Annotated in this window: 110 protein-coding genes, 1 rRNA gene and 2 riboswitches (1 of these 113 running past the window's edge); of the genes, 84 read left to right on the top strand and 27 right to left on the bottom strand. The window is 47.1% G+C overall.

Annotation, left to right across the window (positions count from 1 at the left end; genetic code table 11):
- Positions 1-1,911, top strand: the 3' portion of a protein-coding gene (locus DFP97_RS25820) for a peptidoglycan D,D-transpeptidase FtsI family protein (protein WP_114383555.1). It extends 180 nt beyond the left edge of the window; 1,911 of the gene's 2,091 nt are visible here — the last part of the coding sequence; the start codon falls outside the window, past its left edge; its stop codon occupies positions 1,909-1,911.
- Between the two features lie 303 nt (positions 1,912-2,214).
- Positions 2,215-2,514, top strand: coding sequence for a hypothetical protein (locus DFP97_RS25815; RefSeq protein ID WP_114383554.1), 300 nt, complete (start codon positions 2,215-2,217; stop codon positions 2,512-2,514).
- A 236-nt stretch (positions 2,515-2,750) separates the two neighbouring features.
- Here DFP97_RS25815 and DFP97_RS25810 read toward each other — a convergent pair whose 3' ends face one another.
- Positions 2,751-3,143, bottom strand: coding sequence for a YmaF family protein (locus DFP97_RS25810; RefSeq protein WP_114383553.1), 393 nt, complete (start codon positions 3,141-3,143; stop codon positions 2,751-2,753).
- A 330-nt stretch (positions 3,144-3,473) separates the two neighbouring features.
- Between DFP97_RS25810 and DFP97_RS25805 the strand changes: the two genes are divergently transcribed.
- The 15 genes from DFP97_RS25805 (at position 3,474) to DFP97_RS25735 (ending at position 19,254) form a co-directional block, all read left to right on the top strand.
- Positions 3,474-4,430: a metal ABC transporter solute-binding protein, Zn/Mn family gene (locus DFP97_RS25805; protein ID WP_114383552.1), complete on the top strand. Its 957-nt coding sequence runs from the start codon at positions 3,474-3,476 to the stop codon at positions 4,428-4,430.
- Between the two features lie 30 nt (positions 4,431-4,460).
- Positions 4,461-5,267, top strand: a complete 807-nt coding sequence (locus tag DFP97_RS25800) for a metal ABC transporter ATP-binding protein (RefSeq protein WP_114383563.1) — start codon at positions 4,461-4,463, stop codon at positions 5,265-5,267.
- 2 nt (positions 5,268-5,269) lie between these two features.
- Entirely contained in the window at positions 5,270-6,211 is a 942-nt protein-coding gene (locus DFP97_RS25795; protein WP_114383551.1) for a metal ABC transporter permease, read from the top strand.
- A complete protein-coding gene (locus DFP97_RS25790; protein WP_114383550.1) occupies positions 6,208-7,080 on the top strand; it encodes a metal ABC transporter permease in 873 nt (290 codons plus the stop codon). The genes DFP97_RS25795 and DFP97_RS25790 overlap by 4 nt, the downstream gene beginning before the upstream one ends.
- A 179-nt stretch (positions 7,081-7,259) precedes the next feature.
- On the top strand, positions 7,260-8,690 hold the full coding sequence (locus DFP97_RS25785; RefSeq protein ID WP_181873676.1) for an ABC transporter substrate-binding protein: 1,431 nt from the start codon (positions 7,260-7,262) through the stop codon (positions 8,688-8,690).
- Between the two features lie 194 nt (positions 8,691-8,884).
- Positions 8,885-9,637, top strand: coding sequence for a Cof-type HAD-IIB family hydrolase (locus DFP97_RS25780; protein WP_114383548.1), 753 nt, complete (start codon positions 8,885-8,887; stop codon positions 9,635-9,637).
- Between the two features lie 7 nt (positions 9,638-9,644).
- The gene (locus tag DFP97_RS25775) at positions 9,645-10,127 is read left to right on the top strand and encodes a DUF456 domain-containing protein (protein ID WP_114383547.1); all 483 of its coding nucleotides are present in this window, start codon (positions 9,645-9,647) and stop codon (positions 10,125-10,127) included.
- Between the two features lie 21 nt (positions 10,128-10,148).
- Entirely contained in the window at positions 10,149-10,874 is a 726-nt protein-coding gene (locus DFP97_RS25770; RefSeq protein ID WP_114383546.1) for a ThuA domain-containing protein, read from the top strand.
- A gap of 20 nt (positions 10,875-10,894) precedes the next feature.
- A complete protein-coding gene (locus DFP97_RS25765; RefSeq protein ID WP_114383545.1) occupies positions 10,895-12,529 on the top strand; it encodes a putative polysaccharide biosynthesis protein in 1,635 nt (544 codons plus the stop codon).
- Between the two features lie 245 nt (positions 12,530-12,774).
- Positions 12,775-14,391 carry a copper amine oxidase N-terminal domain-containing protein gene (locus tag DFP97_RS25760; RefSeq protein WP_114383544.1) on the top strand — a complete coding sequence of 539 codons (1,617 nt, stop codon included), beginning with the start codon at positions 12,775-12,777 and terminating at the stop codon, positions 14,389-14,391.
- 60 nt (positions 14,392-14,451) lie between these two features.
- Positions 14,452-14,799: a thioredoxin family protein gene (locus DFP97_RS25755; RefSeq protein ID WP_114383543.1), complete on the top strand. Its 348-nt coding sequence runs from the start codon at positions 14,452-14,454 to the stop codon at positions 14,797-14,799.
- A 159-nt stretch (positions 14,800-14,958) separates the two neighbouring features.
- Positions 14,959-15,888 (top strand): COX15/CtaA family protein, encoded by a 930-nt coding sequence (locus DFP97_RS25750; RefSeq protein WP_114383542.1) that lies wholly within the window; start codon positions 14,959-14,961, stop codon positions 15,886-15,888.
- The gene (locus tag DFP97_RS25745) at positions 15,888-17,651 is read left to right on the top strand and encodes a UbiD family decarboxylase (protein ID WP_114383541.1); all 1,764 of its coding nucleotides are present in this window, start codon (positions 15,888-15,890) and stop codon (positions 17,649-17,651) included. The genes DFP97_RS25750 and DFP97_RS25745 overlap by 1 nt, the downstream gene beginning before the upstream one ends.
- An 87-nt stretch (positions 17,652-17,738) precedes the next feature.
- Positions 17,739-18,446 carry a Cthe_2314 family HEPN domain-containing protein gene (locus tag DFP97_RS25740; protein ID WP_114383540.1) on the top strand — a complete coding sequence of 236 codons (708 nt, stop codon included), beginning with the start codon at positions 17,739-17,741 and terminating at the stop codon, positions 18,444-18,446.
- 25 nt (positions 18,447-18,471) lie between these two features.
- Positions 18,472-19,254, top strand: coding sequence for an SDR family oxidoreductase (locus tag DFP97_RS25735; protein WP_114383539.1), 783 nt, complete (start codon positions 18,472-18,474; stop codon positions 19,252-19,254).
- A 114-nt stretch (positions 19,255-19,368) separates the two neighbouring features.
- Here the strand turns inward: DFP97_RS25735 and DFP97_RS25730 are convergent, their stop codons facing one another.
- Entirely contained in the window at positions 19,369-19,614 is a 246-nt protein-coding gene (locus DFP97_RS25730) for a NifU family protein (protein WP_053372062.1), read from the bottom strand.
- Between the two features lie 89 nt (positions 19,615-19,703).
- Between DFP97_RS25730 and DFP97_RS25725 the strand changes: the two genes are divergently transcribed.
- Positions 19,704-19,973, top strand: a complete 270-nt coding sequence (locus tag DFP97_RS25725) for a YuzB family protein (RefSeq protein WP_114383562.1) — start codon at positions 19,704-19,706, stop codon at positions 19,971-19,973.
- Positions 19,974-19,978: 5 nt separating this feature from the next.
- On the opposite strand, the gene DFP97_RS25720 is transcribed toward DFP97_RS25725, so the two are convergent.
- Together DFP97_RS25720 and mqnE are read right to left on the bottom strand one after the other, a co-directional pair.
- Positions 19,979-21,046 (bottom strand): NAD(P)/FAD-dependent oxidoreductase, encoded by a 1,068-nt coding sequence (locus DFP97_RS25720; RefSeq protein ID WP_114383538.1) that lies wholly within the window; start codon positions 21,044-21,046, stop codon positions 19,979-19,981.
- A 61-nt stretch (positions 21,047-21,107) separates the two neighbouring features.
- On the bottom strand, positions 21,108-22,211 hold the full coding sequence (gene mqnE / locus DFP97_RS25715; protein ID WP_114383537.1) for an aminofutalosine synthase MqnE: 1,104 nt from the start codon (positions 22,209-22,211) through the stop codon (positions 21,108-21,110).
- A 242-nt stretch (positions 22,212-22,453) separates the two neighbouring features.
- Here mqnE and erpA point away from each other — a divergent pair, with 242 nt between their 5' ends.
- The 6 genes from erpA to DFP97_RS25690 all read left to right on the top strand — a co-directional run bounded on the left by erpA (position 22,454) and on the right by DFP97_RS25690 (position 25,821).
- The gene (gene erpA / locus DFP97_RS25710; RefSeq protein WP_114383536.1) at positions 22,454-22,816 is read left to right on the top strand and encodes an iron-sulfur cluster insertion protein ErpA; all 363 of its coding nucleotides are present in this window, start codon (positions 22,454-22,456) and stop codon (positions 22,814-22,816) included.
- A gap of 249 nt (positions 22,817-23,065) precedes the next feature.
- A complete protein-coding gene (locus DFP97_RS25705; protein ID WP_114383535.1) occupies positions 23,066-23,653 on the top strand; it encodes an NAD(P)H-dependent oxidoreductase in 588 nt (195 codons plus the stop codon).
- A 158-nt stretch (positions 23,654-23,811) separates the two neighbouring features.
- Positions 23,812-24,066, top strand: a complete 255-nt coding sequence (locus tag DFP97_RS25700; RefSeq protein ID WP_245976600.1) for a DUF7667 family protein — start codon at positions 23,812-23,814, stop codon at positions 24,064-24,066.
- 258 nt (positions 24,067-24,324) lie between these two features.
- The gene (locus tag DFP97_RS30960) at positions 24,325-24,474 is read left to right on the top strand and encodes a hypothetical protein (protein WP_181873675.1); all 150 of its coding nucleotides are present in this window, start codon (positions 24,325-24,327) and stop codon (positions 24,472-24,474) included.
- A 17-nt stretch (positions 24,475-24,491) separates the two neighbouring features.
- A complete protein-coding gene (locus DFP97_RS25695; RefSeq protein WP_114383533.1) occupies positions 24,492-24,875 on the top strand; it encodes a low molecular weight protein tyrosine phosphatase family protein in 384 nt (127 codons plus the stop codon).
- 112 nt (positions 24,876-24,987) lie between these two features.
- Positions 24,988-25,821: a YhfM domain-containing protein gene (locus DFP97_RS25690; RefSeq protein WP_114383532.1), complete on the top strand. Its 834-nt coding sequence runs from the start codon at positions 24,988-24,990 to the stop codon at positions 25,819-25,821.
- Positions 25,822-25,997: 176 nt separating this feature from the next.
- Here the strand turns inward: DFP97_RS25690 and DFP97_RS25685 are convergent, their stop codons facing one another.
- Positions 25,998-27,146: a metallophosphoesterase gene (locus tag DFP97_RS25685; RefSeq protein ID WP_114383531.1), complete on the bottom strand. Its 1,149-nt coding sequence runs from the start codon at positions 27,144-27,146 to the stop codon at positions 25,998-26,000.
- A gap of 206 nt (positions 27,147-27,352) precedes the next feature.
- Here DFP97_RS25685 and DFP97_RS25680 point away from each other — a divergent pair, with 206 nt between their 5' ends.
- From DFP97_RS25680 to DFP97_RS25670, 3 genes are all read left to right on the top strand, one after another.
- The gene (locus DFP97_RS25680; protein ID WP_114383530.1) at positions 27,353-28,264 is read left to right on the top strand and encodes a hypothetical protein; all 912 of its coding nucleotides are present in this window, start codon (positions 27,353-27,355) and stop codon (positions 28,262-28,264) included.
- A 56-nt stretch (positions 28,265-28,320) separates the two neighbouring features.
- Positions 28,321-30,486 (top strand): DNA topoisomerase III, encoded by a 2,166-nt coding sequence (locus DFP97_RS25675; RefSeq protein WP_114383529.1) that lies wholly within the window; start codon positions 28,321-28,323, stop codon positions 30,484-30,486.
- Positions 30,487-30,792: 306 nt separating this feature from the next.
- Positions 30,793-30,936 carry a sporulation histidine kinase inhibitor Sda gene (locus DFP97_RS25670; protein WP_114383528.1) on the top strand — a complete coding sequence of 48 codons (144 nt, stop codon included), beginning with the start codon at positions 30,793-30,795 and terminating at the stop codon, positions 30,934-30,936.
- 379 nt (positions 30,937-31,315) lie between these two features.
- Here DFP97_RS25670 and DFP97_RS25665 read toward each other — a convergent pair whose 3' ends face one another.
- Positions 31,316-32,317 (bottom strand): NAD(P)/FAD-dependent oxidoreductase, encoded by a 1,002-nt coding sequence (locus tag DFP97_RS25665; RefSeq protein WP_114383527.1) that lies wholly within the window; start codon positions 32,315-32,317, stop codon positions 31,316-31,318.
- Between the two features lie 326 nt (positions 32,318-32,643).
- On the opposite strand from DFP97_RS25665, the gene DFP97_RS25660 reads away from it, so the two are divergent.
- Positions 32,644-33,837 (top strand): NAD(P)/FAD-dependent oxidoreductase, encoded by a 1,194-nt coding sequence (locus DFP97_RS25660; protein WP_114383526.1) that lies wholly within the window; start codon positions 32,644-32,646, stop codon positions 33,835-33,837.
- Entirely contained in the window at positions 33,837-34,103 is a 267-nt protein-coding gene (locus DFP97_RS25655) for a hypothetical protein (protein ID WP_114383525.1), read from the top strand. The genes DFP97_RS25660 and DFP97_RS25655 overlap by 1 nt, the downstream gene beginning before the upstream one ends.
- An 87-nt stretch (positions 34,104-34,190) precedes the next feature.
- On the opposite strand, the gene hemQ is transcribed toward DFP97_RS25655, so the two are convergent.
- Positions 34,191-34,937: a hydrogen peroxide-dependent heme synthase gene (hemQ, locus tag DFP97_RS25650; protein ID WP_114383524.1), complete on the bottom strand. Its 747-nt coding sequence runs from the start codon at positions 34,935-34,937 to the stop codon at positions 34,191-34,193.
- A 164-nt stretch (positions 34,938-35,101) separates the two neighbouring features.
- Here hemQ and DFP97_RS25645 point away from each other — a divergent pair, with 164 nt between their 5' ends.
- From DFP97_RS25645 to DFP97_RS25615, 7 genes are all read left to right on the top strand, one after another.
- Positions 35,102-35,392, top strand: a complete 291-nt coding sequence (locus DFP97_RS25645; RefSeq protein WP_114383523.1) for a YuiB family protein — start codon at positions 35,102-35,104, stop codon at positions 35,390-35,392.
- Positions 35,393-35,497: 105 nt separating this feature from the next.
- Positions 35,498-37,039: a replication initiation and membrane attachment family protein gene (locus DFP97_RS25640; protein ID WP_114383522.1), complete on the top strand. Its 1,542-nt coding sequence runs from the start codon at positions 35,498-35,500 to the stop codon at positions 37,037-37,039.
- An 18-nt stretch (positions 37,040-37,057) separates the two neighbouring features.
- Positions 37,058-38,017 carry a primosomal protein DnaI gene (gene dnaI / locus DFP97_RS25635; protein ID WP_114383521.1) on the top strand — a complete coding sequence of 320 codons (960 nt, stop codon included), beginning with the start codon at positions 37,058-37,060 and terminating at the stop codon, positions 38,015-38,017.
- A gap of 287 nt (positions 38,018-38,304) precedes the next feature.
- Complete coding sequence (locus DFP97_RS25630; protein WP_114383520.1) at positions 38,305-39,420, top strand: sulfate ABC transporter substrate-binding protein; 1,116 nt, start codon at positions 38,305-38,307, stop codon at positions 39,418-39,420.
- A 34-nt stretch (positions 39,421-39,454) separates the two neighbouring features.
- The gene (cysT, locus tag DFP97_RS25625) at positions 39,455-40,288 is read left to right on the top strand and encodes a sulfate ABC transporter permease subunit CysT (protein ID WP_114383519.1); all 834 of its coding nucleotides are present in this window, start codon (positions 39,455-39,457) and stop codon (positions 40,286-40,288) included.
- Positions 40,289-40,342: 54 nt separating this feature from the next.
- Positions 40,343-41,227: a sulfate ABC transporter permease subunit CysW gene (gene cysW, locus DFP97_RS25620; RefSeq protein WP_114383518.1), complete on the top strand. Its 885-nt coding sequence runs from the start codon at positions 40,343-40,345 to the stop codon at positions 41,225-41,227.
- A gap of 26 nt (positions 41,228-41,253) precedes the next feature.
- Positions 41,254-41,496 carry a YezD family protein gene (locus DFP97_RS25615; protein WP_114383517.1) on the top strand — a complete coding sequence of 81 codons (243 nt, stop codon included), beginning with the start codon at positions 41,254-41,256 and terminating at the stop codon, positions 41,494-41,496.
- Positions 41,497-41,563: 67 nt separating this feature from the next.
- Here DFP97_RS25615 and DFP97_RS25610 read toward each other — a convergent pair whose 3' ends face one another.
- Positions 41,564-41,713: a YqzM family protein gene (locus tag DFP97_RS25610; protein WP_114383516.1), complete on the bottom strand. Its 150-nt coding sequence runs from the start codon at positions 41,711-41,713 to the stop codon at positions 41,564-41,566.
- Positions 41,714-41,918: 205 nt separating this feature from the next.
- On the opposite strand from DFP97_RS25610, the gene uvrC reads away from it, so the two are divergent.
- Positions 41,919-43,808 carry an excinuclease ABC subunit UvrC gene (gene uvrC / locus DFP97_RS25605; RefSeq protein ID WP_114383515.1) on the top strand — a complete coding sequence of 630 codons (1,890 nt, stop codon included), beginning with the start codon at positions 41,919-41,921 and terminating at the stop codon, positions 43,806-43,808.
- Here uvrC and DFP97_RS25600 read toward each other — a convergent pair.
- Entirely contained in the window at positions 43,777-45,402 is a 1,626-nt protein-coding gene (locus DFP97_RS25600) for a CPBP family intramembrane glutamic endopeptidase (RefSeq protein WP_181873674.1), read from the bottom strand. The genes uvrC and DFP97_RS25600 overlap by 32 nt on opposite strands.
- A gap of 245 nt (positions 45,403-45,647) precedes the next feature.
- A riboswitch (cyclic di-AMP (ydaO/yuaA leader) is annotated at positions 45,648-45,848 on the top strand.
- A gap of 91 nt (positions 45,849-45,939) precedes the next feature.
- On the opposite strand from DFP97_RS25600, the gene DFP97_RS25595 reads away from it, so the two are divergent.
- Positions 45,940-47,280, top strand: coding sequence for a TrkH family potassium uptake protein (locus DFP97_RS25595; RefSeq protein WP_114383513.1), 1,341 nt, complete (start codon positions 45,940-45,942; stop codon positions 47,278-47,280).
- Positions 47,281-47,298: 18 nt separating this feature from the next.
- Positions 47,299-47,961 carry a potassium channel family protein gene (locus DFP97_RS25590; RefSeq protein ID WP_114383561.1) on the top strand — a complete coding sequence of 221 codons (663 nt, stop codon included), beginning with the start codon at positions 47,299-47,301 and terminating at the stop codon, positions 47,959-47,961.
- 59 nt (positions 47,962-48,020) lie between these two features.
- On the opposite strand, the gene DFP97_RS25585 is transcribed toward DFP97_RS25590, so the two are convergent.
- Positions 48,021-48,929, bottom strand: a complete 909-nt coding sequence (locus tag DFP97_RS25585; protein WP_114383512.1) for a LysR family transcriptional regulator — start codon at positions 48,927-48,929, stop codon at positions 48,021-48,023.
- A 226-nt stretch (positions 48,930-49,155) separates the two neighbouring features.
- Here DFP97_RS25585 and DFP97_RS25580 point away from each other — a divergent pair, with 226 nt between their 5' ends.
- The 3 genes from DFP97_RS25580 to sdhB are packed head-to-tail and all read left to right on the top strand — an operon-like array spanning position 49,156 to position 52,376.
- Positions 49,156-49,827, top strand: coding sequence for a succinate dehydrogenase cytochrome b558 subunit (locus DFP97_RS25580; protein WP_114383511.1), 672 nt, complete (start codon positions 49,156-49,158; stop codon positions 49,825-49,827).
- Between the two features lie 24 nt (positions 49,828-49,851).
- Complete coding sequence (gene sdhA, locus DFP97_RS25575) at positions 49,852-51,609, top strand: succinate dehydrogenase flavoprotein subunit (RefSeq protein WP_114383510.1); 1,758 nt, start codon at positions 49,852-49,854, stop codon at positions 51,607-51,609.
- Between the two features lie 2 nt (positions 51,610-51,611).
- Positions 51,612-52,376, top strand: coding sequence for a succinate dehydrogenase iron-sulfur subunit (sdhB, locus tag DFP97_RS25570; RefSeq protein ID WP_114383509.1), 765 nt, complete (start codon positions 51,612-51,614; stop codon positions 52,374-52,376).
- Between the two features lie 203 nt (positions 52,377-52,579).
- On the opposite strand, the gene DFP97_RS25565 is transcribed toward sdhB, so the two are convergent.
- The 5 genes from DFP97_RS25565 to corA all read right to left on the bottom strand — a co-directional run bounded on the left by DFP97_RS25565 (position 52,580) and on the right by corA (position 56,871).
- Positions 52,580-52,888 (bottom strand): winged helix-turn-helix transcriptional regulator, encoded by a 309-nt coding sequence (locus DFP97_RS25565; protein WP_114383508.1) that lies wholly within the window; start codon positions 52,886-52,888, stop codon positions 52,580-52,582.
- A 144-nt stretch (positions 52,889-53,032) separates the two neighbouring features.
- Positions 53,033-53,878 (bottom strand): DMT family transporter, encoded by an 846-nt coding sequence (locus DFP97_RS25560; RefSeq protein ID WP_114383507.1) that lies wholly within the window; start codon positions 53,876-53,878, stop codon positions 53,033-53,035.
- Positions 53,879-54,034: 156 nt separating this feature from the next.
- Positions 54,035-54,844, bottom strand: a complete 810-nt coding sequence (locus tag DFP97_RS25555; RefSeq protein WP_114383506.1) for a histidinol-phosphatase — start codon at positions 54,842-54,844, stop codon at positions 54,035-54,037.
- A gap of 33 nt (positions 54,845-54,877) precedes the next feature.
- Positions 54,878-55,780 (bottom strand): LysR family transcriptional regulator, encoded by a 903-nt coding sequence (locus DFP97_RS25550; protein ID WP_114383505.1) that lies wholly within the window; start codon positions 55,778-55,780, stop codon positions 54,878-54,880.
- Between the two features lie 155 nt (positions 55,781-55,935).
- The gene (gene corA, locus DFP97_RS25545) at positions 55,936-56,871 is read right to left on the bottom strand and encodes a magnesium/cobalt transporter CorA (RefSeq protein ID WP_114383504.1); all 936 of its coding nucleotides are present in this window, start codon (positions 56,869-56,871) and stop codon (positions 55,936-55,938) included.
- 395 nt (positions 56,872-57,266) lie between these two features.
- A riboswitch (SAM riboswitch) is annotated at positions 57,267-57,371 on the top strand.
- Between the two features lie 101 nt (positions 57,372-57,472).
- Here corA and metA point away from each other — a divergent pair.
- From metA to DFP97_RS25505, 9 genes are all read left to right on the top strand, one after another.
- Positions 57,473-58,390, top strand: coding sequence for a homoserine O-acetyltransferase MetA (metA, locus tag DFP97_RS25540; protein WP_114383503.1), 918 nt, complete (start codon positions 57,473-57,475; stop codon positions 58,388-58,390).
- Between the two features lie 27 nt (positions 58,391-58,417).
- On the top strand, positions 58,418-59,578 hold the full coding sequence (locus DFP97_RS25535; RefSeq protein ID WP_114383502.1) for an aminotransferase class I/II-fold pyridoxal phosphate-dependent enzyme: 1,161 nt from the start codon (positions 58,418-58,420) through the stop codon (positions 59,576-59,578).
- A gap of 6 nt (positions 59,579-59,584) precedes the next feature.
- A complete protein-coding gene (locus DFP97_RS25530) occupies positions 59,585-60,757 on the top strand; it encodes a trans-sulfuration enzyme family protein (protein ID WP_114383501.1) in 1,173 nt (390 codons plus the stop codon).
- Positions 60,758-60,927: 170 nt separating this feature from the next.
- On the top strand, positions 60,928-62,064 hold the full coding sequence (gene mqnC, locus DFP97_RS25525; RefSeq protein WP_114383500.1) for a cyclic dehypoxanthinyl futalosine synthase: 1,137 nt from the start codon (positions 60,928-60,930) through the stop codon (positions 62,062-62,064).
- Between the two features lie 199 nt (positions 62,065-62,263).
- Positions 62,264-63,196 (top strand): putative sporulation protein YtxC, encoded by a 933-nt coding sequence (locus DFP97_RS25520; protein ID WP_114383499.1) that lies wholly within the window; start codon positions 62,264-62,266, stop codon positions 63,194-63,196.
- Between the two features lie 429 nt (positions 63,197-63,625).
- Entirely contained in the window at positions 63,626-65,563 is a 1,938-nt protein-coding gene (thrS, locus tag DFP97_RS25515; RefSeq protein ID WP_114383498.1) for a threonine--tRNA ligase, read from the top strand.
- 61 nt (positions 65,564-65,624) lie between these two features.
- Positions 65,625-66,245 carry a 3D domain-containing protein gene (locus tag DFP97_RS31995; protein ID WP_281271015.1) on the top strand — a complete coding sequence of 207 codons (621 nt, stop codon included), beginning with the start codon at positions 65,625-65,627 and terminating at the stop codon, positions 66,243-66,245.
- 60 nt (positions 66,246-66,305) lie between these two features.
- Positions 66,306-66,434, top strand: coding sequence for a hypothetical protein (locus DFP97_RS31990; protein ID WP_281271014.1), 129 nt, complete (start codon positions 66,306-66,308; stop codon positions 66,432-66,434).
- A 163-nt stretch (positions 66,435-66,597) separates the two neighbouring features.
- A complete protein-coding gene (locus DFP97_RS25505; RefSeq protein WP_114383497.1) occupies positions 66,598-67,008 on the top strand; it encodes a hypothetical protein in 411 nt (136 codons plus the stop codon).
- A 53-nt stretch (positions 67,009-67,061) separates the two neighbouring features.
- Here the strand turns inward: DFP97_RS25505 and DFP97_RS25500 are convergent, their stop codons facing one another.
- A complete protein-coding gene (locus DFP97_RS25500) occupies positions 67,062-68,357 on the bottom strand; it encodes an ammonium transporter (protein WP_114383496.1) in 1,296 nt (431 codons plus the stop codon).
- Positions 68,358-68,617: 260 nt separating this feature from the next.
- Between DFP97_RS25500 and liaF the strand changes: the two genes are divergently transcribed.
- From liaF to serC, 11 genes are all read left to right on the top strand, one after another.
- Positions 68,618-69,613 (top strand): cell wall-active antibiotics response protein LiaF, encoded by a 996-nt coding sequence (gene liaF, locus DFP97_RS25495; protein ID WP_114383495.1) that lies wholly within the window; start codon positions 68,618-68,620, stop codon positions 69,611-69,613.
- Between the two features lie 6 nt (positions 69,614-69,619).
- Entirely contained in the window at positions 69,620-70,651 is a 1,032-nt protein-coding gene (locus tag DFP97_RS25490) for a sensor histidine kinase (protein WP_114383494.1), read from the top strand.
- Positions 70,651-71,316 carry a response regulator gene (locus DFP97_RS25485; protein WP_114383493.1) on the top strand — a complete coding sequence of 222 codons (666 nt, stop codon included), beginning with the start codon at positions 70,651-70,653 and terminating at the stop codon, positions 71,314-71,316. The genes DFP97_RS25490 and DFP97_RS25485 overlap by 1 nt, the downstream gene beginning before the upstream one ends.
- A gap of 68 nt (positions 71,317-71,384) precedes the next feature.
- A complete protein-coding gene (locus tag DFP97_RS25480) occupies positions 71,385-71,798 on the top strand; it encodes a YugN family protein (protein ID WP_114383492.1) in 414 nt (137 codons plus the stop codon).
- A gap of 190 nt (positions 71,799-71,988) precedes the next feature.
- Positions 71,989-73,650, top strand: a complete 1,662-nt coding sequence (locus DFP97_RS25475) for a S1C family serine protease (RefSeq protein ID WP_114383491.1) — start codon at positions 71,989-71,991, stop codon at positions 73,648-73,650.
- Positions 73,651-73,734: 84 nt separating this feature from the next.
- A complete protein-coding gene (locus DFP97_RS25470) occupies positions 73,735-74,430 on the top strand; it encodes a response regulator transcription factor (protein ID WP_114383490.1) in 696 nt (231 codons plus the stop codon).
- Between the two features lie 5 nt (positions 74,431-74,435).
- Positions 74,436-75,956, top strand: a complete 1,521-nt coding sequence (locus DFP97_RS25465; RefSeq protein WP_114383489.1) for a sensor histidine kinase — start codon at positions 74,436-74,438, stop codon at positions 75,954-75,956.
- Positions 75,957-75,995: 39 nt separating this feature from the next.
- Positions 75,996-76,982, top strand: a complete 987-nt coding sequence (locus tag DFP97_RS25460) for a 4-hydroxy-3-methylbut-2-enyl diphosphate reductase (RefSeq protein WP_114383488.1) — start codon at positions 75,996-75,998, stop codon at positions 76,980-76,982.
- A 569-nt stretch (positions 76,983-77,551) separates the two neighbouring features.
- Positions 77,552-78,613 carry a 3-deoxy-7-phosphoheptulonate synthase gene (aroF, locus tag DFP97_RS25455; RefSeq protein WP_114383487.1) on the top strand — a complete coding sequence of 354 codons (1,062 nt, stop codon included), beginning with the start codon at positions 77,552-77,554 and terminating at the stop codon, positions 78,611-78,613.
- A 245-nt stretch (positions 78,614-78,858) separates the two neighbouring features.
- Positions 78,859-80,283 carry a type I glutamate--ammonia ligase gene (gene glnA / locus DFP97_RS25450; protein ID WP_114383486.1) on the top strand — a complete coding sequence of 475 codons (1,425 nt, stop codon included), beginning with the start codon at positions 78,859-78,861 and terminating at the stop codon, positions 80,281-80,283.
- A gap of 213 nt (positions 80,284-80,496) precedes the next feature.
- Positions 80,497-81,582: a 3-phosphoserine/phosphohydroxythreonine transaminase gene (serC, locus tag DFP97_RS25445; protein ID WP_114383485.1), complete on the top strand. Its 1,086-nt coding sequence runs from the start codon at positions 80,497-80,499 to the stop codon at positions 81,580-81,582.
- A 95-nt stretch (positions 81,583-81,677) separates the two neighbouring features.
- Here serC and DFP97_RS25440 read toward each other — a convergent pair whose 3' ends face one another.
- Positions 81,678-82,394 carry a response regulator transcription factor gene (locus tag DFP97_RS25440; protein WP_114383484.1) on the bottom strand — a complete coding sequence of 239 codons (717 nt, stop codon included), beginning with the start codon at positions 82,392-82,394 and terminating at the stop codon, positions 81,678-81,680.
- 149 nt (positions 82,395-82,543) lie between these two features.
- Between DFP97_RS25440 and trmL the strand changes: the two genes are divergently transcribed.
- The 3 genes from trmL (at position 82,544) to DFP97_RS25425 (ending at position 84,965) form a co-directional block, all read left to right on the top strand.
- Positions 82,544-83,008: a tRNA (uridine(34)/cytosine(34)/5-carboxymethylaminomethyluridine(34)-2'-O)-methyltransferase TrmL gene (trmL, locus tag DFP97_RS25435; RefSeq protein WP_114383483.1), complete on the top strand. Its 465-nt coding sequence runs from the start codon at positions 82,544-82,546 to the stop codon at positions 83,006-83,008.
- A 176-nt stretch (positions 83,009-83,184) separates the two neighbouring features.
- The gene (locus DFP97_RS25430) at positions 83,185-83,433 is read left to right on the top strand and encodes an AbrB/MazE/SpoVT family DNA-binding domain-containing protein (protein ID WP_114383482.1); all 249 of its coding nucleotides are present in this window, start codon (positions 83,185-83,187) and stop codon (positions 83,431-83,433) included.
- 335 nt (positions 83,434-83,768) lie between these two features.
- Positions 83,769-84,965, top strand: a complete 1,197-nt coding sequence (locus DFP97_RS25425; protein WP_114383481.1) for an aminotransferase-like domain-containing protein — start codon at positions 83,769-83,771, stop codon at positions 84,963-84,965.
- Here the strand turns inward: DFP97_RS25425 and DFP97_RS25420 are convergent.
- Entirely contained in the window at positions 84,949-85,674 is a 726-nt protein-coding gene (locus DFP97_RS25420) for a DUF2161 family putative PD-(D/E)XK-type phosphodiesterase (protein ID WP_114383480.1), read from the bottom strand. The genes DFP97_RS25425 and DFP97_RS25420 overlap by 17 nt on opposite strands.
- A gap of 242 nt (positions 85,675-85,916) precedes the next feature.
- On the opposite strand from DFP97_RS25420, the gene DFP97_RS25415 reads away from it, so the two are divergent.
- The 6 genes from DFP97_RS25415 (at position 85,917) to DFP97_RS25390 (ending at position 93,584) form a co-directional block, all read left to right on the top strand.
- The gene (locus DFP97_RS25415; protein ID WP_114383479.1) at positions 85,917-87,812 is read left to right on the top strand and encodes a PrkA family serine protein kinase; all 1,896 of its coding nucleotides are present in this window, start codon (positions 85,917-85,919) and stop codon (positions 87,810-87,812) included.
- Between the two features lie 544 nt (positions 87,813-88,356).
- Entirely contained in the window at positions 88,357-89,814 is a 1,458-nt protein-coding gene (locus DFP97_RS25410) for a circularly permuted type 2 ATP-grasp protein (RefSeq protein WP_114383478.1), read from the top strand.
- An 18-nt stretch (positions 89,815-89,832) separates the two neighbouring features.
- The gene (locus tag DFP97_RS25405) at positions 89,833-90,828 is read left to right on the top strand and encodes an alpha-E domain-containing protein (protein WP_114383477.1); all 996 of its coding nucleotides are present in this window, start codon (positions 89,833-89,835) and stop codon (positions 90,826-90,828) included.
- A complete protein-coding gene (locus DFP97_RS25400; RefSeq protein WP_114383476.1) occupies positions 90,825-91,709 on the top strand; it encodes a transglutaminase family protein in 885 nt (294 codons plus the stop codon). The genes DFP97_RS25405 and DFP97_RS25400 overlap by 4 nt, the downstream gene beginning before the upstream one ends.
- Before the next feature lie 177 nt (positions 91,710-91,886).
- On the top strand, positions 91,887-92,681 hold the full coding sequence (locus tag DFP97_RS25395) for a DUF2935 domain-containing protein (RefSeq protein WP_114383475.1): 795 nt from the start codon (positions 91,887-91,889) through the stop codon (positions 92,679-92,681).
- Between the two features lie 84 nt (positions 92,682-92,765).
- The gene (locus DFP97_RS25390) at positions 92,766-93,584 is read left to right on the top strand and encodes an MBL fold metallo-hydrolase (protein ID WP_425453560.1); all 819 of its coding nucleotides are present in this window, start codon (positions 92,766-92,768) and stop codon (positions 93,582-93,584) included.
- A 62-nt stretch (positions 93,585-93,646) separates the two neighbouring features.
- Here DFP97_RS25390 and DFP97_RS25385 read toward each other — a convergent pair whose 3' ends face one another.
- Both DFP97_RS25385 and DFP97_RS25380 read right to left on the bottom strand, forming a co-directional pair.
- Positions 93,647-93,961: a WGxxGxxG family protein gene (locus DFP97_RS25385; RefSeq protein ID WP_114383559.1), complete on the bottom strand. Its 315-nt coding sequence runs from the start codon at positions 93,959-93,961 to the stop codon at positions 93,647-93,649.
- A 76-nt stretch (positions 93,962-94,037) separates the two neighbouring features.
- Entirely contained in the window at positions 94,038-95,714 is a 1,677-nt protein-coding gene (locus DFP97_RS25380; RefSeq protein WP_114383473.1) for a ribonuclease J, read from the bottom strand.
- Positions 95,715-96,143: 429 nt separating this feature from the next.
- On the opposite strand from DFP97_RS25380, the gene DFP97_RS25375 reads away from it, so the two are divergent.
- Both DFP97_RS25375 and comA read left to right on the top strand, forming a co-directional pair.
- Positions 96,144-96,344 (top strand): cold-shock protein, encoded by a 201-nt coding sequence (locus DFP97_RS25375; RefSeq protein WP_114383472.1) that lies wholly within the window; start codon positions 96,144-96,146, stop codon positions 96,342-96,344.
- 171 nt (positions 96,345-96,515) lie between these two features.
- Positions 96,516-97,382, top strand: a complete 867-nt coding sequence (comA, locus tag DFP97_RS25370) for a phosphosulfolactate synthase (protein ID WP_114383471.1) — start codon at positions 96,516-96,518, stop codon at positions 97,380-97,382.
- A 12-nt stretch (positions 97,383-97,394) separates the two neighbouring features.
- Here the strand turns inward: comA and DFP97_RS25365 are convergent, their stop codons facing one another.
- The gene (locus DFP97_RS25365) at positions 97,395-98,177 is read right to left on the bottom strand and encodes an alpha/beta fold hydrolase (RefSeq protein WP_114383470.1); all 783 of its coding nucleotides are present in this window, start codon (positions 98,175-98,177) and stop codon (positions 97,395-97,397) included.
- A 257-nt stretch (positions 98,178-98,434) separates the two neighbouring features.
- On the opposite strand from DFP97_RS25365, the gene DFP97_RS25360 reads away from it, so the two are divergent.
- Entirely contained in the window at positions 98,435-98,785 is a 351-nt protein-coding gene (locus tag DFP97_RS25360) for a helix-turn-helix domain-containing protein (protein ID WP_245976599.1), read from the top strand.
- Between the two features lie 105 nt (positions 98,786-98,890).
- On the opposite strand, the gene DFP97_RS25355 is transcribed toward DFP97_RS25360, so the two are convergent.
- The 3 genes from DFP97_RS25355 to DFP97_RS25345 all read right to left on the bottom strand — a co-directional run bounded on the left by DFP97_RS25355 (position 98,891) and on the right by DFP97_RS25345 (position 100,959).
- On the bottom strand, positions 98,891-100,315 hold the full coding sequence (locus DFP97_RS25355) for an FMN-binding glutamate synthase family protein (protein ID WP_245976598.1): 1,425 nt from the start codon (positions 100,313-100,315) through the stop codon (positions 98,891-98,893).
- On the bottom strand, positions 100,302-100,577 hold the full coding sequence (locus DFP97_RS25350; RefSeq protein ID WP_114383468.1) for a hypothetical protein: 276 nt from the start codon (positions 100,575-100,577) through the stop codon (positions 100,302-100,304). Before DFP97_RS25350 ends, DFP97_RS25355 begins: the two co-directional genes overlap by 14 nt.
- Before the next feature lie 175 nt (positions 100,578-100,752).
- Positions 100,753-100,959, bottom strand: a complete 207-nt coding sequence (locus tag DFP97_RS25345) for a DUF1657 domain-containing protein (protein WP_114383467.1) — start codon at positions 100,957-100,959, stop codon at positions 100,753-100,755.
- 250 nt (positions 100,960-101,209) lie between these two features.
- Between DFP97_RS25345 and DFP97_RS25340 the strand changes: the two genes are divergently transcribed.
- From DFP97_RS25340 to spoVAE, 4 genes are read left to right on the top strand one after another with little or no spacing between them, the layout of a single operon-like run.
- Positions 101,210-102,070: a DUF421 domain-containing protein gene (locus tag DFP97_RS25340; RefSeq protein WP_114383466.1), complete on the top strand. Its 861-nt coding sequence runs from the start codon at positions 101,210-101,212 to the stop codon at positions 102,068-102,070.
- 26 nt (positions 102,071-102,096) lie between these two features.
- On the top strand, positions 102,097-102,579 hold the full coding sequence (gene spoVAC / locus DFP97_RS25335; RefSeq protein WP_114383465.1) for a stage V sporulation protein AC: 483 nt from the start codon (positions 102,097-102,099) through the stop codon (positions 102,577-102,579).
- Between the two features lies 1 nt (position 102,580).
- Entirely contained in the window at positions 102,581-103,600 is a 1,020-nt protein-coding gene (gene spoVAD / locus DFP97_RS25330) for a stage V sporulation protein AD (RefSeq protein ID WP_114383464.1), read from the top strand.
- On the top strand, positions 103,597-103,947 hold the full coding sequence (gene spoVAE / locus DFP97_RS25325) for a stage V sporulation protein AE (protein WP_114383463.1): 351 nt from the start codon (positions 103,597-103,599) through the stop codon (positions 103,945-103,947). The genes spoVAD and spoVAE overlap by 4 nt, the downstream gene beginning before the upstream one ends.
- 94 nt (positions 103,948-104,041) lie before the next feature.
- Here the strand turns inward: spoVAE and DFP97_RS25320 are convergent, their stop codons facing one another.
- Entirely contained in the window at positions 104,042-105,493 is a 1,452-nt protein-coding gene (locus DFP97_RS25320) for a SpoVR family protein (protein WP_114383462.1), read from the bottom strand.
- Between the two features lie 138 nt (positions 105,494-105,631).
- The gene (locus tag DFP97_RS25315) at positions 105,632-106,540 is read right to left on the bottom strand and encodes a GGDEF domain-containing protein (RefSeq protein ID WP_114383461.1); all 909 of its coding nucleotides are present in this window, start codon (positions 106,538-106,540) and stop codon (positions 105,632-105,634) included.
- 313 nt (positions 106,541-106,853) lie between these two features.
- Between DFP97_RS25315 and arfA the strand changes: the two genes are divergently transcribed.
- The 5 genes from arfA (at position 106,854) to DFP97_RS25290 (ending at position 113,783) form a co-directional block, all read left to right on the top strand.
- Positions 106,854-108,362: an arabinosylfuranosidase ArfA gene (arfA, locus tag DFP97_RS25310; protein ID WP_114383460.1), complete on the top strand. Its 1,509-nt coding sequence runs from the start codon at positions 106,854-106,856 to the stop codon at positions 108,360-108,362.
- Positions 108,363-108,465: 103 nt separating this feature from the next.
- Entirely contained in the window at positions 108,466-109,386 is a 921-nt protein-coding gene (locus DFP97_RS25305) for an ArsR/SmtB family transcription factor (RefSeq protein WP_114383459.1), read from the top strand.
- Positions 109,387-109,591: 205 nt separating this feature from the next.
- The gene (locus DFP97_RS25300) at positions 109,592-111,322 is read left to right on the top strand and encodes an ABC transporter ATP-binding protein (RefSeq protein WP_114383458.1); all 1,731 of its coding nucleotides are present in this window, start codon (positions 109,592-109,594) and stop codon (positions 111,320-111,322) included.
- Positions 111,315-113,153 carry an ABC transporter ATP-binding protein gene (locus DFP97_RS25295; RefSeq protein ID WP_114383457.1) on the top strand — a complete coding sequence of 613 codons (1,839 nt, stop codon included), beginning with the start codon at positions 111,315-111,317 and terminating at the stop codon, positions 113,151-113,153. Before DFP97_RS25300 ends, DFP97_RS25295 begins: the two co-directional genes overlap by 8 nt.
- A gap of 63 nt (positions 113,154-113,216) precedes the next feature.
- Positions 113,217-113,783: a YkvA family protein gene (locus tag DFP97_RS25290; protein WP_114383456.1), complete on the top strand. Its 567-nt coding sequence runs from the start codon at positions 113,217-113,219 to the stop codon at positions 113,781-113,783.
- 61 nt (positions 113,784-113,844) lie between these two features.
- Here the strand turns inward: DFP97_RS25290 and glsA are convergent, their stop codons facing one another.
- Positions 113,845-114,786, bottom strand: a complete 942-nt coding sequence (glsA, locus tag DFP97_RS25285) for a glutaminase A (protein ID WP_114383455.1) — start codon at positions 114,784-114,786, stop codon at positions 113,845-113,847.
- A gap of 372 nt (positions 114,787-115,158) precedes the next feature.
- Between glsA and DFP97_RS25280 the strand changes: the two genes are divergently transcribed.
- Positions 115,159-115,343: ribosomal RNA gene (locus tag DFP97_RS25280) — 16S ribosomal RNA — on the top strand; the annotation flags it as partial.

Below are 115,343 nucleotides of genomic sequence, written 5' to 3'. Positions count from 1 at the left end.
GTCAAAATTCCACCGATTAGGGGTAATATTTACGATTCCACCGGGTACCCGATCGCGTATTCTACATCGACGCAGTCGTTATATTTCAGCATTCAGCCGGAGCTGGGGCTGGAGGATGCGAAGGAAAGCGCGAAGCAAATGGCGGCACAGCTTGAACAGATATTCACCAAATATGGCAATCCAGCTGAGGCGATGACGGTGGACGATATTATCCGCCAGATGGATCTCGACTTCAGAAGGAATACGATTTCCACTCCGCGCCGCATCAAATCCGGACTGACAAACAAAGAGATTGCTTATTTTATGGAAAACCGAACCTCCTTTAAGGGGATCGACATCATGGAAGAGAGCGTGCGAAATTACGACTCGGAGTCCATTTCCGTTCAATTGGTCGGCTATTTGAAGAAGTATAAGGGCGTTCGTGAAACGCTTGATTTTTATAAGGAAAAGAGTACGGAGGAGGAACCGACGCTTCAATATTTGGAGGAAGAGGACGTTGGTATGGACGGCTTGGAGTATATGTACCAAGACGTGCTGCGCGGCAAAAACGGTTTGAAGACGTATCCTGTTAACAATGCGGAGCGTATCATTGGACCGATGGAAATTACGAATCCGGAAAAAGGCTCAGACATTTATTTGACGATTAATAAAAATGTGCAGTTGAAGACAGAATCAGCAATCATGAATCATTTGAAAAAAATAACGACGTCCAACAACCCATATGAACGTGCTGAATATGCGAAAACCGGCTTTGCCGTTGCTATGGAAGTTGAAACCGGCAAAATAGTCGCGATGGCAAGTATGCCTGATTACGATCCGAACATTTGGGCAGGCGGCCGAATAAGTCCGGAGGATTACGAAAACTTCCAAAACGTGTTGGAAAACGGAACGATCCGAAGTGTTTACGGTAAATATGAAACGAAGGCAGAGCGTGATAAGCACCCGTCGTCGATTGTACCGCCGGGCTCTACGCTGAAGCCGTTGACCGTTCTTATCGGACTTAATGAGGGTTTGTTCACGCCGACGACCCGTTATACAGATACCGGGGTTTTTACATTCGGTAAAACAGGCTATGAGCGTTTTATCCGAAATTCGCAAAGACACGTGTACGGAAATATCGACGGAGCGGGAGCGATCGAGCATTCATCCAACCCTTTCATGGCTGCAATGGTCGGGAATCAGCTCTATATGCGCGGTGGAAAGAACGGTAAGACCAGTGTCGAGATCTGGGATGAATATATGAAGCAATTCGGTCTGGGGGTGTTGACGGGAAGCGGGTTGCCAAACGAATCCAAGGGTATAATCGAGTACTTTAGCGAGGCTGAACGCGGCAGCTCCCAGTCGGCACTAATTTTTGCTTCCTTCGGTCAACAAGGACGATATACAACCTTGCAGCTTGCGCAATATACGGCGATGCTTGCGAACCGCGGCAAGCGGATGAAGCCGCAATTCGTGAACGAAATCAAAGACTCCGACGGCAATTTGATTCAAGGCTTCACGCCGGAAGTGCTAAATACGGTTGATATCCCGGCTAAATATTGGGAAGAGATTGAAACCGGCATGTCGAAGGTAAAATCGCAAGGCTTTGAAGGGTTCGAGTACAGCTACAGACGTAAAACGGGAACATCCGAGCAGGACGTAGCGTCCCGCCGCGCGGAAAATGCGGTATTTATCGCTTACGCCCCGGCTGATAACCCTAAGCTGGCAGTGGCGGTTGTCGTTCCTGACGGCGGCTTCGGTGCCTATGGTGCATCTCCGATCGCACGCCAGATTTTTGATGCGTACGATCAAGAAATCGGCTTGACGGGCGTACCGAAGAAAAAGGTGGCGGTAACCACTTCTGCTACGGGGACTGCTGGAACAGCGGGAGCCGCTGGAGCAACAGGAGCGGCTGTGGCTCAAGGTGAATAACCATATTTATTAATTAACAAACATAAGGAGCTTTCCCGTATGGTTATCGGCCTAAAACGGGAAGGTTCTTTTTGTTTTGTCATGAAACGTGAGCTGCATCTTTGCAAGAAGATGACATTGTCCAAAGAGCATTAAAAATCGAAATCGCAGCCTGAACAACGTGACCGATACGCGGCAATTCTCTCGCCCCCTATACCACATAAACATTGGGGGCCATCGCCTTCCGAGTCAATCGTACAGGCAGCATTGCCTCTCTGTGAATAAAATAAAATTATATTCCAAAACAGGAAGGAGATAATTACTGTGAATTTTAATAATTACTATAATATGGGCAATGTCGGAAATGTCGGAAATGTAGGCAGTATGAATGAAATTGAGTTTTGTCCCGATTGTCCAACGCAGACAATCTATGATCCCCCCATTACGCAATACGAGAACTACTACCATCCGCAGCTTGTGAATGTCGTTCAAAATATTGAAACGATTAAACAGCATCATTGTTGTCCTGTCTATAAGCACATTTATACTCATACGGAGAAAAATGTCATGGTATCGGGCTTGAAACGCGGGAAGCATAATAAAGCCAAGAAACGTTCGAAATAATAGTCCCTAAATTAAACAATGACCCGTAAGAACGGACACTTCGCGAATAAAGCGGCCATCTTACGGGTCTGTTTGCGTTGACTTACCCCCCAATAAAATTAAAGATTTTCTTGTGTTTATCATGATAAACATGTTCGAAACGAGCCTGACAAGGAAATAACGAAGTTGCCATAAGAGCAAAAAGAAGGACATTCTATTAAATATTGTAGAATGTCCTTTATATTTAGTGAATTTTTTTACATACTACTAACTTCATTGCCTGTTCTCCCGCGATAGGCATGTGAATGGGGATGAGTGCCGTTAATAGTGGTATATCCTTCAAATAAATGATAGTGTCCTCCACCGGGAAGAGCGATGGCTTGGCCGGTTGTTCCCTGAATAAGGTGGGTATGGCCGTGATTCAGTGAAGTAACAGTTTGATATCCATGTACATGAGGAACCCCGGTAGGAGCAGGAGCGGTCCAACTCGAATATTGATGAGAATGTCCGTCATCGATGGAAGTTTCACCGGAAAAGGCATGAACATGTACAGGGTTGCCATTCCAAGACGTTATATATAGCTTATGCGAATGATGGTTATCGTCATCTTCGGAAGATCCCATTACAAATCCGGTAACAGGAATTATCATTTTTTGCTCCCTTTCCTAATGAATTAGGTACGGAATTAGTCTATGAAGAACCATGTTTGTCAGGAAACGGCTAAAGCCCATAATGAAAAAAATGACGGGGGCTTTCGTAAAATATTTTCAATACATCTAGTCTAATACTTTATTTTCTCTGAACAGACGTCAGCCATGTAAAGACAGGTAAAAAGTTGTCCAATAGACCAATTTAAAAATAAATGTTGCATTAGAGAAACATTTTTGTGTATTATTAAAAAAAAGGCTTTTGGTAAACTAAGATTCATAGGGGCAAACTCTGCCGCATATAAAATAACTTAAGTGATGGAGGTTTCAACGATGCGTAAAGCACACAGAACGAATTCAGCGATCCGCAGATTTATTATGACGATTATTTTTTTGGTGCTGACGGTGACGTTTGTATCCGCATGCGGGCAGCAAACGACGGGTGGTAACGGCAAGCTGAAAATTACGGCAACGACTGGAATGATTACCGATGTTGTTCAGCAGGTTGGCGGCGAGTATGTGGAGGCTACCGGCTTGATGGGGGCGGGAATCGATCCCCATCTGTATAAAGCATCACAAGGCGATGTGAAGAAGCTGGACGATGCGGATGTCATTTTTTATAACGGCTTGCACCTTGAGGGGAAAATGGCTGAAATGTTCGAAGCGCTGGAGCAACGTAAGCCGACGGTTGCGGTCTCCTCCTATTTGAAGGAAGACCAGCTGCATGCCGCTCAAGATCAGTCACTAGGTGGTCATGATCCGCATATCTGGTTTAACGTGAAGCTGTGGATGTCTGCAACGGAAGTGATCCGGGATACGCTGGTAGAGAAGGATCCGGAGCATGCGGACTATTACAAAGAAAACGCGGCTGCATATATCAAAGAGCTTGAACAGCTTGATAACTATGCGCGTGAGCAGATTGCGCTTATACCTGAGAAAGCCCGCATACTGGTAACCGCGCACGATGCGTTCGGCTATTTCGGTGAAGCCTACGGGTTAACTGTCACGGGGTTGCAAGGCATGAATACGATGTCCGAATACGGCTCGAAGGATGTTAGCAAGTTGCGTGATTATTTGGTGGAAAACAAAATAAAAGCGGTGTTTATCGAATCCAGCGTTCCAAAAAAATCGATCGAGTCTGTCATTGAAGGTGCTCGCCAATTAGGCCATGAAGTGAAGATTGGCGGAGAGCTATACTCCGATGCGATGGGCGATGCGGGAACCGAGGAAGGTACCTATATCGGAATGGTGAAGCACAACGTGGATACGATTGTGGCTGCATTGAAATAGTGTAAATAGCAATGAGAGCGAGTGATGAACATGAGCCTTACACATACGGTTTCATCTCGTAATGCGAAGACAACTGCTCCGCTTGCCATTAACGGATTAAGCGTAGCTTATCAGAAGAAGCCGGTGCTGCGAAATGTATCGTTCGAAGTTAAAGAGGGAGAGCTGGTCGGCGTGATCGGTCCAAACGGAGCCGGTAAGTCGACGCTGATGAAAGCGGCTCTCGGACTCATTCCGAGCCTTGGCGGAGAAGTGCTTGTATATGGGAAGCCTTACAAGCAGCAGCGTCAAATGATCGGATATGTACCTCAGCGGGAATCGGTCGATTGGGATTTTCCGACGAATGCGCTTGATGTCGTGCTAATGGGCAGATATGGGCATCTCGGATGGTTCCGTCGCCCTGGCGCCAAAGACAAGGCAATCGCGCTTGAGTGCTTGAATAAGGTTGGCATGGCCGACTATGCGGGCAGACAAATCAGTCAGCTGTCAGGCGGGCAGCAGCAGCGCGTATTTCTCGCGCGGGCGCTTGCGCAGGATGCAAAGCTGTACTTCATGGATGAACCGTTTGCAGGCGTTGACGCAGCGACGGAGAAGGCCATTATTACACTGCTGCAGGAGCTGAAGAAGCAGGGGAAAACGGTTATTGTCGTCCATCATGATCTGGCAACCGTACAGGATTATTTCGATTCCGTATTGCTCTTGAATGTGGAACTGCAGGCATACGGCCCTACGGCTGAAACATTCACGCAGGAGCAATTGCAGCGTACTTATGGCGGCAGACTTGCTTTTCTCGACCGCAGCCTGCAGCACCCGTCATTTTCTGGCGGAAAGGGTGAGTGACTATGCAAACGATTTGGTCGATGCTGGCTGATCCGAATATGCAGTGGATTTTTATCGGCTGCACCTTGCTCGGGTTGAGCAGCGGAGTAATCGGATGCTTCTCGTATTTGCGGAAGCAAAGCTTAATGGGCGACACGCTCGCCCATGCCGCATTGCCTGGAATATGTATTGCTTTTATGCTTACGGGCGTGAAATCCATTGGGCTGTTTCTAATCGGTGCGGGGGTGGCTGGCGTTGTCGCAACGTTCGGCATCGGCTACATTACGAGGCACTCCAAGCTGAAGCAGGACGCGGCGATGGGGATCGTGTTATCCGGCTTTTTCGGGCTAGGGATCGTCCTGCTTACGTTGATTCAGCACGGAGACTATGGCAATCAGTCAGGTTTGGATAAGTTTTTGTTCGGTCAGGCTGCTTCCATGATTGCGTCTGACGTGATTACGATGACAATCGTGTGCGCACTGCTTATCACCGTTTGCACGCTGCTGTTTAAACAGTTCAAAATCATCTCCTTCGATCCCGGCTTTGCGCGAGGCATTGGATATCCGGTCGCCTTTCTTGAGCAGCTGCTTATGCTTCTGGTCGTAGTCGCTGTTGTAGCCGGCATTCAAGCGGTTGGCGTTGTGCTAGTGGCGGCGCTGCTTATCACGCCTGCCGTTTCTGCAAGATACTGGACGGATCGGCTTGGACTCATGGTTGTATTATCCGGATTGTTCGGCGCAGCAAGCGGTGCCGTAGGTACTTGGATCAGCGCATCTGTTTCTAATCTGCCGACGGGTCCGGTAACGGTGCTGGCAGCCACTCTTCTGTTTGGCATTTCGATCCTATTCGGGCCGCAGCGTGGATTAATTGCGAAAAGGTTGATGCGGCAGCGCGTGAAGGAACGCTTCATCCGGGAAAATGAGCCTCGCATTCATGAGCAAGTGAAAAAGGAGGCGGCTTTATGAGTGATTTCTGGATACTGCTTACAGGTGCACTCGTAGCTAGCTGCTGCGGTGTCCTTGGCGTATTTCTCGTATTAAGAAAAATGGCTATGATCGGCGATGCAATCAGCCATTCTGTCATGCCGGGAATCGTCGTAGCCTTCCTGCTTAGCGGCTCACGCGATTCGCTGCTTATGATGTTTGCAGCGTTGATATGCGGCCTTCTGACAACCTTTCTTATTCAAATGTTTCAGCAAAGCGGCATTCAGGCTGACGCATCGATCGGTGTCGTTTTCACCGCGCTCTTTGCGATCGGGGTCGTATTAGTGAGCTTGTACGCACGGCAGGTGCATTTGGATCAGGATGCCATTTTATATGGTGAAATTGCCTACGTCCATTGGAACATTTGGGAGGTTGGCGGCATTAATATGGGGCCGAAGGCGGTATGGCTTCTTGGTTTTACATTGCTTGTAATTTTGACGGTAATCGGCTTGTTCTACAAGCAATTTAAGCTATGCGCCTTCGATCCGGCGCTTGCAGCCGCAATCGGCATTCCCGTCGCTGTTTTTCATTACTTGTTAATGGGGCTAGTCTCGATGGCGACGGTCAGCTCGTTTGAGAGCGTTGGAGCTATACTGGTTGTCGGTCTGCTTATTATTCCGGCCTCGACGGCTTATCTGCTAACGGACCAGCTCGGCGTTATGATCGGGCTTAGCATTGCGGTTGGTATAGCCAGCACCTTCCTTGGTTACGGCGCAGCGGTGCTGCTGGACGCTTCCATTGCCGGCTGCATGGTATGCGCTGCGTCATTATTGTTCGTTGCCGCGTTTCTGTTCTCGCCGTCGCATGGCATCGTTATTAAAAAGCTCCGGTTAAGACAGCTCGCCCGGTAGCTTTTACAAATGACTTAGATTCCATTCAATATATAGGGAAAGCATCCATACAAAGGATGCTTTTTTTATTTGTAGGCTTTGCTAAATTTTTTTCATTAAAATTGTAACATTTATCCAATAACAAACGTTCTATATCTGGGACAAATTAGGAGGTAATGGAGAGGGAGAGGAAAGTACTTATGAAATCATGGTTTAAATTCGTTTTACCGGTTGTTTTAATCGTCATTATTATTTCGGGCTGCAGCTTTGGGGCGGGCAATAATGGGGAAGATGAAAATCAGCAGGATACGCTTCGGGTTATGCATTACGATGAAGGCTCTTTCTATCAGGATTATGGGATGCTGTTCACAGCCTTATTTCCAAACGTTAGTATTGAGGTTATTTCCACGCAAGGTATTCATACAGAAGAAACGACGGACTACAAGGCTGCGACCATTAAGTTTATTGAGGAAAAGAAGCCCGACATCGTTATGCTGGATTCGGAGCAATACAAGACGATGGCGGCGGACGGAAAGCTCTACGATCTCGATGCTCTCATAGAGAAGGAGAAATATGATACGGAGGGGCTGGTCCCCGGAATGCTTGATTATTTAAGAGAGCTTGGAGGAGGCAAGCTGTATGGCCTGGCGCCGAGCTTTTACAGCCAAGCGCTTTTTTATAATAAAGACCTGTTCGAAGAATATAAAATTGAGCCTCCCACCGATCGAATGAGCTGGAATGACGTCATTCAGTTGGCCCGGCGCTTTCCGACTGATGGAGAAGAGAAGGACCGCATCTATGGCTTGAAAATGGGGTACAGCGACGATCTATTCGAACTGGCGGGTATACTTACTTCCGCGGACGGCATTAACTATGTAAATGCGACGCAGAAGCTGATGACGATCAATTCTGATTCGTGGAAAAATGCATTCAATACGGCACTTGGCGCTCTGGAATCGGACACGCTTTATTTTGAAAGCATGCAGCATCAAGAATCCAACATGGGAAGCACCTATGAGGAGTATTTATTGAGTGATCCATTTATTTCCGGGCGGCTGGCGATGGCCATTGGAGACTTTAATTATATCAATCAAATTAAACAAGCGACAAATCATGAAAAAGTTAAGGAATTGGTCGTGAAAAACTGGGATATGGTTTCCGTTCCGGTCGGCCAGCAATTTCCGGATCAAAGCAACATGATGGCGTTTCACAATGTGCTTGCGATTACCGCGGATTCGCCGAATAAAGAAACGGCCTGGGAATTTCTTAAATATTTAAGCAGCGATGAGTACGCGAGAGTAAAGTCGAAGTCGAACCATTATAACGGCTTGCCGGTGCGCACCAAATACATAAAGGATGACGAAGGACGTAATTATGCGGCATTTTACAGCTTAAAGCCAAGCACATTTAATAGCTACAAGGATTTTGAAAAGCTTCCTGAAAACTTTTGGATGGAATTTAGGAACGTCGCTCAGCAGGAGCTTCAGAAGGTGAAGGAGGGTACGGCAGCGCTTGAAGAAACGCTTGAACTGCTGCAGGTTAAAGGGCAGGAGCTGCTCGAGAAGGAAGACCCCGCAATCAAAAACGGAAATACGCCTGCTGTAGAGGGAGCAGGGGGTACGGTACAGTAATCACTTGAACATATGAACGACTTTTGAGGAAGCATGCTTTCGCGACTGGGCGAAAGCTGTTTCTTTTTAATGCGGCTTTCATTTGGAATCTGCCATAAATGTGCTAAAATAATTTACTAGTTGGGATTTATTGTTGAAGCGCGCCGTCAGATGATGGCGCCAGCCGTTTATATTTGCGAGGAGGAACATACCACTTGGGAGATTACAAATTAGTTGCGCTGGATATGGATGGGACGCTGCTGAATGAGCAAAGTGAAATTAGTACGGAAAATGCCGAGTGGATACAGAAAGCGCTGGATGCCGGCGTGACTGTCAGCTTCTCGACCGGCCGCGGGTTTCGCAGCGCGCTGCCCTTTGCGGAGCAGTTGAAGCTTGAGACGCCGATGATTACGGTGAACGGCAGTGAAATATGGCACCGGCCGCACGTACTGCACAAGCGGACGCATTTAAGCCCTGTTTATGTGCAAAGGCTGCATGAGCTCGCTCTTGCGTACAGCGAAACCTGGTTTTGGGCTTATACAGCCGATGATATTTTTAACAAAGAGAAATGGATTAGTCCGGCAGGCGATTATGATTCGCATCATTGGCTGAAATTTGGCTACTACACGGAAGATGACAGCGTGAGAGAGAAGCTGCTGGCAGAGGTGCAGACCTGGGGAGCGCTGGAGATTACCAATTCATCGCCTTGGAATCTGGAGCTGAATCCGCTAGGCGTTTCCAAAGCAAGCGCTCTTCAAGAGCTGTGCGGTTTAATGAACATCGAGATGTCACAAGTCATTGCAGTCGGGGACAGCTTGAACGACATCGCCGCCATTCGTGAAGCGGGTTTAGGCGTTGCAATGGGCAATGCGCAGGAAGCGGTTAAGGAAGCTGCCGATTTCATAACCCTTACTAATGACGAGCATGGAGTGGCCGAGGTTATTAAACGATACGTTTTGAAAGGATGATGAACGTATGGATATATTAGGATGGGTACTCGTAATTTTGCTGTTCGCAGTCGGGATGGCTGGCGCAATTTACCTGATATTGCCTGGGGCGCTAGCGATTTACGGAGCATTTTTTGTTTACGGTTTGTTTTTTTCTTTTAGTGAATTTGGTATTTGGTTTTGGCTGATTCAGACTTTGATCGTTATCGTGCTATTCATAGCCGATTACGCCGTCAGCGCTTGGGGGGTCAAAAGGTTCGGGGGCTCCCGGGCTTCGATAATCGGCAGTATGATCGGTCTTATTATCGGTCCTTTCGTCATTCCTGCTTTTGGTCTTATTATCGGTCCTTTTGCGGGGGCTGTTATCGGTGAAATGATTGCCGGAACGAATTTGGAGCGGTCGCTGAAAGTCGGGCTTGGTTCGGTTGTCGGTCTGTTTACCAGCGTTGTTGTGAAGTTTATTCTTCAGGCGATTATGATTGTGCTGTTTATTTTGTGGCTCGTATTGTAAATGAAATAAGGAGGACGAACGATGATTAAAGTAACCGTGTGGAACGAGTTTTTGCATGAAAAGATTCATGATGAGGTAAAAAAGGTTTATCCGGACGGCATACATCAAGCGCTGGCTAAAGGAATTGCCGGCGATGGCATCGAGGTGGCTACCGCAACGTTGGAGGAGCCCGAGCACGGTCTGACCGAGGAGCGGCTTGCCAATACGGATGTCCTTATTTGGTGGGGCCATATGGGACACGACCAAGTGGATGATGCTATCGTTCAGCGTGTTCAACAGCGCGTATGGAACGGCATGGGCTTAATCGTATTGCACTCCGGCCACTTCTCAAAAATATTCAAGAAGCTGATGGGCACCGGCTGCGATCTGAAATGGCGCGAGGCTGGAGAGAAGGAACGGATTTGGGTTGTTAATCCTGCCCATCCGATTGCAGCCGGATTGCCGGAATACATCACAATCGATAGTGAAGAAATGTACGGTGAGCACTTCGATATTCCTGCGCCGGACGAGCTTATTTTCGTCAGCTGGTTTGAAGGCGGAGAAGTGTTCCGCAGCGGCTGCACCTTTAACCGCGGCCAAGGCAAAATCTTTTACTTCCGCCCCGGTCACGAGACGTATCCGACCTACTACAATCCGCAAGTGCTGCAAGTAATACAGAATGGCGTACGCTGGGCGGCTCCTTCAGGCGCGGCGGTACCGGTACGCGGCAATCATCAGCCGCTGGAGCCGATCGCAAATAAAGGATAGGGAGACTTGGAAGAACAGCTATGCTAAAAAAAGACTCATTAATTAAAGGTACGCTAATATTAACGGCAGCAGCGCTGACAGCCCGGCTTCTCGGGCTGTTTCAGCGCATTCCGCTCGATTATATGCTTGGGCCCGACGGTCAAGCGGCCTTTAACGCCGCTAACACGATCTATCTGCTCTTGCTCACCATCGCCACAGGAGGCATTCCGGTTACGATCAGCAAAATGATTTCGCAGCGTTATGCGCTTGGCAGACCGGACGAGGCCAAACGTATATACAAGGCGGCATTATTGTTCGGGGCTGTCACCGGCTTGCTGTTGGCGGTGGCGATGTTTGGTTTCGCACCGCTTTACGGGCGGATTTCGAAGGAACCATATACGGTTCTATCTTTGCAGGCTATTGCTCCCGCACTGCTGCTGTTTCCGGTCATCGCGATGACAAGAGGGTATTTCCAAGGCCGGCAGATCATGGCTGCGGGAGGCATTTCGCAAATCGTTGAACAAATTTTACGGATTATTGGCGGAATCGGATTGGCGCTTATTGTGCTGGGCTGGGGCTGGGGTGACGAATGGGGCGCTGCAGCTATCGCAATAGGCAGCGTATTCGGAAGCATCGGAGCTTTATCGGTCATGCTATGGTTCGGAAGAAAGCTGAAAAAGCAGGATCATTCGGAGCGAAGCGGCTCGCCGAACACTGCTATCAAAGCAGAAGGCTCACAGCTTCCGTTTCGTTCTATTTACCGGGAAATATTCCGTATGTCCATTCCAGCGGTTGTAACGGCGATGACCATACAGTTTGTCTATTTTTTCGATATGTCTTTATTTAATAGGTTGACGCAATCCTTCTATAGCAAGGAATTGGCAGATATAGTACTGGCGAATTACTCGACTAAAGCAATGGCGCTTGCCGGCATACCGCCAATATTGGCGATAGCGTTAGGCGCATCGATTATCCCCGTCATTTCATCGGCCTATTCTTTGAAAAATATGAGTGAGGTGCAGCGCCAATCGTCACTCGTGATGCGAATCGTATGCTTCACCGGAGTGCCTGTCGCCTTGCTTCTGACGGTTGCTGCTTATTCCGTAACCGGCTTATTATTCAAAACGCCAAGCGGAAGCGGTGCGGTAGCCTTGCTTACGGCGGGCACCATTTTTCAAATTACGATGATGACAACCAATTCGATTTTGTATGGGCTTGATAATCCGAAGCTGCCGATGAATCATACGTTTATCGGATTAGGACTAAAGGTAATAGCCAGTATCTTGCTCGCGCCATTGCTGGGCGTATACGGTCTCATTATTGGGTCATCGATTTGTTTTATCGTCGTAACGCTGTTAAATGTAAGAAAGATCAATAATGAAGTGAAGTTGAACGTACTTGGCCGCCGCTGGCTGCCATATATGGCTGCTGTTGTGGTTCCGGCTCTTGCCGGCTGGGGGGCGGAGTATGGCATGCTTGCGGTCACGGAGACGTGGGCGAATAAGCTGTCCTACTTTGCGGCAGCTGCGGTAACTGCATTAGTGGTTGGCGGACTGTACGTTATTTTGCTGGCAGCGCTTCGCGTTGTGACGCCGGAGGATGTTCGCTCATTCCCGGGACCGCTTCGCAAACCGTTAACGCTGATTCTGAAGCCTTTTTACAGAAAAGCTAATTAATAGGTTTATAGTTTAATAATAGTCATTAATGACAGGGAACGCCTCCAGCGAGCTGGGAGCGTTCTTTTTTATGAGAAGATTCGCCATCGTGAACTTGTTAGTCTCATTTATTGCCGGCCAAGCCTATTAAATTCGACAAAACTAGTGTTTTCCATACATTTACTATTAAGAGAGTCTCCTGTATAATAGGTGGAGTTTGTTAGTGACGATGGCCTAATAATTCTATTTATCAAGGGAGAGAAGTCATGATGGTAAAGAAATTTGGAAGATCGAGCAAGCTGCTAGCACTTTTACTTACGCTTACGCTCGTATTCGTAGCAGGCTGTCAAGCTATTGGTAATGTTGATTTTAATACTGTATTGAAAAATGCGTTGAAAGTGACGTCGAGCGAAGGAAAACAATCGATTGAACTCAAAATGCTGCTCGACGAACAGGCCTTTGTAGGTTTGCCCGAAGAGGAAGTTGCACTTATGAAAATGGTGTCCAGCTTGAAGCTGCAGCTGGATAATGTGAAGATGCAAGACAGCTCGCATCTTTCTCTGGACGGGAGCCTTATTTTCGGAGACGCTACGAGCATCAAATTTTCCTTGAAGATGTCTGACAAACTGGCGGTCATGGAGCTTGAAGGCGCGAAGCAGCCATTCGTGCTAGATCTGACAAGCGAAAGCTTGCTCGGATTGACCGGCATTCCGGTACTTCCTGATGCTAATGAAGAGAACCCAGCTGCACCTGCTCTGGACAAAGCCTCCATGACGGCGCTTGGTCATCAAATTGTGGATACGATTGGCGCTTATGCGATTAATAACTTGCCGAACCCTGAGCGTATTGAAGTGAAGCCGGCAATCGAACCGATTAACGGCATTTCCACTTCTCTCACGCATGTTCATGTCGACCTGAATGGTCCGGAAATTTGGACATGGGTTAAAAAATATGTCGATGCGCTGGTAGCCGACCGCGCAGGTCTTGATAAGATGATAGCAGGCGTGTTCGAGATCCTGGCAAGCAACCCGGAAGTATGGGCAGCTGTAGGCATGGTGAACCCTCTTCAGGAAGGCGGACTCGATGCTCCTACTCCAGAAGAAATGGTGAAGGAAACATCAAATGCTGTCGCAGTATTACTTACAGAATTACAAGCAGAGCTGAAGTTGATGGAAACAGAGGAGAAAGAAACACTCGATGAAGTGTTCAGTAAGAATCTAACGATTAAGGCTGACGTCTACATTGACAACAAGCTTGATATCCGTAAGCAAGTGTATGAGCTTTCTTATGTTCCGAGCGCAAACCCTGAGCTCGCCGTATTACCGCTGAAGGGCCTATCCATTAAAGTGGAGAGCGAGGCTTGGAATGTGAACGGCACCGTGAAGGCTGAGGTTCCGGTCGCTTCCGAATCCGCCATTCGTGCAGAGCAATTGTTTACGATGCAGGGGTACCAAATATTAAAACATTTTGATGAGAAATCAACGATTTATGATTTGTTGAAAAATAAGCTGCACATCGGCAAACAATCAATGTCTTGGTTCACGGATGATGAATACAATCCACCGATTGTGACAGCCGTTGGTGTGACTATCATTCCACTGCGCGATACGGCGGAGCAATTCGGTGCCGTTATTACGTACGATCCGAAAACGAAGGGTATTAAAGTGTTCGACGAAGCAACAAATACGACGATTGTGGTGAAGATCGGCAGCGATAAAGCAGTCGTCAATGGCAAAACTGTAAAATGGGCTTTCCCTGTAACGGTAGTCGACGGTGCTGCATACGTGCCTGCACGAAACCTTGCATCCGCCCTTGGCGCAAAAATTAGCTGGACAGATTTTTACGAAGATGTGAAAATATTTAAGATCGAACGGGAAGTATAAGCTGTAGTAAACGGCCGATCTTATTAGATCACATTTGTTTTAATGGTTAGGGGTGACTGTATGAGAAAGCTGACAACAGACGCTGAGTTTCGCGAAGCGGTGGCGGGCGATGGATTGACGATAGCGGTGTTCAAAACAACCTGGTGCAAGGATTGTCATTTTATTGACCCGTTTATGCCCGATCTGGAGTGTCACTACGAAGGTAAAGTAACCTTTGTCGAGCTTGACCGCGACGATTTGCCGGACCTGTGCTCGGAGCTTAATATATTGGGCATACCAAGCTTTATTGCGTTCCGGAATAGTCAGGAGCTCGTGCGGTTCGTAAGCAAGCTTCGCAAAACGCGCGAGGAAATTGAGCAGTTCGTTAATCGTGCCATTGAAGTAAGTAATGCGCTTAGCCATACGTAATAGGCAGTCCGCGCTGCGGGAGGACATCGTCCTTCCCTGCGCGGGCTTTCCTTTTTTGCGGCAGTCTGCGCTTAAGTGTCACATTTTCAACATGGCTTTTGCGGTTTGTTACCGATATAATTGAACTGTTATTAATTCCTGAAAAAAGGTGATTTTATTATGGTAACCGGCCGTTTTCGCGCGTTAGCTCTCGCTGCGTGCATCGGAATGCTTCTTGTACTGCTTGCCGGCGCTCTCGTCACGAATACCGAATCTGGCCGCGGCTGCGGCGATGATTGGCCATTATGCAACGGAAAATTTATACCGGCTTATACGTTAGAATCGATGATTGAATATTCCCATCGTCTTGTCAGCGGCCTAGAAGGCCTGCTTGTCCTTGCTGTCAGTATTTCTGTCTATCGTATGTATAGAAAGAACAGGGAAGTGTTTAAGGAACCGCTGTTTTACGCGTTAAGCGCATTGCTCTTCACTATTGTACAAGCACTAATGGGAGCCGCTGCAGTGATGTGGCCGCAATCTCCGCCGATCATGGCGATTCATTTCGGTATATCGTTGATTGCCTTTGCCGCAACTATGCTGCTTGTTGTGTGGATTTATCGTGTACGCAACGGCAAGGAGCCGATACTGACAGTACCGCGTTCCATATTTCCAAGAGCGTTATTCACTGCAATATATTGCTATGTCGTCGTTTATCTGGGTGCTTTCATTCGACATACGGAATCGGCAGGAGGCTGCGAGGGGTGGCCGCTTTGCAACGGTCAAATCGTACCGGAGCTAGAGGGTGCGACCGGAGCCGTATTTATTCACAGGGTTGCGGCGTTTATATTGGCGCTCTCCATTACTGGCTTGTACATTCATATCCGGAAAGTAAGCCATGGAGAAGCGGGCTTGACAATACCGGCGGCTTGGGCCCTCGGGCTTGTTCTTACACAAGTATTCAGCGGAGCCCTGCTCACGGTGACAATCGGTAGTAATGATTGGTTTATTTTCACAAGTCTACTGCATAATTTGATTATTACAGGTTTGTTCGGACTATTATTGGATATGTTAATTCGTTCATGGCGGCTTAGGGAAGGACGTGGAAGTTAGTGAGTTTTTCAAATTTACGTGAATTTTTGGACGTGCTGAAGCGCGAAAATGATTTGGCAATAATTGATGTTCCGGTTGATCCGAATTTGGAGGCAGCAGAAATCCACCGCCGCGTGATTGATGCCGGAGGGCCAGCGCTGCTGTTCACAAACGTGAAGGGCAGTCCGTTTCCCATCGTAACGAACTTGTTCGGGACAAGCCGTCGAGTTGATCTTGCTTTCGGTCCGCGTCCGGAGGCGCTAATGAAGCAAATTATCGGAGCGGTCGATCGCGTTCTGCCACCGACTCCGAAAGCCATTTGGGGCGAGAAAAACTTAATTTGGGACATGCTGAAGGTTGGATTGAAGGAAGTGCCAGCCGGCAATGCCCCTGTGCTTCAGGCCTGCAAACGGGAAAACCCGCTTGCAGGTTTACCTGCGATTACGAGCTGGCAGGAGGATGGCGGCCCGTTCATTACGCTCCCGCTTGTCTATACCGAGCATCCCGGACAACGGAAGCAGCATAATCTCGGTATGTACAGAATGCAAATCTTCGATGATTCTACTACAGGCATGCACTGGCAAATACATAAAGGCGGCGGCTTCCATTACCATGAAGCGGAGAAGCGAAATGAAGCGCTGCCGGTATCTGTTTTTCTAGGCGGGCCTCCAGCATTAATCGCATCGGCGATTGCTCCTGTTCCGGAGCATTTGCCGGAGCTGCTGCTTGCTTCGCTCATTATTGGCGGCAAGCTGCCCGTCGTTCAAGACCCGAACGGCACACATCGCATTCCTTCGGAAGCAGAGTTCGTTCTTAGCGGCCATGTACCTCCGCATATAAGAAGACCTGAGGGGCCGTTCGGCGATCATTATGGCTATTACTCGCTTACACATGATTTTCCTATATTTAATGTGAGCCATATGTGGCATCGCAAGGATGCTATATATCCGGCTACCGTAGTCGGCAAGCCTCGCCAAGAGGATTATTATATGGGCGAGTTTCTGCAAAAGCTGCTGTCACCTGCGTTCCCGATGGCGATGCCTGGCGTAAAAGATTTATGGACCTATGCCGAAACCGGCTTCCATGCGCTTGCTGCCGCTATTGTACGGGAAAGCTATTCACGTGAAGCGCTGACATCTGCATTCCGGATTTTGGGAGAAGGACAGCTTACATTAACGAAGTTTCTTATTGTCACGAACCAGCCGGTACAGCTTGAAAATTTTCCTTCCTTGCTTGAAACCGTCTTGGAGCGGTTCCGTCCGGAATCCGACTTGTTTATCTTTGATAACACGTCGCATGACACGCTCGACTATACCGGCGGCAAGCTGAATCACGGCAGCAAAGGTGTACTGCTTGGTGTGGGCGATCCTGTGCGCGAGCTGCCTAGTGTATATGAGGAAGGGGCCATTGATGAAATAACGGCCGCACAGCCTTATTGCCGCGGTTGCTTAGTCGTATCTGGCGCATCCTATGAAGCAGAGCCAAAGCTTGCGCAGCGGCTGCTTGATCGCCTGACAGAGAAAGAAACCTCTTGGCCGCTCGTCATCCTCGCAGACGATGCAGCGATCGCAGCAGCGCAAACGCCGTTCTTATGGACGGTATTCACGCGTTTTAATCCTGCTGACGATATTTACGCAAATTCCAATCTTCGCCGGCATCATTTTGGGTATAAGCTTCCGATCGTTATTGATGCGAGAATGAAGCCGGGCTATCCGGATGAACTGTTCCCGCGTGAGGATATCGTCAAGCTTGTTGATAGTCGCTGGAGCGAGTACAAGCTGTAATAACGGTCATGCTAAAGACAAACCAAGCATATGCTTTCGAAGTAAGTTTTAATTCGTAAACTTTATCGGGAAGGGGACTGTTCAATTATGCTGCGTTTTCTGTTTGACGAGCCGCAGAGAGAACCGAAAGGAATGCTTGCAGAAACGTACCGTTTAATGGAACAGTTCGTTTCCATGCTGCCCAAGAACATTGCAAAAGGCGGCGACAGCGGTCATAAGCTCCGGAAATATGAAATTTGGACGCTCGGCTTGCGGTCGTCTTTGGATGAGCTTGAGCAAAGCCACTACGCCGCGGTAAAATTTCAGCATCAGATTACCTCATCCTCTGTTATGCAAATGACAGCGGATGAGAGGATGAATTATAATCGGTATATCTATTTTGATAAAAATGCGTTTATCCGTGTCTTCTCCTTGCTCGATAAGCTAGGCACCTTGCTTAATGAGCTTCTCGATATGCGGACGGAGAAAATAAAAGCTCATTTCTCTTATTTCACCGTTTTGCGCAATATGCGGGAGAAGAAGGCTCATCCTGAGCTGATGTGGAAGCTGAACGATGTAAAGGAGAAGTATAAGGAGCCGATGACACGGCTGAGGAAGCGTAGAAACACGGAAATCCATTACATGAACTCGGAAATGCAGGATGATTTGATCCAGAGCCACCGTATGTACGGAGAAGAAGTTCAATTGGAAAATATTGCGCAGCAATCGGCTGATTTGACGCAAGGCTTGTACTTGGCTATGGAATCGCTGCTGCTTACTTTTCAATACGCATGCAGCTTAATGCGGAACAAGTAACCATAATCCCGAGGGAGGAATACTCGTGGAGCATAAGGGCAGAACAGCGCTAGTAACGGGCAGCGCCAAAGGACTCGGCAAAAGGACGGCACTGCAGCTTGCCGAGCAAGGCTGCAATATCGTCATTAATTATTACGAGAGCGAGATTGAAGCGCACCAGGTGAAGCATCAGATTGAGCAGCTGGGTGTAAAAGCGATTACCGTTCAAGCCGATATCGCGACCACTGATGGCGTGGAGAAGCTTGCGGTTGAAGCTGAACGATGGGCGGGCGGCATCGACATTCTCGTAAACAATGCGGGCCCGTTCGTACGTCAGCGCCGACTGTTCAGCGAGTACGACGAAGCAACGATCATGCGCATGGTGCATGGCAATCTGTTAGGCGTTATGCTGCTCGATCATCGGCTGCTTCCCCGCATGAGGGAACGTAAATGGGGACGCATTATTCACTTTGGCTACGGTCATGCAGGAGAAGCGAGAGCGTGGCCGCATCGGGCGGTATACGCAGCCGCGAAGACTGGTCTTGTTTCCTTCACGAAGTCCCTTGCCGTTGAAGAAGCGCCGTTTGGCATCACAGTTAACCTGATTGGACCGGGAGATATTCGCGGTGTCAACAAAGAACGCTCCATCGCGGAGGTCGAGGATGAATTCGATACGGAATCGCCGATTGGCCGTCCCGGAACGGGCGAAGATGTAGCGCGCGTCATACTGTTCTTGTGTGAAACGAAATCCACCTTCTTGACCGGAAACGTTATCGACGTTACAGGCGGGTTCGACCCGATCCGTGCGAACATTAAAGGGATGTGTTAAAAAAATTAGTCAAAAAAAGAGTCTTAACGAGAAGCAGCGGAGCTAAGCTCCGTGCCACCGGTAAGACTCTTCGTCATTTGAGCGTAAAAGGTCAGAAATATACGTTCTTTTATTCTAGAATACTTGAACGACTTCGACTACACCTTCTACTTCTTCGAGAAGTGCACGTTCGATACCCGCTTTAAGCGTGATCGTCGAGCTCGGGCAGCTTCCGCATGCGCCCATTAAACGAAGCTTGATGATGCCGCCTTCGACATCAACCAATTCAACGTCGCCGCCGTCGCGCTGCAAAAACGGACGAAGTTTATCTAATACGTCCAATACTTCATCGTACATCGTGTCTTGTACTTGTTCACTCATTGCAATCATCTCCTTTCTCCCCTATTATAGTACAAAGTGATAAAATTGAAAATGGATAGTAACTGAGTAAAGTTAGGTGAAGCATGGTGATTAAACCAATGATCGAGTTTTGCGCCAGCAACATGCATCATGGCACAGACCGGATAATGAAGCTTTTCGAGCAAAATGATGCATACGAAGTTATCGAATACGGCTGTCTCGGCAACTGCGGCGAGTGCTATTTGAATCCGTTCGCGCTTGTGGACGGCACTATTGTATCTGCTGAAACAGCTGATGAGCTGTACGATAATATTTTAAAAGCAATCGAACAGCAGCAAGCCGATCGCGAGGCGCTCGATAAACTGCTGGACGATTTATGATCCCATTAGCCGAGATGGCGCTTCGAGCGCCAGAGTACACCGCTCTTCACGAGGCGTGGAACGCGTCCCAGAATAGGCGTGCCGCCCATAAGTCCGAAGCCGCTTTTCTTGCCGAGTGAGCCAAGTACGCCCTTCAGCTTTATTTTGCCCAATCGAGGCGTTTTATCATGCCATATAGCGTAAAGCACCTCGGCGATTTGCTTGCCTTGAGCGCCAGCGGCTTGGCCGCTGGGCGACAGAGGCAGCGCTGCACAGTCTCCGACAATGAATACATCCTGATAATCCGGCAGCTGATGATTTTCGTTTATGATCAATCTTCCTTGGTTATCCTTCGGCAAATTCATGCGCTGTACAAGCGGAACAGGCTGAATGCCTGCCGTCCATACCGTCACATCGGTGTATATAGGTGAAGGTGAATTACCATCATGCAAAATACCGGCCTCGAGCTTTGTCAAACAGACATGACCCCGCATTTCCACGTTATGTTCCTGAAACCATTCCGCGACAAATGATTGCAGCTTTCCGGGAAAAGCAGATAACACACTTGGTCCACGATCCAAAATACGAATATTGAGGTCGGAACGGCTTTCCCGCAGCTCGGCAGCAACCTCTACGCCGCTTAAGCCGCCGCCGACAATAGTGACTTGGCCGTAAGGCTTCACGTCATTAAGCAAAGCGTAGGTTCGTCTAGCGGCCGAGAACGTTTGAATGCTGGTTGAGAAAAGTTCAGCGCCTTCGATTCCATGGTATTTGTCCGTACAGCCAAGCCCGATAACGAGCCAATCGTATTCAATCGGTTCCTGTCCTTCTATATGGACCAATCTTAGCTCCATGTCAACATCCGTTACTTCACCATATGCGAGTGTAATTCTTGGGTCCACCGGAAATTTTACGCGCAGCTCTAAATCGGAAACCGTCCCTGCTGCGAGTGCATAATATTCCGTTTTCAAGCCTTGAAACGGCATGCGGTCGATCAACACAATGGAAACGTCATGCGGCATTTGCTTCTCTAATAACTCATTTGCGATGGCGAGTCCGCCATACCCTCCACCCAAAATAATAAGTTTTCTCATATGATTCCAACTCCACAACTCTAAATGATAATTTATCTTTTGCTTCCGTCATGCCGTTTACTCATTCGTACACTTTAATTTCATTGTAAAAGGTATCGCGTTCGACCGGAATTCGACCCGCGCCTTTAATAAGCCAAATCAAGTCCTCGCGCGTAATCCCTTCCGGTGTAAGGGCTCCTGCGGCATGGCTGATTTTTTCCTTCACGATCGTACCGTGCGCATCCGATGCTCCCATGGTCAACGCGACCTGAGTCAATTGAACGCCAATATTAATAAAGTATGCTTTGATGTGCTGGAAGTTATCAAGCATTAACCGGCTGATCGCGATCGTCTTCAGGTCCTCGAAGGCGGAGTTGCGGCGGCGTATGCCGGCTCTTGGATTTATCGGCTGCATCGATAGCGGTATGAAAACAAGGAAGCCGTTTGTTTCATCCTGAAGCTCGCGAATTTGCATCAAGTGGCGGATCCGGTCTTCTTTCGTTTCAATCGAGCCGTAAAGCATCGTGGTATGCGTTCGCAGCCCGAGCTCATGCGCCGTCCGGTGCACCTGTAAATACTGGGTTACGTCGGCTTTGTCGACGCGCATCTTTTTGCGGTAATGATCGGATAAAATTTCGGCGCCTCCGCCGGTTAAGGACTGCAGCCCGGCTTTCATCAGCTCCTGCAGCACTTCCTTGTAGGATAGTCCGCTAATGCGCGAGAAAAAATCGATTTCCGCAGCCGTGTACGCTTTAAGCGTTACTTCCGGGAACCGCTCCTTCAATGCCTTAAGGGAATCGACATAATATTGGAACGGAACATGCGGATTATGTCCGCCGACAATATGGAATTCCCGGACGCCCGGATGGAAATGCTGCTCCACATATTCAATCATTTGCTGACCGCTTAATGTATAAGAGCCTTCTTCGCCTTCGTCCTTACGGAAGTTGCAGAATGCGCAATGCGCTTCGCACACATTCGTGAAATAAAGACTCATGTTCTCGATAAAATAAACCTTTTTGCCGTTTTTGCGCAGCGCAACTTCATTGGCTAATTGACCGATTGTAAGCAGATCATCCGATTGATATAAGTAAATGCCATCCTCCAGCGTAAGTCGCTGGCCATGACGCACTTTTTCAATAATGTGCTGCATTTGTTTATCCTCTGTCGGTAAAACGACGTTCATGGCGGAGCCTCCTGTTTTAAGTAGTTTGTGAAAAAAATAACTTGCTTATCCGATTAAGAAGCTGTAACTATTATAAACCTCATGCGTAGCGCGGGCAATAAGAAAAGTGTTCCGTCGCCCATATATTGGAATATTGGTCTTATAGGCACGCTTCTCTTGAGCGTGTGAACAAACTGGAGTATACTACAAATAAGTAAGTGAACTTTTGTTAATGATAAGATGGATAAATGGAGGGATGTAGCATGATCACAATTAGTGATACAGCATCTGACAAAATAAAAGAAATGCTGGAGCAGGAAGGGACTCCCGGTCTGTTTCTTCGTATTGGCGTAAAAGAAGGCGGCTGCAGCGGCTTCTCCTACGGTATGGGATTTGACGATGAGCAGCATGACGGGGATAAAGCGTTGGATATGGAAGGCTTGAAGGTTGTTGTCGACGAAGACAGCCTAAAGTATTTGAACGGCCTTGTTATTGATTTCAAAGAGTCTGCTATGGGCGGCGGGTTTACGATCGAAAATCCTAACGCCAGCGCAACTTGCGGGTGCGGCTCGTCGTTCCGTACGGCTACGGATGCAGGCAAACCTGCAGCAGCCGGCGAGTGTTAATCTGATCAATGAAAATGATGGCCTTCTGAGCTAATGTACGTTAGACGTACACACAAGCTCAGAAGGTTTTTTATTAGAATAATGGCATTTGATGCCGTTATCGTGCTCGGATGCAGGCGTCATCAATCGTTCAGTCTCCATGCAGAAGCTATATGAAAAGCATGCTTCGGGGAGCAGCGGTGTAATAAGGAGCAACAAAGTGGCAACACTAACGCAGTCTGATTATACCCGCGGAGGTGTTGGTGTTCTATGAAGCATTTGATCGTCTATTGCCATCCTAACCCTGAAAGCTTCAATAATGCGATAGTGGATGCTTTCACCGGTGCGTTGAAGCAGCAGGGGCATGAGGTTGTTGTCCGGGATTTGTATGCAATAAAATTTGATCCTGTGCTTAGCGCCAGTGATTTCAAGGCTTTGCGCGAAGGCAACATACCTGCTGATATCCAATCAGAGCAGGATCACGTGAAATGGGCGGATGCGATCACAATGGTCTATCCGGTTTGGTGGACAGGCTTGCCGGCCCTGATTAAAGGATATATCGATCGGGTCTTCTCCTATGGCTTCGCCTATGCATACGGAGAAGACGGGAACATCAGCAAGCTGCTTGCCGGCAGGAAGGGTTTCATCATCAATACGCACGGCACCCCATCCGAAATTTATAGTAATATTGGTATGCATGAAGGTTTGAAAATAACATCGGATACCGGTATTTATGACTTTAGCGGCATTGAGCCGGTTGGGCATTTATTTTTTGGCAGCGTAAATCAGATTGATGATGCCGCTCGCGGGAAGATGCTCGAGGAAGTAAAGGAAAAGGCGGCTAGCCTGTTCCTATAGGCTGCCATTTACATGAATTTGATTAGGGCCTCATCTCTCGACAAACGGTCGAGGGGAGGTCCTATTTTTTAGCTATGGAAGCACGGCTATTTTCAGGTAGAAACGGATAGAATGTTAATGATTATAAGAATTACAAACCGATTGGAATGATAGTCGTGATGAATATCCATTGGCGTTTAGCAGAGCTGTGGCAGCTGCAGCAGAGCAGGGGCTTATCTGAAGACGAAGTATCAGAAATGAACTGCTGCATGAAGCTGAATGCGAACTATGCATATAAACTTGCTGAACAATATAATTTGGGGCTAGTGGCAAGTATGACAAATGACTGGGATTGGCTGCATGAAGTATCTGCCGAGATTGATAAGCTAGAGTCCATATACAATAGTAAAAAGCCATATTTCTTTGAGCGGTGATGATTTTAAATTTAGCAGAAAAAGAGCAGGAATGGCGTTTTTGCTTACGATTACCCTCGAAGAAGATTCTATCAAAATCTCACACTGGCCAATTTCCGTTGCATACCAATCCTCTAAGATGTATCGCCAGCTTTGACTTTCGATGATTGCCTACACGATAAGTGACCTGTATATTCAATATGTGGAGGAGCTGACAGATATGCGAAGCGTGGTCAGCCATTGAACCGAGGCGAGTGGGACATGGGAGGAAGGCGAATCATGTTAATCTTGTTTTTTCTTTTTTTAATCTTAGCCGGTATTGGAATCATAGAAGTTTCGTTTCGGAAAAAACTAAAAAACGATGAAATAATAATTGATAAGCTCGATCAATTACTGCATGAAATCAAAGCGATGAATAAAGATGAATAAAGCTAACAATCAGGAGGATGATAAGAATAAAACTATTATTCATTTGCAGTCGAAATAAGTGGCGGAGCTTGACGGCCGAGACGATATTCCAGGGAGTGGGCGGCCACGAAGTGAGGTCCGCTGGAACGGAAGAGTATGCGCGCATTAAGGTGAACGAAGGGCATGTCGGCTGGGCGGATCTTATTTTTGCAATGGAGAAAAAGCATGTCCGGCGATTACAGGACAGATTTAGTCATGCCCTTATTAACAAAAAAGTGATCTGTCTTCATATACCGGATGATTACGGATATATGGATGAGGACTTGATTGGGCTGCTTCAATCGGGTGTGTCAGAGTATATTGAAGTTTCAGAGTACGACACGGGAAGGAAACGTGTTTCTAAGAATGGTGCCGCGTTGTGAGCAGCCGTACCTAATCATTAGTTATTATTGCAGTGCTTAAGTCCCTATTGTGGAACCTTTTGCCAAGGATGATCGTCTTTATGGTTATCGCATGGGATCGGGGGATGATTGGGTGAAAAAAGGGTTTATTGTTGGTATTGGCGTCATTGCAGTGTTAGCTGCATTATCATTGTTTCTATTCCGGGTGAGCGAGGACAAGGTTGTCGTACAGCGGATGGTTGATTTTGAGACGGCAGAGCTTAATTCCCAAATGGAATGGACGGACCGGGACGCTGTGCGATCATTTGAATACGCGGTCAGATTTGCTAAAAGGGAGCCGGGGACGGTCGATATCGCTGCTCCGCCGTATTCGTTTACGCTAGGGGATAACAGCTATTTACTCTGGATTTCGCCGGATTATGAGCTGGGACAATTCATGAAGGCAGGGCAAACCGGCACCTTATACACGGTGAGGCAATCTTTGGCTGAGAAGCTGAAAAAGCTGCTCTCTCAGGCCGACTCTCGATTCGGCAAAGCGGCCGGAACGTTGGATTCTGAGGTTGAAGGATCGCCCGCACCTTCCGATGAAGCCTTTTCATCGCCGGATGAACGATCCGCTGCCCCCGCTTATTTAGATGAATCGAAGTTTTCCGTTGAGGAGCGTCCGCTTATTCACCTGATTAATTTACGAATAAAATATTTATTTGAAGAGGATCAGGAGAGTTTCATTGCATTATACACAGAATCTGCGCCTATCGACAGAACACTTGCAGAAGATTTTCCGCGTTTCAAAATAACAAGCGTCGAGGTTGATGGCGGCATTGTAATAAACGAGCAGAGGTCGTTGTTCGAGGCTGTTGTTCAAGTCAAAGAATCGAAGGATTTTGGAGAACCGAGCAGTTCGGTGTACGTGTTCCAAAAAGGCAAGGATGAAGATGCCGAATGGCTTATCGCTGATGTAGATTAGCGGTAAAAAAGGGCCTTAAACCTCCAGAGCCTGCCCCTTTCGGGGTAGCGACAGAGGTATAAGACCCTTAAATAGCGCTATTTTTGTTTAAAGCGCGGATTTCATTCTATTAGCGCCATTATTTACCGTTATCTCATCACAACCTGCGATTTTTCTTGAGATTATTCTTTGCAATTCTAAGGCGTAACGAACTCCACCTCGATATGCACCACTTCCGACCGGCTGCCGATCCGGACAGGCGGTCCCCAAGTGCCGAAGCCTGAAGAAACAATTGCATGTAATCCGCCTTTCTTCAAATAACCCCAATCCAGCTCGAACAGCCGTCTCGTAATGAGATGATTCGGAGCCATTTGACCGCGGTGCGTATGGCCGGATAAGGAAAGGTCAATGCCGTTATCGGCAGCTATCGCGATGTCCGAAGGCTGATGGTCAAGCATAATGAGCGGCAGCGACCTATCGAGCGGCGATAGAAGCTCGCTTATTGGAAGCCTGCTCTCGGCGCCGAAGCTTCCTGCTGCTTTGTCCTTGCGTCCGATGACGTAGAAGCTGTCGTTAATAAGGGCGGATTCATCCATCAGTACGCGAATGCCTATCGCATCCAGAGCAGCAATGAATGCCGGTACCTTCCGGCCGATATATTCGTGATTGCCCGTTACCGCAAATACGCCAAGCGGCGCTTTCAGCTTGCCAAGCACGTTAGTCATTTTTTTGCGGAGAAAAGGCTCGATATCATCGTCCAAAATGTCTCCCGGCAGTAAAATAATATCCGGTTTAATATGCTCCACTTTAGCGACCAGCCGTTTCAGATGCCGGTTGCCTACGATTGTTCCCAAATGAAGGTCGGATGCCATTGCGATCCGCAGCTTGTCCATCTTTCCGGCTTGTTTCGGAATTTGCACAGAGTACGTTCTAATAACGGGACTCCAGGCGTTCCAGCTGCCGCGAATAAGAAGGACGGCCAATATAAGGAAGGAAATGCTCCCCACTCCAACTATATAAATAGACTGTTGAGCGCCTAGCGCTTTAAGGATAAGTCCAATCAAGTTTGCGGGAGGAAGGATGAGCACGGCGTATTCCAGCACCGCAAACCAGTAGGAGCCAACTATTTTCAACGCTTCTGCCAGAGGTCTTACCGGAGTCGAATAGCTTACTCGTCCCAGCAAATAAGCATAAGCGATCAGCCCGACGCATGCCGCATAAACTCCCCCATGGTTCCATTTAAATAGAGTCGATAGAAACAGCCAGCCATTCCACCCGATATACGAGGAAATACCGCTGTACACGAGTAAAATACATATGAAAATAGCAACAAAACGCAAGTTCATCGGTCAACGCTCCCTGACTATTAATCTGCTAAAATATAAGCTGAACCTACTATATCACACCGGGATTGCAGCAGCAAAAATACGCAAGAATAGCAGGATATGATTGCTAATAGGCATTTGTTTTAATACGATAATAGACAAGGGAATATAAGACAGCAGAGGTTCGTGAGGGAGCCTCAATATAAACTTTCAAGGAGGATTTAATAATGGGAAATCCGGTTATGTCGAAGGACCAATTCGAGCGGGCTGTTCAGTTTATGAAGGAGACTGCTAGACCGCTTGAGCAAGCATGGTTTGCGTATGAGTTTGATGGCGGCTCTGCCGGTGACGTAATGAGGGAACTGGCAGTTTATCAAAATGCCGACGGCGGTTTTGGAAATGCACTAGAACCGGATGTAAGGGTGGCGGCCTCCTCGGCACTGGCAACGACGGTAGCCCTGCAGCAATTATCCAGGTTGAAAGCAGACAGCAGCTCGCCGCTCGTTAGCGGTGCGATCCGATATTTATTAAATACCTATAATACGACGCAGCAAGCAGGCTGGGATATCGTACCGTCCGAGGTAGAAAGTGCTCCTCGCGCTCCTTGGTGGAATTACAATGCTGCACATGACGGCTGGGGAAATCCTGCTGTCGAAATCGTCGGCTTCTTTTATGAATATTCGGATATTGTTCCAGCAGAATTGCTGGATCAGTTGACGCAGCATGCGATTACATATATCAATGAAACGTCCTCGCGCAAAGATTTCCACGAGCTGCTCTGCTGTTTGCGCTTCGCTGAGCTGGTACGTGAGTCCGTGCTCCGCGAGGTTAAGCCGGCGCTGGACGAGATGGTTAACAATTGCGTGACAACAGATCCGAGTCAGTGGAATGGCTATTGCTTGACGCCAATTCAGGTGGCTGAATCTCCAAATTCCATATATTATAGTCAATTGAGCAGGAGTGCGTTGTTATATTTGGAACATTTGCTATCAAAGCAGCAGGAGGATGGATCATGGGCGCCAACGTGGAGCTGGGGGCAGTTCGAAGAGGTATGGCCGCAGGCTGAACGGGAGTGGAAGAGTGTACTGACGCTTGAAGCGTTGCGCAGGCTGAAAGCCTATGGTATCGTTTCGTCATAGTTAATGATGCATGATCAGGTATGATGCGGCATCTAATGAAATGGAGCGAATAACGAATGAAATCGCTTGTACTAGCAGAGAAACCGAGCGTAGCGAAGGAAATTGCCCGTGTGCTCGGATGCGGACAGAAGCAAAAAAGCTACATGGAAGGTCCTAAATATGTCGTAACGTGGGCGCTGGGTCATTTGGTGACGCTGGCTGAGCCGGAGGAGTACGACCCGAAATACAAGACGTGGAATTTGGAAGACTTGCCGCTGCTGCCTTCCAAAATGAATCTCAAGGTAATGAAAGAAACGTCGCATCAATTTAAGGCTGTAGCTCAACTATGCAAAAGGCAGGATATTAGCGAGCTCATCATAGCGACCGATGCCGGGCGTGAAGGCGAGCTGGTTGCCCGCTGGATCATGGAGCTTGTGCATTGGCGCAAGCCGTTCAAACGGCTGTGGATTTCATCGCAGACGGATAAGGCGATTAAAGACGGCTTCAGCAGCTTGAAGCCTGGCAAAGACTATAACAATTTGTATGCTTCGGCCGTTTGCCGCGCCGAGGCGGACTGGTTAATCGGATTGAACGTTACAAGGGCGTTAACGACCAAATATAACGCTCAGCTGGCAGCCGGACGCGTACAGACGCCTACGTTGTCGATGCTGATGGAGCGTGAGCATGAAATACAATCGTTTCAGTCGCAGCCATATTGGAATGTAACGGCTGACTTCGGAACCTTCTCAGCGTTGTGGCGCGAGGAGGAAACGCATGACGGCAGAGTGTGGAACCGTGCCGATGCCGATGCTGCAGCCGCTCGTATTCAAAACGGCAGTGCCAAAGTAGACAAGCTTCGTACTGTGGAGAAATCGGAGCCGCACCCTCAGGCGTATGATTTGACCGAGCTTCAGCGGGATGCGAACAAAAAGCTCGGCTTCTCTGCGAAACAAACGTCAAACGTGCTGCAAAAGCTTTATGAACAGCACAAGCTTGTTACCTATCCGCGAACCGATTCGCGTTATTTGTCCAGCGACATGGTGCCCACCTTAAAAGGACGTTTGGAAAGCATCGCCGTCGGCCCTTATACGCAGCTTGCGCGTAAGCTGCTCAGAGGGCAGCTGTCTGTTACGAAACGAATCGTGGATGACAGCAAAGTAACCGATCATCATGCCATTATTCCTACCGAGCAGTTCGTGCAATTAGCTGCATTAAGCAACGAGGAGCGCAAGCTGTATGATCTGATCGTAAGGCGTTTTATTGCTTTATTTTATGGGCCTTACCGATATGATGAGACAAGCGTCGTGCTCGCGGCCGGTAAGGACCGGTTTTATGCGAAAGGCAAGATAGAGAAGGAGAAGGGCTGGAAGGAAATATACCAGTCGGGCACATCTGCTTCTGCTCAAGACGAGGATGAGGACGACGATAATGATGCGGCGCAAGGCAAAACCGATCATCAGCCGGCACAGCTTCTTCCTCCTCTCGCGGTAGGACAAGCGCTGCCTGTTAAGCAAAGCAAAGTTCGGGAGCTCCGCACGATGCCGTCTGCCCGGTACACGGAAGCGACGCTGCTCACCCGAATGGAGAAGCATGGCTTAGGCACGCCTGCTACTCGGGCAGACATTATTGAAAAGCTGCTGGGAACGGATACGATTACGCGAACGCAGAATAAGCTAATGCCAACCGGCAAAGGCAAGCAGCTTATTGAATTGGTTGTTAATGAGCTGAGAAGTCCTGATTTGACGGCGAAGTGGGAGCAGGAGCTGGAGCGAATCGCCAAAGGAAAGGGCGATCCGGCAGCATTTATGCGCAGCGTTCGCGAGCAAGCGTCAAAATGGGTATACGAGGTAATCGCCGAGACAAAGGAATATAAGCCGCATAATCTGACCCATTCGCGTTGTCCGGAGTGCGAGAAGCCTTTGCTCGAAATAAATGGCAAGCGGGGCAAATCGCTCGTTTGCTCCGACCGTGAATGCGGCTATAGGCGTGCATCTGAGCCTATGTTGTCTAATAAGCGCTGCCCGCAATGCCATAAGAAGATGGAGATTCATGACGGGAAAGCAGGCAAGTATGCGCAGTGCCGTCCCTGCAACGTCATCGAAATGCTTGGCGATAAGCAAAGCGGCAGAGTAAACCGCAAGCAAAATCAGAAGCTAATCGAGCAGTACAGCGATAACGCGATATTATCAAATAGCCTGGCGGATAAGCTGAAGGCAGCAATGGAGAAGCAATCTGATAAATGAAGCCCCTCTCGGGGCTTTTTTTATATATTAATAGAATTGCTAATAGGATAATGAAGTCAATATATTCCATTAATAGATTCATAGATTTCGATTAAAGTTTTTTATAGAAATTGAAAAGATTTGGCCTGTGGATAACTGTATCCCCAATATCCACGTTGGCATCCCATATCATTCGACGTATATCCACACATTATACACACAGTATCCACACTGCTTTGTGTATAACTAGGGCTGTTGTCCTTTGGAATAGTGCCATGCTACTATGAAAAAGCAATAACCAATGGATGGAAGAAAGGGAGTGTAACGATGGAGCTACTGTCTGATGAACTGTTGATTGACACTTACTATGCAGCGATTCAATTTAAATTAGAGCCGGAATTCATCCGGTTGCTAGCTTTGGAGATGAAGCGTAGACAAGTCAATCCGGAAGCTCGCAAAATAACCGCTTAAAAAAATTATCGCGGGCATTTGCCGCCGAATACTAACGCCATTCCGCAACCGATACCTCGGCTGTTTGCTTGCAGGTCGAGCAATATATAATATGTTTGCAATCATTTTTGTTTTGCAAATGATCGCTACTCTGAAGATTTCCTTCCTCTATCGGTTCGTAGGGGGCGTAAGGCCCTGTCAAATCCGACATTCGACCACAATCGACCACTGTTCCTGCACAGAAGGAACAGCTTCCTTGTAAGGTTTGAATTCCGTTACACACTGGACAAAACATAAGGGTATCCTCCTCGGCGCACCGCGCATATGAATGCAGTAGGTGCAGGTTATGACTCCGCCAAGGTTAGGATACCCTTTATGTTTATTTTTTAAATAATAATGATTAAAGCTTCATATTGCTGCTGTGTCCGGGGGAAAGCTTTGCTTCCGGGTCAACATATACTTTCGCATTGTTGATAGCGGTTGGCGCTTCGCCGAAGCCGACGGCAATTAGCTTAAGTTTGCCCGGGTAGGTAGTAATATCGCCTGCAGCAAAGATTCCGGAAATGCTTGTCTCCATCCGTGTATCGACAACGATCGATCCGCTTTGAATATTAATGCCCCAATCCGCGATCGGCCCGAGCGACGATACGAAGCCAAAATTTACAATGACCGCATCGACGTCAAGTTCAAAGGTTTCTTTCGTTTTTACATCGCTTAAGGTTACTTTATGAATGCTGTCATTACCGTGAAGCGCAATTATCTCTTTTGGCGTCAGTACTTTGACCTTTGAATTCATAAGGTTTTCTACGCTATGCTCGTGCGCCCGGAATTTATCACGGCGATGAATGAGCGTTACGCTTTCTGCTATCGGTTCCAGCATGAGCGCCCAGTCAACCGCAGAGTCGCCCCCGCCGCTAATTAATACCTTCTGTCCCTTGAAGCGCTTCAAATCGCCTACAAAGTAGTGGAGATTCTTCTTCTCGAACTTCGATGCTTCCGGCAATTCCAGACGGCGGGGCTCAAATGCGCCTACTCCGGCAGTTATAATAACAGCTTTTGCATAATGGGTTGTTTTGTCAGTAACAATTTCAAAGAGGCGTTCGTCATGCTTGATGACGTTAGCAACCTTTTCCTCCAAACAAATTTCCGGTTTAAAATGCTCGAGCTGCTCTATCAAACGGTCTACCAGCTCTTGAGCTGTAACTTTTGGAAAACCAGCGACGTCATAAATATATTTTTCAGGATAAAGCGCTGCAAGCTGACCGCCCAGCTGCGGCATGCTCTCGATTAGTTTGACCGATGCTTGGCGCATTCCGCCATAGAAAGCAGCGAATAAACCTGCAGGGCCTCCTCCGATAATGACGATATCGACAGGGTTTACGGGTGTTTCAGCATTAGACAATGTTGCCACCTCCACTTAATAAACTTTACGATTTTTATTATAAACTTTCGTGTGCGAAGAAGGAAATAATTAATTTGTATGGAGTTCTAAACATTTTCGTATAATTTGCACTTGAACTTTTCTCGAAAACTATGTAATATTTCTGATGTATGTTAAGCATGAGACTGGCTGCAAAGATAGCGAATTGTCGAAACTATAGCCAGCGTCTCATTGATAAAAGGGCTTCAAATGGAACACACTGTAATTATCATTCTAATTTTACGGTTTAGCTTGTGTATTTTTTCACAATGTAAATAAAAAGACAAAAGAATGGATGGGATCACGAGATGAGTAACATACCTAAAATCGTTATTCTTGGAGCGGGCTACGGCGGCATTTTGACCGCGCTTCGTTTGCAAAAAGAACTAAATTACAATGAAGCTGACGTAACGTTGGTTAATAAGCATGATTATCACTACATTACGACACATCTTCATATGCCTGCAGCTGGTACGGATAATCCTGAAAATGCCCGCGTGAGCATCTCCAAATTGATCGATGAATTTAAAATTGATTTCGTTAAATCGACAGTTGTACAAATTCGTCCGCAGGACAAAAAAGTTATTCTTGAAGACGGCACACTGTCTTATGATTATTTGGTTATCGGACTTGGCGGCGAGCCGGAAACTTTCGGTATCCCGGGTCTTGGCGAGCATGCCATGAACATCCGCAGCATTAACTCTGTTCGCTTAATCCGTGAACATATCGAGTACCAATTCGCACGTTTCAAACGCGAACCGCACCGCACGGACTACTTGACGTTCATTGTTGGCGGCGCAGGCTTCACAGGCATCGAGTTTGTTGGCGAGCTTTCCGATCGTATCCCTGAGCTGTGCAAGCAGTTCGACGTAGATCCGGCACTCGTGAAAATTTACAATATTGAAGCTGCTCCAACAGCACTTCCTGGCTTCGATCCTGAGCTGGTTCAATACGGCATGGATGTATTGACGAAAAAAGGTGTAACATTCCGCATTGGCACTGCCATCAAAGAATGCTCGCCGGAAGGCGTTATCGTAGGCGAAGGCGAAGAAATCAAATCTTCAACTGTTATTTGGACCGGCGGTATTCGCGGTAACCGTCTAATTGAAGAAGCTGGCTTCGAAACGATGCGGGGACGGGTAAAAGTTGATGAGTTCCTTCGTGCTCCAGGCAATGATAATATTTACATCGTCGGCGACAACTCGCTGATGTTTAATCCGGAAGGCCGTCCATACCCGCCGACAGCACAAATCGCAATGCAACAAGGCGTAGTATGCGCGCACAACCTTGTAGCTTCGATCCGCAATCAACCGCTGAAAGGTTTTACGTTCAGCAACAAAGGTACAGTAGCATCGCTTGGTAAAGGCGAAGCGATCGGTATCGCTTTCGGTAAAAAATATAAAGGCCGCGTAGCAGCATGGCTGAAAAAATTGATCGATATTCGTTACCTGTTCATTATCGGCGGCATTCCGCTCGTTCTGCGTAAAGGGAAATTTCTATAATGAGACACTGCAGCGTACAAGTCCGCGGACTGCTAACGAGAGACGAGCTTGATCGTTACAACGCATTGATGGAAGTCGGTTCCTTTCTAGAATCGCAAAATCGGTATGACTTGGCTTATACGGTGCAAAAAGAAGTTGACCTGCTCATTCAGCCGGCAATCGAAAGGCTGAAGGACAAAGGGCGCGAGCGCGATAGAGCTACCCAGGAGTATTTGGAGGCAAAGCGGCTCGGTTTAGATGAGGAAGACGAGGAAGACGATCACTAACGATAAAAGGCTTTCGCTTGTTAACAGCATGTTGTGCTGTTCAACGGCGAAAGCCTTTTTTTAATAAACGGGTGTTATCTGATCGCTCTATAGCTGAAGTAATGCAGCGAACTTCTCGCTGTTCAGCAGATTGCCGACGTAGAAGTCGCCGAAGTCTGCGAAACGCGCGCTTACTTCGTCAAAGCGCATTTCGTAAATAAGCTTTTTGAACTGAAGCGCATCGTCTGCAAAGAGCGTAACGCCCCATTCCCAATTGTCAAAACCGACAGAGCCGGTAATGATTTGTTTTACTTTACCCGCGTATTGACGGCCAATCATGCCGTGGCTGCGCATCATAGTACGGCGCTCATCCATGCTGAGCATATACCAGTTGTCGTTTCCTTCGCGGCGTTTGTTCATCGGATAGAAGCAGATGTGGTTTGCTTTGGGCAAAGTAGGCTTCAATCTCGCGATAATGTCCGGATTTTGCATCGGATCAGTGCCTGGCTGTGCCATGTAGTTGCTTAGCTCCACGACACTCACATAAGAATGTACAGGGTAGGTGAAGCTCGCGAAAGTCGTTTTGTTGAACGCAGTCTCGATAGCGCTCAAGTCCTCTAACGTTTCACGCAAATGCATGAATACGAAGTCTGCCTTTTGGCCGACTACAGAGTAAACGGCGGTGCTGCCTTGTTTATTTTCCTCCAGCTCAGTCCATTGCTGCAAAAACGATTGCAGCTCGTCCAGCGCACGGCTGCGCTCACTTTCATCGGCTAAGCGCCATGCGGTCCAATCAATGCTGCGGAAATCATGCAGCGCGTACCAGCCTTCTAACGTTTGTGCTGCTTCACTCATTGGATAAATGCTCCTCTCAAGCTCCTTAATGATGCTCCAACTATTGTATCGTAACCGGGCTAAGCTGAGCAAATGGCGGTCTTGTGACATTTGTCCACATCTAATTGACTTCCGAAGTACCATTAATTAAACTAAGAAACGAGAGTCTGAAAGGGGAAGTTTGGATGCTTCAATTAATTATAGCGACGGTGCTGTTTCTGGTCATGATGTTTGGCATCGGCTTTATCTTGAATATGCTGTTAAAAACAACCTGGTTCCCGCTTTATCTATTTATTATCGTATTAATTCCGCTCGGGATATGGGCGCCTTGGGATAAAACAGCGTCAGCGACGATAGAAAACTTCGCTCATTATACGGTCGTTGATTACATACCTGTAATCGGAGCGCTCGTTGGCGCTTATGTAAGCGGCTGGGCAATTCAAGCGCTGCGTAAAGGCGGCTATAAAATGTTCTAAAATAAAAATCCCTCATCCGGGGGATTTTTCTATTTTTCGACTCGTCCCGGAGCGTTGTTTTTATGCTAAAATGATAGATAGAAAGTAAGGGATGGAGCTGGTGCGATGCGCATCAATAATATATTGCAGTACACGGAACATCACCGTTATTACATATTTCGTGATTTTTCGCTAAGCAGTCTGGACTATAAAATGCTATCGCTAATCTATCAGCCGATGATTGGCGCATTTGCGGTTGCCTTATATCAGCAGTTGTATCACGGCATTGCAGAAGGTTGCTCAGGCTATTCGCCGCTGGAACCGCAACGGAAGCTGTTCCTTGGTTTAGGGCTGGAAATGAACGAGCGCAGCCGCAAGCATTTGATTGATCAGGCATCCAAGCTTGAAGCTGTCGGCTTACTGCAGACATCGCGGCTCGGCTTGCCTGACAATGCGGATGTTATATATGAATACGAGCTGGCGCAGCCGCTCTCGCCTGCTGAGTTTTTTCGCAACATGCATTTGACGATGCTCCTTCGCGACAAGGTAGGCAAATATGCGGTTATTTCGCTGCGAGAATCGTTTGGCGCAAACGAGCCGGATGAGCTGGCGCAAGCGCAATTGACGAAAGAAAACATATCGGTACCTTTTTATGAGCTATTTAAGCTTAACCTGCAGTCAGTCGATAATGAGCTTGAGCAAGCGCTCACTGAGGTTGCGCCATCGCGGCAAGCATCAGCCCGGTCGACACTTGCGACAGCCGGTATTCCATACGGTGAAATTATTTTGCGATTCCCGCGTAATTCGGCGAACCGTCGTTTTGTTGAACGGCTGCGCGGTGATGAAGAGCAGCTGGCACAGGTTAATTATGTCGCTTATAAATACAATTTAACCGTAGCCGACTTGTGCCGGCTGCTCGATGAGGACGGCATATTCAGCGATAACGGTCAATTAAATGTCGATGAGATACAGCTGCGGGCCAACCAGTTTTACCGGCAGGACAAGAAGCGGGAGGGCGATCGGCAGCGTACGCTTGCACGAACTCCAGTTACCACGAGTGAACCGTTCGATTCGGAAGAATTGGACGAGGAATACGAGGTTCAGGAGCAAGATTATTTGCAGGTGCCTAATCAGCTGCTTGGCCGCTGCGATATACAGCAATACAACATGCTTATGCGCAATGAGCCGCATACCCGGTTTCTGCAGCGCTTTTTTCCTGGCGCGGTACCGGATTGGATAGAACGGGTTTTTGAACGAATTGATTTGAACTATAAGCTGGCAGCACCGGTCATAAACGTCCTTATTCATTATGTTATTGGAGCTAACGATGCGCAGCGGGTCACGAAGACATTTCTCGACGCAGTAGCGTCGAACATGCTTGTGAAGCAAATTGATACATTTGAGAAGGCCGTGCAGTATGTAAGAGAGCAAGCGCAGGTTGAGCAAGAGAAGGAACGCCGGAAGGAAGCGGCAGCCAGCTTCGGCGGAGCGGGCGGAGGCGCATATAACGGCGCCAAGGGGAACGGCCGCAGCGGTGGAAATAACCGCGGTACTTCGCGTAAGCCATCGATTCCGATCGTAGAGGAAGGACAGCCGGCTTCGGCTGTATCGGCCGATGAGCTTGAGGAGCTGCGCAAGCTAGCGCGCAAATTAGACGGGAAATTATAGGATGGGGGGGAGCGGACGATGGAATCATTGGGTGAAATGCTGAAATCTTGGCCGACGGGTCAAGCCATAACGGAAAAGGCGGATCATAAGCTGGCGGAGATGCTCTCAGAACCGCTTGTCGAGAAGCTGCGAACGAAATATCCGGAGCTGGATGAGCGGACGATCCGTCTCAACCTTAATCGCGTATATCAATATGTTACGGAGTATCGGAACTGTTCGAATTGCCCGGGACTTGAGAAGTGCCCCAATGACTTTGAAGGCCATTATACGCTGCTGAGCTCTGATACGGTGAACGGTCATACACAGCTTTATGACCGTAAGGTCGCGTGCAAGAAGTTTATCGCCCGCCAAGGCGAAGACCAGATCCGAAGCCGCATCCGCAGCTTCTATATTGATGAAAAGGCGCTGCAGCGCGGCTATTCATCCGATGAGATTTTGACCAATGACATGGAGCGCGCGAAGGCAGTTGGCCAAGTGCTGCGGTATATCGACCGGACGAAGGAGTATGGCCTGCAGGAAGAAGGACTTTACTTAGCAGGGCGGTTCGGGACAGGAAAGACATTTTTGATGTGCTATCTGCTTCATGAGCTGGCGAAGGCCGGCTATTCCGGTGTTATCGTCTACATGCCTGATTTTGTTGAGGATTTAAAGACGCTTATGCATGAGCCGGGCAAGCTGAAAGAAACAGTTGAGATGATGAAGGAAACCGATCTTCTTATCTTTGACGATATGGGTGCGGAAAATTTAAACCCTTGGGTGCGTGACCACGTTCTGGGCGCAATCCTGAACTACCGGATGCAGCGAAAGCCGACGTTCTATACCTCCAATTATGAGCTGGATGCGCTTGAGCGGCATTTCAGCTTCACGAGCAAGGATGGCGACGAGCTGCACAAAGGACAGCGCATAATGGACCGTATACGGCCTTATGTAGAGGTTGTAATGGTTACAGGAGAAAACAAGCGCGGACGAAGAAAATAGCAATTATATGAATTTATAAGGTTAGGAGAGGTGCATTTATGCACCTCTTTTTTTGTTCGAATTATAAAGCTTTTTTATAATACTTATTATTTTTTTTGAAATTTAGTATTGACAGCTAGCGGGGAGCGCTGGTAAGATTCATCCATAACCAACTAAACAGGTAGGAATAATTGTTTTACGACCGGACCACCGGAGTTGACACCTATTTGACAAGGAAACATTGTTGCTAATACACATAGCATAATTGTTTCTAGAAGCCTGTCATATTAAAAGGGGTGTATGGAAGTATGAAGAAAATTACTCATGTTCGATCCATTGTTATCATTTTGGTATTAACGCTTTTATTGGCTGCTTGCGGTCAAGGAGGCAGCAATGCGGCAAACAAACAATCCAATAAACCTGCAAACGGAACAAACGTGACGAACGCTCCGGCAACCGAAGAGGCGTCTAAAGAAAAGCCTAAGCCTCCAGTTGAGCTGCTGAACGTATCGTATGACCCGACCCGTGAGCTTTATGTAGAATTTAATGAAGCATTCGCTAAGCACTGGAAAGCTGAAACGGGTCAAGAAGTAACGATTAAACAATCGCATGGCGGTTCAGGTAAACAAGGCCGTGCCGTTATCGACGGTTTAAAAGCGGACGTAGTTACGTTGGCGCTCGGGTATGATATTGACGCCATCACGGAGCCTGGATTGATCAATTCGGATTGGCAGTCAAAATTCGAGCACAACAGCTCGCCTTATACATCAACAATCGTATTCCTTGTTCGCAAAGGCAATCCGAAAGGCATTAAAGACTGGAACGATTTGATCAAGGATAAGGTTGAAGTAATTACACCAAATCCGAAAACATCAGGCGGCGCCCGCTGGAACTATCTTGCTGCATGGGGCTATGCGCTGAAGCAAAACGGTAACGATGAGGCAAAAGCACAGGAGTTTGTAGCTGAATTGTTTAAGCACGTGCCAGTTTTAGACTCAGGCGCCCGCGGATCAACAACAACATTCGTAGAACGCGGAATCGGCGACGTATTGCTCGCTTGGGAAAACGAAGCATTTCTTTCGATCAATGAGCTTGGCCCGGACAAATTCGAAATCGTATATCCCTCACTTAGCATCTTGGCGGAGCCTCCTGTAGCTGTCGTTGACAAGGTGGTTGATGAGCGCGGCACCCGTGAAGTTGCAGAAGCATACCTGAAATATTTGTACACAGAAGAAGGTCAAGAAATCGCAGCGAAAAACTATTATCGTCCCATTTCCGAAGCAATAGCCGCGAAATATAAAGATCAATTTAAAGAGCTTGAATTGCTGTCGATCGACAAGGATTTTGGCGGCTGGAAAGAAGCGCAATCGAAACACTTTGCTGACGGCGGGGTCTTTGACAAAATTTACACACCGGGATCATAAGGTAAGATTTGAAGAAGACTGGAGCTGACTTCACATGAAAGGTTCCAAGCCCCGTAACGTACTGCCGGGTTTTGGTTTGTCGCTTGGATTCACATTGTTCTACTTGAGTATTATCGTATTAATCCCGCTGGCTGCCGTTTTTTTCAAAACGGCAGAGCTCAGCTGGTCAGAGTTTTGGAGCACGGTGACGAATGCGCGTGTATTAGCTTCTTACCGCGTTAGCTTCACAACAGCCTTTTTGGCAGGGCTTGTAAATGCTGTGTTCGGCTTATTGATCGCATGGGTGCTCGTTCGGTATCGTTTTCCCGGTAAAAAGCTGATTGATAGTTTGGTAGACCTGCCGTTTGCACTTCCGACCGCTGTTGCCGGTATTGCATTAACCGCCATTTATGCGCCTAACGGCTGGATCGGGTCGATCTTAGAGCCGCTCGGCGTAAAGGTTGCTTACTCGCCAATCGGAATTACAATCGCGCTCATCTTTATCGGACTTCCGTTTGTCGTTCGAACCGTGCAGCCCGTGCTGCAGGACATGGAGAAAGAGACGGAAGAAGCCGCGGTCATGCTGGGAGCTTATCGGCTGCGGACGTTTTGGAAGGTCGTACTGCCTGAGCTTATGCCGGCTTTATTAACCGGGTTCGCGCTGGCATTTGCAAGAGGAATAGGTGAATACGGCTCGGTCGTCTTCATATCCGGCAACATGCCGCTGAAGACGGAAATTACGCCGCTGCTTATTATGACTAAGCTGGAGCAATATGATTATGCCGGTGCTACTGCAATTGCATTAGTTTTGCTCGTTGTGTCTTTCCTTATGTTGCTTCTTATCAATATACTGCAGTGGCGAATGAATCGCCGCACAGTATCAGATTAAAGCAAATACCTACGAAGCGGGTTTTGTTGCACAAAACTTTAGGAGGAAGCTCAAATGGCTGGAGCAATAACCGTTCATACATCAGAAAAAGCATCGAAACGTCCGCGGCATATAACAGAACCGGCGCCCGTGCAATGGCTGCTCATTGGGATCGCAATATTGTTTCTCGGATTTATCGTCCTGCTGCCGCTTGCGTCGGTATTTGTCGAAGCGTTCAAAAAGGGCGTAGGCGTCTATATGGATTCAATTACAGATCCGGACGCCTTGTCGGCACTGAGGCTAACGCTGATCGTCGCGTTAATTGCCGTTCCCGTAAATACAATCTTTGGCATCGCGGCGGCGTGGGCAATTAGCAAGTTCCGTTTTCGCGGCAAAAATATACTTATTACGCTAATCGATTTGCCTTTTGCAGTATCACCCGTCATATCCGGTATGATTTATGTGCTGCTGTTTGGAGCGCAAGGATTTTTGGGGCCATGGCTTGACGAACGGGATATTCAAATTGTATTTGCTGTACCGGGCATTGTGCTCGCAACTGTCTTCGTGACTGTACCGTTCGTCGCCCGTGAGCTTATTCCGCTCATGCAGGCGCAGGGCGTGCAGGAGGAGGAGGCAGCTGTGAGCCTAGGGGCAAAGGGCTGGCAAATCTTTTGGAAGGTAACGCTTCCTAATATCAAATGGGGATTGTTATACGGAGTCATTTTATGCAACGCTCGTGCGATGGGCGAATTCGGCGCCGTGTCCGTCGTATCCGGTCATATTCGCGGAGAAACGAATACGCTGCCGCTTCATATTGAAATTTTGTATAATGAGTATCAATTTTCCGCATCATTTGCGGTTGCTTCTTTACTTGTCATGTTAGCGGTACTGACCTTAATCGTGAAAAGTATCGTGGAATGGAAGTCAAGCCAGCAAAAACCAGCATTTGAATCCGAGTAAAATATTTAAAGTTGGAGGGGTTTCGAATGGCAAAACCGTTTGAAGTGGATCAGCAATGGTTGGAGCGAATCGCAGATCAGGTAAGCGGCATACATTATGGGCATGTTACGATTACCGTTCATGATGGAAGAATCGTGCAAATTGACCGGACGGAGAGAACGAGATATGATGGGCCCTCCCAAAAACGAAATCCGTCCGAGTCGGAGCAGCAACAATCCAAACAGCGTGAAAGCCAAGCTGCAAGCGAAGCGCTGCGTATCGTCCAATAGCGGTTTCATCCGCGAACCTAAAAAAAGCTCCGAACTCCGGCATTGGCCGCGAGTACGGAGCTTTTTTTTAACCGCTAATGATGAATTTCACGATAACGGCAATTGCGAAAATGACGGTCATAAAACCGAGCATACCGCCAAAGCCGAATACGACATCCATCAAGTCGTGGCGAGGTTCTTCATTAAAATGCTCGCGCGGGTCTCTTACGTTTTCCATCGTTGACGTCCTCCTTGAAAGACCGATCGTTTCAGTCACAACCTAAAGCGGTCGTCTCTATGTAGTATCGGTTTATTCAGCTTTTATTAGTATACCCAAACAGCCGAACAGTTGTAAAGCTAATACCGGTGACAATTATAAGACAAAATGCAGTCCAATTATGCTAAAATGTGAACAGTATCTTATGGCAGTCGGAGGCGAGAGCATGGAAGAACAGCAAACGGATCGGCTGCAGGCGGAGCAGATGCTTGCAGAAGCAAAGGAGACGATACGGAACAAACTAGCTTTGCTCCCGGATCAACCAGGCTGTTATTTAATGAAAAACAGCGAAGGCGTTATCATTTATGTCGGTAAAGCAAAGGTGCTCAAAAATCGGGTGCGGTCCTATTTTAACGGCAGCCATAACGGTAAGACGCAGCGCCTCGTATCTGAAATTCGCGATTTCGAGTTTATTGTCACATCCAGCAATATGGAAGCACTCATTCTTGAATGTAATTTAATTAAGCAGCACCATCCGCGTTACAACGTCCTTCTGAAGGACGATAAATCTTTTCCTTATATAAAAATAACGAACGAAAAGCATCCAAAGCTTGAGGTGACCCGGCGTATCGTCAAGGATAAGGGGAAATATTTCGGTCCCTATCCGAATGCGTTTGCGGCGCAGCAGACGAAAAAGCTGCTTGATCGTCTATATCCGCTGCGCAAATGCAAGACACTGCCGGACAAGGTTTGCCTTTATTATCATTTGGGACAATGCATTGCGCCATGCGAATTTGAGGTGGAGCAGGCAGATTATGATAAGATGATACAGGAAATTACGCGGTTCCTTAACGGGGGACAGGACGTTGTAAAGATAGAACTGCAGCGAAAGATGGCAGAGGCGGCCGAGCAGCTTGAATTCGAACGGGCGAAGGAGTTCAGGGATCAGCTTATCGCCATTGATGCGGTCATGGAGAAGCAGAAGATTACGATGTCGGATGCGCTTGACCGTGACGTATTCGGTTATGCGGTCGATAAGGGCTGGATGTGCGTTCAAATCTTGTACATGCGCAAAGGTAAGCTGATCGAACGTCACGGGACGACCTTCCCCTATTATGGCGAAGCGTATGATGATTTCATGACGTTCGTGACGCAGTACTACAGCGATAATCCGGCCCTGCCGAAGCAAATCCTGCTGCCGCTTCCGCCGGAGCAAGATCAAGTGGAGCAAGATGCAGCAGAAGAGGGGGCCGGATCAAGAGCCGACGATGTTATCGCTTCGCTTCACAGCTGGCTGAAGGTTAAAGTGCTTATGCCTCAGCGCGGACGCAAGAGCGAGGTCGTTTCAATGGCCGCAGACAATGCAAAGGTTATGCTTGACGAGAAGTTCCGTCTAATCGAACGCGATGAGGAACGTAGCGTTAAGGCGTCTGAATCGTTAGCCGGATGGCTGGGCTTGGAAGAAGTACGCCGCATTGAGGCGTTTGATAACTCTAACATTCAAGGAACGAACCCCGTATCCGCGATGGTCGTATTCACAGATGGCAAGCCTGACCGCAAGGAATACCGCAAATATAAAGTGAAAACCGTGCAAGGCCCCGACGATTACGAAACGATGCGCGAGGTTATACGCCGCCGCTATGAGCGGGTTCTGAAGGAAGATCTTATTCAGCCTGACTTAATCGTTGTCGACGGCGGTAAGGGGCAAATATCGGCAGCGCTTGATGTGCTCGAGAATGAGCTTGGCCTGTTCATTCCCGTATGCGGGCTTGTGAAGGATGCGAAGCATAAGACGGCACAACTGATGACCGGCGATCCAGCCGAGATCGTGCCGCTGCCCCGGGACAGCCAAGAATTTTATTTGCTCCAGCGCATTCAAGATGAGGTTCACCGGTTTGCGATTACATTCCACCGCGAGCAGCGCGGCAAGTCTATGATTGAATCGAAGCTCGATTCAATACCGGGCATAGGGGAGAAGCGGCGCAAGCTTCTGTTAAAGCATTTTGGCTCCATTAAAAAAATAAAAGAGGCCTCAGTCGAAGACTTCCGGCCTCTATCTATAGGTGATAAGCTGGCTTCACAAATTATTGCAGCTCTAAGGGAGGAGCCGTCATAGCTGACGGTTTCGCCTTTTTTTTGTTGTCCATGAACCTGATTGCATAGGCGATCAGCAAAGGCAGTACAGTGAAGAAAATGGCTGAAACGATGTTTGGCGCTGTACCGATTGTTAACAAGGAAATGCCAACGGCAGCGCTGTTAAAAATAGCGTGCGTGAACATCGACGTTATGAATCCGTATCTTACAAATATGAAGCTGAACACAAGTCCGATAATCATCAGCTCGATCAGCCTCGTAGAGGAAGGATAGAACGGATACATGACGTGACCGAGCGCCCAGAAAAACGTCGGAAGGAGCGCTGCGGCAAAGGTGTTCTTGAACCATCTGCGGAACAGCCCGATTCCGAAAAGCCGAAACACGGCTTCTTCAGATATAGCAGCCGCCCATGCGAGTACAGGCATCAACCATAGAATCTTCATGTTATAAGGAGACTGAGTTACATCTGTCGTATCCCAAGTACCGATCGTAAACTTCAAACCGATAAAAATAACAGCCTGCAGAGCGAACAGAATGATGGCGAACATATAAGATAACCCCATGCTTCGCCAAACATAGTCGCCATACCCCGGCTGTCCGAAGCGCGGCCACAATGCGCGTCCCTGCGCTTTCCACAGCCCGTCTCCCGCCACTAGCGAAATATAAATGGATCCTGCCATCGGTATCGTGAGCAAGACGGTGAAGATCGCGGTTATGAGCACGGTTTGGTCAGCCATTCCCGTTTCGCCCAGCGATGCCCGTATGCCGTCCAGGATATTCAGGTTCATGATGATATAGGTAATGAAAAATACAACCGTAAGTACAATTCCGTATTTAAACGACATGAATTTCCGATACAGAACTGCATAAATAATGGCTAGTACGAATAAAACAAAACTCATGAAAATATAACCGAACCCGGTCAGGAACCCGGCTAGTTTATCTTGACGCTTCACATATTTGATGTAATCGGGTGGAGCTGTAAAAGCAGCTTTATATTTGGTTATAACAGCTTTATTCCCGATAGACAGCACGTTCACTTGCACGTTGAGCGAAGCATCATTCAAGCTGTAGCCGGCGGGCTGTCCGTTCCACTCCCCGTTTTCAACGATTTTACCCGTTTGCAGTTCTTCTGAGCGGAAGCCTTGACTGGTCAAGAAAGTAAGCACCTGAGCGGTCTTTTCGTCATCAGGTAATTGTTCACCGTCTAATAGAAAGTTCCACGAAATGATTCTTTCCTTCTGCATATGTACATAAACGAAACCGCTTCCGCCTTCTGCAAATTCCAGATCGACCTGATAGGTATCCGTCGGAAAGCGTTCATCATATTGATCCGTATACGTTTTGACAAGTTTTTCCTTCGATAAATAACCGTTCATCAATTTATCGGTCTGGTGCACAGCTTTAGCCGATGTAACCTCAAGTCCGGTTTGCTCTTCAGCGAATGAAGCAGCGTGCTCCTCGGCAGCAGACTTTTCAATTACATTGGTGTCGTACTCGCCTGATGCAATAGACGCAATCATCGGGACGATTTCAAGACCTACATAAATCATGAAGCAAGCAATCGCAACCCACAGAAAACGTTTCCATTCATTAGGCTTGATTGAATCAATCATTGGTTCACCTCGAGTATCTTTAAATTGCATATCTTATTTTATTACCTTATCACACTAATCCCTAAATTATCCAATGAAAAAGATCGTTTATTTTCAAAAACAAGCGAAATAACGATATCCGACAAGCCTGATGCTTGCTGCCGTAACGCGATGCCCGATTTCGGTCCAAAATCGTCCCATTTGTGCTTAATGCCTGCTTTGAATTAAGGCAGCTTTGGGATTATAATCGTTAACGTCATACTAATTGAATAGTACAGCCGAATTTCTTAAGGAAATCGGGGGAACCATAAAGTTGTCGAAATGGATGAATAGGCTGATAGGGCTGTTCTCTTTCGGCGGCATGGGGTGAATTTTTGCGGGAGAGACTCGTCTCTAACCGCCGAATAGGGCTGCCTGTCCAGGCCCGAATCCGTCAGCTAACCTCGTAGGCGTATTGGAACAGGACTCATCGCACAGAGCACTTGAGTTTCCAGTGCTTTTTTTTGTGCCTAATATTTGCTTGATAGCACTGAGAAAATTACAGAAGAAGGTTGAAAGATGAAATTGAGTTCGAATGTCTTAAAGTGGTCACCGCCGCGAATACTGGTCAGCGGATTTGCACTGATCATATTGCTGGGCGCAATTTTATTATCCATGCCTTTCGCATCCGCGAGCGGTCAGCAGCTGCCGTTTCTCGATGCGTTGTTCACGGCGACATCGGCTACTTGTGTAACCGGGCTCGTCGTCGTAGATACAGGGACATATTTTTCGGTACCGGGTCAAATTGTATTAATGTGTCTTTTTCAGCTTGGCGGGCTTGGATTCATGACGATGGCGACGCTCATAGCGCTCGTGCTCCGCAAACGGATTTCTCTTAGAGAACGGCTCTTGCTGCAGGAGGCGATGAATCAGACGAGCATGGAAGGCATCGTGCGCTTGATTCGGCGGGTCCTCATATACTCGATAACGATAGAACTTATCGGAGCAGCGCTCTTTTCATTCCGATTTGCTTTCGATATGCCGCTTGGCAAAGCGTTATTTTTCGGCGCATTCCATGCAGTCTCATTATTCAATAACGCTGGGTTTGATATTTTCGGTGAATATCGCAGCTTAACCCTATACGTATCCGATCCAATCGTGAATGTAACAGCCATGCTGCTTATCATTACCGGCGGACTTGGATTCATTGTCATGGCAGATCTTATGGAATATCGCAAAAATCGTAAACTTTCACTCCATAGCAAAGTTGTTCTTTCAATGACGGGCACTTTAATTGCTGTCGGTACGATCGTTATCTTTATATTCGAGTTTTCAAATACAAAGACGCTTGGTTCTCTTGACTGGGGCGGTAAAATAATGTCCTCGTTTTTCCAGTCAATTACGCCGCGTACAGCTGGCGTTAATACGCTCGATTATACCGCACTGCGTCAAGCGACCGTATTTTTCACTATAATATTAATGTTTATCGGCGCATCACCAGGATCGACGGGAGGCGGCATTAAGACGACCACCTTCACGACGCTGATCGGTGCCGTCATAGCGATGATTCGCGGCCGCGACGATATTGTGCTGTTCCGCTACAGACTCGGCAAAGACCGGATTTTCAAAGCATTGACGATTACGTTAATATCACTGGCACTTGTAATTGTAGTAACGATGGTGCTGTCGACGACAGAAGATCAAGCGTTTATTAAATTATTGTTTGAAGCGACATCCGCGTTCGGTACGGTCGGTCTTTCGGTCGGAGTCACTCCTGAATTGTCATATGTCGGGAAAATAATTATCGCATTCACGATGTTTGCCGGACGGCTTGGCCCGTTAACGCTCGCATACGCGCTCGGGCCCCGCACAGAAAAAGAACTGTACCGGCATCCTGAAGGTAAAATTACAATCGGATAGGGGAATTGGCAAGTGGGGATAAAGAAAAATCAGTTTGTTATTGTAGGTTTGGGAAGATTCGGGTCTAGCCTGGGCAGGGAGCTGATTCAGCTCGGGTATGAGGTGCTCGGCATTGATAAAGACGAAGAAGCAGTTCAGGAAATGAGCAACGTGCTCACCTATTCGGTATCCGCCGACTGTACGGATGAGGAGACTCTTCGCTCATTAGGCGTACGGAACTTTGATTGCGGTGTCGTTGCGATCGGTGACGACATTCAGGCTAGTATTTTAACGACGATTTTGCTTAAGGATCTAGGCGTCAAGAAAGTAGTTGCGAAGGCAATGAGCGAATTGCATGGGCGTGTGCTCGAGAAAATTGGGGTAGATCGTGTCGTGTATCCGGAACGTGACATGGGCATCCGAGTCGCACATCAGCTCGTATCGCCTAACTTGCTGGATTATATAGAGCTTTCCAAGGAATATACAATTGCGGAGCTCGCTGTACCGCAGTGCTTGAACGGAAAGTCGCTGCATGACCTCAATCCGCGTGCCAGATTCGGCTGCAGCATCGTGGCGATCAATAAGCCAGGCGGCATCATTATCGCCCCTACGGCTACAGATGTGCTTACTGAGCGCGATGTTATGGTAATTATCGGAACGAATGATCAGATCGAACAATTTGAAGCGACCGTCATCCGGTAGAATACGCGCAGTGGATTCAATAAGTGTAATATTGGAAATGATAAAGGACAGTAGCTATGTTAATAGCTGCTGTCCTTTTGAGTTGGAAAACGAGCCGCAATTTCATTGATCCATAGACGGATGGATGGACTTAGAGCTGCCGAATCAGCGTGGATAAGCGATGTCGTGCGCTTCGTATCCGCCAGCTCGCGAATCGTTACGACAAGGAGGTCGTTATCCTCAAGCAGCTGGTGACGCATATAGGATTGAGGGAGCAGCGTAGCCGCCCGGCACGTATGCAGCAAGCGCAGTATCGCTTCAAAAGAATCGATTTCCATTCGCACATCCGGCTGCAGATGATATTTATCGAACAGCTCATCCGTTAACAGGCGGTACCATGTTCCTTTGGAGAACAAAATCATCGGCATTCCGGTCAAGTCTTGAATACCGAGCGTTCCTTTATCGGTAATAACCTGATTGCGGGGCAGCACAAGCGATAAGTGATCATCGAATAAAGGAATGCACCGGAGTGTTGAATCCTCAATACTGGAGGCAACGATGCCGATATCGGCTTTATGATCACGGACAAGTGATACGATCTCATGCGTCTTGCCTGTAACTGCTTTGATATCGATTTCCGGATGGGCAGAGGTTAGCGTTTGAATGAGATCAGGCAGCGTCGTCTGCAGCGTTGTTAAGCTTGCGCCAATCGTCAGCGAAGTATGTCCAGTAGCTGTAAACTCGGAGACCGTTTGCAAGTATTTGCGATGCAGCTGACGCAGCTCAATGGCATATTCGTAGGTAAGCTGTCCGATCCGGGTTAGCTCAAGACGTTTGCCAATGCGGCGAAACAATGGGGCGCCTATTTCTTGCTCGAGCTTGGCGATTTTGCGTGAGAGCGCAGGCTGAGACAAGTTGAGCAGCGCAGACGCTTTGTTCATGCTCGACTGCTCGACAATAACCGTGAATACATGCATTTCTTCATTCATTGCAGGAACCCCTTATGTCATTATGTTATAAGAAATTATAAAAAATAAGCAATTCCATTATAAGCTGAAAAGGAGTAGGATGGGAAGTGTGACTAACGTGTGTCGGCTGTGTGTCGACTGTATGTCGGATTTTGTTGACGGAGGTACATGCTGGGGTTACAATGTAGAATGATTTGTTAAAAAAACGTAAGAAAGCACTCACAGTCTTGAAAGGAGAAGGAATGACATGAATGGAAACTCGTATTTCTCGCGCAAGCTTCACTCGCTTCTAGGGATCATCCCGCTAGGCGGGTTTATCGTTGTGCACGGGTTGACGAATTATCAGGCTTTTGAACGGGGACCTGAAGGCTTCAGCAAAGGCGTTCAATTTATTAACAGCTTGCCTGCGCTAGTTTTGCTTGAGATTTTCGGTATTTACCTCCCGCTATTGTTCCATGGAATTTACGGCTTATACGTCGCATACCAATCGAACTCTAATACGGGACGCTTCCAATACGGGAGGAACTGGGCATTTACAGCGCAAAGGGTAACAGGGGTAATTACCTTTGTTTTCGTGTTCTGGCATGTGTATCAGACCCGTATGCAGGTTTATCTCGGCAATATTACGCATGAGGAGCTAGGCTCGACGATGAATCTTATCGCAAGCAGCCCCGTTTATTTCGTGCTTTATGTCATTGGTGTTCTTGCAGCCGTATTCCATTTCAGTAACGGTCTATGGGCATTTCTGGTCAGCTGGGGCATTACAATAGGACCTAGAGCGCAGCGCATTTCTTCCTACATTTGTATGGGCGTTTTTGTTGTCGTTTCGGCGCTGTTTATTCTATCGCTCATCGCTTTTAGCGGCGATGAATTTAAGGAAGCTGCAAGCAGCGCACTGGCATGGACGAATATCGGTTAGTTTGAAGACAAGGAGCGAAACGTTATGGCTAAAAATAAAATTATCATCGTTGGCGGCGGACTTGCCGGCTTGATGGCTACCATAAAAGCGGCAGAAGCAGGCGTGCACGTTGATCTGTTTTCTCTTGTGCCGGTTAAGCGTTCCCATTCCGTATGCGCGCAGGGCGGCATCAACGGCGCGGTTAATACGAAAGGGGAAGGCGATTCCCCATGGGAGCATTTCGACGATACCGTATACGGCGGAGACTTCCTCGCGAATCAGCCGCCGGTTAAAGCAATGTGCGATGCTGCACCAGGCATTATTCACTTAATGGACCGGATGGGCGTTATGTTCAGCCGTACTTCCGAAGGTTTACTCGACTTCCGCCGTTTCGGCGGCACGAAGCATTCGCGCACGGCATTCGCCGGTGCAACGACAGGCCAGCAATTGCTGTATGCACTGGATGAGCAAGTGCGCCGCTGGGAAGCGGCCGGACTGGTCAACAAGTTTGAACACTGGGAATTCCTTGGCGCAGTCGTTGACGATGACGGCGTTTGCCGCGGTGTATCAGCACAGGATTTGCGCTCGATGGAAGTTCACACGGTTCGTGCGGATGCGGTTATTCTTGCATCAGGCGGTCCCGGCATTATTTTCGGCAAAACAACGAACTCTGTTATTAACACAGGTACAGCTGCGAGCGCTGTTTACCAGCAAGGCGTTAATTACGCGAACGGCGAGTTCATTCAAATTCACCCGACAGCTATTCCGGGCGACGACAAGCTGCGCTTGATGTCCGAATCAGCGCGCGGCGAGGGCGGCCGTATCTGGACTTACAAAGACGGTAAGCCATGGTACTTCCTTGAAGAAAAATATCCGGCGTACGGCAACCTTGTTCCTCGTGACATTGCAACACGCGAAATTTTCAGCGTCTGTGTCGATCAAAAGCTTGGCATCAATCAGGAAAACATGGTTTACCTTGACTTGTCTCATAAAGATCCGAAGGAGCTTGACGTTAAGCTTGGCGGCATCATCGAAATCTATGAGAAGTTCATGGGCGACGATCCACGCAAAATCCCGATGAAGATCTTCCCTGCGGTTCACTATTCGATGGGCGGCATGTGGGTCGATTACAATCAAATGACGAACATTCCCGGTTTGTTTGCAGCCGGCGAATGCGAATATCAATACCACGGCGCGAACCGCCTTGGAGCAAATTCCTTGCTGTCCGCAATCTATGGCGGTATGGTAGCCGGACCGAAAGCAGTCGAGTACATTAAAGGCCTGAAAAAATCGGCTGAAGATGTTGCATCGTCCGTATTCGATCGTGAGACCAAGCGTCAAACGGACAAATACAACAGCATTCTCAACATGAACGGCAACGAAAATGCTTATGTAATCCATAAAGAGCTTGGCGAATGGATGACGAACAACATGACCGTCGTTCGCTTTAACGATAAGCTGGAAGCTACGATAAATAAGATTAAAGAACTCAAACAGCGCTACAAAAATATTAACATCAACGATACGGCTGCTTGGAACAACGCCGGCGTTGCCTTCACCCGCCAACTGTGGAATATGCTTGAGCTTTCCGAAGCGATGACATTGGGTGCTCTGTTGCGTAACGAAAGCCGTGGCGCTCACTACAAGCCGGAATTCCCGGATCGTGACGACGATCAATTCATGAAATCTACGATTGCGAAATGGACGGCAGAAGGACCAAAAATTTCATACGAGGATATTGACGTTAGTCTTATTAAGCCTCGTAAACGTGACTACTCATCCGACAAGAAGAAAGGAGAATAACGATGGCTGAAACAACTGTCGCAACAAAAACGGTTAAGTTTATCATCACGCGTCAAGATACTCCTGATTCGAAGCCTTACACGGAAGAGTTCGAAATTCCTTACCGCGCGAACATGAATGTTATTAGCGGCCTGATGGAAATTCAGCGGAATCCGAAAAAGGCAGACGGTACTGGAACGGCACCTGTGTGCTGGGATTCGAACTGCTTGGAAGAAGTTTGCGGCGCATGTTCCATGGTCATTAACGGGAAGCCCCGCCAAGCGTGCAGCGCCCTGGTTGATAAGCTGGAGCAGCCGATTCGTCTTGAGCCGATGCGTACGTTCCCTGTTGTACGTGATCTTGTCATTAACCGTGAGCGTATGTTCAACGCACTAAAACGAGTGAAAGCATGGATCCCGATCGATGGTACGTATGATCTCGGGCCAGGACCGCGCATGGCGGAAACGAAGCGCCAATGGGCGTACGAGCTTTCCAAATGTATGACTTGCGGCGTTTGCCTTGAAGCATGTCCGAATGTGAACGATCGCACCAGCTTTATCGGTCCTGCAGCTATTTCCCAGGTTCGCTTGTTCAATGCTCACCCGACAGGTGAGATGAACCAAGAAGAACGTCTGGAAGCGCTTATGTCCGATGGCGGTATCGAAGGCTGCGGCAACTCGCAAAACTGCGTCCGCTCATGTCCGAAAGGCATTCCGCTTACGACGTCTATTGCAGCGATCAACAAAGATACAACAAAGCACTTGTTCAAGAAATGGTTGGGTATGTAGACCGATCGAACAGATGGAGCCCCCTCGTGAATCGGGGGTTTCTTTTTTGATTCTATATGATATTGATTATTATTCTCAATGATAGAGCATGGATATTCTTTTGTCAAATGTTGCTCAATTGTCATTCGCGCCTTTCCAGCGCGTGTTGTTGGAGGAATTAAAAATAGCCTAAAATAAAAAAACCGCCTCAGCGGTTTCTTATTCTACATCCATTGTTCGCCCCATTTTTGGATAGACTCAATGACTGGTTCAAGCTCATGTCCCTTGCAGGTTAGCTCGTACTCAATACGTACGGGCATTTCAGGGTACACTTGACGTTTAATTATGGTTAATGTTTCTAGTTCTTTCATACGGTCCGTAAGCATTTTGTCGCTCATTTCGGGGATTTGCTCTTTAATTTCTTTGAACCGCTTTGGTCCTCCAAGCAACACCCGAATGATTCTGCCAGTCCATTTCTTACCTAATATGTCGGCCGCGGCTTCATACTTTGGGCACATTGTCGAATAATCCAACCGTATCACCCCGCTTTTTGTATTTACATTGTAGCATATGAACAAACTAAAAGTAAGTTCATTTCAGTGGGAATACGTTCATTTTTTACAAATATATATTTACTATACAAAAGTTAGACTGGAGAATGCAGGGAGGTTTACACCTCATACCCGGATAATGATTAATCCGAGTAAGGTGCAGCCAAAGGCTGTCCACTGCATAAAGGTCAGCTTCTCTTTATAGACGGCAATGGCACCTATTGCGACGACAAGGCTGTTTGTTGCAAAAATAGGCGCAGCAAGATTGGCTTGGCCGGTAGACAGCGCGACAGCGTACAGCTGTAGCCCACCGTAGGAAAATAGTCCAGCGATTAGTCCAAACCACAATCCGGTAAGTTTGGAGGAACGCTTTTCAACATATTTAACCGGGAGAAGAAACCAGGATAGTGAAAGCGCATAAGCGATGAATAATATCGGTGCGCTTGGCAGGCCAAGCTCGTCCGTGACTTTCAAGCCGCCATTTCGCAATGCGAATAAAATAATGGCCAAACCGACGAGAACAAACCAGCGCTTCTCTGTAATGGTAAGCGGTTCTTTCCGTTTATGGGCAATAAAGATGACAGCAAGCAGCAATAATGTAATACCGACCGCTTCAGAAGCGCTTAGCGGCTCTTTGTACCACCACGTTGCTAATGCAATCACCAATATAACATTCATATTCGTTAGGGGGGACGTTAAGCTAGCGGGGCCGTAATGCAATGCTTTCATAAATAGTGCATTTCCCCAGGCAGAGCCTGCTCCGATAATGAAGCCGGCAATCCATACATTTGAATCCGCAAGCATCGTTAATGTCCCTTCCAGTGCTGAATGGACGCCGAAGCCGAGCGTTCCTGAAGCATATAAGCCAAACAGCAGCACTCTCGTCGAGCCGCCGCGCATTTGTGATACTTTCATCCACCAGCCTGCTAGTCCAAATGAAATTGCGCTGCTGATGGCTATGATGAGCCACATGGATGTCCATCTCCTCAAATTTGTTACACAAATGAAATAGTTCTGTTATCGTCTCATTACATTAGTGGGCTATTATAATAAACAAGACCCCCTTTTTAATATATCCTTTGGGACCTGCGACGTGCAGGTCCACTTTTTTTGTCTTCATACCCTTTTTTATAGAGGAACGACGACTTGTTCACGCTTGCGGTAAAATACCCACTGCGAGAATCCGATTTCCTTCAACCGCTTCTGCACCAGCTCCCACTCATCGCCGACTCTGCTCGGCACATGAGCATCTGATCCGAACGTTACATTCACTCCGAAATGTAGAGCCCGCTCCAACATATCATCCGATGGATACCATCCGCCGACATCCTTTGTGCTGCCAGAAGTGTTAATCTCGATGGAAATCCCGCAATCGGCAATCGTTTGCAGCGTTTCATCGATATGCTCATAGGCGGGAATGTCTGAAAATGCAGGATAATATCCTTTCATCGCATCGATATGACCCAAAATATCGAACATGCCGCTGCGTGCCGATTGCTGAATCAGGTCGTAATAGCTTTTTTTCACCTTGACTTGCTGCTCCTCTTTCAAGCCTTTCCAGCGATTTCGATTAAAAATGCTGACACCGCCTACCTGATGCACGGAGCCGATCAAATAATCGAAAGGCACACCTTCATAAGCTTTCCGATAACTGTCCGCATAGTCAGGGAAAAAATCGGATTCCATACCGAGCAAAACCTCGATTGTACCGTCGTATTTTTCTTTTAATCGCAGCACTTCATTGACATAGCCAGCAAACGCGCTTCTCGCCATAGCTATCCCGGGCGACGGATGATCTTCCTTATGATAGAAATAAGGGGAGTGATCAGAGATGCCGATGACTTGAAGACCGGCATCTATGCCTGCGATGATGTAATCCTCGATAGTGCCATCGGCATGACCGCATCTCACGTGGTGGGTGTGTAAGTCGAATTTCATTGGAATCTCTCCTTATCTGCTGTCTGTGTCTGTCTATTCACTGCTTATGAATTGGTGCTCCGGCATCCCCTTCAGGTCGCTAAGGAATTGCTGCATCGCTGTATTCAAATAACGGCCGGATTTATAAACGACTCCGACGGGATGGCTCGTTTCCAATTCATTGACTTTAATCATTTTTAACGTGCCAAGACGAAGCTCGTTTGCAATCGAAAGCTTCGATACGACAGCGGCTCCAAGATTGATCTCAACCATCCGTTTTATTTCCTCGCTGCTCGAGAGTTCCATTACAATATTGGGCTGGATGTTGTATTTACGGAATATTTGATCGACAAATTTGCGGCCGAGCGTATCCGGAGCGAGCATAATCATGGGGATATCCTTAAGCGTATCCACCGTAGTATGTGTCAGTTTGCTCATTGGGTGAGACGGTGATACAACAAGCTCGAATGTATCATAATAAAGGACGGAAGAGGTGGTATTTGGATTTTTTTCGGTTAAGTATGTAATACCGATATCGACAGAGCCGTTCTCGACGCAGGTCATAACCTGTGACGACGGCATGGAATGAATTGTTGTTTTTATTAACGGAAATTGATTTTGAAAATAGGACAATACGCGAGGCAATATTTGTATGGCGATCGATGACGTCGTTCCAAGTAAAATATGGCCTTGCGGCGTTAAATTTAAATCGGACAGCTTCTGCTTTAACTCTTCTACTATCGTCAGCATTTTTTCCGCATGCTCCAAAAAAACTTTTCCGTGATCGGTTAAGGTGACTGGTTGATTACGATCGATAAGGACCGTCTTGAACTCATCCTCCAGACTTTTGATTTGCGCCGATACAGCAGGCTGAGTCAGGTTTAGCAATTCGCCGGCTTTTCGGAAGCTCATCGTTTTGGAAATCGTAAGGAGTGTTTCAAGCTGGCTAATGTTCACGTCAATCCCCCTTTCATTATTACAAGATGACAAATAAGTATTTATCCATTATAGAGGATATATGTGGCTACAGCAAAATAAAAGGGCTGTACCCGCATGAGACATCAATTGCCCCAGCGTGTGCAGCCCAACCCTATTAAAGTATAAAAGTGGCTTTATAACCATTCCTTTTTGCGGAAAATGAAAAACATGCCTATGCCAAGCAGAAGCATAATACCGAGTAAAATGTAAGATCCCATCCGGAGATGCAGTCCCGGTATGAAGTCGAAGTTCATTCCATATATTCCTGTAATAAAGGTGAGCGGCATGAAAATCGTCGTAATGGCGGTAAACACGCGCATAATCTCATTGGCACGGTTGGAGACACTCGACTGGTAAGCTTCACGTAAGTTACCCATTAGGTCGCGGTATGTGTCAAAAGACTCGGCAATTTTCAATGCATTTTCGTATATGTCGCTAAAATATTTTTGCAGCTGGTCGTCAATAAGCTTTAAGTCTTTCTTATTAAGTGTAGCGATAACGTCGCGCTGTGGACCAAGCACCTTCTTGAGCCACAAAATTTCCCCGCGCAAGCCGATAATTTCGTTCAGATGCGATTTCTTGGTGTGCATCAAAATGTCTTCTTCCAGCGTTTCGATCCGGTTATCGATCCGGTCACCGACGAGGAAGTAGTTATCGACGACAATGTCGACGAGGTGATACAAGAAATAATCTGGACGGCTTACCTCTTGCTCCCATAACAGAGGCTTTAACGAACGGAGCTCGTTAATTTTCTGCTTCGTAACCGTTATAATAAAGTGACGGCCGAGAAAAATATTCAGCGCGCGCAGAAAAATTTCTTCATCATCAAAACGAATGCTGTTAATAACGATAAAATAATGGCTTTCATAAATTTCGATCTTTGGTCGCTGCTCCTCCTCGCTGAGGCAATCCTCCACAGCCAGATCATGCATGCCGAATAGAGGCTGAAGAACGGCAAGGTCCTCCACATCGGCATCAATCCAATAAAATCCCGCATGTGCAGGGGCTAACGTTTGCGCAATATCTTCGATCGGGGTAAAAACCCCATTGTTAACAAGACGGATTTTCATCAGCAGTTACTCCTTTCATTCTTTAGAGGAGACTGCCGGCTGATAGGGAATCCCGGGGCGTAGCTGACCGCTAGCCGCTTGATTCAGTCATCAAAACTGAGCACACGGCACAGCATGCGGACGAAGCCCCGGCTCACGATGAACCGGCAGTAACCATATTCGGTATGTTTCCGGCTTCGGTCGGTCGCCTTCCATGCACGTTTGCACTCCTTTATTAGTCGAATAATGTTCTAATTCTTGTCTAGTATACTCCCGCTTAAGCTTTACATTCAAGCATAAAAACAACCTTTATTCATCTTTAAAGTCAGCACATGCAAAGTCGGTTCTTGACGCCACTAACGGAATGCATTAAAGTTATTATTGAAATGGAACCGCGGAAAATTGAATAGACTACTTTCTTATCAAGAGCAGGCGGAGGGACTAGCCCGATGAAGCCCGGCAACCGGCGTAAGCACGGTGCTAATTCTTGCGGAAACGATTATGTTTCTGAGAGATGAGAGAGGCGCATGGCTTCTTTACTGAGCATACGACCTTTTCTCACAGCAGAAAGGTCTTTTTTGTTGTTCAAGCGGTCATACTGCCGAAAGAGGAGTGATTTAAAATGCCGATTAAAGTACCAGACAACCTGCCTGCCAAAGAAATTTTAAGCAACGAGAACATTTTCGTTATGGATGAAAGCATCGCTTATCACCAAGATATCAGGCCGCTCAGAATTGCCATTTTGAATTTAATGCCTACCAAGGAAACGACGGAGACGCAGCTTCTGAGGCTTATTGGGAACACCCCGCTTCAGGTCGAGGTTGTACTGCTGCACCCAAGGACGCATACGTCCAAAAATACGTCAGCAGAGCACTTGGAGTCTTTTTATAAAACGTTCGATGAAATATCGCATGAGTACTATGACGGGCTCATCATTACGGGCGCACCGGTAGAGCATTTGCCTTTTGAGGAAGTGAACTATTGGGAAGAGCTGAAGGAAATCATGGATTGGAGCACTAAACGTGTCACTTCCACGTTCCATATCTGTTGGGCTGCACAGGCTGGTCTATATCATCATTACAATGTGCCGAAATATAATTTGGACAGCAAAATGTTCGGTGTATTTCCACATACGGTCGAGAAGCGAAACGTAAATCTGCTTCGCGGGTTTGACGAGCTGTTCTTCGTGCCGCAATCACGTCATACTGAGGTTCGACGCGCGGATATCGAGCCGGTTGAGAAGCTGGAAATCCTGTCGGATTCACCGGACTCCGGTGTATATATCGTTGCCTCTAAGGATGGCAGGCAAATTTTCGTTACCGGTCATTCGGAATATGATCCGACATCGCTGAAGTTCGAATACGACCGCGATCAGGCAAAAGGACTTCGCATAGACGTACCGAAGAACTATTTCCCGGGAGATAATCCGGCAGCCTTACCGCTTTCTACATGGCGCGCGCATGCAAACCTGTTATTTTCGAACTGGCTGAATTACTATGTATACCAACAAACACCGTTTGATTTGGGTGCAGGCATATAACATTATAAGAAGGAGTGCAACTTCCTAATGAAAATCGAAAGTCATTTGGCTCAGATCGGATCGATAAAGGAGCCCGTAACTGGAGCGGTTAGCTTTCCTGTATACCAGGCAACAGCATTTCGTCATCCGAAACTCGGTGAAAGCACGGGATTTGACTATGCACGCACGAAAAGCCCGACAAGAGCCGTGCTTGAAGAAGCTGCAGCACAATTGGAATCCGGTGATGCGGCATTTGCCTGCAGCTCTGGCATGGCCGCATTGCAAACGATATTCGCATTGTTCAGCCAAGGAGATCATTTGATCGTATCGCTTGATTTGTACGGCGGCACATACCGTTTGCTTGAGCGCATTATGTCCAGATTCGGGGTTACCGCTTCCTATGTAGATACGAACGATATTGATGCGATGGCAACACTATGGACACCGAACACGAAAGCTGTTCTAATCGAAACGCCGACGAACCCTCTGATGATGATTACGGATATAGAACGGGTTGCCGCATGGGCGAAATCCAAAGGCTTGCTTACTATTGTCGACAATACGCTGCTCACACCGTTCTTCCAGCGTCCGATCGAGCTTGGCGCCGATATTATCATTCATAGCGCAACCAAGTATTTGGGAGGCCATAACGATGTCCTGGCTGGTCTGATCGTGACAAAGGGCAAGGAGCTGTCCGCCGAAATGGCCTTTCTTCACAATTCCATAGGCGCTGTTCTTGGACCGCAGGATTCGTGGCTGCTTATGAGAGGTATGAAGACGCTGGCGCTGCGAATGGAGCGTCATCAATACAATGCGACGACAATTGCTAACTACCTGATGGAACATCCGGCTGTAGAGGATGTTTATTATCCGGCGCTCCCGCATCACCCGGGGCATGACATACAGAACAAGCAGTCATCCGGCAATACGGGCATTTTCTCCTTCCGTCTGAAGGATGCCCGATATGTCGAACCTATTCTGCGCCATATTAAGCTCATCGCGTTCGCTGAAAGCTTAGGCGGCGTTGAGTCTCTAATGACTTATCCGGCTGTACAGACGCATGCGGATATTCCTTTGGAAATCCGTCAGGCAATCGGCGTTGACGACCGTCTTCTCCGTTTCTCGGTCGGCATCGAGCATGCCGACGATTTGATTGGCGACTTGGAGCAAGCGCTGGCTGCTGCAAAACGTGAAATTGAGGAGGGGTAAGAGCTCATGAACAACGACAACGATAAAGTAAATCCTTCCGAACGCCGTTTTGCAACGAAACTGCTTCATTTCGGGGCAGAAATTGACGAGGGTACAGGCGCTTCCAGCGTACCTATTTTTCAGGCATCAACGTTTCACCACCATGATATTTTCAATCCGCCGCAATATGATTACAGCCGCTCCGGCAATCCGACGCGGCAGGCGCTTGAGGATTATATCGCTCTACTTGAAGGCGGCGCCCGCGGCTTTGCTTTTGCGTCGGGTATGGCTGCTATTTCGACCTCCTTTCTGCTGCTGTCCGCAGGAGAGCATGTCATTGTAACCGAGGACGTGTATGGCGGCACATATCGCTTGCTAACTTCGATTTTGGAACGGCTCGGCATAGAATCAACATTTGTCGATATGACTGATTTTGATGCGGTCAAGGCGGCATTGAAGCCGAACACAAAAGCTGTTTTTATGGAAACGCCGTCCAATCCGACACTTAAGATTACGAACATTGCCGAGACAACGGCATGGGCGAAGGAGCATGGCTTGCTGACGATGCTCGACAATACGTTTATGACACCGTATCATCAACGTCCGATTGAGCATGGCGTCGATATCGTACTGCACAGCGCGACGAAGTTTCTTGGCGGCCACAGCGATGTGCTGGCAGGGCTTGCGGTAACGGCGGATGAAAGTCTCGGCAGACGCCTGAAGCAGCTGCAGAACGGCCTGGGAACGGTTCTAAGTGCGCAGGAATCATGGTTGTTGATGCGCGGAATGAAGACGCTGCAGGCTCGGATGGAGCATAGCGAAAGGAGCGCGCGCAGACTTGCCGAATGGCTTTCAAACCATAAAGAAGTATCCGCTGTTTTTTACCCAGGCTTGGAAGGGCACCCGGGTCGTGCCATACATGAGAAGCAGTCGGTCGGCTATGGCGCCGTCGTATCCTTTGATGTCGGCAGCGGCGAACGTGCCAAAAAAATGCTTAGCAAAGTGCAAATTCCTTTGGTTGCAGTGAGCTTGGGAGCGGTGGAAAGTATTCTTTCTTACCCGGCCATGATGTCGCATGCGGCTATGCCGAAGGAAGTGCGTCATGCGCGCGGCATAACGGATGGTTTAGTCCGTTACTCGGTCGGATTAGAGGACATTGAGGATTTGCTTGAAGACTTGGATCAGGCGCTTCGAGCATAAACCGCTAAAAAAAAGAAAAGCATGGCTGTCTTCATAGACACGCCGTGTTTTTTCTCATTTTGTCCATATAAGGCATCATACGATGGGTGACGCACAGCACTCAATTATGATAGGATTAATTGATTGTAGTCTGCTTTATACTAAGAACGGAATTAAGGAGGTCTTGCGGAATGGGAACGTTGGACCATATTTTGGATAAAGCTTTGCGAGGCGAACGAATCGGGCTGGAAGAAGGAATGGAGCTGCTGGCATCGGATCAAATCGAGAAGATGGGCCACGCAGCTAATCAGATTATGCTGAGGCATCATCCTGAACCGGTAACGACGTTTGTCGTGGGACGAAATGTGAACTATACGAATGTTTGCGACGTCTATTGCCGGTTTTGTGCCTTTTATCGCGCACCGGGCTCAAAGGAAGGATATGTGCTTCCTGATGAGACGATTTTGAACAAAATTCAAGAAACGGTAAACGTCGGAGGTACGGAAATATTAATGCAGGGCGGCACGAATCCGGATTTGCCGTTTACTTACTACTTGGATCTGCTCCGCAAAATTAAGCAGCAATTTCCGGGCATTACCATGCATTCCTTCTCGCCTGCAGAGATTCAGAAAATGAAGGTTGTTTCGGACGGTCTCTCTTTGGATGAGGTTATCAGACAGCTTCATGAGGCTGGCCTTGATTCGCTTCCTGGCGGCGGTGCTGAGATTTTGGACGACCGCACACGCCGTAAGATCAGTCGTATGAAGGGCTCGTGGACGGATTGGATGGATGTTATGAAATCCGCACACCGACATGGCATGAACACGACTGCAACGATGGTGTATGGACTCGGAGAAACGATGGAAGAACGGGCTCTTCACATGCTGCGGATTCGTGATGCACAGGATGAGTGCGTCTCAAATAAATATCCTTCCAAAGGTTTTCTTGCTTTTATTTCGTGGCCGTTCCAACCGGATAATACGAACCTGAAGCTGGAGAAGGCGAAGCCTGAGGAATATTTGCGCATTGTTGCAGCCAGCCGCATCATGCTCGATAATATTCCGAATTTCCAATCATCGTGGGTAACAATGGGACCTGAAATGGGTAAGCTTTCGCTATCCTATGGTTGTAACGACTTCGGCAGCACGATGATCGAAGAGAATGTCGTTTCGGCGGCGGGTACAACTCACAAGGTAAACATTGAACTTATTCTAAAGCTTATCCGCGAATGCGGCAAAATTCCTGCACAGCGGGATACGAAATATAATATTTTGAAGATGTACAATGAAAGCGATAAGGCTGATCTTGATTTTGTGATGCAGAACTAATCAATAATAACGAACTAAGCTTGCCGATGATTCATTTCCAGGAGGGGATGAATCATCGGCAAGCTTTTTTTATATCACATTAATGCACAAGTACTGCAACCACGGCTACAATAGGACACTTCCCTTACATTCCAATCTCTTCATCGTATATCCCCTGATACGGGACCATATACTGATAAGGAAGGAAAGGGGTGAGCTTATGGAGTTATTTACAGTATCGTTGCCTACAAGCCTCGGGCAATCTGTGAACAAATTATCGAAATTGTTGACGGAACAAGCTGTCGTCGATTTACATATCGGCTCAAATGCTGAATCAGCAGCTGCTGTTGAATTTCAAGTTGTATCTGAGCAGGACATACGGTGTCAGGCTGTACTGCCTCATTTCCAGCTGCAATTGCACGGACCCGCCGTTTATAAGGCTACTTCAAAAGCGATAGCTGAATTTGTGATAAGTGAATTGGAGCCGGATATGCTCTCGTCGATTATTCGGAGGAAATATCGGAATCATTCATCGGCAGAGTCGGCTGCAATCGAGAAATATTGCCATGATTTACTGCACGGAAAAGAATGGGATGGACTCGGCACAAGGTTTCTGGATGCTGACCGGCTTCGGCGGAAAGGTAAGGTTGCAGCCGAGATTGAACAATATTTGCAGGAGCATACACAGCTCAACGTAACCGGATTTACAACGTTCAGACTTGAACCGTATCGGAGAGAATTAACTGAGGTTGTTGAATACGCATTAGATGAATATGTGCTGGATAAGCAGTACCAGGAGTTTATTTCCCTGCTGAAATATTTCGTCTTCCTGCAGGATACCAAGGTACCGATGATCCATTTGCTCCATAAGGGCGGGCATGATTTCATACTCTATGACGAAAGCTTTCAACTGCTTGACTCAAAGCCGCCGTCCGATCGAATTGTAGCGGAAATGCTTGAAACGGAAATGAATATCGAGGATATGGTCATCAGCTCACTGATTTCGGTCTCGCCCAAGCATATAACGATTCACACGAGGCAGCCGGAGATGCAGGTGATTCGAACAATTGAAACGATTTTCGATCAAAGAGTAACGGTATGTGTACAATGTGTATCCTGCAGCAGCAGCCTGGATGAGCTTATTCAGCCGTAAGGAATATAGTCATCTATAGCCATAGCCTTGACCAAAGCGCAAAGTCGAGCTATAATGACACACATATACGATGTAATCGGCAATGACAAAGACATGTATCTGCTTTTGATGTCCGGCTCAGAGAGAGGAAACCTGGCTGAAATTTCCTTCCATGATGTCTGCAGATGTACCCCTTTGAAGCTGTACGGTTGAACCTGTGGCAATCATGTTACCAGATAGCTGCGGCAGTAAGCTGTACCGGATTTCTCCGTTACCAGATAATACGAGGACTGCGGGCGCGCAAGCATAATGCGCTTAAGCAGTCGAAGTAGGGTGGAACCACGAGCACACAAGCACTCGTCCCTTTTTGCGGGATGCGTGCTTTTTTTGTGCTCTTTTTGCCGCGCTTGTAACGATGGATAATAGCAATAAACAGGAGGATGAACGAAGATGGCCATTCATGTAACTTTGCCAGACGGCGCAGTAAGGGAATACGCTGAAGGCACAACAATTGAAGAAGTTGCCGGCTCCATAAGCTCAGGGCTTCGGAAAAACGCAATTGCGGGTAAAATAGACGGGAAAGTGGTCGATGTATATACACCGATCGACGCTGACGCAGCGATTGAAATTGTTACGGTGGAGTCGGCCGACGGACTTGAAGTATATCGTCACAGCACAGCTCACTTGCTTGCGCAAGCGATTAAGCGCCTGTACGGTAATTCGAATGTAAAGCTCGGAATCGGTCCTGTTATTGAGGACGGCTTCTATTATGATATCGATATGGACCAATCGTTGACTCCGGAGGATCTTCTGAAAATAGAGAAGGAAATGGAGAAAATCGTACAGCAAAATCTCGATATTCGCCGTCGTGTCGTAAGCAGAGATGAAGCGCTTGCGATTTTCACTGAGCTTGATGATAACCTCAAGCTTGAGCTGATTCGGGATCTTCCTGCCGATTCGGTAATTACATTGTACGATCAGGGCGAATTTTTTGACCTGTGCCGCGGACCGCACTTGCCCTCGACAGGCCGTATTAAAGCATTTAAGCTGCTTAGCGTTGCAGGCGCTTACTGGCGCGGCGATTCGAAAAATAAAATGCTGCAGCGCATTTACGGCACAGCCTTTCCTAAGAAAGCGCAGCTTGATGAGCATCTGCATTTCTTAGAAGAAGCCAAGAAACGGGATCATCGTAAGCTGGGACGCGAGCTCAAAATGTTCACTTTCTCCCGTGAGGTTGGTCAAGGTCTTCCATTATGGCTTCCAAACGGCTCGAAGCTTCGCAGAACAATGGAACGCTACATCGTCGATTTAGAGGAAAAACTGGGTTACGAGCATGTCTACACGCCGGTACTCGCTAACGTGGAGCTGTACAAAACCTCCGGTCACTGGGAGCACTACAGCGAAGACATGTTCCCGAAAATGATTATGGACAACGAGGAGCTGGTGCTCCGTCCAATGAACTGCCCGCACCACATGATGGTGTTCAAGAGCGATATGCGCAGCTACCGCGACCTTCCGGTTCGGATCGCTGAGCTCGGTACGATGCACCGTTATGAAATGTCAGGCGCGCTTACAGGCTTGCACCGCGTTCGCGCAATGACTCTAAACGATGCACACATCTTCTGCCGTCCGGACCAAATCAAGGAGGAGTTCGCCCGCGTCGTGAACTTGATCCGCATGGTGTATGAGGATTTTGGCATTAAAGACTATCGTTTCCGTTTGTCATACCGTGATCCCAAGGACACAGAAAAGTACTTCCAAAACGATGAAATGTGGGAAATGTCACAGCGCATGCTGCGCGAGGTTGTAGAAGAGCTGGAGCTTCCGTTCTTCGAGGCCGAAGGCGAGGCGGCATTTTATGGACCGAAGCTCGATGTACAAATTAAAACCGCGCTTGGCAAAGAAGAAACGTTGTCGACAGCACAGCTTGACTTCCTGCTGCCGGAGCGTTTCGAGCTTGAATATGTCGGCGAAGACGGCAAAAAGCATCGTCCGGTCGTTATTCACCGCGGTATTATAAGCACAATGGAAAGAATGACTGCGTTCTTGCTTGAGAACTTCGCTGGCGCGCTTCCGCTTTGGTTATCCCCTGTTCAGGCGAAGGTTATTCCGGTATCGACTGCCTACGAGGCCTATGCGCGTAAGGTTGCTGAACAGCTGCAATTAGGCGGCATTCGAGTGGAGAGCGATTTGCGTAACGAGAAGCTTGGTTATAAAATTCGTGAAGCACAGCTTGAGAAGGCTCCATACATGCTAGTCGTGGGTGAGAATGAAATGCAAGCCGAGGCGGTATCCGTCCGTAAACGCGGCGAAGGCGATATAGGAGCGATGCCTGTTGCGGAGTTAATTTCTCTGCTGCAGAAGCAAATTTCTGACAAAGAACAATAAATGAAACGCATAAAGCTTGGTCCATCGGGGCATTATTTCTTCTGAGGAGGAAGTAACCCAGATGGTCACAAGCTTTTTTTATATCAAAAAAGGTATTCCCTCATTGCTGCTTCTGTCTGTAATCGTCATCGGTTTAAATACAACAATATGCTCAGCGCCAGCCCAAGCGGCATCACCGCAGCTACAAGCCTCAGGCAGCGTGTCGGTGAGGAAGCACGCGTATGCGGGCAGTGATAACGCAATGGCCCACGTGGTTGTCGATAAGAAGGGTAAACCGAAAACGATAGAGGTTGTCGCTACAGGCTATACAGCGGGCGTGGAATCAACGGGCAAACGTCCCGGACATCCGCAATACGGCATAACGTATTCGGGTGTAAAGGTAAGAAGAGATCAAGTATCGACGATAGCCGCCGATACGAAGCTGTTTCCGATTGGAACCTTACTGTATATTCCCGGTTACGGCTACGGCGTAGTGGCTGATACAGGCTCTGCGATAAAGGGAAAACGCATCGATTTGTATTTTGAAACGATCAAGGAAGTATATGAGCAGTGGGGTAAACGCACGGTTTATGTAGAGGTTCTCCGGAAAGGGACAGGCAAGCTGTCACAAGCTTGGCTGAACAAAATTAACTTGGCCATTGAAGCTGGAAAGCCCATTCCGCAAACGTATTTAGAATCATAACTCCCGTATAATACATGGCCTAAATGCCATAATAACAATGAATACGGGGAGGTGAATACAATGGCTAAAAACAAAAATAACAAAGCCCAAAATAATCAATACAATGCCGAATTCGCTCAAGAATTCAACCAAAATAACGCTGCTGGTAAACAAGCGGCAAATAATGCTGGGCAAAAAGCTGAAAAGTAATAGCAGTATATCTGCAATAACGAATAACAAAGAGGAACCTAAGCGGTTCCTCTTTTCTATTGAAGATTTTACTATTTGTTAAAAAACAGTTTTCAAACCACCATTGTTTATTGTATGATTATTTGTGTAAGTAATAATAACATGATAAGACAGGTGAATTCTCATGACAGATCCAATCACTCATACAGGCTTTGTAGCTGCTGCCCATAATCGTAAAGCGGGTGAGGTATTCCCGTTTATTGACGCCTATGTAGCTAAGAAGGAGCAGGAAATTGCCGAAATTGAACAGATGGTTGAGCGTTATGAGAAACGCCGACTGATGGAAGACCGCGCATATCAATCGATGTCTACATTAAGAAGGATGCTGACTGGCAAGAAGCCAGATCATCACTTGGCCGTTGAATATATTCATTTTGTTAGAAAACCGATGGAGAAGGTTCGCGCGCTTCGACTTGAAATTGAGAAGGTACGAAAGATCCAGAATGGATCAGCAGCTTCGGATATCGTATCCGTTTCTCATGAGCTTGCAAGCGAAATGAACGAGATTGATCTCGTGACTAGGCCTTATAAATAAAGAAACCGTCAAAGCCATAATAGCTTTGACGGTTATTTTTTTAACATCCTTACTTATCTCGAGTTTCTCAGCCGGTCGTAATCAAGGAAATCATGCTCCTGGCTGTATGCCGGAACACCGTGAATTCCTACATCAAGGCCGATAAGCTCTTCATCCTTGGATACGCGGACAGGCATGATTTTACGAATAAGCCACAGTACACCCCACGTTAATACAAAGCCCCATACGGAAACGGTAACTAAACCAAGTGCTTGAGCACCTAGCAAGCTCCAGCCACCGCCATAAAATAACCCATAATAGCCTTTACCGATGCCTTCCGTTAACTCTGGCATTGCGAACAAACCGACGGCAAGCGTACCTAAGCTTCCACTAATACCATGGACGGCAAAGGCGCCGACCGGATCATCGATTTGTCTGCGCTCCAGCCATTCGGTTACAAGCACCATAGCGATGCCGGACACGGCGCCAATGCCGATTGCCGCACCGTCAGAAACGAACGCGCAGCCTGCCGTAATGCCGACAAGACCGGCGAGCGATCCGTTGATAACCATTGGAGGATCAGCCTTCTTGTAGCGGAACATGGTGAACAATATACAAGTAGCGCCGCCGGCAGCGGCGGATAACATCGTCGTAATTGCAATATGGCCGATCGTTCCATTCGTAGCGCTTAATGTACTGCCTGCATTGAAGCCGAACCAGCCAAACCACAGAATGAAAGCTCCAACGGATGCAAGAGGCAGGTTCGATGGCGGTACGATGTTTACCTTGCCGTCCGCGCTGAACTTGCCGATCCTCGGTCCGATAAACATAGCCGCAGCCAGCGCAGAAAAACCGCCTAAGGCGTGAATGACGGCAGATCCCGCAAAATCGATCATTCCCAGCTTGCCAAGAAAACCGTTAAGCGACCAAACCCAATGTCCAGCAAGCGGGTAGATGAAACCTGTCATTGCAATCGTGAGCAAAATATAGGCTTTAAAATTGATACGTTCCGCTACTGCTCCGGAAACGATTGAGATGACAGCGATGACGAATGCGCATTGGAATAACCAATAGGTCTCGTGAGTAATATTTAATGCAATATGAGACAGGTCGCCTTTTATAAGAAAGCCGGTTGTGCCTATAATTCCGCCTGCATCCTGGCCGTACATAAGTGCAAATCCGAAAAAATAAAACACCAGTGCGCCGAAAGCGATATCGACGAACACCTTCATTATGATGCTGACAGCGTTCTTTTGCCGGACGAAGCCTGCTTCCAGCAAAGCGAAGCCGCCCTCCATTAGCAAGATCATTGCTGCTGTCAAAACGACCCAGATCGTGTCTAGTCCTTTTGACAGTTCTATAACGTCCATTGTTTCCACTCCTGTTCTTCATGATAGTACGTAATATTTCTCTACACTCCTAATCCGTTCATCATTATAAATAGAAGAAGTCAACAATGTCAACGTTCGGCGTAATGTTTCATGACATGTCAGGTTTAAAGTCAAGGAAATCAATAATAGCTCAGTCTAGAGACGGATAGCGATTTCAATCGGCCGTCCCTTTTTCAAACGGATGCTGTCCGTTATACTAGAGATCAAACGACGATGGAATCGTAAGGAGCTGGGGCAGTTTGAACGGAAATTTCGCAAACCGGTTGTTCACCGGATTAGTCATCATTGCAATTGGCGTTTTATTTTTATTGCGGCAAACGGGTCAAGTGACTTTTGATATTGGTGATTTGTTTTCCATGTATTGGCCAGTTATTCTTATCATTGTTGGAATAAAAGGCATGCTGACAAGCCGATCGCACGGTTCGGGCTCTGGCTGGTGGGGAGCGGTCGTGCTGCTGGTCGGATGTATATTTTTGGGCAGGAATTTGGATTGGTTTACTTGGTCCATCGGCGATATCATTCCTTATATTTGGCCGGTCGTCATCATATTAGTCGGCTTTAAGTTAATTTGGAAGCCGCGCTCGAGGCGTCATCAGCCTCCTGCCGATGAATGGAAACCGTACCGGCCATATCAGGACCAGTCGCAGGTTCCGCCTGCACCGCCATTGCATCCTGATCCGACACAAGCTCCGCCCGAGCATTCTGAGGGACTATTTAAGAAGGATAGCCGCGAGCCTAATAGTGAAAATGAAAATAAAGCTCATGATGGCCAAATCCCTCCGTATAAGAAGTCCTTTCACGAGTGGAAGCATCATCATAAGGAGCATGTGGAATGGTGGAATCACAGTGATTCGAGTGTTCAGACACGCTCCGGATTTATAGGCGATATTCATATCGGTCATGATTACTGGGATCTGAAGCCGCTTAACGTATCCCATTTTATCGGAGACACCGTCCTCGATTTGACGAAGGCTCAAATCGCGCCCGGAGAAACGAAAATTTGCATCTCTTCGTTTATCGGGGATGTGAAGGTATATGTACCCAATGATTTTGAGGTAGGGGTGCAGGTTGTTTCGAGCGCTTTTCTGGGTGATGTGAAAATATTAGACCGCAAAGAAGGCGGCATGTTTAATAACATTAATATTCAATCGCCGTTTTATTCGGAGACCGAAAAAAAAATTAAGCTGGTTGTCAGCACATTTATCGGCGATGTCCGTGTCACGAAGGTAGGGTGATCCGTGATGATGGTTCGCTTTTTAAGGAGCGGCAAGTGGGAATTAATCGGAATGTTCGTCATTGCTTCCGTGGTGTCGCTGCTGCTCGCAGCCGTAGCGTGGATTAGTTTGATGGATGAAACAGGACAGACGGAAGTGCGCCTGGGGGCGGCCTCCGTCTTCCTGCTTGTGAGCGCCGGCTTTGGTTATTGGGCGGCACAGCGGATCGGACGGAGAATTGATACGCTGCACTTATCGCTGAAGCAAGCTGCTAATGGGAACTTTGGCGTGCGCATAACAGAAGAAGGACACAACTCGTTTATTGAAGTCTACCGGGAGTTTAATGAGCTCGCTGAGCAGATGGAAGAAAAAATGAAGTGGCTGCAAATGAGAGGCGAGGAGTATGTTATGACGGAATCGGCATCTAATGAAGCTGCCGTATTGGAGGAGCGCAAGCGGCTGGCGCGGGATTTGCACGATACGGTCAGCCAGCAGCTTTTTGCGATTCATATGTGTGCTTCCTCGCTGCCAAAGCTGCAGCAGGTTGACCGGGAACGCGCCGATTCGGTGCTTGAACAGCTTGTGAATATGTCTAATTTGGCGCAGAAGCAGATGCGGAACTTCATAGCTCAGCTGAGGCCGATGGAGCTTGAAGGGCGGACGCTTTACGAGGCGCTGGACAAATGGTTTCCTGATTATTGCCGCCAAAACAATTTGCAAGGCGAGCTGGAGTGGCGTTTGAAAGAACAATTATCTGAGGCGAAGGAGCTTCAGCTTTTTCTCATCGTTCAGGAGGCGCTTGCGAATGTCGTTAAGCACGCTGGAGCTAAAGCCTGCTCGCTAACCATTTCTGATAATGAAAGGCAGGTTGTTATGATTTTGCAGGATGACGGGGCAGGCTTCAAAGCGGATGAAGTCAAGCGCGGCTCCTATGGGCTTTCGACGATGCAGGAGCGGGCACAGAAGCTTGGCGGCGCGGCGGAAATATGGAGTAAGCCCGGAAGCGGTACAAAAGTGAAGGTTACGATACCAAAAATGTTGCGGGGAGAGCAGGAATGATGAGCGGACCTGATTCAATAAAAGTAATGATTGTCGATGACCACGATATGGTAAGGACGGGCTTACGCACTTACTTGATGCTGGAGCCTAAGTTTCAGGTCATTGCAGAGGCGGGCAACGGGCAAGCAGCGCTGGATTTTCTGGATGCGAGTTCTTCAGAGAAGCGGCCTGACATTATTTTAATGGATTTAATGATGCCTGGGATGAACGGAATTGAAGCGACGAAAGCTATTATGGAAAAATATCCGGACATGAAAATAGTGATGCTGACCAGCTTTCTTGAAGATGACAAGGTTTACGGAGCGATTGAAGCAGGGGCCGTAAGCTATGTGCTCAAAACCGTTTCTGCGGAGGAGCTGATCTATGCCATCAGCGGCGCTTTCAAAGGAATGCCGGTCATGACAGCAGATGTGTCGCAGGCGTTAACGAGAGGCTTGCGGCAACGCACCGCTCAAGCGGGTGACGAGGGGTTGACCGAGCGGGAGAAGGAAGTGCTCTTTCTTATTGCGGACGGCCAATCCAACAAAGAAATTGCGGAGGAGCTGCATATTAGCGTGAAAACAGTCAAAACCCATGTAAGCAACCTGCTTATGAAATGCGAGCTTGAGGACCGCACGCAGCTGGCGGTGCTTGCTCATCGCAAAGGCTGGGCTAATCGCACATAAGCGGAGATATTGGCGGGTATACTACCTTTTAACAAATAGCAGACAGCGAGCGTAAAGGAGTAACCGTCATGATCCCTATTTCATCCGTGCTGAAGTCACGGGAGCAGCATTTTACAGAAACGAAAGAGCTTCTTGAATCCAGGCAGTTTACACTTGGAGGCAATTGGGATTACGAGAGCGGTTCATTCGACCGAGCCCTGGATGAAGCGCACAAGGTGTGGCTGCGTATACCATTTGAGGTTGTTAACGGCAATATTGATAGTGAAACGACAGAAACCGAGGCAAAAATAAAGCTGGGTTCGCCTTATGTACTTAAGCATGAATATAATGAAGGAAACGATCCTGAAGCATCAATACGTTTAGCGGGAGCAGTCTTCGATCAATTTCAGTCACCGGTTAATCCGGACGGCAAAGTTGAGCGCGAGTGGATTGATAGCGCCAAGCATATCATGCATGAGGTGGAGCAGCTTTTTCCAAGCTGACTTATCAAGGTTCAGAACGAGAAAAAAACGCTTCCCAATTCATATTTGGGGCGTTTTTTTATTTTTGTTTAAATTCCCTTTAAGTTTGTTTTAAGGTAGAATGTGCATGATAGAACTAAATCAACTAAAACGTATTCGAAGGGAGCGCTTCGGATGCCTTATGGAATAAGATTCAAGGAGGAGAACGTACATGGACGATAAAAACAAAAATAAGGGGTACGACGATTTTTTCCGTACGAATGAGGGCCAAGATGAAGCAGAGAAGAATGAGAGCGGTACAAGTTCGCAGGATCATACAGCATCTGAGTCACAAGAGCAATCTGCTAAGCCATCTTATTACTACTCCTACGGACCATTTAAAGCAAATGCTCAGCAAGACAGTAAGGAGTATAATCAACCTTCAGATTCTGAAAAGCCGAAGCTGATCCAAGATCAGCCTTATGGAAACACTGCTTCAGTTCCTTCAGCCGTACCCTACCACGGGGAAGTGGTTGAGCAAGCTGAGCCGCAAACACAACAACAATCGCAAATAAGGTCATTTAACCCGTCACAGCAGTCTGCGAAAGGGTCGTGGAAAGTGCGGGAGCCGCGCAGAACTTCATTCAGGGCCGTGTTCATGTCCTTCCTTGCCGGCGTTGTCGTAGTCGGATCACTTATGTATACGGCGGATGTACGTAATTGGTTTACGTCGGAACAAGCTCTGACCTCGCAAACGGAAGCGGGCAGCACAAGCGGCAAGTCGGCATCTACTTCCGGCACGAGCGGCAGCACGTCGGCGTCCACGGTTGCGGCAAGACCGGATAACATCGCTCAATTGTTCGAAACAGCCAGCCCGGCGGTCGTCAAAATTGAAACGTTTGTAAATACGGCCAATCGCGGCAATAGCGGCGGCAGCTTACTGGATGATCCGTTTTTCCGTCAATTTTTCGGAGATGATTATCCGGGTACGACACAGCCTGACCAAGGCGGTCAGAACGAACAAGGCCAAATGCAGCAATCAGGTATCGGAACCGGATTCTTCTTTGAGTCTACAGGCTACATTTTAACGAATCAGCATGTGGTCGGCGAATCTGATCAAATCAAAGTCATCGTTCAAGGCTATGATGAGCCGTTCACGGCAGAGCTGCTTGGTTCCAGCTACGAACTAGACTTGGCTGTACTTAAAGTAAAAGGCGATAAGGCGTTCCCAACGCTTCCGCTTGGCAACTCTGATAATATCAACATCGGCGATTGGGTTGTAGCAATAGGTAACCCGTACGGCTTTGACCATACGGTCACTGTCGGGGTACTAAGCGCGAAGGAACGCCCAATCGGTATTCAAGATACCCAAGGCGAGCGCAAATACGAGCATTTGCTGCAAACGGACGCTTCTATTAATCCGGGTAACTCCGGCGGTCCGCTCCTAAATGTTAACGGTGAGGTTGTCGGTATAAATACAGCAGTAAGCTCGCAAGCGCAAGGTATCGGCTTTGCGATCCCAACGAGCACCATTCAGGAAGTATTAGATAACCTGAAAAACAATAAGGATATTCCTAAACCGGCTGTGCCGTTCATTGGAGCTGAGCTGAGAGATGTAACCGAAGATATAGCTAAACAACTCGGCATGGATAAGGTTGAAGGCTCCATAGTTCAAAATGTATACTATAATTCACCAGCTTATTTGGGTGGATTGCAGCAGTTTGATGTTATCACAGGTATTGATGGCAAGAAGTATAGCAATACTCAAGCTTTAATTGATGCCATTCAAGCAAGAAAAGTCGGCGATAAGGCAGAGCTGAACATTGTGCGCAAAGGAAACGCAATGAATCTGCAGGTTGAGATTGGCGATAAAAATACGTTCAGCGCTGAATAAATGAAAATGTGAACGATCGAAATGAAAGCGCAGAGTGACAGCATGCTCTGCGTTTTTTGTTGCAAATAAAGGGGGAAAAGCAAGTTGAGACAGCATATTGTTGTTGTAGACGATGATGACAAAATTATATCCTTACTTCGGAGAAGCTTAGCGTTTGAAGGGTATGAGGTGACAACAGCTTCAAATGGGATGGAAGGGTTAAAGGTGCTTCTCACGACCGAACCCGACTTGCTCATTTTGGACGTCATGATGCCGCAGGTAGACGGATGGGAAGTCTGCCGACGGGTACGGGAGGGCGGCAGCACAGTGCCTATTATGATGCTAACGGCCAAAGACGATGTCATTGACCGCGTGAAGGGACTCGATCTTGGGGCGGACGATTATTTGGTCAAGCCGTTCGCTCTGGAGGAGCTTTTGGCCCGGGCCCGCGCTTTGCTTCGCCGCAAAGCCGATAAAATCGAAGCATCGAGCAGCAGCCAGCTGCTGTACGAGGATTTAATTCTGGACATGGATGCCAGGGAGGCTATACGCTCCGGACGCCGCATCGAGCTCACTTCGAAGGAATATGATTTGCTTCTGTTGTTTATGCAAAATCCGCGCCGTGTCTTAACCCGTGATGCGATTATGGAAAAAATTTGGGGCTACGACTTCAGCGGGGAATCTAACGTGCTTGAAGTGTATATTGCCATGCTGCGCCAGAAGGTAGAAGAAGGCGGCAAGAATCGACTTATCCAAACAGTGCGCGGTACCGGCTATGTGCTTCGTGGAGAGGCAGGTTAACCCTTATGTCCATCCGGCTTCGGCTTACGCTTTGGTATTCGGGGTTGCTTGCGGCAACACTTCTTGCGTTTGGTGTGACCATTTATTTATTTATCAATTGGAATACTTTTGCTGATTTAAAAGAACAACTTAGAGACCAAGACCGAAATATTGTGGTTACGGGATTAACGAATTTTTTTGATCAGCTAGATTTAGATTTGGATCGACAATCGAGAATTGAAGAGAAGGATATGTATATTCAAATTGTCAATTATAAAGAAGGAGCCATCAAGCAATCTTATAATTTAGGACAATTGGAATTAGTCATCCCTTACCCTGAAGCATCTACCAATCCTGAGAAGGGCATTGTGAAGGTACAGGTTGAGATTAACAAAAAGAAATATAACATGCTCGTTCATCAACGCCCCGTATTTTTGCGTGACGGAACATTGGTTGGGCTTCTTCAGGTTGGATCGATCCCATATAATGAGGAAAAATTCCTTACCGGTGTACGCACGACCTTGATTTTTGCCTCCTTGGTCGTTGTCCTTATAGCCTTTACAGTTGGTTTATTCATCGCACGTCAGGCGCTGCGTCCGATTGAGCGCGTTATTCAAGCAACTGAACTAATAGAAAAAGGCTCTGATTTGAGTGTTCGTATTCCTGCCTTTGGACCGAAGGATGAAATCGGCAGACTCGTGAGCACGCTGAACGTAATGCTTTCGCGCTTGGAAACGGCCTACAATGAGCTTGATGAAGCCTATAAGGCGCAGCGCAGATTCGTGTCTGATGCTTCACATGAGCTCCGAACGCCTCTGACTACGATACGCGGCAATATCGATTTACTGGAGCGGATGTGGACGAAGGTAAAAGAAACGAATTTGAACAACGACAGCGGAGAGTGGCTTCCGCTCGACTCCGATCGATGGGATCTGTCGAAGGAAGCGATGAGCGATATTTCCGCAGAGGCAAAGCGGATGAGCACGCTCGTTAACGATTTATTGGCACTCGCAAGAGCCGATGCCGGCTACACGATGGAGAAAACGCCGCTTGATCTTCTTCCGCTGACGGAAGAGGTTGTCCGCAGAGCGCAGCTGCTTCCCCGCGATGCTGAGTGGAGGGTGGGCGACTTATCTCCTTTGGACGGTATCCGCGTTTATGGGAATCCTAATTATTTACAGCAATTGCTGTTCATTTTCATCGAAAATGCTTTTAAATATACACCGCAAGGTTATATCGAGCTTAGCGCTATACGGAAAGAGCAGCAAATCGGCTTTGTCATTCAGGATACTGGCATAGGAATGAATCCGGAGGAGATTCCGCATATTTTTGAGCGCTTTTACCGGGCGGATGAATCGAGAGGCGTGACAGTCGGAACGGGGCTCGGCTTATCGATTGCAAAATGGATAATTGATGAGCATCAAGGCTCTGTAGAAGTAACGACTCGTGAAGGAAACGGCACGAAGTTTACGATCTGGCTCCCGGTAACCTTTTCGGACACGGATCATTCGACTATAATAGAAGCAGCGGATGGAATGGCCGAGTAAAGGTTATATCGTAATCCGGTTAGAAAGCAGGTGCAATAGATGGAAATTGTTAGAATATCACCTCGTGGTTACTGCTATGGTGTCGTCGATGCGATGGTGCTGGCTTTGCAAACAGCCAAAAATTTGGAGCTGCCGCGGCCGATATATATTTTAGGCATGATTGTTCACAATGCTCATGTAACAGAAGCGTTCGAGCAGGAGGGCGTCATTACGCTGGACGGCGCGAACAGACTTGAAATATTAGACCAAATCGAGCAGGGCACCGTCATTTTCACGGCGCACGGCGTATCGCCTGAGGTTCGCCAAAGGGCGCGTGAAAAGGGATTGTCTGTCGTTGATGCCACATGCCCGGACGTTACGAAGACACATGACTTGATCCGTGCGAAAGCTGCGGAAGACTATCATATTATTTATATCGGCAAAAAAGGTCACCCCGAGCCGGAAGGCGCGATTGGCGTTGCTCCTGACCGCGTTCATTTGATCGAAAGGGAAGAGGAGATTGCATCGCTGCATGTTCCTGAAGGCCGGATTATTATAACGAATCAAACGACGATGTCCCAATGGGATATCCGTCATATTATAAATCGGCTGGTTGAGAAGTTTCCAACTGCGGAGGTTCATAACGAAATCTGTCTGGCGACTCAGGTTCGCCAAGAGGCGGTAGCCGGGCAAGCGGGCGAAGCACAACTTTGTATTGTCGTTGGCGACCCGAGAAGTAATAATTCCAATCGGTTGGCGCAGGTTTCCGAGGAGATCGCCGGTGTCAAAGCCTACCGCGTTTCCGACGTGTCTGAGATTGAGCAGGAATGGCTAAAAGGTATTGAACGTGTTGCGGTTACTTCCGGTGCATCGACCCCTACGCCTTTAACGAAAGAGGTTATCGCTTACTTGGAGCAATACGATCATAATAATCCGGACACGTGGGAAATTCGCCGTACTGTCAACATGAATAGGCTTCTTCCCAATATCCGGACGAAATCAACGGGTTCCGAGGCAGCGACGGCAACAGCAGAAAAGTCAGAGTAGATTAAATTGGGATTCAGCTAATGAATATCCATACATCGACTTGCTCGCAGCTTTCTGTTTCCGTATTGAGGGGGCTTTCCCAAAAGGTTATAGACCTTCACGGACAGCCCTTGTTAGCGATCTTCCAGATAAATCAATCGCTGAAGGGATAAGCGGACTACATTGGATTCGATACAGGATAGGAGTAGAAATAGGTTGGCGCGTTGCGCTAAGTTGGATTTCGTACAGTAAAATCAGCTAATTTCGGACCTTTTGAGGAAAATGGGCATTCCATATGCGTTTTACATTGGAGAATATCCATTATAAAGCAAACGCAAAAGCCGAAAAGCCGAAAAGCCGAAAGTTACTGTGTTTATCCATTATAGCTGTGTCCGAATCCATTCGGCAGATCCGGGTAAATTTTTTCGTAATGGGTTGACGAAAGGCGCATTCTCTTGTATATTTACTTTAGTGATTAAAAGCGTAGAAGCCACAAAGCATAAAAGCTATAAAGCGTATAAGCGTTGAAGCGCGAATGGAAGAAGCATAAAGAATCAAGTACTTATAATATTATATTGGGAGTGATCCATATGATCGTTATTACTAATGCAAACATTGCGGAAGAGCGTATTACAGAAATCGTGGCCCACATTGAAAGAGCGGGCGTGCAGGCGCATGTATCCAGAGGAACGGACCGTACCGTAATCGGCATCATCGGCAAGGCGGAGCCAACGCTGGCTGAGCACCTGCGTCAAATGAAGGGCGTCGAAAATGTTATAAAAATTTCAAAATCATACAAACTGGCAAGTCGTGATTTCCATCCGGACGACACGGTTATCGACATTAAGGGCGTTAAAATCGGAGGCAGCAATCTCGTCATTATGGGCGGACCTTGTGCCGTTGAGACTCCTGAGCAAATCGATGAGATCGCGCGTCTGGTCAAAGCCGCAGGCGGGCAAGTATTGCGCGGCGGGGCATTCAAGCCCCGTACGGGGCCATACAGCTTCCAAGGCGTAGGGGTCGAAGGTCTTGTTATGATGGCGGAAGCGGGCAAGAAGCACGGGCTGCTAACGATAACTGAAGTCATGACACCCGAGTATGTAGATGTTTGTGCTGAATACGCGGATATACTTCAGGTTGGAACACGCAACATGCAAAATTTTGATCTGCTTCGCAAGCTGGGTACTATTCAAACGCCTGTCCTGCTGAAACGCGGCTTCAGCTCAACATATGACGAGTTTTTGAATGCTGCGGAGTATATTTTAGCCGGAGGCAATCCTAACGTTATGCTGTGTGAGCGAGGAATCCGAACGTTCGAGACTTACACGCGCAATACACTTGATTTGTCTGCAATTCCGGTGCTTCAATCTCTTAGCCATCTACCAGTTATATCGGATCCGAGCCATGGTACAGGACGCCGCGAATTGGTAGAGCCGATGTCTAAAGCGTCGGTTGCAGCCGGAGCAAACGGACTTATCTTAGAAATGCACACCGATCCTGATAATTCAATGACAGGCGACGGCGTTCAATCGCTGTTCCCGGATCAATTCGCAAACTTATTGAAGCAGCTGGAGCAGCTGGCTCCAATCGTGGGCAAACAATTCGATACTCCGAAACAGCCTGCTGAAGCTTTTAAGGAATGGAAAATTTAATCAGGTTAATACGCCGTGCCGCCTTGATTTATCAAGTGCTGCACGGTTTTTTATTGACTGAATAGGAGGAATTGTGAACAACTGTTCAAACTTGTAAGTATACCTTACATACCCGCAAAAAATACCTGACATAGCTATTGACGGAGGTTAAACGGTAGTTTTATAATAACGTCATGGTTTGGAGCAATTATTGAACAATACATGTTCAACACTACGCTAATGTTCGGAAATGGAGGAAATTATTAATGTCAGTTCAAAATGTTTTGGACAATATTAAAGAAAACAGCATTCAGTTTGTAGATTTCCGCTTCGTGGACCTTATGGGTCATGCGCACCACATCACTCTGCCTGCAACTGAGGTTGACGCTGATACTTTTGTAAATGGGGTAGCGTTCGACGGTTCTTCCATTCACGGCTTCCGTGGTATTGAGAACTCCGATATGGTTATGATCCCAGACACAGAGTCCGTATTTATCGATCCTTTCACTGATCACCCTACACTGAACGTTATGTGTAATATCCATACACCTGAAGGCGAACGCTATGATCGCGATCCGCGCAGCATCGCACAGAAGGCTGAAGAATATCTTCAAACAACTGGCATCGGAACAGCAGCGTTTTTCGCGCCTGAGCCTGAGTTTTTCATTTTCGACGAAGTTCGCTATGAGAGCACAATGAATAGTTCTTCTTACGTAGTTGATTCCGAGGAAGCAGCTTGGAACACGAACCGTAAAGAAGAGGGCGGAAGCCTTGGATCCAAAGTCCCAGTTAAAGGCGGCTATGTTCCAGTAGCTCCAGTTGACTCCCAACAAGATATCCGCAGTGAAATGGTTCGCCTCTTGCAAGAATCGGGCCTTCGCGTAGAACGTCACCACCATGAAGTTGCAACAGCTGGTCAAGCGGAAATTAACTTCCGTTTCGACACGTTGACTAAAACAGCTGACAACCTGATGAAATTCAAATATATCATTCATAACACTGCTCGCCAATATGGCAAAACGGCTACTTTCATGCCGAAGCCATTGTTCGGTGACAACGGTAGCGGTATGCACGTTCACACTTCTATCTTCAACGGTGATTCCCCGTTGTTCTATGATAAAGGTGCTTATGCAAACCTAAGCGAGCTAGCTATGCACTACATCGGAGGCGTGCTTTACCACGCACCAGCTTTGATCGCTATCACTAACCCAAGCACGAACTCGTTCAAACGTCTAGTGCCTGGTTATGAAGCGCCAGTTAACCTTGTATTCTCGAAAGGTAACCGTTCTGCAGCGATTCGTATTCCGATTGCAGCTGTAACGCCAAAAGGCTGCCGTATCGAGTTCCGTACACCGGACAACACTGCTAACCCTTACCTTGCATTTGCAGCTATGCTGCTTGCTGGCTTGGACGGCATCAAGCGTAAGCTTGATCCAGTTGCTCTTGGCTACGGTCCTTTCGACAAAAACATCTACGAGTTGCCGGAAGAAGAGAAAAAAGAAATCCGCAGCGTTCCTGGAACACTTGACGAAGCGCTTAATGCTCTTGAAGCAGATTCCGATTTCTTGACTGAAAGCGGCGTATTCACAAAAGAATTCATCGAGAACTTCGTAGCGATCAAACGTCAAGAAGCTAAAGCAGTATCTATCCGTGTTCATCCGCACGAATTCAGCCTTTACTACGATTGCTAATCCGATCGTTACCATTTGCACAAAACGGGTCCCAATGGGGCCCGTTTTCTTTTTTATTTTTAGATTATGTATAAAATCCGAATGTTTATTGTCAGTAATTCGACATACGTTCGACTTTTTGTTGATCGAAAACGTTAAATATACTTGATGCTGCCCTTCAAAATTGCTATCATAGCCATATCATGTATTATGAAACAGAGGTGGGTACCCAATATGACACGAGCATTTAATTTTAATGCAGGACCAGCCGCTATACCGCTTGAGGTGCTGAAGCAAGCGCAGGAGCAATTTGTTGATTATAAGGGCGCAGGCATGTCCATTATGGAAATGTCCCATAGAAGCGCGTTGTACGAGCAGGTGAACAACGAGGCACAATCGCTGCTTCGTGAATTGTTCGGTATTCCTGATAACTACCATGTCTTATTGCTGCAGGGCGGAGCGAGTACGCAATTCGCAATGCTGCCGCTTAACCTGATTCGTCCAGGCGGTGCAGGAGCTTATGTGATGACGGGAGCATGGGCTGATAAAGCGCTTAAGGAAGCGAAGCTTGTAGGAGATACGGTTATCGCCGCATCTACAGAAGCCGACAAATTTATGCGTATGCCGGATATGTCGGAAATTGTAGTCCCGGACAATGCATCTTACTTGCATCTTACTTCGAATGAAACGATTGGCGGAACACAATTCACTGAATTTCCGAATACCGGAAATGTTCCTTTGATAGCGGATATGTCCAGTGACATATTGAGCCGTCCAATTGATGTAAGCAACTTTGGAGTGATTTATGCCGGCGCGCAAAAAAATCTCGGCCCATCCGGCGTTACAGTTGTCATTATCCGTGATGATCTTGCGAAAGACAGCCCAAAAACGATTCCATCGATGTTCCGTTACGATACGCATGTAAAGACTAACTCGCTATACAATACACCGCCATCCTTCTCGGTCTATATGGTCAGCCTAGTGCTGCAATGGATCAAAGCCAAAGGCGGCGTAGCTCAAATGGAGCAATACAACCGCGATAAAACGAAGTTAATCTATGATGCCATCGACCAAAGCGGCGGCTTTTACCTTGGTTGTGCACAGCCGCAAAGCCGCTCGCTCATGAACATTACATTCCGGATTCACAGCGAGGAATTAGAGAAGCAGTTCATTAAAGAGTCGGAGCAGGAAGGCTTTATCGGCTTGAAGGGGCATCGTGACGTTGGCGGTCTTCGCGCGTCGACATACAATGCCGTGCCGCTGGAAAGCTGCCAAGCGCTTGCGCAATTTATGGCTGATTTCCAGAAACGGAACGGTTAATAGCCGTTTAAGCTTTAACGTTAGTAAATGATAGGGTAAAATTAAAAAAACCGCCCTTACCTTCGGCGTAGAAGGCAAGGGCGGTATTTCGTTTGTTAAGCGTATGAGCTCTCAGCTAAAGCTGGTCCATGCAGCTTATAGCCGACATTACGGACGGTCATGATATATTCAGGGGTACGGGCATTCTTTTCAATCTTATCCCGCAAATGGCTGATGTGCACGTCGACGATTCGCGTGTCGCCGAGGAAATGATAATCCCAGACACCGTGGAGCAGCTGCTGCCTGCTGAGTACTTTTCCTTTGTGGCGGCATAGGAATAGCAGCAGTTCGAATTCTTTTGGCGTAAGCTCAACCGGTTTGCCGTCAATGTAAACTTCGCGCTGCTCGACACGCACATTCAAGCGGCCGATATCAAAGGCGGTTTCATCGACTGCACCGGGTAAGGATTGGACACGGCGAAAAATCGCTTGAATCCGTGATACGAGCTCTTGCGGACTAAATGGTTTTGTCATATAGTCATCTGCGCCGTTGTCCAGTCCGGCTATTTTATCTGTAACGTCCTGAAGCGCGGTTAGCATAACGATCGGTACTGCATTGCTTTGCTTACGAAGCTCGCGGCAAACTTGAATTCCGTCCATTTTGGGCAGCATGAGATCTAGAACAATTAAGTCGGGACGAAAAGGTTTTAACATTTCAAATACAGCTTCACCATCTCCTACGCATCGTACATCAAAGCCAGCCAGCTTTAAATTAAATTCAATCAACATGGAAATGGAAGGCTCGTCATCCACGACCAAAATCTTTTTACGCATTGTTCCACACTCCTTCATGTTTTCCGCCGTTTATAAACCTAATTATGAAGGATGACATTAAGCACTGGATTAACGTTACGTAAAATGGGTGTAAAAATATGCGATTATTTCGTGTATAATAGGCAAAATGAGAGGTGAGATAGACAGCTATGCCATTTCATATCGTATTGGTAGAGCCGGAAATACCGGCAAACACGGGCAATATCGCACGCACTTGCGCTGCTACGGGGACACATCTGCATCTGGTAAGGCCGCTTGGCTTTGACACGGATGACCGTACATTGAAGCGCGCGGGACTCGACTACTGGCATTCCGTTCATGTAGAGTATCATGATTCCTTCGATGAAGTTCTTTCACTTTATCCACAAGGCCGCTTCTTCTATGCAAGCACTAGAGCTACGAAGGTGTATTCGCAGTTCGATTACAAAGACGGTGATTTCTTCGTATTCGGTAAAGAGACGAAGGGACTGCCGCAGTCTTTGATCGATGCGAATTTGGAGACATGCATAAGAATGCCGATGACGGATAAGGTTCGCTCGCTTAATTTATCCAATTCAGCAGCTATTATTGTGTATGAAGCGCTTAAGCAAAATCATTTTCCAGGACTTGAATAGTACGGTTGCATGGATGACAAAACCTGGAATACCTACGCTTCAAGACCACGGTAATTTGCAGGATATTAAGCAATTATGAATGTATGAAGGAAATGCCGGGGCACCAGCGAAACACTATAACTGCAGAGGTTTCTCAAAAACGACTTGCGAATTTAGACACAGAAGAGGTGAAAATGATGAAACCAGCAGGTGTTGTAAGGAAAGTGGACCAGCTCGGCCGTATTGTACTTCCAAAATCATTGCGTAAACGTTATCTTATGAACGAGGGCGATCCCGTTGAAATTTTCGTCCAAGGTGACCATATCATTCTGGAGCGTTACCGTCCTAAATGCGTATTTTGCGGTTCGATGGTTGATGTCCGTGATTTCAAGGATCGTTATGTATGTGGAGTATGTATGGAAGGAATGGCGGAGCTGCAGCGCTAATCAGCTTTCCGGTCTGCTATTTTAACGAAAAGAAGCTTCCCGTGATGAGCCGAGAGCTCTGCGGGAAGCTTCATTTGTTTGAATATAAGCTTATGCTGCGGCTTATAGTCCTTTTGTTTTGTCTTCATTGTACGAACTGGTCAGCATCGCCGTAATGAACAACACAAACACGGTCATAACAATAATAAAGTTCATCTGCCCCACACCTTCCAATAAGCTGTCTTTATTATAACCAACACCAGTCAAAAAGAAAACTTTAAAAGTTGTGAACACATTGTTAACATAGAGAGTATGAGCAAAGCGAGCATCTAAGCTTGCGAGGAGGAGCGCACATTATGAATTATCGGTTTTCATCCAGAGTGGCACAGTTAAAATCGTCGGCTGTCAGGGATATATTGAAGCTGACGCAAGGGAAAGACATGATTTCGTTTGCAGGAGGACTTCCGGCAGAGGAGCTGTTTCCGGTTCAGGCGGTTCGTGAAGCGGCTGACCGTGTATTTGCCGCGGGCCCAAGCGCCCTGCAGTATGGATTGACTGAAGGTTATTTGCCGCTGCGTGAGCAGCTTTGTGAACGTATGGCGGCCAAACAAATGATTGTGAATCCGGAGCAAATGATATTAACGACCGGCTCGCAGCAGGCGATCGATTTGCTGATCGGTGTACTAACAGAGCCCGGTGATACGATTTTGGTTGAGAGGCCGACGTATTTGGCGAGTCTGCAGGTTTTTGCGCTTCATGGCTTGAAGGTTATTGCTGCCGAGAGTGACGAGCACGGTATTATACCTGAAGATGCAGAACGGCTTATACGCGAGCATCGTCCGAAGCTGTTGTACGCCGTGCCGACATTCGGAAATCCGACCGGCCGGGTGTGGAGCGTCGAGCGCAGGCAGAAGCTGCTCTCTCTATGTAAACAAAATCAGATGCCTATTATTGAAGATGATCCGTATGGAGATATTAAATTTGATGAGAAGGATCAGTTCCCGACGCTCTTCTCGCTGGATGGCCAAGTTGAGAAAGGGGCTGTGTTCTACACAAGCACATTCTCCAAAACGGTAGCGCCGGCCCTTCGAACGGGATGGGCAATGGGAGACAGCGGTGTTATCCGGATGGTCGCCAAAGCGAAGCAAGCTGCAGACCTACATTCGAGCACGATGGACCAGCAAATTTTGAGCCAGCTGCTTAGCGGCTTCAAGCTAGATGACCACATACGCTTGATTTCAAAATCGTACGGCGAGCGTATGCTTGAGATGCACAATCTGCTGAAGCAACAAGCACTGAAGGATGTAACCTGGGTTAAACCGAAAGGCGGTATGTTCCTATGGCTTGAACTGCCTGACGGTTTGGATGCAGAGGCACTGCTTCGTTGTGCGGTCCAGAAAGGGGTTGCGTTTGTTCCGGGCAGCTCGTTCTATGCGGAGAATCCGCAACGCAACACCGCCCGTCTGAATTACACATACAATACGGGCGCCCGGACCGAACAAGGCGTAGCGCGCTTTGTAGAGGCGCTCGGCGAATTTACGGCGCGGAGCTAACCGAGGCCGCCCATTCGGCGATAACTTCGCCGTATTCGGTTAATGCAGCTGCGCCTTCCGGGCGCAGCTTATATTTGCCGCGTTCAATTCGATCGAACCAGCCATAATAATTGCTGCGTAACGTTTCGCCGCTTCGGCTATATCCTGTAATGGCCGCAACCTCCCGCGGCGCCAGAGGACCGGATGTATACAGCGCGTGAGCACAGCGCAGCGCCTTCTCGCGATAGGCGGTTACAAGCTTGCGCCCGGTACTTCCTCCTACATTATAATCTCCGCTCCGCTCTCTGAACTCCATAAGCAGCTGCGCTTGCTTCTTCCTTCTTATGCCACGCTGCGGCGGGTCGCCTGGCTCGCACAGCATCTCAATGACGGGTGGCTTGGTCTTAAAGAAGGTAACCGTCATGAAGCCGAGTCCGAGCATGCGGCACAGCTCGGTTAAATCACCGAACCGTTGATTGTGGGAACCGCTTTTTTTTCGGTTCCGCTCAACGGCAAGCACAACATGACTGTTCAAACGTAAACGTTCAACGCCTTGCAGCAGCAGGGCAAGGTTGAACGTTTTTTTCATTTCGACAATAATCGTCTCTGAATGCTCGGTATGAACGGCAACCAAATCACAGTGGAGCACTTCACTTTTAACTGTATAGCCAAGCTGCTCGTAGTACTTTTTTATAGGATTGTAAAGTTCTTCCTCTCGTGCAACAGCCACGGTTACTAACTCCTTCCCATGCAATGCTAATAAAGCTTTATAGACCTATTATAGCAAAGGATTATGCGGGCTTGTCGTATTTTGATGGATGGAGCACTAAAATAATGGTCAATTTCCAACTCGAATAAGCATAGAAATAGAATACTTCAATAAAAGTTGGCACCACTCGATAGAGCGTCTAGAAACCAATCCCGGGCGTAGAAAGATTACTGGAATGCGGAAGCGATGGGAGGAGGCACGGTATGGACATTTTTAAGCGAATATCGGAATATCAGGCTGAGAGCGAGAAGCTTGGATGGACAGGAACATTCAAGGAATATATTGAACTGCTAAGGCAGGACCCGTCCCCGGCCATGACTGCACATGCACGCGTTTATGAAATGATTGAATCTTATGGGGTCGAGGACATTGGAGGCCGCAAGAAGTACAAATTTTTTGAGCAGGAAATATTCGGCTTGGATCGTGCGGTGGAGAAGCTGGTTGAGGAGTACTTCCACTCGTCCGCGCGCAGGCTCGACGTTCGCAAACGGATATTGCTGCTTATGGGACCCGTAAGCGGCGGTAAGTCAACGATTGTGACGATGCTCAAAAAAGGGCTGGAACGTTTCTCAAGAACGAAACGGGGAGCCGTGTATGCGATTAAAGGCTGTCCGATGCATGAAGATCCGCTGCATCTCATTCCACATGAGCTTCGTCCCGAAATCGAGAAGGAGCTTGGTGTCCGAATCGAGGGTAATTTATGTCCTTCCTGCCAAATGCGGCTGCAGACCGAATACATCGGAGATATTGAAAATGTGCTCATCGAAAGGGTATTTATATCGGAGGATAACCGGGTCGGTATTGGTACATTCAGTCCTTCTGATCCGAAATCACAGGATATTGCCGACCTGACGGGCAGCATCGACTTTTCTACCATAACCGAATTCGGATCGGAATCCGATCCGCGCGCTTACCGCTTTGACGGTGAGCTCAACAAAGCAAATCGCGGACTGATGGAATTCCAAGAAATGCTGAAGTGCGATGAGAAGTTTCTCTGGAACCTGCTGTCGCTGACGCAGGAGGGTAACTTTAAAGCTGGACGGTTCGCCTTAATAAGTGCCGATGAGCTGATCATTGCCCATACGAATGAATCCGAGTACAAATCGTTCATCAGCAACAAGAAGAACGAGGCGCTGCAATCACGGATGATCGTTATGCCGATTCCTTATAATCTTAAGGTGTCGGAGGAGGAAAAAATATATACAAAGCTGATCTCACAGAGCGATATGAGACATATTCATATTGCTCCGCATGCGCTGCGTGCAGCCGCAATCTTCTCCATTCTTACCAGGCTGAAGGAAACGAAGAAGCAAGGTATGGATTTAGTGAAGAAGATGCGCATGTACGACGGCGAAGAGGTAGAGGGCTTCAAGGAAGCAGATTTAAAGGAAATGCAAAACGAATACATTGAAGAAGGAATGACGGGTATTGATCCGCGTTATGTTATAAACCGGATATCCAGCGCGCTTATTAAGCAGGATATGCAGTGCATTAATGCGCTTGACGTATTGCGCGCCCTGAAGGACGGTCTCGACCAGCATCCGTCCATTACGAAGGAAGAGCGCGAGCGGTACTTGAATTTCATCTCGGTTGCCCGCAAGGAATACGACGGCTTGGCGAAGAAGGAAATTCAGAAGGCATTCGTATACTCTTTTGAGGAGTCCGCCCGCACCTTGTTTGAAAATTACCTGGATAACATTGAGTCATACTGCAACTGGGCGAAAATCAAAGATCCTTTGACTGGAGAAGAGATGGATCCAGACGAGCGTCTCATGCGCTCGATTGAAGAGCAAATTGGCGTTTCGGAAAATGCGAAGAAAGCGTTCCGGGAAGAGATATTGATACGTATATCATCCTATTCGCGCAAAGGAAAGAAATTTGATTTTACGAGTCATGAACGGTTGCGGGAAGCGGTGGAGAAAAAACTGTTCGCTGATCTGAAGGATATCGTGAAAATTACGACGTCAACGAAGACGCCTGACGAGAGTCAGTTGAAGCGAATCAATGAGGTGACGAAGCGTTTAATTGACGAGCATGGATATTGCCCGGTATGTGGAAATGAATTGCTGCGTTATGTGGGCAGCTTGTTAAATCGGTAACTCATGAAGCGGGATGAGCGGGTGAATAATGGGGAAAAGCTGACGGACAATAGTCCGCCGGCTTTTCTTCGTAGCCGTCAGGTTATAGAAAATTTGAATTTAATTATAAAAAACGTATGTTTACCGGCTTAATAGGTGATAGTGAGCTATTATACAAAGATTAAGTCTTATTGTTAATGCAGGAGGTTGTACATGCTTTGACGAACATGTTTAATCGAGACTCTCAGTTCTGCATTTGTTTCGATTTCGCAATCCTTGAATAATATGCATACAATGCTCAGAGAACCTCGTGAGGAGCTGGACGTCATTACAGAGAGCCATATACACAGCTTAGAAAAAGCAGGAATTCTCTCAGGCGGAGGGTTCCTGCTTTCGTGTTATATAAGTTGACACAATTTTCAGATTTTAGTATGATTATCCTAACATTCCGATGAAAAGTGTTAAAAATGTTAAGAATTTTAACATTAATATAACATAATCTATCGAAAGGTTACACCAAAAGCATTATATCGGTGCTGCACCCATCATGGAGGAGGCGGTTGTCATGTCGACGGCCAAACAGTCGCAATCGCAATTTTACGATTCTCAAGCATTTTACGATGAAATGTTCGACAAAGACTTTTCTGTTCGCACTCACTATGACAACGTTCATCGACTTTTCGGTAGAATGAAGCCAGCAGAGCTTGCTATTCGTCAAAATGCGATTAATCAGCGAATGATGGAGGAAGGCATTACGTTTACACTTCATAGCGGGGCACATAATGAACCGTTAGAGAGAACGATTCCTTTCGATTATATTCCGCGCGTTATTCCGAAGCATGAATGGGAAGGTGTAGATCGGGGCGTTAGGCAGCGAATACGTGCACTGAATGCTTTTATTCACGATGTATACCATGGACAACGTATTGTTGCCGACGGAATCATTCCAAGGCGCATGATTGTTTCCAATACGTATTTTCGTCCGGAAATGGCTGGTCTACATGTTCCGGGCGGTGTATATATTACAGCATCAGGTATCGATTTAATTCGCGACGAGAAGGGTCGCTATTTTGTGCTCGAGGATAATTTGCGTTCTCCATCAGGTTTTTCATACTTATTTAAGGGAAGAACGCTAATGAGCGAGCTGTTCCATGATTTATATTTATCCTGCTCGGTACAGAGTATTGACCGCAGCTTAAATTGTTTTCTTAGCTCGCTGCGCGCGCTTTCACCAAATGGCAACCGCGATCCGCTTATCGTTTTGCTCACGCCCGGCTCTTTTAACTCAGCCTATTACGAACATACATTTCTGGCGCAGCAAATGGGCATTCATCTGGTTGAAGGCAGAGATCTTGTGTACAAGGACCACAAAATTTATTTGCGTGATATGCGCGGACTTCGTCAAGTGGACGTTATTTACCGCCGGATCGATGACGATTTCCTTGATCCGCTTGCCTTCCAGCCGGATTCGATGCTAGGCGTGCCTGGCTTAATGAATGCTTATCGTGCCGGAAATGTGGCTATTGCCAACGCTCCTGGTACGGGAGTAGCTGATGATAAAGCGGTATATGCCTATGTACCGGATATGATCCGGTATTATTTGGGCGAAGAACCGATTTTACACAACGTCCCTACTTACATTTTATCGCGTAAGGAAGAGCGTGATTACGTATTAGCTCATCTTGATCAGCTTGTCGTGAAGGAAACGTCATTGTCAGGCGGCTACGGAATGCTGATCGGTCCCAGCGCGACCGCGAAGGAAATTCAAACATTCGCCGAAGCGATTAAGCGTGAACCGGAACGATATATCGCTCAGACGACGATGAAGCTGTCGCGTGCTCCGGTAATGGTTGATGGCAGTATGTCACCGCGTCATATTGACCTGCGCGCATTTGCACTGATGGGAGAGGAGACACACGTCATTCCGGGAGGTTTAACGCGTGTTGCGATGAAGGAAGGATCGCTTGTAGTCAACTCTTCTCAGGGCGGCGGAGTCAAGGATACGTGGGTGCTTAACCGATAAATAATAGGAGGGAATGCGATGCTGAACCGGAATGCAGAGGCATTGTTTTGGATCGGTCGGTATATGGAACGAGCTGAAAATCATGCCAGGCTGATTGATGTCCATTATCACCTGCAGGTCGATGACGAAACGGCGGATACCGAAGGAAAGCAGGAAGGTGAAGCAGCGGAGTCATACTCGAAGTGGGCTAGAATCGTAGATGCATTAGGAAGCAGGGAAGCCTATGAACAGCAGTATGGTACCTATAATGAGAGGGATGTGCTTTTCTATACGACGCTGGACCGCGATAATTCTAATTCATTAGTTTCGTGCGTTAGCCACGCACGCGGCAACCTGCGGACACTTCGTGAGAAGGTGCCAAGCGAAATGTGGGATACGACGAACGCCTTCTATTTATGGCTGCGGGAGAAACAACCGGACGATTTGCTGAAGGAGTCGCCGCATTTATTTTTTGGACGCATCAAGGAATGGACGGCTTTGTTCCAGGGTGTCAGCCAATCGGTTATGCCGAGAGAGAACGAATGGCACTTCATCGAATGTGGACGCTATTTGGAGCGCTCCGAGAACACGCTGCGCATCATTAAAGCGGTGGGCAATGCAGCTAGCATCGAAAGCTGGAACAGCGCGAATGCCTATCCATATTTACAGGCTGTATTGCGTTCGGTAAGCGGTTATCAGGCATTCCGCCGCTATTATGCGGATGGAATATCGGTTGAAGCAATCGTTGAATTCGTTGTATTGAACGGTGTGTTCCCAAGATCCCTTCATTTTGCACTCCATACGTTAGACGATCATATGAGACATATCGAGTTTCAGGATAAACAGCTTCGGACGGCGCATGAGAGAGTTATCCGTCAAGTGGGCAAGGTGAAGGCCGATTTGGCATGCTTGGAACACGAGGATATGGTTATTGACCGAAATGGAGCAATCGTCACTCATTTGCTTGATGCCTGCCAGCAGCTGGGACTGGCATTCGCTAAAACCTTTTTTCGGATGGGAGAGGCAAGCGCATGAAGCTGAGTATTTCACATGTGACGCAATACGAATATGCGGAAGCGGTAACGGACAGTGTCAATGAAATTAGGCTAACTCCAAGTACGAATGAACGGCAATCCTGCTATCAGCAGGCTATCTCAGTCGAGCCGAATGCATCTTTGTTCACCTACGAGGATTATTTCGGGAATCGGGTTCATGCTTTTTCCGTTAACGGATCACATAAGCGGCTTACGATTAGAACCACTATGACCGTTGTGACGAAGCAGGCGCCAACAGCAGAAGAGCGGGCGTTCTATTTAAGCAGACGACCGCCTGAGCAGGGTTGGGGATGGCTGAAGACGGAAGATGCGGCTAACCGCTTTACGGAGTTTCTTCTGACGACGGAGTATACGGCCGTAACGCCGGAGGTTGAACGTTTTGCAGGTGAGATTTCGGATGAAGGCGGTCAAGTTTGTGTGCTGGACTGGCTAACGGCTTTGTCGGGCAAAATTCGGTCCGAATTTGTGTATGACCCGGAAGCGACAAACGTGAAGACGAAAACCTCTGAAATGTTCGAACGCAAACGTGGCGTATGTCAGGACTTTGCGCATCTGATGATTGCTGGCTGCCGGGCGCTTGGCATTCCTGCGCGTTACGTGAGCGGCTATCATTTCGTAGGCGATTTGCAAGGCGGAACTTCTGATTTCGAGCAGGCGTCTCATGCTTGGGTGGAGGCTTTCGTGCCCGGTCTTGGCTGGTGCAGCTTCGATCCGACGAATGTTGACCCCGTAGGCGAGAGGTACGTGAAGCTGGGCCACGGGCGTGATTACAAGGACATTGTTCCGGTGAAGGGCGTATACCGCGGTACAGGTGAGCAGAAGCTGCACGTAACGGTCGATGTGCGGAATTTAGAGGATTGAAAATGGTACAAACAATAAAAAGAACAGTAGTCCGCTCTGAAACCGCGGTCGACTGTTCTTTTTAATTTTCGAAACGGAAAAAACACCCCATTCTCAATTTATCAAATTCCGAACATATAATTCTGCTGCGATCATAAATTTGATGTTATGAGGAACTGTTGAGAAGGGGGCTACTCCATGGAAGAAGAAGCACTGTTTGAGCATCGGTTTTGGCTGCAAATTTTAGGTGACCATGCCAGGTTTATTCTTAACGGATTATCGCCAAAAGAACAAAAGGATATTGAAATAGCAGCCCAATACATCCAACTATTTGATCAGCTGCTACATAAATCGAAAATGCCAAATGCAGCTTCTTATTTGGTTGATTTGAATAAAGAGGCTTATGAATTAACGATTAGTTTACGTACCTTTAAGCTAACTCTGCTGCAGCGGCTGCTGCTCGGACAAGTAGCGATTGGTCTTACTCCGAGTTTACTCAACCATATGGTAAATGAACTTGAAGAATATGTTAAAATACTCGCTGCGCTGCTGGAGGGAAAACCTGTTCCCCATTACTCGGCGCTGCATCACGATTTACTGTGGTTGCCGGATGCAGCCGGTCACGCAGCTGCCATTGCAATGGATTTGGATGCAGTAGAGAAACGGTTGAAGGAGAAGAGCAAAGAGTTTGAACAGCATTTTAACGAGTTTTATTTAAAAGCAATCGAGCTGGCCGGCTATTTGAGGACGTTGCGTACCCATTATCCGTCAATAGACAAGTTTCATGTGGATGTTAACCTGGAGATGAGCGTATTTATGGCTTTTCTAAAGGAAATCGAGGAGCTTGAATTAAGCGCGGAGTTATTAAGCCGTATAAATCCGCTCTTTCCGGATCATATGTTTCGTGAAGAATGCTACTACCTATTGAAGCTTTCTCAGTCTGGAGCGGTTTCTCCGCCGAATTGCGATCCGGCCAAACCGAGAATCGAATAAGCGCTTAGCGTTTGGACAGTTTATAGAGGAGAGTGATGACAAAGGAGGCGCATAGCGTTGGAAAGTTCATTCGAGCATACCCTTATGCCGATAACGACGGTCGCAAGCGGGGACGGCCTTGCTTATCGGCCTGACATTTATTGCTACCCGATTCAAATTGTAAATGTTTGTTTTATCGGGGATCCAAATCAGAATAAAGACGGCTGGGTACTGGTCGATGCCGGAATGCCTAGATCCGCTAAGAAAATTATTAAAGAAGCGGAAGAGAGGTTCGGAACGGGTCCTAAAGCGATTATTTTAACGCATGGTCACTTTGATCACGTTGGCGCCATCGTAGAATTAATTGATCACTGGAACGTACCCGTTTATGCGCATAAGCTGGAATTACCCTATTTAACCGGTGAAGCGGATTACCCGCCGGCCGACCCTACCGTAGAAGGCGGTCTCATCTCCGAGATGTCACCGTTTTTCCCTCATGATGGAATCGACTTGGATAACCGGATAAAAGCACTTCCAGATAAAGGAATAATCCCTGGGATGCCGGATTGGAAGTACATTCACACTCCCGGTCATACGCCAGGTCATATTTCATTATTTCGTGAAAATGATGCAACATTGATCGTTGGTGATGCTTTTGTAACGGTGAAGCAGGAATCGCTCTATAAAGTAGTCATACAGGAGCAGGAAATTAGCGGGCCCCCAAAATATTTTACAACGGATTGGGTGCAGGCCGAGAAATCGGTTAAGAAGCTTGCTGCTCTTAAGCCCTATTTAGCCATAACGGGACACGGGGAGCCGATGTTTGGTCAGTCGCTTGGAGATAATCTAAAGCTGCTGACGGAAAAATTCAGAGAAATAGCTATTCCCGAGCAAGGGCGTTACGTGAATACGAAATTACATTAAAACAAAAGTAAAAACCCTGCTCATTGGCAGGGTTTTTACTTGTTTATAGGTAACTCATTTTGTTAGGTACGTTCACGGTCACGGTTTCTTAAACCGGCTAAACCTAATAAACCAATTAAGCCAAGCCAGCCCCAATCCATATTATTGTCATCACCAGCAGCGGTTGCTCTGTAGTTATCCGTTCCAAGTGCACGGTTTGTTTGATTAATACCTCTGTTCATATCCGTGCGCATACCAGTGTCAGGAGCCGTGTTATTGATACCTCTGTTGTTATACGTACCCATTGTACCAGTATTTCCATTGTCAGCAAAAGCGGGTATAGCAAATACGAGCGTCAAACAAGCGAAAATACAAATAAGCAACCATGTCTTCTTCAATTTACTTGTCCCCTTTACGGTTAAGTTTTTTCTTACCGGCTTATTTTTTCTCAAAGCCAAAAAATTATTCTCTAATTTAAACTTCAATCACGATAGGTAGAATCATGGGCCTTCTTTTGGTTTGCGCATACACATATTTCCCGATTGCTTCTTTTATTTTGTGTTTTAAAATCGTCCATTTCATTAAACTGCTGCCGGTTTGAAGTTCTTCGATCGTAATTAACACTAACCGGTTAATATTGTCGAGCAGAGCCTCCGACTCGCGCACATATACGAACCCTCGAGAAATGATATCAGGTCCGGTTAATATCTTCCCGTCCGTTTTGCTTAGCGTAACGACTACAACAAGAATGCCGTCCTCGGCGAGATGTTTGCGGTCGCGTAAAACAACGTTTCCAACATCTCCTATTCCCCAGCCGTCAACAAGTGTATTTCCGGCTGTTATTTTCCGGGTTTGTCTGGCTGTCTGTTCGCTGATATCAACGACGTCGCCATTTTTGATAATAAATATGTTGTCTTTCTCCACCCCGACAGCTTCCGCTAATAACCGGTGTTGAAAAAGCATTCGGTATTCACCGTGAATAGGGATAAAATATTTAGGCTTCATTAACGTAAGCATAAGCTTAAGCTCTTCTTGACATCCATGACCGGATACGTGCATTCCCGTAACCGATCCAGATCCATATATAACGTTTGCTCCCAGCAAAAATAAATTATCTACTGTAGTTGAAACGTTCCGTTCATTTCCAGGTATGGGGGTAGCAGCAAAGATTACGGTATCGCCAGGTAAAATTTCTACTTGACGGTAGCTTGAGTTGGCAAGACGGGAAAGTGCAGCCATAGGCTCACCCTGGCTTCCCGTACAGAGTACGGCGACTTTGTCGCGCGCCATATCATTTGCCTCTTTTGCTTCAATCAGCATGCCTTCGGGAATATTTAATTGGCCTATCTCTACAGCGATTGAAACGACATTAACCATGCTTCGTCCGAGCAAGAGCAGCTTTCGGTTTGTCTTTTGGGCTGCATCAATCACTTGCTGCAAGCGGTGAACATTTGAAGCGAATGTGGAAATGAACACTTTATATTGCGCTTTTTTGAATGCTTCTTCAATATGATCGCCTACAATCCGCTCAGAAGGAGTGAATCCTGGACGTTCTGCATTTGTGCTCTCGGATAACAAAGCTAATACACCGTTTTCACCGATGCTGGCCATTTTATGAATATCAGGATACTGATTATTTACAGGGGTTAAATCGAATTTAAAATCCCCGGTATGTACAACTGTTCCTTCAGGGGTATAAAATACGACGCCCAGGCAATCGGGAATACTGTGATTTGTTCTGAAAAAGCCAAGCTTGATCGCACCTAACTCAATGCTTGATTCCGAGTTGATTTCATTAAGCTTACTTTGATCAAGAAGACCGTTTTCCTTTAGTTTCCCTCTAATTAGACCAAGTGTCAGCTTTGATGCGTAAATCGGCATATTCAATTGCTTTAATATATAGGGGATACCCCCAATATGATCTTCATGTCCATGTGTAACAACCAGAGCCCGAACCTTTTCCTGATTTTCTTGCAAATAAGTAATATCAGGAATAATAAGATCAATCCCCAATAAGCTTTCGTCAGGAAACTTGGAACCGCAGTCGATGACAACGATATCGTCCGCATACTGAATAACATACATATTTTTACCAATCTCATGTACGCCTCCTAATGCAAAAATCGATAGCGCGCTTTTTTCAGTACTCATATCTCGGAAACCTCCTGCTTTACTGAATTGAAAATCGATGTCTTTTTTGATTTATATACTCACATAATATGGGTTCGGGATAGTAGAATTATTCAAAAAAAGTACGTTTTCCCAAGACTTAAGAATAACCCGAATATGTAAAGGGTATTTTATTTTTATTCAAGCTGATGGAGGGAAGAAATTGTCGAAGTTAAATACGATTATGATTAGCCCCAAACAGCCTAAACGATGTAAGGGGTGTATATGGGGCAACTGGGATGGAATGAAGCAATTCTGTTCCAGACGGACATGTGTAAGGGAGAATTAAGAAAAACGGAAGATATTAAAGCTGCCGTACTTTGGCAACAATAATACCGATTGAAAACGAAGGAATTGAAATAAAATAAACACGTTTCAAAAACAACTGACTATAAGAGGGAGCAATACAAGATGGAAAAAGGTACAGTTAAATGGTTTAACGCAGAAAAAGGCTTTGGTTTTATCGAAGTTGAGGGAGGAAACGATGTATTCGTCCATTTCTCCGCTATTCAAGACGAAGGCTATAAATCATTAGATGAAGGTCAAAGAGTTGAATTCACGGTTACTCAAGGCAGCCGTGGACCACAAGCTGAGAATGTTGTAAAACTGTAATTGACTGTAATTGACTGAAATAGCCTTAACAAGCCCTTAACGATTCGTTAAGGGCTTTTTTTTCAATCGGATTTCTTGACAGTCAGCGGGCACACGCCCGGAAAAGTGCGCATATGATACTTATGTCATTCGATGACGTGAGAAAACATATACGAATTGAGGAGATTACAGATGAAGTGTTCCCCACGTGAAGTTTGGCCGTCAGAGTTGTATGATCCGAGTGGAATTCGCGTAGCTTCTGAACTTAAAACCGAAAATCACAGTGCGGATCGGCTCACCGGACGCGGTCAAACGATGGTCATCGATAAAGGTCTTGGCAGAAACGCATTTATGGATTTAATTGAAGTAGCCTCGGATTATATCGATTGCGTGAAATTCGGCTTCGGGACAGCCCCTCTTTGTAATACTGAGCTGCTGCTTTACAAGATTAAGCTAGCCAAACGACATGGTATTACGGTCATGCCAGGCGGTACATTGCTGGAGACGGCTGTGCAGCAGGACGTGGTACCGGCATTCTTCGATTCAATCTGCTCTCTCGGTTTTAACGGTGTTGAAGTGTCCGATGGTACAATTGAACTTCCTCGCAGAAAAAGGACGGAGCTTATCCAAGAAGGCATCAAAAGAGGTCTTAGTGTGGTAACAGAGTATGGCAAAAAGCTGTCAGGCTCGCTCATTGATGCATCGACTCTGGCCGTAACAGTTGAAGCTGACTGGGAAGCAGGCGCTGAGCTTGTAACGGTGGAAGCTCGTGAGTCGGGTGTTGGTGTCGGTCTCTTCGATGAGAATGGTGAATGCCGGGAAGATGTGTTAGATGCCATCCTCCGATTCGTGCCGGAGACGAATAGACTGATGTGGGAGGCGCCACTTAAGCCTCAACAGGTGCTGCTACTGCGAAAATTCGGTTCAGACGTACATTTGGGGAATATTCAACCTAGCGATACTCTTTCTCTCGAGACGATGCGCCGCGGACTTCGTTCCGATACATTTGAGTTTGGCATACAAAAGAAAAAGGTAGAGGATATTTATTACATGATTTAGCCCTTCTGGTAATTAACGGTTTTCCATTTGACTGACAATGAATTGACGGATCAACCCGTTCAATTGACCTGCTGCCTTCGTGGGAATCTGATGATTGGTTTGTTTTATGAAATAGAGTTCGTTCTTGTCCAATCGTTGGGATAGCAGCTTCGCGTAAGGATGGAACTGTTTGTCCTTTTCACCGTAAACGAGCAAGACAGGTTGATGGATTTGTTCTAATCGGCCCGTACAATTATAGCGCAGGCTGTATTGGTAATACTGTTTTATATTATTGGCGTTTCCTTTTATAGCGTCATTATAGAGCTTCCAGACTAAGGATAGCTTTCGATTCGCTTGCGCCCAAGAAATAGACATTGCTAGCGTACGGACCGCACCGATTCGGGAGAAGCTTCGCCCGAGCTTAATTTCATTTCTTAACTTCCAATCACTTACTTCAGACATTCCGCTGACTACAATACAACCGAGCGCCCGGTCGGGGTGGGTCAGCATGAACTCAAGCGCGATCGATCCGCCCGTTGAGTACCCGCATATAAAGGCTTCTTCGATCTGGAGCCGATCCATCAACTGCTTCATATCCTCGACAATCAAAGGGTATGTGATCTCTTTTACAGAAGGTTCACTACCGCCATGCCCCCGGATATTGAAAGCGACCGTTCGAAATTGAGCTGACAATTCCTGAATTTGATAGACGAAATTCAGACTCGTCAAAAGAGGGGGATGAATAAACAGGATCGTGGTTCCTTTTCCCCGATCCGAGTATTGCATGCTGTATCCGTTGATATTCATTTCGGGCATCCGCACAACATCCTTTGCCGTTTAAATTTCCATGCTTACCACCGTTTTTATAAAATAACAAGATTTAATTTAACTCGCCCAACTTATAAACATTCAAGGGAATATTTGCAAAGAGAATAATTTAATAGTTTCGCGGAAAATCCCGTCGCCTTAACATTGAAAGGGATAAAACCAAATATCAAGGGGTATTATGCTTATTAGGGAGGGGATAGACTAAACTGCAGCCTTTAATCCCCTCTTTAACAATAAAGGTGGTAATGATTTTGAGCTCTTTCGGACAACAGCTGAGGCAGGTAAGACAGCAAAAAGGTTTTGAACTTAATGAATTTGCAAAGGAATTAGGGGTCTCTCCCGTTTATTTAAACAATTTGGAAACGGGGAAGACACAGACGATTCAACTGGAAGTATTGAGCAGGCTGCAAAATGAATTGTATATGATCATTGATGACGATGAAGGGATTGACGATCAAACAGCTATTCGTATAGACCGGATAAGCAGCATGCTGCATGATTTGTACAAACTCAATCAGCCGGCTGCCGAATATTTGATGGCGGTAGTCGAACAAGGGATTGAGGTATTTGTCCTAAGATCGACAGACATTCATTGAGCTTCGCTAAGGGTTGGAAAGCGTTTGAACTTCAATAAAATTTCATATTTAAACAGCCATGCTTTGAGAGTCAAAGCATGGCTGTTTAAATTCAATGACTTTAAGTTACGATAAAGTTTTCATATTATTCTGTTGATCAATCTCGCTGCCCAAATGCGGTACGAAGAAATGATTTTCTGCCAGTGCCTCATGCTGCATTTCCGGCGCTACGAACCCCCACTGAATGCCTGTCGCCCTCGCAATTTCAGAGTCGGTAGTGCACAAATCGCTTTTAGAGATATCGGATAACGATGTTCTTCCAAGTGACTGGGCAACCATTTCCATCTCTGTCACGCAAGAATTCAAATAGCGCACCAAATTCTTGGATGCTGTATCCACATCCAGCTCCGATGTCAATTTGCCGGTATATACGACCAGGCTCGTAGCAGCTTCGAACGGCGCTGATTTCACAATATGTTCACCGATCAAAGCCAGCATCGCAGCAGTTCCAATGTATACGGCATCTGCACCCATCGCCATTGCTTTCAACATGCAGCCGGGGGTGACTAATCCTCCCGCAGCAATAATGCTGACTTTTCCGGTCGCTCCTTTACGGGCTAAGAAATGTGAAGCACGTGAAATGGCAAACATAGTTGGTAGTCCCACATCATCCTGCAACGTTGGAGCTCCACCGTGCGTCCCCCCTTCCGCGCCGTCAAGCGTAATGAAATCAACTCCGGCGTCCAAGGCGATTTGCAGTTCTTTCTCCAGGTGATGAGTGGCTGCGATCTTAAGTCCGACCGGAACGCCTGTTTCATGTTTGAGTCGCCTTACGAGTTGAACGAAATCTTCCTCGGAATTGACGCCTGGAAGTCTGGAATGAATGACAGCAGGCTCCCCCTCCTGTAAACCGAACACTTCCCGGAAGTCTTCGCCAATGTTTTTTACTGTCGTTCGCTGAGAAGCCGACCCTTGCGCTCCTTGTCCGAGCTGAATTTCAATCGCATCCAGCTGCTTGTATTTGTCGGGGGTGTTCATCCATCCGCCACGATTATATTGACCAATAAAAAGATGTGCCGCGTCCCGCTCTTCCCGCATCAATCCTGCCTCCCCTGAATTCGTGGCAGTTCCAACGAATGTCGAAGCTTTGGCAAGGGCAAGCTTGGCATTTTTGCTTAGGGCTCCGCCAAACGACATGGCCGCGATCATGACCGGAATCGAAAGGGTAAGCGGTTTTTGTGCGAGCGGACCAATCGTCACGGAAGTTTGAATTCCGATCTGCTCTGGCGTTGGCATGCGAAACAGATGAACGGGATTAAACAACACGCTTTCCCATGGAGAAAAATGAATGTAGCTTCCCAGCGGCCGGGGAATCGGCGTACCGCTGGAGGAACGCATGAGGATTTCTATAAAGTTTGGAATACCGACCTTACGGCCAACGGGAATTGTCGCAGCCAGGTTTTCGGTATATTGATCCTTTATCATGCGGGACAAGGCTTTGTCCACCGCTTCATTCATGACGGAACGGATAATATTCTCAATGAATTTCATTACCGGCTCCCCGGTCCAATTGGCGAACCATTCCATCGATTTGTTTGGACATAGACAGACACATTTGTTTTATAGTGTCCAGCTGTCTTGAAGCACTTTGCTCCTCAATCGCAATGTCGACCAGTTCCTTGTGATCGAAGTTCGTTAATTTCTGATAATGTTCACGCTCAACGCTTGATAAGGTACCGGATACCGTTTCGATCCGGGTAATTTCCGATTGCAGATAGTTTAGAACATGTTTTACGTCATTAAAATCTGTCATCAAGGTTCTCTCCTTTCATTTCCTCTTCTGTTAAGGTAACCCGTTACCCGGTTTACCATACACCCCAGTGGGATGAAGAATTGAAGGAAAATTTACTAGTCAAGCTAGAATCGGAATTATGACATTAAACCGAAGAACAGCCATGCTCTTATGAACATGGCTTTTGCTCCGTTATTTAGAAACCTTTGTATTGCGGTTCTTCATTTTCTAACTGCTGTACCCGATCCTCGACTTGTTCCAGAATCTGTTGTGTTTGCTCAGCCGCGTTTGTAAAAAGAGTTTTCGCCTCTTCATTTTGGGTGCTCAATGCGAATTGTTCTAAGCTAGCCTGAGCGCTTTTTAACGAAGCGACACATGTTTTGACTTGGGAAGCAACTGTCAATTTGATTCACCTCCTTTAACGGATTAACCATAAGCGTTTGAAAATACTGCGATTCCTTCTAGGTAACGGATATAATGTATCCCGTTTTTTCGAAATCATACAACAATGTCAAAGAGATTTGTAATGGAGAAAACGAGTGAAATATTTCCACTTAATTGAATAAAAAGCGCGAAAAATGTCGATCTTGCATATGTGCGATTTCCATCAAGTGGAAATTCAAATACTCAAAAATAATAAAGGGGACTACAAGATGCAAGAGTGGTTACTTGTTGCACTACGGACATTGTTAGCGATTGTCATCCTTTTTTTAATGACTAAGATATTAGGAAAAAGACAAGTCTCCCAGCTTTCTTTTTTTGAATACATAACTGGGATCACGATCGGAAGCTTAGCGGCCTATATTTCGTTAGATTTGGATGCAAGATGGTATTTAGGAATCGTATCATTGTCTGTTTGGGTACTCTTTTCCTTGGGGATCGAGTTTTTACAAATCAAGAGTAAAAAAGCAAGGGATTTTATCGAAAGCAAAGCCAGGGTGTTGATTAAAGACGGAAAAATCATGGAGGAGAACCTCAAGAAGGAACGAATTACGACCGACGAATTGATGGAAGAGCTACGGAAAAAAAGTGTATTCCAAACGGCGAACGTAGAATTTGCGGTTATGGAACCGAGTGGAGACATCAACGTCTTGCTAACGAAAGAAAATCAACCCCTTACACCCAAGCACTTAGGCATCAAAGTGGATCCCGAACAAGAACCGCAGGTGGTTATCATGGATGGGGTAGTCATAAACGAACCTTTGGCTACGATTGGACTTAATCGGGAATGGCTGGATACGGAACTCGAAAAGATTGGAGTCGCAATTGAAAATGTGTTTCTTGGCCAGGTAGACAGCTATGGCCAGCTATATGTTGACTTATATGACGATCAGATTAAAGTCCCTAAGCCACAGAATAAAGCCACATTGCTTGCGACTTTAAAAAAATGTGAAGCGGACCTTGAAATGTTTAGTCTATCCACAAAAGCTCCCAAAGCAAAGAAAATGTATGAAGAATGTGCGAAAGAGCTGGAACGGGTTATTAAGGAAGTCAGACCGCTGCTCATTCAGTAGATCAGATGGATCGGGAGGATTAAAAAATGGCCAATAACAAGATGAAAAAAGCAACGCCCGTTCAACAGGAGTATCAAGAACTCGCCAAACAGCTTGAACCGAAACGGCCTATAATCAAAAACTGCTTGCGTGCGTTTCTTGCCGGAGGAGTGATTTGCGTAATTGGACAAGCGATTCAAGAAATGTTCGTTCATTGGGTAGGCTTTGACGAGAAAGATGCATCCAATCCCACTGTGGCCGTGTTAATTCTCATTTCCGTTATTTTGACGAGCTTAGGCGTCTATGACAAATTCGGCCAATGGGCGGGTGCCGGTTCAGCTGTTCCCGTTACCGGCTTTGCAAATTCGATGGCATCCGCCGCTATTGAGCATCGCAGCGAAGGATTGGTTTTAGGCGTCGGCGGAAAAATGTTTAAACTTGCAGGTCCTGTTATTGTCTTTGGTACTGTAGCGGCATTTTTTGTTGGTATCCTCACTTTAGTGTTTAAGGGTACTGGAGGAGGACACTGATATGCTAAAAGGACATCAAAGTTGGATATTTGAAAATAAACCGGTTATTCGCGCATCGGCTACCGTAGTTGGTCCGTTTGAAGGCAGGGGGCCCCTTGCCCGTGATTTTGACATCATACATGGTGACTCCATGCTGGAAGAAGATAGCTGGGAAAAAGCAGAGAAAGTTTTGATCGAAGAAGCCGCAGCACTGGCGATCGAAAACGCAGGGTTAACCAAGGAGCAAGTCCAATTTTATATCGGCGGCGACTTGATGAATCAGATTATCAGCAGCAGCTTTGCGGCTCGTACGCTGGCAATTCCCTACCTTGGTGTGTTTGGTGCCTGTTCAACCTCGATGGAAAGCCTGGCTCTCGCGTCCGCACTCGTTAATAGCGGTGCAGCGAAATTCATACTGGCCGGGACCTGCAGTCATAATGCAAGTGTAGAAAAGCAGTTCCGGTACCCGACAGAATACGGTTCGCAAAAGCCGCCGACTGCCCAATATACGGTGACAGGTGCCGGAGCGGCAATCGTTTCACAGGAAGGGGAAGGCCCTGTTGTCGCGTCAGCGACCATTGGCCGGGTTATCGATATGGGGATTACAGATCCCTTTAATATGGGGGCGGCTATGGCACCCGCAGCGGTTGACACCATCCAGGCTCATTTTCGGGATTTACAAATTGAGCCCGGTTATTATGATCTGATTGTGACAGGCGATCTGGCCAAGGTAGGCTATGAGATTGCCTGCAAATTGTTTGAAAAACACAACTTTCCGATCCATCAAACGGAGTATAACGACTGCGGCATGATGATTTACGACTATGATACCCAAATGATACAGTCGGGGGCAAGCGGTTGCGGCTGTTCAGCCGTTGTCACGTACGGTCATTTACTGAAACGGATGCAAAAAGGAGAAATCAAACGCATGCTTGTTGTTGCCACTGGTGCGCTCTTATCGCCGCTTTCATTTCAACAAGGTGAAAGTATTCCTTGTATCGCGCATGCAGTAGCGATTGAAGCAGGAGGGAACCAGATATGATCTTTTTATGGGCTTTTCTTGTAGGGGGAGCAATTTGCGTTTTTGGACAGCTTTGTTTTGATGTGTTTAAGCTAACTCCCGCGCATACTATGACGTTACTCGTTGTGCTGGGAGCAGCTGCCGACGGACTCGGCTTGTACGACCCGCTCATCAAATTTGCCGGAGCCGGAGCATCCGTTCCAATCACTAGTTTTGGGAACGCTCTGGTTCACGGTGCTTTGGAGGAATTACAGAAAGACGGATGGATCGGAGTCATTACCGGCATATTCAAGGTAACAAGCGCAGGTATTTCGGCTGCCATTATTTTCTCATTTTTGGCAGCCTTGCTGGTAAAACCAAAAGGATAAGGCTGAAAAGAGCAATAGGGAGACACTATACTCCCCTTCAGAGGCTGTAAAGCAATGAAGGGGAGATTTTCCTGGTTATTCGCAATTCAATGAATCATACAAACTTCCTGCTGGTCTTCTTCCCATCACAACTAAAAACAATTTTCTTATCCTCGACAATCGTCTCTAGATGGACATTTTTCCCCCAAAGCTGCACGACGTACGGCAATGTCCGCTCGACGTATTTTAGATCAAGCTCTGTGCCCTCGTATTCGTGAATCAAGTAGAGCTCGCCGACGCGGTTGAAGTCTCCATCCTTGACCATGAGGCACGGAAATCCGCCGTTTACTTTCGAATAGACTAGCTGCTCGCGAATATTTTCCCAAGACTTATCGGTAATTTTCCATTCGGGTCCTTTTTTCTCGAAAATGTAGAGATCCAAGTCGTCAACCAATTCTTTCGTTAAATAGTTGCGGAGGAATGAAGTGTCGGAGTCCAGCTCGCGAACTTCGAAAATTTTCTCTCTTCCTTTGCCTGGCACGCGGCCGAAGCGCGCTTGCTCTTCCTTCGTCGGGTTATCCCAGCGGCGCTCGATGTCCTCGAATATTTTCAGTCCCAAATAATATGGATTGAGACTGTGGCGGGATGGAACGACGACCGAAGAATTTAGCTTCGCAAATTCGATGGTTTCGTCGCTGGTTAGATCAAGCTCGCGAATAATGCGTTGATGCCAGTAGGAGGCCCAGCCTTCATTCATAATTTTTGTCTCAATTTGCGGCCAGAAATAGAGCATTTCATCGCGAAGCATCGTCAGGACATCACGTTGCCAGTCCTCTAATATTGGCGAATATTCTTCGATGAACCATACGACATCCTTTTCCGGACGAGGCGGGAAGCGTTTGGCATCAGCCGCATGAGCTTGAGCAGCAGCTGCAGCTGCAGCAGTCCGCTCATGATCTAAATCCCACAAATCATCATACTGGGAAGGACGTTCATGATTTGAGGATCGTTCGTTATCTTTTTGAACCATCTCAATGTACCGCTTCTTATCCAGCTGATATGGCTTAATGAGTGTCGGATCGACATGCTCTTGAATGGCAAGAATCGCATCAATGAATTTCTCGACGGCTTCGGTTCCGTGGTCCATTTCATACTGGTGTATTCGGTCTGCGGTAGCGGACATACTCTCAACCATGTTGCGGTTTGTTACGCTGAAGCGGGAATTGTTTTTGAAAAAATCGCAGTGCGCGAGCACGTGAGCTACGATAAGTTTATTTTGGATAAGGGAGTTGCCTTCAAGAAGAAAGGCATAACACGGATTGGAGTTTATGACGAGCTCGTAAATTTTGCTTAGGCCAAAATCGTATTGCATTTTCATTTTATTGAACGTTTTGCCGAAGCTCCAATGGCTGAAGCGTGTCGGCATGCCGTAGGCACCGAATGTATAAATGATATCGGCTGGACAAATTTCATATCGCATCTGATAGAAGTCGAGCCCAAAGCCTTGTGCAATTTCTGTTATTTCATCGATGGATCGCTCCAGCGCGCGAATCTCATCCTGATTCATCCGTCATCCCCCCGTATTGAAAATACGATTCATACCATATGTATGTTTGGCCTACCAAGGTTATGACAGTCAATAAACAATAAAGAACCCCTGATGGGCCGCTGTCTCGAAAATGGATTCGAGAAGGAGCTGGCTTTCTCAAAGGTTCTTTTCATTTTGTTTAATGCCATACATCGCATGATCCGCGTCGCTAATCAGCTCCTTCAGGCTGGAGCCTGCACCGTGAGTCGAGCTTATACCGATGCTTGCGGATATTTGAATCATGTGTCCATTGATGGAAAACGGTTCCTCTATGGAGTCCTTAATTTTGCCGGCAACGAACTGGATATCTTGATTATCGACCAAATATTGAAAGCAAATTAGAAATTCATCTCCGCCGTATCGAACCAGGATATCGGTTTTCCTGACACTTTGCTGCAGTCTTTCGGCGATTTCGAGCAGCAGAAGGTCGCCAAAATCATGACCGTAGGTATCGTTAACTTCCTTGAAGTCGTCGATGTCTATGAATATAACGCTAAATTGCTTGTCCGATCCGTTCTGATAGAGATGCGATAAAAAGCGCCGGTTGTATAATCCGGTCAGGCTATCAGTAACGCTCGCATTTTCAAGCTCAATGATATAACTGAGGAACGAAGCCATCGATTGGAGAAAAGAAAGCTGCAGCTCGTTCAGAATGATCGGATCGCGATCCATTGCACAAATCGTTCCGAATGATTGATTGTCCGGTGTTTTGACAGCTATGCCGACAAATGAACACGGTCCAAGCTGCTTCGTAATCGGTAAGTCAGATGTCCGCGCGTCTTCCAGCGTGTTAGGTATGAGGATTACGGAATCGGCTTGGTTATCAGTAAGGTTATAATAGCTTTGTAACAGTGGTAAATGCATATCATGTCTAACTAAATTCTCATAACGGTTAAACGCTCGAATAACTCGATTCGCGTAGCCGTCATTTGCTGCAATAAATAAAGTGTTTACTTGAAGGTAGTCCTTGATGATATCAATGATTAGTTCGGCCGCCTCTTCTAGTGAGCGTACTTGGCTGCTCATGTTCTCAACTCCTGCCGTAGTGTTGAATCAATGGAATTACCTTATAGTTCCATAGTAGTCGAAAAAGAGTGTTAACTCAAGGAACAAATAGGTTTAAATTAGGGAATTTGGACTACCTTTGCGAGTGGTTATAAAGTCTTATATCGGTATAAGATCTATCATTGAATAGAATTAATAAATTTATTAATTCAAGTCTCCTGAAATTAATACTTGCATTAATTTAAATCATATAGTTAAATAACATTGAGAGTCCTTATTAATGATTATCCTATTAATTAATTGATTTATTAATCTGAAGATGAGGTGGATGAACATGGCAGACAAAGCTTCGATGATCGTGGATAAAGATTTTCAAATTGGAGAAGTTGATAAACGAATATACGGATCTTTCATTGAGCATCTTGGACGTGCGGTATATGGCGGTATTTACGAAGCGGATCATCCGCAAGCGGATGAGCAGGGCTTCCGTTCGGACGTGCTTGAGCTTGTAAAGGGACTAGATGTTCCGATTGTCCGTTATCCGGGAGGTAATTTTGTATCCGGTTACAATTGGGAGGACGGAGTGGGTCCGGTTGACAAGCGTCCAAGAAGACTTGAGCTTGCCTGGAGAACGATTGAACCAAATTGGATCGGGTTGAATGAATTTGTAGATTGGTGCAAGAAGGCGAATACAGAAGCAATGATGGCGGTTAATTTAGGGACTCGCGGCATAGACGAAGCACGTAATCTTATCGAATATTCGAATCACCCGTCCGGCTCTTACTGGAGCGATCTCCGCATTCAGCATGGATACAAGAATCCGCATAATATTAAAACGTGGTGTCTTGGGAACGAAATGGATGGTCCTTGGCAAATTGGTCATAAAACAGCGGTAGAATATGGCCGATTGGCGAGCGAGACCGCAAAAGTAATGAGATGGACGGATCCTGCGATTGAGCTTGTTGCGTGCGGCAGTTCGGCAATTGGCATGCAGACGTTCCCGGAATGGGAGTCAACCGTTCTTGATTTGACATACAATGAAGTCGATTATATTTCGATTCACCAATATTACGGAAATCGAAGCAACGACCCTGCAAATTTCCTTGCGCAATCGATGAGCATGGATTCGTTTATAAACACGGTCATTTCTACTGCAGATTATGTACAAGCGAAGAAACGCGGCAAGAAGAAAATTAATCTTTCCTTCGATGAATGGAACGTTTGGTATCATTCGAATGAATCGGACAGAAAACTCGACCCGTGGCAAATCGCACCGCCTCAATTGGAGGATGTGTACAACCATGAGGATGCGCTCGTTGTTGGCTGCATGCTGATCAGTATGCTCAAGCGTGCGGATCGTGTGAAAATGGCATGTATCGCGCAGCTCGTTAACGTTATTGCGCCAATTATGACGGAGAATGGCGGAGCAGCATGGAAGCAAACGATCTATTATCCATACATGCATACTAGCTTATTCGGCCGTGGGACGGTGCTTGTGCCGCTCGTGAAGTCTCCAAAGTATGATTCTAAGGACTTTACCGACGTGCCTTATCTGGAAGCTGTTGCGGTTCACAACGAAGAGAAGGAAGAAGTGACCGTGTTTGCGGTAAACCGTAAGCTTGACGAAGCATTGCCTTTCGAAATCGACCTTCGCAGCTTTGGTTCTTGCCGAATTATTGAACACATTGTTTTGGAGAACGATGACCTGAGGGCGACCAATACTGTGGATGCTCAGGATCGTGTCAAGCCTCATTCGGGCGGAAATGCTGCTATTGATGGTAACGGAAAAATTGAAGCAACGCTTGGCAAGGCATCGTGGAACGTTATCCGCATTAAGTTGTAATTTATTTCTGAGCACCATAGTTGGAAGGGGTGTCCGGAAGCCGTATTTACGGCTTTTGGGATGCCCTTCTATTGTTATACAATAGGGAGAGGAGGAATGAAGGATGATACATGCGAATACAGACGAGTCGTGGCTGCCTCTATATGAAGCTTTAGCTAGTCCAGTACGGCTGTCAATAATAAATTTGCTTGCGAACAATTTAATGAATGTGAAAGAGCTGGCGGAGTCGCTTGGCTTAAGCAGTGCAATAGTAACGATGCATGTAAAGAAGCTGGAGAAAGCGGGAATCGTTCAGACGAAAATGGTGCGCAAGCATGGGGGCACGCATAAAATTTGCACGCTCGCCGAACGCTCGATATCAATCGAACTGCCGCATCCTACACTTGATGTGAAGAAAGTTCATGAGGTTAGCGTGCCAGTAGGACACTTTACGCAGTTTGAGGTTTTCCCGACATGCGGCATTGCGACGGTAGATAAAATGATTGGACAATTCGATGATCCGCGTTTTTTCCTGGAGCCTGAGCGGATGAATGCAAGTATTTTATGGTTCGGCAAAGGCTACGTCGAGTACAAGGTTCCGAATTATTTGCTGGCGGGGCAGCGTCCGGTCGCATTGGAAATAACGGTGGAACTAGGCTCTGAAGCGCCGGGAATAAATGAAAATTGGCCTTCCGACATCAACTTCACGCTTAATGGAATGGACATCGGTATGTGGACAAGCCCAGGCGATTATGGCGAGGTTCGCGGTCGCTATTCACCTCCTTGGTGGCAGGATCGCGTTAACCAGTACGGCTTGCTAAAGGTGATTCGTATACAAGAGGACGGAACGTTAATCGATGGGCAGCATATGTCATCTGTCGGAATCGGCGAGATCGGACTTGAACGAAACTATTGGACCTTCCGGATAGAAGTTAAGGAAGACGCTGTACATGTAGGCGGATTAACGTTGTACGGCAAAGGCTTCGGCAACTACAATCACGACATGATGTTCCGTGTTTTCTATGAAGACGCACGCAGCTCATAGGAGCTGCATGTCTAAGTAAGCGAGTAGGCGGTTTCCTTCAGTGCCGATAACTTCTGCTTGCTAAGCTTGGCCTCGATTCTCGCTCCCCATATATTGAAGTTCTTCAAAATAAATGCCATTTCCGACCCCAGCATATATAATGAGTATGACCGCAATCAGAAGCAACATCTGATCGCAGAAGCTTATAATACTCGGAGGATCAACGATGCTGACCATGTTTACTTTTTTGAAAAAGCACCGGTTTGCAGCCGGCATTGCGCTGCTGCTCATGCTTATGGAGCTTACGGTCGAGCTGCTTCAGCCCTTTATTATTTCTAAAATTATCGATGATGGTATCGGGCAGGATGATTTATCGGTTGTGCTTAATTGGGGCGGAATTCTCCTTGGCTGCTCCGCCATTGCATTTATTGTTGGTATATTCAGCTCCTTCTATGCTTCTCATGTGAGTCAAAGCTTCGGCTTTGACCTTCGGGAGAGGCTATATGACAAAGTGCAATCGTTCTCATTTGCTAATTTTAACCGCTTCCCGGAATCTTCCCTTATTACAAGACTAACAAACGACGTCATGCAGCTGCAAAATACGGTGTTTATGGGTCTCCGCATCATGCTCCGCGCTCCGCTGCTTGTTATCGGAAGCATCGTAATGGCTTTTATCGTACAACCGAAGCTGGCGCTATGGCTTGCGGCAGCTGTTCCCTTTCTGGGCATATTCCTGCTTTGGGTGCTCAAGAAGGGTGCTGCGCTTTTCCAGTCGGTACAACTTCAGCTTGATCAAGTTAATGGCGTTATGCAGCAAAATTTGATTGGGATGCGCATCGTCAGAGTGTTCGTGCGCATGAAGCATGAATCGGAACGTTTCTCGCAGTCAAGCGGGCAGCTGATGGATCGTACAGTCGCAGCGCTGCGACTGACGGAGATGACAATGCCTATCATTTTGCTTGTTATGAATGCGTCCGTAATGGCGGTACTGTGGTTCGGACGTGTTGAGCTTGATATTAATGGTGCCACTGTAGGTGAAGTAGTGGCCATCGTTAATTATGCGACCAGGACGACTGCGGCATTGTCCATCATGTCCATGATTGTTGTTAACTTTTCGCGTGCGCGCGCATCGGCGCAGCGAATAGAAGAGGTCCTGTTAACGGATATCGACTTAAAGGATTCGCAGAAAAGCGATGCGGCTGTAACGCTGCGAAACGGACACGTGGCTTTTGAACATGTTTCGTTTCTCTATCCGGATACGCAGCAAAGGGTTTTAAACGATATTTCGTTTGCAGCGAAGCCAGGTCAGAGAATTGCGATCATGGGGGCGACAGGGTCAGGCAAATCTTCGCTTATTCAGCTTATTCCCCGGCTGTATGACGTGCAGGATGGGACAATCCGAGTCGATGGAACGGACAATCGTCGAATGAAGCTGGACCTGCTTCGCAAGCAAATAGGATACGTTCCTCAAGAGGTCATGCTGTTTACAGGCACCGTGGAGCAAAATATTCGATGGGGTAAGGACGATGCTACTCTTGAAGAGATTATGGAAGCTGCAAAGCTGGCACAAATTCATGACACGATCTTGAGTCTGCCGGAGCAATACGATACGATCGTAGGCCAGAAGGGCGTTAATTTGTCAGGGGGGCAGAAGCAGCGGCTGACGATTGCCCGCGCGCTAGTAAGGAAGCCTGTTATTTTGCTGCTTGATGATAGTACGAGCGCTTTAGACGTTCGAACGGAAGAGGCATTGCTGCACGCGATAAAACAAATGAACTGCACAACCTTTCTCATCACGCAAAAAATTAGCTCAACCGTAAACGCAGATTCGATATTGCTGCTGGATGAAGGAGAATTGCTCGCTCAAGGTACCCATGAGCAGCTGATTCGCGAGTCGGTCTTATACCGAAAAATCTACGAATCGCAGTTCGGGAAGGAAGGTGTATCCCGTGCTTAATAAATGGAAGGAGCCTTTTCAGTATCCTCGGCCTGAACAAGCGGCACAATCGAATATAGAGGGACCAGACACTGGAGGGAAAGCCAAACGCAAGCCTAGACCAAAAAATACAGTCCGCACGCTAAAGCAAATGTGGAGTTATTTAACGGTCTATAAAGGTAGGCTTGCTGCGGTTATGATCATGGTGCTGCTTAGCTCGGCGTTTTCCTTGCTGGGCCCCTATTTAGCGGGGACGGCTATCGATCATTTTATCATGAACCGTGACAGCGGATTTATTACATTTTTAATCGGAATGGCAGTTGTCTATATCCTTCATTCGATTACCATGTGGCTGCAAAGCATTTGGATGATTACGATCTCGCAGCAAACCGTATACCGGATGCGTGTTCAATTGTTCGAGCATTTGCACCGACTGCCGATTCCTTATTTCAGCAAGCGTCAGCATGGTGAGCTGATGAGCCGGGTCACGAATGATATTGATAATGTAAGCTCTTCGTTGAACAGCTCGGTCATTCAAGTGTTTTCAAGCGTACTATTGCTCATTGGCACAGTTTCAGTGATGCTGTCGCTTAGTCCGATGCTAACGCTGCTCACCTTTCTCATTGTACCGCTTATGGTGCTGGGAATGAAATGGATCACGAAGCAAACCGGACGGTTGTTCAAGGAGCAGCAGCGTAATCTTGGTGATCTTAACGGATATATTGAAGAGACGCTATCCGGGCAGCGCATTGTGAAGGCGTTTTCCCAGGAGCAGACAGTAGTTGCAGCCTTCAAGCAGCGTAACGAACGTATACGCGTATCAGGCTTTTGGGCACAGACGATTTCCGGTTTCATCCCGAAGCTGATGAATGCGCTAAACAACCTGAGCTTTGCCATAATTGCCGGTATTGGGGCAATATTCGTTTTAAACGGTGCCATTACCGTTGGTGTTATCGTTATTTTCGCGGAATATTCGAGGCAGTTTACGAGACCGCTTAATGACTTGGCGAATCAATGGAATACGCTGCTTTCGGCAGTAGCCGGTGCGGAACGGGTATTTGACGTGCTTGGCGAAGATGAGGAGCGGAAGGATGAAGGAGCTGCTATCGAATTAGCCGAGGTGAAAGGTGCTGTTGCATTCGAAGAAGTAACGTTCGCTTATGAGGGGCGTACCGCTACTATTAGTGACGTCAGCTTCGTCATGAAACCAGGGGAAACAATAGCGCTTGTTGGCCCGACAGGGGCGGGCAAGACAACGCTTATTCAGCTGTTGTGCCGATTTTACGATGCAAGCGGCGGACGAATTACGATTGACGGCCGCGATAGCCGAACGATAAAACGCGAGAGCTTACGGTCGCACATGGCGTTTGTGCTGCAGGATCCGTTTCTGTTCGAAGGAACGATTCGCGAAAATATACGTTACGGCAAACTTGATGCTACGGATGTTGAAGTAGAGCAAGCCGCTAAGCTGGCGAATGCCCATTCCTTCATCGTAAAGCTGCGTGACGGCTACGATGCCGTTCTCAAGCCGGATGGCAGCGGGATAAGTCAAGGGCAGAAGCAGCTGCTGGCTATTGCTCGGGCTATTTTGGCCAATCCTTCCATATTAGTGCTTGACGAGGCGACTAGCAGTATTGATACCGTTACCGAAATCAAAATTCAAGAAGCGCTGCAGAGGTTGATGCAAGGACGCACAAGCTTCGTTATCGCACACCGGCTTAATACGATTCAGCAGGCGGATCAGATCGTTGTGCTGGAGAATGGCACTATTATCGAGAAAGGCTCGCATATCCAGCTATTAGAGAGGAAAGGATTTTACAGTACGCTCGTTAGCAGACAGCTGGAGGCATAGTTTTGATGCAACTATTATTGCAAAGCAGGAGTATATGTATGTAAAACGAAGGGGGTTGGAAGCATGGCTATTGTGGAGTGCACAAGCTGTGGGCGAAACAATGAAGTTGATGCGGACAGGCTGCTGCTGGCGGTTTGCTCATCATGCGGGACAAAGCTTATAGAAGAGGCAGTCCCCTATGAGATTTCTGCAAACGAGCTTAAGGATTCATTGGATAGTAATAATCAAAATAACTTGCCGCAGGAAGTCGATATCAATAAATGGATTGTGAAAATCGGCGATCACGAGGAGCAAACCAAGTATGTAGAGGAAGGTTTTTGGGCAAAGGTTAAGCGCTACGCTGCGAAAGTTCCATTCGCGAAGGAGGTCGTAACGCTCTACTATTGTTCACTCGATCCGAAAACACCTCTATCAGCAAAGGTTACGGCAGTCGGAGCATTAGCCTATTGGATTATGCCGCTTGACCTGCTTCCTGATTTTTTGCCGGTTGCAGGGTTTGTTGATGATGCGACAGCCGTATTAATTGCATACAAGGCTATTAGCGGACAAATCACAGATGAGCATCGTGCGAAAGCGGAGAAGTTTTTTGTGCTCAGTAAAAATATTAAGCTAATCGATCCAGAGCTATAGCAATCGTAATAACAAGAGGGCTGCCCTTTAGATATTGACTCTAATGGGAAGCCCTTCTTAATTAAAATAAGCTCCAATCGAATTCATTGGATAATGTCTCAAGAAGCGCAACGCCCGCGATGCTATTTCCTTTTCGATTTAAAGCAGGTCCGACAATGCCGATCCCATATCGACCGGGAACCATCGTTAGTATTCCCCCTGACACGCCGCTTTTGGCAGGCAGCCCGACTTGGATCGCGAATTCGCCGGACGCATTATACATGCCGCAAGTTATCATGAATGTTTTCGCGATTTGAACGTAGCGACGCGGAATAAGCGTTTCTCCGGTTTCTGGACTTTTGCCGTTTAGGGCAAGCACTAACGCCATCTGTGCCAGATCAGCACACGTAACGCTAATGGAGCAATGGCGGAAATAAATGTCGAGCACATCCTCTACTTGGCCATCCAGGACACCGTTATCTTTTAAAAAATAAGCCATAGACCGGTTAAGATTAGCCGTTTCGGATTCTGACCGATATACATCCATGTCATAGGCAAGTGAACGATTATTAGAAAGAACACGCAAAAAGTTAAGAACGCGTTCAGATTTTTCAATTGGACTATTTCCGGCAATTAAGGAAGAGATCGCGATAGCCCCGGCATTTATAAGCGGATTAAATGGTATGCCCGGCTGTACAAGCTCCAGCTTAAGCATGGAATTGAAATTGTCACCGGTCGGCTCCATACCTACTTTGTCAAAAACTACATCCTCGCCGTTGTCCATAAGCGCTAAGATAAGGGTAAATACTTTAGATATACTCTGCATCGTAAAAAGAAGATCAGAATCACCGGCACTCATGGAATGTCCTTGAGCATCGATAAGATGAATTCCCAGAGCTTCGATTGGAGCCTTTGATAACTCGGGTATATATGAAGCAACTTTTCCGTTAATGCAATATTGCCGGCTCGATTCCACCCATTGAGGCAGAAGTGAGGGGATACGATCTATTTCATCTAATGACATATCTTACATCCTCTCCGAACGGATTCATCATTTATTTGAGCAGTATTAATATGATTAGTTTATATCATTATTAAGGCTGATTAAAAGACTGCATATACGTTTATTTATATAAACAGCAGCTGATTCGAAAAGAAGATAAAAGCACGGAACAGGTATTTAAAAAGATCTTAAAACTTTTTTTGAATAAATGCTTGACCAATTGGGCAGGTGCATGGTATATTCTAATTCCGGCCGAGAGAAACACGCGGACGGCGAGCGAAACAAACGAAAGAAAAGATTGTTCTTTGAAAACTGAACAACGAGTAAAACTGCCCCGCAAATCCTAACGGATGAGCGGAAAAAGCGATAAAAAGTATTGAGCAATCAAACACCAATTTGGAGAGTTTGATCCTGGCTCAGGACGAACGCTGGCGGCGTGCCTAATACATGCAAGTCGAGCGGATCTTATCCTTCGGGATAAGGTTAGCGGCGGACGGGTGAGTAACACGTAGGTAACCTGCCCGTAAGACTGGGATAACATTCGGAAACGAATGCTAATACCGGATACACAGCTTGGT

The sequence above is a fragment of the Paenibacillus prosopidis genome (assembly GCF_003337375.1).
Classification (GTDB): domain Bacteria; phylum Bacillota; class Bacilli; order Paenibacillales; family Paenibacillaceae; genus Pristimantibacillus; species Pristimantibacillus prosopidis.
This window is presented reverse-complemented; position numbering and strand designations above follow the sequence as displayed.

What these genes read in the sequence shown, in the direction of transcription:
- DFP97_RS25810 (WP_114383553.1), bottom strand. Translation starts at nt 3,143, where the DNA reads ATGATAATTCCTGTTACCGGATTTGTAATGGGATCTTCCGAAGATGAC.
- DFP97_RS25805 (WP_114383552.1), top strand. Translation starts at nt 3,474, where the DNA reads ATGCGTAAAGCACACAGAACGAATTCAGCGATCCGCAGATTTATTATG.
- DFP97_RS25800 (WP_114383563.1), top strand. Translation starts at nt 4,461, where the DNA reads ATGAGCCTTACACATACGGTTTCATCTCGTAATGCGAAGACAACTGCT.
- DFP97_RS25795 (WP_114383551.1), top strand. Translation starts at nt 5,270, where the DNA reads ATGCAAACGATTTGGTCGATGCTGGCTGATCCGAATATGCAGTGGATT.
- DFP97_RS25790 (WP_114383550.1), top strand. Translation starts at nt 6,208, where the DNA reads ATGAGTGATTTCTGGATACTGCTTACAGGTGCACTCGTAGCTAGCTGC.
- DFP97_RS25785 (WP_181873676.1), top strand. Translation starts at nt 7,260, where the DNA reads ATGAAATCATGGTTTAAATTCGTTTTACCGGTTGTTTTAATCGTCATT.
- DFP97_RS25775 (WP_114383547.1), top strand. Translation starts at nt 9,645, where the DNA reads ATGGATATATTAGGATGGGTACTCGTAATTTTGCTGTTCGCAGTCGGG.
- DFP97_RS25770 (WP_114383546.1), top strand. Translation starts at nt 10,149, where the DNA reads ATGATTAAAGTAACCGTGTGGAACGAGTTTTTGCATGAAAAGATTCAT.
- DFP97_RS25765 (WP_114383545.1), top strand. Translation starts at nt 10,895, where the DNA reads ATGCTAAAAAAAGACTCATTAATTAAAGGTACGCTAATATTAACGGCA.
- DFP97_RS25760 (WP_114383544.1), top strand. Translation starts at nt 12,775, where the DNA reads ATGATGGTAAAGAAATTTGGAAGATCGAGCAAGCTGCTAGCACTTTTA.
- DFP97_RS25755 (WP_114383543.1), top strand. Translation starts at nt 14,452, where the DNA reads ATGAGAAAGCTGACAACAGACGCTGAGTTTCGCGAAGCGGTGGCGGGC.
- DFP97_RS25750 (WP_114383542.1), top strand. Translation starts at nt 14,959, where the DNA reads ATGGTAACCGGCCGTTTTCGCGCGTTAGCTCTCGCTGCGTGCATCGGA.
- DFP97_RS25740 (WP_114383540.1), top strand. Translation starts at nt 17,739, where the DNA reads ATGCTGCGTTTTCTGTTTGACGAGCCGCAGAGAGAACCGAAAGGAATG.
- DFP97_RS25730 (WP_053372062.1), bottom strand. Translation starts at nt 19,614, where the DNA reads ATGAGTGAACAAGTACAAGACACGATGTACGATGAAGTATTGGACGTA.
- DFP97_RS25720 (WP_114383538.1), bottom strand. Translation starts at nt 21,046, where the DNA reads ATGAGAAAACTTATTATTTTGGGTGGAGGGTATGGCGGACTCGCCATC.
- mqnE (WP_114383537.1), bottom strand. Translation starts at nt 22,211, where the DNA reads ATGAACGTCGTTTTACCGACAGAGGATAAACAAATGCAGCACATTATT.
- erpA (WP_114383536.1), top strand. Translation starts at nt 22,454, where the DNA reads ATGATCACAATTAGTGATACAGCATCTGACAAAATAAAAGAAATGCTG.
- DFP97_RS25705 (WP_114383535.1), top strand. Translation starts at nt 23,066, where the DNA reads ATGAAGCATTTGATCGTCTATTGCCATCCTAACCCTGAAAGCTTCAAT.
- DFP97_RS25700 (WP_245976600.1), top strand. Translation starts at nt 23,812, where the DNA reads ATGAATATCCATTGGCGTTTAGCAGAGCTGTGGCAGCTGCAGCAGAGC.
- DFP97_RS30960 (WP_181873675.1), top strand. Translation starts at nt 24,325, where the DNA reads ATGTTAATCTTGTTTTTTCTTTTTTTAATCTTAGCCGGTATTGGAATC.
- DFP97_RS25695 (WP_114383533.1), top strand. Translation starts at nt 24,492, where the DNA reads ATGATAAGAATAAAACTATTATTCATTTGCAGTCGAAATAAGTGGCGG.
- DFP97_RS25685 (WP_114383531.1), bottom strand. Translation starts at nt 27,146, where the DNA reads ATGAACTTGCGTTTTGTTGCTATTTTCATATGTATTTTACTCGTGTAC.
- DFP97_RS25680 (WP_114383530.1), top strand. Translation starts at nt 27,353, where the DNA reads ATGGGAAATCCGGTTATGTCGAAGGACCAATTCGAGCGGGCTGTTCAG.
- DFP97_RS25675 (WP_114383529.1), top strand. Translation starts at nt 28,321, where the DNA reads ATGAAATCGCTTGTACTAGCAGAGAAACCGAGCGTAGCGAAGGAAATT.
- DFP97_RS25670 (WP_114383528.1), top strand. Translation starts at nt 30,793, where the DNA reads ATGGAGCTACTGTCTGATGAACTGTTGATTGACACTTACTATGCAGCG.
- DFP97_RS25660 (WP_114383526.1), top strand. Translation starts at nt 32,644, where the DNA reads ATGAGTAACATACCTAAAATCGTTATTCTTGGAGCGGGCTACGGCGGC.
- DFP97_RS25655 (WP_114383525.1), top strand. Translation starts at nt 33,837, where the DNA reads ATGAGACACTGCAGCGTACAAGTCCGCGGACTGCTAACGAGAGACGAG.
- hemQ (WP_114383524.1), bottom strand. Translation starts at nt 34,937, where the DNA reads ATGAGTGAAGCAGCACAAACGTTAGAAGGCTGGTACGCGCTGCATGAT.
- DFP97_RS25645 (WP_114383523.1), top strand. Translation starts at nt 35,102, where the DNA reads ATGCTTCAATTAATTATAGCGACGGTGCTGTTTCTGGTCATGATGTTT.
- DFP97_RS25640 (WP_114383522.1), top strand. Translation starts at nt 35,498, where the DNA reads ATGCGCATCAATAATATATTGCAGTACACGGAACATCACCGTTATTAC.
- dnaI (WP_114383521.1), top strand. Translation starts at nt 37,058, where the DNA reads ATGGAATCATTGGGTGAAATGCTGAAATCTTGGCCGACGGGTCAAGCC.
- DFP97_RS25630 (WP_114383520.1), top strand. Translation starts at nt 38,305, where the DNA reads ATGAAGAAAATTACTCATGTTCGATCCATTGTTATCATTTTGGTATTA.
- cysT (WP_114383519.1), top strand. Translation starts at nt 39,455, where the DNA reads ATGAAAGGTTCCAAGCCCCGTAACGTACTGCCGGGTTTTGGTTTGTCG.
- cysW (WP_114383518.1), top strand. Translation starts at nt 40,343, where the DNA reads ATGGCTGGAGCAATAACCGTTCATACATCAGAAAAAGCATCGAAACGT.
- DFP97_RS25615 (WP_114383517.1), top strand. Translation starts at nt 41,254, where the DNA reads ATGGCAAAACCGTTTGAAGTGGATCAGCAATGGTTGGAGCGAATCGCA.
- DFP97_RS25610 (WP_114383516.1), bottom strand. Translation starts at nt 41,713, where the DNA reads ATGGAAAACGTAAGAGACCCGCGCGAGCATTTTAATGAAGAACCTCGC.
- uvrC (WP_114383515.1), top strand. Translation starts at nt 41,919, where the DNA reads ATGGAAGAACAGCAAACGGATCGGCTGCAGGCGGAGCAGATGCTTGCA.
- DFP97_RS25600 (WP_181873674.1), bottom strand. Translation starts at nt 45,402, where the DNA reads ATGATTGATTCAATCAAGCCTAATGAATGGAAACGTTTTCTGTGGGTT.
- DFP97_RS25595 (WP_114383513.1), top strand. Translation starts at nt 45,940, where the DNA reads ATGAAATTGAGTTCGAATGTCTTAAAGTGGTCACCGCCGCGAATACTG.
- DFP97_RS25585 (WP_114383512.1), bottom strand. Translation starts at nt 48,929, where the DNA reads ATGAATGAAGAAATGCATGTATTCACGGTTATTGTCGAGCAGTCGAGC.
- DFP97_RS25580 (WP_114383511.1), top strand. Translation starts at nt 49,156, where the DNA reads ATGAATGGAAACTCGTATTTCTCGCGCAAGCTTCACTCGCTTCTAGGG.
- sdhA (WP_114383510.1), top strand. Translation starts at nt 49,852, where the DNA reads ATGGCTAAAAATAAAATTATCATCGTTGGCGGCGGACTTGCCGGCTTG.
- sdhB (WP_114383509.1), top strand. Translation starts at nt 51,612, where the DNA reads ATGGCTGAAACAACTGTCGCAACAAAAACGGTTAAGTTTATCATCACG.
- DFP97_RS25560 (WP_114383507.1), bottom strand. Translation starts at nt 53,878, where the DNA reads ATGTGGCTCATCATAGCCATCAGCAGCGCAATTTCATTTGGACTAGCA.
- DFP97_RS25555 (WP_114383506.1), bottom strand. Translation starts at nt 54,844, where the DNA reads ATGAAATTCGACTTACACACCCACCACGTGAGATGCGGTCATGCCGAT.
- corA (WP_114383504.1), bottom strand. Translation starts at nt 56,871, where the DNA reads ATGAAAATCCGTCTTGTTAACAATGGGGTTTTTACCCCGATCGAAGAT.
- metA (WP_114383503.1), top strand. Translation starts at nt 57,473, where the DNA reads ATGCCGATTAAAGTACCAGACAACCTGCCTGCCAAAGAAATTTTAAGC.
- DFP97_RS25535 (WP_114383502.1), top strand. Translation starts at nt 58,418, where the DNA reads ATGAAAATCGAAAGTCATTTGGCTCAGATCGGATCGATAAAGGAGCCC.
- DFP97_RS25530 (WP_114383501.1), top strand. Translation starts at nt 59,585, where the DNA reads ATGAACAACGACAACGATAAAGTAAATCCTTCCGAACGCCGTTTTGCA.
- mqnC (WP_114383500.1), top strand. Translation starts at nt 60,928, where the DNA reads ATGGGAACGTTGGACCATATTTTGGATAAAGCTTTGCGAGGCGAACGA.
- DFP97_RS25520 (WP_114383499.1), top strand. Translation starts at nt 62,264, where the DNA reads ATGGAGTTATTTACAGTATCGTTGCCTACAAGCCTCGGGCAATCTGTG.
- thrS (WP_114383498.1), top strand. Translation starts at nt 63,626, where the DNA reads ATGGCCATTCATGTAACTTTGCCAGACGGCGCAGTAAGGGAATACGCT.
- DFP97_RS31995 (WP_281271015.1), top strand. Translation starts at nt 65,625, where the DNA reads ATGGTCACAAGCTTTTTTTATATCAAAAAAGGTATTCCCTCATTGCTG.
- DFP97_RS31990 (WP_281271014.1), top strand. Translation starts at nt 66,306, where the DNA reads ATGGCTAAAAACAAAAATAACAAAGCCCAAAATAATCAATACAATGCC.
- DFP97_RS25505 (WP_114383497.1), top strand. Translation starts at nt 66,598, where the DNA reads ATGACAGATCCAATCACTCATACAGGCTTTGTAGCTGCTGCCCATAAT.
- DFP97_RS25500 (WP_114383496.1), bottom strand. Translation starts at nt 68,357, where the DNA reads ATGGACGTTATAGAACTGTCAAAAGGACTAGACACGATCTGGGTCGTT.
- DFP97_RS25490 (WP_114383494.1), top strand. Translation starts at nt 69,620, where the DNA reads ATGATGGTTCGCTTTTTAAGGAGCGGCAAGTGGGAATTAATCGGAATG.
- DFP97_RS25485 (WP_114383493.1), top strand. Translation starts at nt 70,651, where the DNA reads ATGAGCGGACCTGATTCAATAAAAGTAATGATTGTCGATGACCACGAT.
- DFP97_RS25480 (WP_114383492.1), top strand. Translation starts at nt 71,385, where the DNA reads ATGATCCCTATTTCATCCGTGCTGAAGTCACGGGAGCAGCATTTTACA.
- DFP97_RS25475 (WP_114383491.1), top strand. Translation starts at nt 71,989, where the DNA reads ATGGACGATAAAAACAAAAATAAGGGGTACGACGATTTTTTCCGTACG.
- DFP97_RS25465 (WP_114383489.1), top strand. Translation starts at nt 74,436, where the DNA reads ATGTCCATCCGGCTTCGGCTTACGCTTTGGTATTCGGGGTTGCTTGCG.
- DFP97_RS25460 (WP_114383488.1), top strand. Translation starts at nt 75,996, where the DNA reads ATGGAAATTGTTAGAATATCACCTCGTGGTTACTGCTATGGTGTCGTC.
- aroF (WP_114383487.1), top strand. Translation starts at nt 77,552, where the DNA reads ATGATCGTTATTACTAATGCAAACATTGCGGAAGAGCGTATTACAGAA.
- glnA (WP_114383486.1), top strand. Translation starts at nt 78,859, where the DNA reads ATGTCAGTTCAAAATGTTTTGGACAATATTAAAGAAAACAGCATTCAG.
- serC (WP_114383485.1), top strand. Translation starts at nt 80,497, where the DNA reads ATGACACGAGCATTTAATTTTAATGCAGGACCAGCCGCTATACCGCTT.
- DFP97_RS25440 (WP_114383484.1), bottom strand. Translation starts at nt 82,394, where the DNA reads ATGCGTAAAAAGATTTTGGTCGTGGATGACGAGCCTTCCATTTCCATG.
- trmL (WP_114383483.1), top strand. Translation starts at nt 82,544, where the DNA reads ATGCCATTTCATATCGTATTGGTAGAGCCGGAAATACCGGCAAACACG.
- DFP97_RS25430 (WP_114383482.1), top strand. Translation starts at nt 83,185, where the DNA reads ATGAAACCAGCAGGTGTTGTAAGGAAAGTGGACCAGCTCGGCCGTATT.
- DFP97_RS25425 (WP_114383481.1), top strand. Translation starts at nt 83,769, where the DNA reads ATGAATTATCGGTTTTCATCCAGAGTGGCACAGTTAAAATCGTCGGCT.
- DFP97_RS25415 (WP_114383479.1), top strand. Translation starts at nt 85,917, where the DNA reads ATGGACATTTTTAAGCGAATATCGGAATATCAGGCTGAGAGCGAGAAG.
- DFP97_RS25410 (WP_114383478.1), top strand. Translation starts at nt 88,357, where the DNA reads ATGTCGACGGCCAAACAGTCGCAATCGCAATTTTACGATTCTCAAGCA.
- DFP97_RS25405 (WP_114383477.1), top strand. Translation starts at nt 89,833, where the DNA reads ATGCTGAACCGGAATGCAGAGGCATTGTTTTGGATCGGTCGGTATATG.
- DFP97_RS25400 (WP_114383476.1), top strand. Translation starts at nt 90,825, where the DNA reads ATGAAGCTGAGTATTTCACATGTGACGCAATACGAATATGCGGAAGCG.
- DFP97_RS25395 (WP_114383475.1), top strand. Translation starts at nt 91,887, where the DNA reads ATGGAAGAAGAAGCACTGTTTGAGCATCGGTTTTGGCTGCAAATTTTA.
- DFP97_RS25390 (WP_425453560.1), top strand. Translation starts at nt 92,766, where the DNA reads ATGCCGATAACGACGGTCGCAAGCGGGGACGGCCTTGCTTATCGGCCT.
- DFP97_RS25380 (WP_114383473.1), bottom strand. Translation starts at nt 95,714, where the DNA reads ATGAGTACTGAAAAAAGCGCGCTATCGATTTTTGCATTAGGAGGCGTA.
- DFP97_RS25375 (WP_114383472.1), top strand. Translation starts at nt 96,144, where the DNA reads ATGGAAAAAGGTACAGTTAAATGGTTTAACGCAGAAAAAGGCTTTGGT.
- comA (WP_114383471.1), top strand. Translation starts at nt 96,516, where the DNA reads ATGAAGTGTTCCCCACGTGAAGTTTGGCCGTCAGAGTTGTATGATCCG.
- DFP97_RS25365 (WP_114383470.1), bottom strand. Translation starts at nt 98,177, where the DNA reads ATGCCCGAAATGAATATCAACGGATACAGCATGCAATACTCGGATCGG.
- DFP97_RS25360 (WP_245976599.1), top strand. Translation starts at nt 98,435, where the DNA reads ATGATTTTGAGCTCTTTCGGACAACAGCTGAGGCAGGTAAGACAGCAA.
- DFP97_RS25355 (WP_245976598.1), bottom strand. Translation starts at nt 100,315, where the DNA reads ATGAAATTCATTGAGAATATTATCCGTTCCGTCATGAATGAAGCGGTG.
- DFP97_RS25350 (WP_114383468.1), bottom strand. Translation starts at nt 100,577, where the DNA reads ATGACAGATTTTAATGACGTAAAACATGTTCTAAACTATCTGCAATCG.
- DFP97_RS25340 (WP_114383466.1), top strand. Translation starts at nt 101,210, where the DNA reads ATGCAAGAGTGGTTACTTGTTGCACTACGGACATTGTTAGCGATTGTC.
- spoVAC (WP_114383465.1), top strand. Translation starts at nt 102,097, where the DNA reads ATGGCCAATAACAAGATGAAAAAAGCAACGCCCGTTCAACAGGAGTAT.
- spoVAD (WP_114383464.1), top strand. Translation starts at nt 102,581, where the DNA reads ATGCTAAAAGGACATCAAAGTTGGATATTTGAAAATAAACCGGTTATT.
- spoVAE (WP_114383463.1), top strand. Translation starts at nt 103,597, where the DNA reads ATGATCTTTTTATGGGCTTTTCTTGTAGGGGGAGCAATTTGCGTTTTT.
- DFP97_RS25320 (WP_114383462.1), bottom strand. Translation starts at nt 105,493, where the DNA reads ATGAATCAGGATGAGATTCGCGCGCTGGAGCGATCCATCGATGAAATA.
- DFP97_RS25315 (WP_114383461.1), bottom strand. Translation starts at nt 106,540, where the DNA reads ATGAGCAGCCAAGTACGCTCACTAGAAGAGGCGGCCGAACTAATCATT.
- arfA (WP_114383460.1), top strand. Translation starts at nt 106,854, where the DNA reads ATGGCAGACAAAGCTTCGATGATCGTGGATAAAGATTTTCAAATTGGA.
- DFP97_RS25305 (WP_114383459.1), top strand. Translation starts at nt 108,466, where the DNA reads ATGATACATGCGAATACAGACGAGTCGTGGCTGCCTCTATATGAAGCT.
- DFP97_RS25300 (WP_114383458.1), top strand. Translation starts at nt 109,592, where the DNA reads ATGCTGACCATGTTTACTTTTTTGAAAAAGCACCGGTTTGCAGCCGGC.
- DFP97_RS25290 (WP_114383456.1), top strand. Translation starts at nt 113,217, where the DNA reads ATGGCTATTGTGGAGTGCACAAGCTGTGGGCGAAACAATGAAGTTGAT.
- glsA (WP_114383455.1), bottom strand. Translation starts at nt 114,786, where the DNA reads ATGTCATTAGATGAAATAGATCGTATCCCCTCACTTCTGCCTCAATGG.